This window comes from Halodurantibacterium flavum (genome assembly GCF_042681825.1).
GTDB classification, from domain to species: domain Bacteria; phylum Pseudomonadota; class Alphaproteobacteria; order Rhodobacterales; family Rhodobacteraceae; genus Halodurantibacterium; species Halodurantibacterium flavum.
Genome location: NZ_JBHUGH010000003.1, coordinates 164,767 through 274,541 on the forward strand (window position 1 = coordinate 164,767; position 109,775 = coordinate 274,541).

Here is a 109,775-nt window from a genome sequence, read left to right on the forward strand (position 1 = left end):
CAGTCGATGGCATGGACGACGACCCCCTGCCCCCGATAGGTGATGCCCACGATCCGTTCCCCCGGCACGGGCTGGCAGCAATCGGCGCGGCGGAAGGGCTGCTCGGGCGACAGGCCCACGACGGGGCGCTTTGCGTCGACCTCATCGGGGCGGGCGGCGGCCAGTTCGGGGTAAAGCGTGACGACGACCTTGCGCGCCGTGATCTCGGCGCTGCCGATCCGGGCCAGCAGGTCGATCTCGTCGCCGATGCCGAGCATCCGGGCGGCGGTGCGCAGCGCCTTGTCGGTGACCTTCTTGCCGACATGTTCAAAGGCCACGCGGGCGAGTTCCTGCCCCAGCCGCACGAAGCGCTGGTTGTCCTCTTCGCGCAGCGACTTGCGGATCGCGGCCTTGGCGCGTCCCGTCACCACGATGTCGATCCAGCTGGCCTGCGGGCGCTGCCCCTCGGCGGTGATGATCTCGACCGACTGCCCGTTCTTGAGCCGCGTCCAGAGCGGCACGCGCAGCCCGTCCACCTTGGCCGAGACGCAGGAATTGCCGATCCGCGTGTGGATCGCATAGGCGAAATCGAGCGGTGTCGCCCCGCGCGGCAACTGGATCACATCGCCCTTGGGCGTGAAGCAGAAGACCTGGTCGGAATACATCTCAAGCTTCACATGCTCAAGAAACTCGTCATGGTCCTCGGCCTGATCGAAACGTTCGGTCAGGGTCGATATCCATTTCGCGGGATCGACCGCAAAGGGGTTCCGGGTGCGCACGCCGTCGCGATAGGCCCAATGGGCGGCGACCCCGGCCTCGGCCACCTCATGCATCTGGCGGGTGCGGATCTGCACCTCGACCCGCTTGCCGTCACGCCCCGACACGGTGGTGTGGATCGAACGGTAGCCGTTCGACTTGGGCTGGCTAATATAATCCTTGAACCGCCCCGGCACCGCACGCCAGCGGGTATGGATCAGGCCGAGCACCCGGTAGCAATCGGCCACGTCATGGGTGATGACCCGAAAGCCGTAGATGTCCGAGAGCCGGGAAAAGCCCAGTTCCTTTTCCCGCATCTTGCGCCAGATCGAATAGGGCTTCTTGGCCCGGCCATAGACGTCCGCCTCGATCCCCGCCTTTTCAAGCTCCAGCCGGATGTCGTTGGTGATCTTGTGCACCACGTCGCCGGTTTCGCGCTGAAGCGTGATGAAGCGGCGGATGATCGAGTTGCGCGCCTCGGGGTTGAGAACCCGGAACGACAGGTCCTCCAGCTCCTCGCGCATCCATTGCATCCCCATGCGGCCGGCCAGGGGGGCAAAGATCTCCATCGTCTCGCGCGCCTTCTGCGCCTGCTTTTCCGGGCGCATGGACTTGATCGTGCGCATGTTGTGCAGACGGTCGGCGAGCTTGACCAGGATCACCCGCAGGTCGCGCGACATCGCGATCAGCAGCTTGCGCATGTTCTCGGCCTGCTTGGCCTCGGAACTCGACAGCTGAAGGTTGGTAAGCTTGGTCACCCCGTCGACAAGATCGGCGATTTCCTCGCTGAAAAGCCGTGCGATCTCGGACCAGGTGGATTTGGTATCCTCGATCGTGTCATGCAAAAGTGCCGTCACGATCGTGGCGTCATCAAGCCGCATCTCGGTCAGGATCGCGGCGACGGCGACGGGATGGGTAAAATAGGGCTCGCCCGAATGGCGTTTCTGCCCCTCATGCATCTGCGCGCCATAGGCATAGGCGCGCCGGATCAGATCATCGTTTGTACGCGGGTTGTAGTTGCGGACGAGGGCGATCAGGTCTTCGACGTCGATCATCTGGACCGCTTTCCGAAGGGCCGTGCCGGCCCCGTCCCCGCGTTACCCGGCTCAGCCCCGGCCCTGCGCTTCCATCAGCGCGCGGAGCAGTTTTTCCTCCGACAGGTCGTCCTGCGCCGGACGGTCGGTCTCGGCCCCCATCAGCATGACCATCTGGTCTTCCTCTGGCTCGTCGACCTCGATCTGGGTCTGGTTGCTTTCGATCAGACGCTCGCGCAGCGCCTCGGCCGACTGGGTTTCCTCGGCGATCTCGCGCAGGGCGACGACCGGGTTCTTGTCGTTGTCGCGATCCACCGTCAGCGGACCACCGGCGGCGATTTCACGCGCGCGATGGGCAGCGAGCATCACCAGCTCGAACCGGTTCGGAACCTTGTCAACGCAGTCTTCAACCGTCACGCGGGCCATGAGCGACTCCAATAAGGGAGGGGTATGGAGCGCCCCTTCTATGCCCTCAGAATGACCTTGACAAGGCAAGATTGCACATCTTCACGGATCCGGGATCGCGACGACATCCTCAAGCGCCCCCGCAGGCAGGGCGTCACGCAGTTCGCGGGCGGTGCGGCCCAGAACCGGATGACGCCAGTCGGGCGCGATATCGCAGAGCGGAACCAGAACGAAGGCCCGGTCCTGCAGGCGCGGATGCGGCAGGATCAGCCGGTCGGGCGCGCGCACCGCCTGATCCTCGGGCGGCAGGTCATGCCAGTCGCGCCAGACGTTCCGGTCCGGCAGGACCGCGTCCCCCCAGGCCAGAAGATCGAGGTCGAGCGTACGCACGCCCCAGCGTTTCCTGCGCACACGTCCGAACTCTGCCTCGACAGCGTGCAACCGCGCCAGAAGCGCCTCGGGTGCAAGCACCGTGGTCAGGCGCGCCGCCGAGTTGACATAGTCGGGGCCCGCCCCCACCGGAAAGCAGGGGGTGCGGAAAAACCTTGCGACTTCATGAACTTGAACATCCCCGCCGGCCAGGACGCGCAGTGCCTCGCGCAGGGTCTCTTCCGGCCCTTTTCCATCATGTTCCTCATTGGAACCAAGCGCGATGAGCGCGGTTTTAATCTGTGGCACGGATTTTCCTGACTATTAAAATCGGAGTCTTGCAGTGTGTTAACATTCGCCTAATGTATACTTAGAGTATGTGTTCGGCGACCTCAGGCGCAATGCCACGAGCCCGCCAGGAAAGGTTGATTATGTTTTACAAGGATGAACGGCTGGCGCTGTTTATCGATGGCTCGAACCTTTACGCATCCGCGAAATCCCTTGGTTTCGACATCGACTACAAGCTATTGCGACAGGAATTCATGCGGCGCGGAAAGCTGCTACGCGCCTTTTACTACACCGCCCTGCTGGATACCGAGGAATATTCGCCCATTCGCCCGCTCGTGGACTGGCTGCATTACAACGGCTTTTCCATGGTGACGAAGCCGGCCAAGGAATACACGGACAGCATGGGCCGCCGCAAGGTCAAGGGCAACATGGACATCGAGCTTGCCGTCGACGCGATGGAGCTTGCGCCCCGGGTGGATCATATCGTGCTCTTTTCCGGCGACGGCGATTTCCGCCCCTTGGTCGAGAGCCTTCAGCGGCAGGGTGTCCGTGTCTCGGTCGTGTCCACCATCCGCAGCCAGCCGCCGATGATCGCGGATGAACTGCGCCGGCAGGCCGACAATTTCATCGAGCTGGACGAGCTGCGCGACGTGATCGGCCGCCCGCCCCGCGACGTGCGCCCGGAACGCGACAACAGCGAGCTTGTCGAAAATTGAAGGCAGGGGCCGGGGCGGACGCTCTGGACGATCGATCGCAATGGCCTTACCTCTGGAACCGCATCCCGACGGCAAAGAGGCAGCGCGACCATGACCAAACCCGGCCTGACGCTTTACCTGGCGGCCCCGCGCGGATTCTGCGCGGGGGTGGACCGCGCGATCAAGATCGTCGAGATGGCGATCGAGAAATGGGGCGCGCCCGTCTATGTCCGGCACGAGATCGTGCACAACAAATACGTCGTGGACGGGCTGCGGGCCAAGGGCGCGATCTTTGTCGAGGAACTGGACGAATGCCCGGCCGACCGCCCGGTCGTCTTTTCCGCCCATGGGGTGCCGAAATCCGTGCCGGCGGCGGCCGAGGCGCGGAAGATGGTCTATGTGGATGCCACCTGCCCCCTGGTGAGCAAGGTTCATGTGGAGGCCGAGCGTCACCATGAGGCCGGCCTTCAGATGGTGATGATCGGGCATGCGGGCCACCCGGAAACGCTAGGCACCATGGGCCAGCTTCCCCCCGGCGAGGTGATCCTGGTCGAGACTGTGGACGATGTCGCGCGGATCGCGGTACGCGACCCGTCGCGCCTTGCCTTCATCACCCAGACGACGCTCTCGGTCGACGATACGGCCGAAATCGTTGCGGCGCTGCAGGCGCGGTTTCCGGCGATCGTCGGCCCGCACAAAGAGGATATCTGTTACGCGACCACCAACCGGCAGGCCTCGGTCAAGGCGATCGCGCCGCTGATCGACGCGCTTCTGGTGATCGGCGCGCCGAATTCATCGAATTCCCGCCGGCTGGTCGAGGTGGGGCGCGCCGCCGGCTGCGCCTATGCCCAGCTTGTGCAGCGCGCGACCGATATCGACTGGCGCGCGCTGGAGGGCGTGCGCGCCATCGGCATCACCGCCGGCGCCAGCGCGCCCGAGGTGCTGGTGAACGAGGTCATCGCCGCCTTTGAGGCGCGGTATGACGTGACCAGGGAACAGGTGGAAACGGCTGTGGAACGGGTGGAATTCAAGGTGCCGCGCGTCTTGCGCGAACCGGCATGACCCGCCTTTACGCCTATACCGACGGCGCCTGTTCCGGCAATCCGGGTCCGGGCGGCTGGGGCGCGCTGCTGATCGCGCGCGATGGCGATACGGTCCTGAAGGAACGGGAACTGAGCGGCGGCGAGGCGCTGACGACCAACAACCGGATGGAACTGATGGCGGCCATTATGGCGCTCGAATGCCTCAGCCGCGCGTCCGAAATCACGGTCGTGACCGACAGCGCCTATGTGAAGAACGGCATCACCGAATGGCTGCCGGGCTGGAAGCGCAAGGGCTGGAAGACCTCGACCAACAAGCCGGTCAAGAACGACGACCTGTGGCGCAGGCTCGACAGTGCGCGGGAACGCCATCAGGTGCGCTGGGAATGGATCAAGGGCCATGCCGGCCACGCCGAGAATGAGCGTGCCGATGCCCTGGCCCGCGCAGGAATGGCCCCGTTCAAGCCCCTGTCCGTCCCATGACGCTGGTCGGATTTCTGGATCACGCGGCGGTTCTGGTCTTTGCGCTGACCGGGGCGCTGGTCGCGAGCCGTGCGCAGCTGGATATCGTGGGCTTCATCTTCATCGCCTGCCTGACCGCCGTCGGCGGCGGCACGGTGCGCGACGTGATCCTGAACCGCGACACGGTGTTCTGGATCGCCGAGCCGACCTTCATCGGCCTCGCCTCGGCCGCTGCGATCTTTGTCTTCTTCACCGCGCACCTGCTCGAAAGCCGCTATCGGGCGCTGCTCTGGCTCGATGCCTGCGCGCTTGCGGTCGCAGTGCCGGCCGGTGTGGGCGTCGCGATGGGGATGGGGCAGCCCTGGGCGATCATCCTGATCATGGGCGTCGTGACGGGGTGCCTTGGCGGCCTCATGCGGGACGTGGTCTGCAACGAGGTTCCGCTGGTCCTCAAGCAGGGAGAGCTTTACGTGACCTGCGCCTTTGCCGGGGCTGCGGCGGCGGTCCTGCTGATCCGGATCACGGGCGAGCCGCGCCTCGCCCTCTGGGCCTGCGCGCTGGTCACGCTGGCGCTCAGGGCGGGCAGCCTTGCGCTGGGTTGGCGGTTGCCGGTCTACCGGGCGCGCCCGCCCCGGGTCTAGGCCAGCCGCGTTCCCGGCGGCAGGGGCAGACCCCGCCGCAATTCCTCGACCGGCATCGGGCGCTTGCCCTCGCGCTGCGCCTGCGTGATGGTGACGGCGCCGGTCCCGGCGCCGCAGGCGATCGTCAGGCCGCTGCCCTCCAGAACCTCGCCCGGGGCGCCGCGCCCATCCGAGACGCTGCTCTGCAACAGTTTCAGCCTTTCCCCCACCGCCACGCACCACGCCCCCGGGGAGGGCGAAAGGCCCCGGATCTGGCGATCGACCTCGACTGCCGCGCGGGTCCAGTCGATCCGCGCCTCGGCCTTGTCGATCTTGGCGGCATATGTCACGCCCGCCTCGGGCTGCGGCACGGGCCGAAGCGCCGGCAGGCGCTCCAATGCCTCAAGGATCAGCCCCGCGCCGATCTCGCTCAGCCGGTCATGCAGCATTCCGGTCGTTTCCTGTGTGCCGATTGCCGTCGCCTTGCGCAACAGGACCGGCCCGGTATCTAGCCCTGCCTCCATCTGCATGATGCAGATACCGGTTTCCGCATCGCCCGCCAGGATCGCGCGATGGATGGGGGCCGCGCCGCGCCAGCGTGGCAAAAGCGACGCGTGGATGTTCAGACAGCCCAGGCGCGGCGCATCCAGGACCGCCTGCGGCAGGATCAGCCCATAGGCCACCACCACCGCGACATCCGCACCCAGTGCCGCGAAATCCGCCTGTTCGGCCGCCCCGCGCAGGCTGACCGGATGACGGACGGTCAGCCCCAGCGCCTCGGCCCGCGCATGAACGGGTGTCGGCCGGTCCTTTTTGCCCCGGCCGGCGGGACGGGGGGGCTGGCAATAGACCGCAACGATTTCATGCGCGTCATGCAACGCCTCAAGCACCGGGACCGAGAAATCGGGCGTTCCCATGAAGACAACCTTCATCCCCGCCTCCGCATCTTTTCGGCGCGGGCAATCAGCATCCGGCGCCTCAATGACTTCAGATGGTCGAAATACATCCGCCCGTTCAGATGGTCGATCTGGTGCTGCACCGATGTCGCCCAAAGCCCGACGAAATCGCGTTCCTCCACCTCTCCTTTGGCGTTGAGGAACCGGACCGTCACGGCCCGGGGACGAGAGATGACGGCGGAAACGCCGGGCAGGTTCGGGCTTGCCTCCTCATGCTCGCGGAACTGGACCGAGGAATGGAGCACCTCGGGATTGGCCAGAAGCACCGCCTGCCCCCGCGTATCGGAACAGTCCACAACCGCCAGCCGCTGCATCACGCCGATCTGCGGCCCCGCAAGGCCATAGCCCGGCATCGCGTCCATCGTCTCGACCATATCGGCCCAGACCCTGCGGATGTCGTCCGTCACCCCGGCTACCGGCTCGGCCACCGTCATCAGCCGCCGGTCAGGCCACGGAACGAACGGACGAACCGTCACGCCCGCGCCCGTTCCCGTTTGAGCTTTTCCATGCGCCGGGTGATCATCTGCCGTTTCAGCGGCTTGAGGTAGTCGATGAAGAGCTTGCCGTTCAGGTGGTCGATCTCATGCTGGACGCAGGTCGCCCAGAGCCCGTCAAACGTCTCTTCCTGCGTGCTTCCGTCAAGGCCCGTCCAGCGGACGCGCACCTCGGCGGGGCGTTCCACCTCGGCGAACTGGTCCGGGATCGAGAGGCAGCCTTCCTCATGGATGTTCGTCGCCTCGGAGGTCCAGATGATCTCGGGGTTCACCAGGACCATGGGGCGCGGCGGGGCCTCGGGGTCCTTGACGCAATCCATGACGATGATGCGGCTCATCACGCCGATCTGCGGCGCGGCAAGGCCCACCCCCGGCGCCTCGTACATCGTTTCCAGCATGTCGGCGGCAAGGGCGCGCACCTCATCCGTGATTTCGGGCACGGGGGCGCAGACCTTTTTCAGGCGCGGGTCGGGATGGATCAGGATCGAGCGCAACGTCATGCCCCGGATTTACGGTGCCGACGCCCTCGTTGCAAGAGCGGGTGACATTCCCCGCCCGCCGCGCCAGACTGCGCCCAAACAGACGAGGGACAGCATGAATTTCGACGAGATCATCGAGCGGCGCGGCACGCATTCGGCCAAGTGGGACGGGATGGAGGCCGCCTATGGCGTCAGCGCCGCCGACGGCATTCCGATGTGGGTCGCGGATATGGACTTTCGCCCGCCGGCCTGCGTGACCGAAACGCTCCGGTCGATGACAGATCATGGCATCTACGGCTATTTCGGCGATCCGCGCGACTACAACGCCGCCATCGCCTGGTGGATGGAGACGCGCCACGGCTGGCGGGTCGAACCCGACTGGATCTTCACGACCCACGGGCTGGTCCACGGCACCTCGGTCTGTGTCGAGACCTTCACCGCGCCCGGCGATGGCGTCGTGCTTTTCACGCCGGTCTATCATGCCTTTGCCCGGGTCATCCGCGCCGCGGACCGCGAGGTGGTGGAATGCCCCCTCGTGCTGCGCGACGGCCGGTATGAGATGGATTTCGCTGCCTATGATGCGCAGATGACCGGGCGCGAAAGGATGGTGATCCTCTGCTCGCCCCATAACCCGGGCGGGCGCGTCTGGACGCAGGACGAACTGCGCACGCTGGCCGATTTCGCAAAGCGGCATGACCTGATCCTAATCTCGGACGAGATCCACCACGATCTGGTCTTTCCCGGCCAGCGCCACCACCCTATGACCCTTGCCGCACCGGACATCGCGGACCGGCTGGTGATGATGACCGCGACGACCAAGACCTTCAACATCGCGGGCAGCCATACCGGCAACCTGATCGTCCCCGACCCCGATCTGCGGGCCCGCATCGGGAAAAAGATCATGGCGCTGGGGATATCGCCCAACAGCTTCGGTATCTTCATGGCGACCGCCGCCTATTCGCCCGAGGGTGCGGCCTGGGTCGATGCGCTGATGCCCTATCTGGACCGAAACCGGAGGATACTGGAGGACGGGCTGAACGCGATCCCCGGTGTGCAGGCCATGCCGCTGGAGGCGACCTATCTCAGTTGGGTGGATTTTTCGGGCACCGGCATGGATGAGGCCGAAGTCCTGCACCGCGTCCAGACCGAGGCGCGGATCGCCGCCAATCACGGCAAGACCTTCGGCAGCGGCGGAGAACGGTTCCTGCGGTTCAACTTCGCCACACCCCGCGCACGGGTGGTCGAGGCGGTCGAACGACTGCAGGCGGCTTTTCGCGACCTGCAATAGCCTACGGGGGGGAAAGTCGCCCATGATCGTTCAGGCCTGCATCAACGGCGCACGCCCGGCCGGGTATCATCCCGCCCTGCCCCTGACCACGGCGGCAATGGTGGCGGCAAGCGTTGCTGCCATCGACACCGGCGCGGCAGAGCTGCACATCCACGCCCGCAACCCCGAGGGGCGGGAAAGCCTGGCGCATGTGGATGAGGTGATGACGGCGATCCGCGCGGCCTGCCCCGGTACGCTGACCGGCGTCTCGACCGGGGCCTGGATCGAGGCGGATGAGACCCGGACCCGCGCCGCGATCCGGAACTGGCGGGTTCTGCCGGATTACGCATCGGTCAACCTCTCCGAACCCGATGCACCCGCGATCATCGCCCTCTTGCAGCAGATCGGGGTCGGCGTCGAGGCGGGGCTTGCCACCGTGGCCGATGCGCACCGTCTTGCCGCCTTGCCCGAACGCGACCGGGTCCTGCGCATCCTGATCGAGATTGAGGAACAGGACATTACCCGCGCCGATCAGGAGGCCAGTGGCATCGCCGCCGTGCTTGAGGATGCAGGCATTCGCCGCCCTGTCCTGCTGCACGGGTTTGATGCAACGGTCTGGCATTTCGTCCGACAGGCGAAGGCCCGGCGCTGGTCCACGCGGGTGGGGCTGGAAGATGGGCTTCATCGTCCGTCGGGGCAGATTGCGCGGGACACGGCCGAACTTGTGGCGGATGCGGTCGCGATCTTTCGCGGGGCGTAACCCCGGGCGGATGGGTGGTGTCTGATACGGCACCGTTGACGCCGCGCACGACCCGGGGCACACCGAAGGCTGCGTCAAGAACCAGCCTGGAAAAGCCGATGACCACGCCCGCCGCCGCCCGGAACACCCCCTATTGGTGGGAAGACGCGCCGCCCCGCCCGCTGCCTGAACGGGCCCTGCCGAAATCGGCGGATGTCGTCATCGTCGGGGCGGGCTATGCGGGTCTCTCGGCCGCCCTGACGCTGGCACGGGCGGGGCGGGCGGTCACGGTCCTTGACCGGATGAACCCGGGCGAGGGCGCATCGTCCCGCAATGGCGGCATCACCAGCGGAAATATCCGGCTGGGCTTTGACCAGCTTCGCCGCCGTTATGGCGAGGAACGCGCGCTGGCCATCGAGGCCGAGGGCAAGACCGCGCGCGAATTCCTCCGGGACATGATCCGGGCCGAGGGGCTGGACTGCGATTTCCAGCAGACGGGCCGGTTCTATGGCGTGATCGGCGCCCGGGAATATGAGGCTGCCGCCCGCAGCGCCGAGAACCTGCATCGCAAGCTGGGGATCGAGTCCTTTGCCGTGCCCCATGCGGAACAGCGCCGCTATGTGGGCACCGACTATTACCGGGGCGGCTCGGTCCGGATGGATATCGGCGGGCTGCATCCTGCGAAATTTCACGCCGAAATCCTGCGGATCACGCTTGCGGCCGGCGCGTCGGTCCATTCCGGCATCGCCGTGACCGGGATCGAGGGCGACAAGGGGCGGTTCCGCGTCGTCACATCCGGGGGCGAGCTCGCGGCCCGGCAGGTTCTGGTCTGCACCAACGGATATACGGACGGCGCGGCGCCCTATCTGCGGCGGCGCCTTGTGCCGGTGCGCAGCCGCATGATCGCGACCGAGCCGCTGACGCCCGAGGTGATGGACCGCCTGATGCCCCGGCGCATGATGGTGGGCGAGGGCAAGGTGCTCGGTTATTACTACCGCCCCTCGCCCGACGGCCGTTCCATCCTGCTCGGGGGGCGGGACGCGACGCAATCCGGCGACTCGGCGCATCCCACGATCATGCTGCGGCAGGGCCTGATCGAACTTTTTCCGGAACTGGAGGGCGTGACGCTCAGCCATAGCTGGTTCGGGAATGTCGCGATGCACCAGGACATGATCCCCCGGATATTCGAGCACAAGGGCCTGACCTATGCGACCGGGTTCTGCGGGTCGGGCGTGGTCTGGGCGCCATGGATCGGGAACCGCGCGGCGCTCAAGCTTTTGGGGGATGACGCGGCGCGGTCGGCCTTTGACATGCGCCCGCCGCCCTTCGTTCCGCTTTACGCCGGCAAGCCGTGGTTCATGCCGCCCCTGATCCAGGCCTATCGCCTGCAGGATCGCATCGCGCTGGCCCGGGCGCAGAGGTAGGGGGCACCCCGGCTGCAGGAGGTCGAACACACCTTTCCGATGACAGGTGGGATGGGCTGGCACCGACGCAATCCGACAGTGCCCAAACTGACTGCGCCCGAACCGACTGCGCCCAAGGCCCCGCCGCACAGTAAGCCCCGTCCGCACCGACAGGCTTGCCTGCGAGGCCCGATGCCAGGTTGCACCCTAGCTGCGGCTAGGCAAGTCGCATCTTCAGAAACGCTCGCAACTCCATGGCCGCGCCGACACGGCCGGATGCGTCTGACCGCACCCGCGTGGCCCGCCGGAACCGGAGTCGGAACCGGGGTCAGAACCGGGGGATGAACCCCGCGGGCGCCTCCCCCTCCCGGATGAAATCGAGCGGCGGGGTCGTGCCGACCATCGTGTTGCGCTTGAATTCGCAGACGACCTCTTCGCCGTCATCCAGCGATGCGACGATCAGGCCGCGACAGATATGACGCGGCCCGTCATAGACATCCACATGCCCGCGAAGCTGCGGGGCCAGCCGGCCATCCAGCGCAAAGCCGTCTTCCCACCAGCGCAGGATCGGATAGACCGCGCCGTTCACATGCACACACAGACGCCCCTTGCGCCGCTGTTCACGGCGATGGGCGGCTGCGATGGCCTCTCGCAGATCCTGCGGCAGATATTCCAGCATGATGGCCCCCGACCCGAAATCCGATTCCTTACACTCAGGATGCGCTTTCGGTCATGAAAATCAAGTTAACCCGAACAGGTTTGGAACGCCCATTGCCCGCCGTGGTTCCCGCGCCGGTCTGTGCAGCGCCGCGCGGGCCCTGCGCGGGGCCGGGGGTTGGCCTTTCGCGCCCGGCGGCCCACCTTGTCCCCAAACGCAAAGGAGATATGGTATGGGCCAGCTGATCGACGGCGTCTGGAACGCCGACTGGTATGACACCAAACGCACGGGCGGCAAATTCGTCCGCTCGACCTCGGGGTTCCGCAACTGGATCACGGCGGACGGCAGCGCCGGTCCCTCGGGCGAGGGCGGCTTTGCCGCCGAAAGCGGGCGCTATCACCTCTATGTCTCATACGCCTGCCCCTGGGCGCACCGGACGCTGATCTTCCGCGTGCTGAAGGGGTTGGAGGATCACATCGGCGTTTCCGCCGTCCATCCCGACATGCTGAAGGACGGCTGGACCTTTTCGACCGACTTTCCCGGCGCGACGGGCGACGATCTGTTCGGCCTGCCCTTCCTGCGCGATCTCTACACGCGCGCGAAGCCCGATGTTTCAGGCCATGTGACGGTGCCCGTCCTCTGGGACAAGGCGCGGAACACGATCGTCTCGAACGAAAGCTCCGAGATCATCCGCATGTTCAACGGGGCCTTCGACGGGATCACCGGCAACAGCGACGACTACTGGCCCGAGGACCTGCGCGACCAGATCGAGGAAATCAACACGCGCGTCTATGACGGGCTGAACAACGGTGTCTACAAGGCTGGGTTCGCGACCGAACAGGCCCCCTATGACGAGGCCGTGCGCGGCGTCTTCGAGACGCTCGACTGGATGGAGGACCACCTGTCGAAGAACCGCTATCTGGCGGGGGATCGCGTGACCGAGGCCGACTGGCGCGCCTTTACCTCGCTCGTGCGGTTCGACCCGGTCTATCACCTGCATTTCAAGTGCAACCGGCGCCGGATCATCGACTACCCGAACCTGTGGGCCTATACGCGTGAGCTCTATCAATGGCCGGGCGTGGCGGGCACGGTGAACTTCGAGCATATCGTTCGCCACTATCACTACAGCCACGACACGATAAACCCGAACCGGATCATCCCGATCAACCCCGATCCGGACTTTGACGCCCCCCACGGCTGCACCTGAGGCTTGCACGGGACGCCGGCATAGGCTTGATGGGCCCTGACGGAGGTGCCCATGACGGCCAGAACGGGGACAACACGCGATCACGGCGGCGGCGTCGATGCGGCGGCGGCGCAGTATGGCGGCACGCGGGCGGACTGGCTGGATCTTTCGACCGGCATCAACCCGCGCCCCTACCCCATCCCGCAGCTTTCGGCCGACTGCTGGACCGCCCTGCCCGACCGCACCGCCGCGGCGGCGCTCGAGGATGCCGCCCGCCGCTTCTGGTCGGTGCCCGAAGGCGCGGCCGTGCTTGCGGCGCCCGGCGCCTCGGCGCTGATCGCGCGGATACCGTCGCTTGCCCCACCTGGGGCCGTGACGATCCGGCAACCCACCTACAATGAACATGCCGCGGCCTTTGCGGCAGAGGGATGGACGCTGGCGGACGGCGCCGCCGCCTCGGTCGTGGTGCATCCCAACAACCCCGACGGGCGGCTCTGGGACCGGCACCGCGCGCCCCTCCAGATCGTGGACGAAAGCTTTTGCGACGTGATGCCGGACGCCTCGGCCATTGCGCGGGCGGCCGAGCCGGGGATGATCGTGCTCAAGTCCTTTGGCAAGTTCTGGGGCCTTGCGGGGCTGCGGCTGGGCTTTGCCATCGGTGATCCGGCGCTGATTGCGCGGCTGGCCGGGATGCTGGGGCCCTGGCCGGTTTCAGGACCCGCGCTGGCCATCGGCGCGGCGGCGCTGACGGATGAGGGCTGGGCCAGGGAAACGCGCGCCCGGCTCGCCCGCGACGCGGCACGGCTCGACGCCCTGATCGGCGCGCCGGTTGTCGGGGGAACGACGCTTTTCCGGCTCTATGCGGTCGATGACGCCGCCGCGTGGCAGGCGCGGCTTGCCCGCCACCGGATCTGGAGCCGCATCTTTCCCTATAGCCGCACCTGGCTGCGGCTGGGGCTGCCCGACGGGCCGGGCTGGGACCGGTTGGAAAAGGCGCTGCTGGCATGAGCTTTGCGGCGATGCTCTTTCTTGCGCTGCTGCTGGACGCGGCAATGGGCGAGCCGCGCTGGCTCTGGCAACGGCTGCCGCACCCGGCGGTCCTGATGGGGCGCGCCGTGGGCTGGTGCGATGCCCGCTTCAACCATGGCGCGGCGCGCAAGGCGAGGGGCATCGCGGTGATGCTGGCGCTCGGCCTTGGGGCGCTGTTCCTCGGGGGGGTGCTGTCGCAACTGCCCGCGCCGTTCCAGATCGTGATCGCGGCGATCCTTCTGGCGCAGCGCAGCCTTGTGGATCATGTCCGCGCGGTGGCTGCCGGTCTGCGCATGGGCCTGCCCGAGGGGCGGCGCATGGTGGCCCGGATCGTCAGCCGCGACACCGCCCCTATGGATGAAACCGCCGTCGCCCGCTCGGCAATCGAGAGCGGGGCAGAAAATCTGTCGGACGGGGTGATCGCCCCGGCCTTCTGGTTCCTGATCCTCGGGCTGCCGGGGCTGCTCCTTTACAAGATCACCAACACCGCCGACAGCATGATCGGCTATCGTACGCCCCGGCATCAGGATTTCGGCTGGGCGGCGGCGCGGTTCGACGACCTGCTGAACTGGGTGCCCGCGCGTCTGACCGCCATCCTGATCGCGGCGGCGCATCTGCGCGCCGACATCTGGCCCCTGATCCGGCGCGACGCGGCGCTGCACCGGTCCCCCAACGCCGGCTGGCCCGAGGCGGCAATGGCCCCGGTTCTGGGCGTGGCGCTGGCGGGGCCGCGCAGCTATGACGGGCGGATGCAGGATTTTCCCTTTGTCCACCCGGAAGGCCGCCGGACGCTGGATGCTGCGGATGTCGAGGCCGCCTGCCATGCGCTCTGGCGGACATGGGCCGTCGCGCTCGGCGTTGTGGGCGTGCTGGCGCTGGTCTAGGCGACCATCGCCTCGGCCTTTTTCAGGTCGACGCTGACAAGCTGGCTGACGCCCTGTTCCACCATGGTGACGCCGAACAGCCGGTCCATGCGCGCCATGGTCACGGCATGGTGGGTGATGATCAGGAACCGCGTGTCGGTGCGCCGCGTCATCTCGTCCAGGAGGTCGCAGAACCGGGTCACATTCGCGTCGTCCAGCGGGGCGTCCACCTCATCCAGCACGCAGATCGGGGCCGGGTTGGCAAGGAATACCGCAAAGATCAGCGCCATCGCAGTCAGCGTCTGTTCCCCGCCCGACAACAGCGACAGCGTGGCAAGTTTCTTGCCCGGAGGCTGACACATGATCTCGAGCCCGGCATCCAGCGGGTCCTCGGATTCGACCAGAACCAGCCGTGCCTCGCCCCCGCCAAAGAGATGGGTGAAGAGCATGGCGAAATTGCGGTTCACCTGCTCGAACGCCGCCAGCAGACGTTCGCGCCCCTCCCGGTTCAGCCCGGCGATCCCGGCGCGCAGCTTCTTGACCGCCTCCTGCAGATCGGCCTTTTCGGTCGTCAGCGTGTCGTATTCGCCCTGAACCTCGCGCGCGTCCTCTTCGGCGCGCAGGTTGACCGCGCCAAGCCCGTCGCGGCTACGCCGGAGGCGGATGATCTCGGCCTCGATCTCTTCGGCGGGGGGCATCGCATCGGGGTCGAGCCCGAGCCGGGCGAGCAGCGCCGCCGGTTCCTCCTCGGTCTCTTCGCGGATACGCTCGGCGGCAAGTGCCAGCGTCTCGCGCGCGGCCTCAAGCCGGGCCTCGGCGCGGGCGCGGGCCTCGCGCGTCTCGCCTGCCCGGCGCTCGGTCTCGCGTTCAGCATCGAGGGCCGCGCGCAATGCCGCCTCGGCCTCGGCAAGGGCCGCGCCGGCTGCATCGCGGCGGATTTCCGCGCCCCGGGCGGCCTCACCCAGTTCTTCCCGCCGCTCGGCGAGTTCCAGCGGGCGCTCCTGCGCCTCGGTCAGGTCGGCTTCGGCCTTCGCGCGCCGCGCCGCCAGATCCGCGCCCCGCCGCGCCGCCGTCTCTTGCCGGTTGCGCCAGGTGGCCAGTTCCTTGGCGACCTCCTGCGCGCGGCGAACCCGCGCCTCGCCGTCGCGGCGCGTTTCGTCATGGGCCGCGCGGCGGGTCATCATCGTCATGCGCGCGGCCTCGACCGCGGTGCGCAGATCCTCGACCCCCGCGCGGGCCTGATCCAGATCCCCCAGATCCTCGACCGCCGCCGCGGCCTCGGACAGACGCAGCCGCGCCTCGCCGGCCTCATCCTCATGGCGCGAACGGGCCAGCCGCGCGGCCTCCAGCCGGCCACCTGCGACGGACCTGTCCGCCTCGGCCCGCGACAGGGCCCGGTTCGCCTCGGTCAGGCGGGCATCCGCCGCCCGCCGGTCGTCCCGCGCGGCCTGATCGGCCCGCACGGCCCCGGCAAGATGCGCCTGCGCGGCCTCATGCGCCTCGCGCGCGGCATCGGCGCGGCCCTCGGCCTGATCGAGATCGCGTTCCAGCGCAGCAAGCCGGTTGAGCTGCTGCAACCGCAGGGCCGCCGCCGAGGGCGCATCGGCCGCGGCGCTCCGAAAGCCGTCCCAGCGCCAGAGATCGCCGGCGGCCGAGACGAGCCGTTGCCCCGGCTTCAGATCAGGTTGCAGGGCCGCGCCATGGTCGGGCGGCACAAGACCGACCTGCGCAAGGCGGCGCGCAAGAACGGGCGGCGCCTCGACCCACGCCGCAAGCGGCTCTGCCCCGGCGGGCAGCGGCTGCGGCGCCGGATAGTCCGGCAACAGGGCCCAGCCGGTCGCCCCGGCATCGGAAATCTCGGGCGCCCGCAGATCGTCGGCAAGGGCCGCGCCAAGCGCCTGTTCATATCCCGGCACCACCCGCAGGCGGTCGAGGATCTGCGTTCCGCCATCCGCGTCACGGGTGACCAGCCGCGACAGCGCCCCCCATTCGGCGCGAAGCGCGCTCGCCTCGCCCTCGGCGCCAGAGCGGGCGGCGCGCGCCTCGGCTTCGGCGGACTGGGCGGCGGCGCGGGCCGCTTCGGCTTCGGCAAGGCGGGCCTCGGCGGCCTCCGACAGGTCGAGCGCGGTGGCACCTGCCTCTTCCGCCGCCGTGACCTCTTCCTCGGCCCGGGCGAGCGCCTCCGCCGCCGCCGTCTCGGCGGAACGGGCGCGAAGGCTCTCGCCCTCGGCCTTTTCCAGCGTCGTGCGGATCTCGGCCAGCGCGCGATGGGCGGACTGATGACGGGCGGCAAGACGCGCCACATCCTCGGTCACGGCGCTCAGGTCGGCTTCGCGCGCGGCGAGGGTCGAGGCCGCCTCGCGCGCGGCATCGGCGCTGGCGGCCAGCCTCGCCTCATGGCCCTCTCCGGCCTTCGCAAGCTGCGCGGTCTCCCATTCCAGCTGGGTGATCGTTTCCTCGGCATCGCGGTTGAGGCCCGCTTCCCGCTCGGTATCGCGGAGGATCTGCGTCACCTGTGCGCGCAGCGCGTCAATGGCGGCATGGGCGCGGGTTTCCTGATCCTGCAGCATGTCGCGTTCCGCGATCAGCCGTTGTAGCACCGCCGTCGCGATCGTCTCTTCCTCGCGCAGGGGGGGAAGTGCCGCCTCGGCCCCTTCCCGGGCGGCAACCGCGTCGCGCGCTGCGGCCTCGGCCAGCGCCGCATCGCGCCGGCAGCCCGCCTCGGCCCCGGCCGCCTGCGCCTGCGCGACCTCTGCCTCGCGCCAGCGCCGGAAAAGCAGCATCCCCTCGGCCCGCCGCAATGCCTCGCCCAGTTCGCGGTAGCGCGCCGCCTGCCGGGCCTGCCGTGCGAGCGTCTGCAATTGCGCGGCCAGCGCCTCGGTCACATCCTCGACCCGGGCCAGGTTCGCCTCGGTCGCGTTCAGCCGCAGTTCCGCCTCATGCCGGCGCTGGTAAAGCCCCGAGATGCCCGCGGCCTCTTCCAGTATGCGGCGGCGGGCCTTGGGCTTGGCGCTGATCAGTTCGACGATCTGGCCCTGCCGCACCAGCGCCGGCGAATGGGCGCCCGTCGAGGCGTCGGCAAAAAGCATCTGCACATCGCGTGCCCGCACGTCGCGGGTATTGACCTTGTAGGCCGAGCCGGCATCGCGGGTGATCCGGCGGACCACTTCCAGCGCGTCGCTGTCGTTGAACCCGGCGGGCGCGAGGCGTTCGGCATTGTCCAGGGTCAGCGCCACCTCGGCGAAGTTGCGCGCGGGGCGGCTGCTGGTCCCTGCAAAGATCACATCCTCCATCCCGCCGCCGCGCATGGCCGAGGCGCGGTTCTCCCCCATCACCCAGCGCAGCGCCTCGAGCAGGTTGGATTTGCCGCAGCCATTCGGGCCGACAACGCCGGTCAACCCCTCGGCGATCACCAGATCCGTGGGGTCGACAAAGCTCTTGAAGCCGTTCAGCCGCAGGCGGGTAAAGCGCAAGGTCCGGTCCGTCGAAAGTCAGGGCCCATGGGTCGGGCGGTCCGGCATCCTTGGGAAACCGGCGGGTAAAGTCAACCGGCGGCGGGGAATGGGGAGGCCGGACCGGGGCTCTGCCCCGGACCCCGGGATATTTTTGGCCAAGAAGAAGGGCGGAAAGGGTGGCGGATTGCGACCGTGCCGCGGCATATCGCTTGCGGGGGGCGCCGGACTGGCGCAGAAGAGGCGGGGTTGCGCGCGCAGACCGCGCGTCGCGCGGCCCGGCCCAACGGGATGAGGCGCGCCAGCGCCGAAGACGGGCGGGAGAGCCCCGTCGCCACCACGAGGAACCGCGGGAAATGCAGATCACCATCGCCGTTGCCTCACCGCTCAGCCCCGAGGGGCGGGCGTTGGCCGGGGAAAGCCAGCGGTTTCTGGAAACGGTTTTCCCGCCCGAGGAGATCTTCAGCTTTTCCGCGGAGGAACTTGCGGCCAAGGGCACGACCTTTCTTGTCGCAAGCGACGCGGGCGGGGCGCTTGGCTGTGTCGCGCTGGTGGAGATGGGCGATTACGGTGAGATCAAGCGCCTGTTCGTGCGGGACCGGGCGCGGGGGCTGGGGGTTGCCCGCGCCCTCATGCAGGCGCTGGAGGAACGCGCGCGGGCGGTTGGGCTGCCCGTTCTGCGGCTGGAGACGGGCCCGGCACTGAGCGCCGCCTGTGCGCTTTACCGCAGCGTGGGCTATCGCGAATGCGGGCCGTTCGGCGGCTATCCGGATATCCCTTCGAACCTCTTCATGGAGAAGCGGCTTTGACGGGGTTTGATGCGCGCCCCGGAGCGGGGGCGCGGCACAGGCCTGTCGCGGTTAGTCGTGCTTCATCGCCTCGGCCCGGGTCTGGCTGAGGCTTTTGCCGGGGGTGAGCATGTCGGGGTCGAGGCGCAATTCGATCACCGCCGGCACGTCCGCTGCCTGCGCGCGGGCGAAGGCCGCCGGGAAATCCGCCGTCCGTTCCACCAGTTCGCCATGACCGCCATAGGCGCGGGCCAGCGCGGCATAGTCGGGGTTGAAGAGATCGGTGCCGCTGACGCGCCCCGGGTAATGGCGTTCCTGATGCATCCGGATCGTGCCGTAGCGCCCGTTATTCGCGACGATCGTGATGACGGCCGCGTCGTATTGGCGGGCGGTGGATAGTTCGTTCAATGTCATCTGGAAACAGCCATCGCCCGCCATGCAGACAACGGTGCGGGAGGGATGTTCAAGCTTGGCCGCCACCGCCGCCGGAAATCCGTAGCCCATGCTGCCGCTGGTGGGGGCCAGCTGTGCCGGAAAGGCCCGCGCGCGATAGTAACGGTGCAGGAAGGCGGCATAGTTGCCCGCGCCGTTGGTGACGATCGCATCTTCGGGCAGCGTCTCGCTCAGCCAGCGCATGACCTCTTCCAGCTGGACGGCGCCGGGGGTGGGGACGGGTTTCGTCCAGGCCTCATAGTCCGCGCGCGCGGCGCGGGTCCATCGGGTCCAGGCGGGGTTTGCCGGGCCGGTGCGCCGGGCGAGATGGGCGATCACCTCGGGCGCGGGGGCGGCGACCGCCACATCGGGGCGCCAGACGCGGCCCAGTTCGTCGGCGTCGGAATGAACGTGCAGGATCGTCTTGCCCGGCGCGGCAGGGTTCACCAGCGTATAGCCGTCGGTCGCGATATCGCCGAAGCGCGACCCGAGGATCAGGAGGCAATCCGCATCCTTGAGGCGCGTGGCAAGGCGCGGGTTCATGCCCACGCTCAGGTCGCCCACATAATTCGGATGGCGGTTATCCATCCGGTCCTGACGGCGGAAGCTGACGGCGACCGGCAGGTCGAAGGCGCGCGCGAACGCGGCCAGATCCTCTGCGGCCCCGGCAGACCAGACCGACCCGCCCGCGATCACCAACGGGCGCTCTGCCTGCGACAGGCGGTCCAGCAGGGCGTCGATCTGGCCCTCGCAGACGGCAGGCGGACGGGCTGCGCGGGCGGGGATGTCGGGCGCGTCGGAGAGCGCGCTCAGCATATCCTCGGGCAGGGCGAGCACCACGGGCCCCGGCCGCCCCGAGGTCGCCACATGGAACGCACGGCTGATATATTCGGGCAGACGCTCGGTCTGATCAACCTCGGTCGCCCATTTCGCGAATGTGCCAAAGACGGCGCGGTAATCGACCTCCTGAAAGGCCTCGCGGTCGCGGTGATCGCGGGCGATCTGGCCGACGAACACGATCATCGGGGTGGAGTCCTGCCGCGCCACATGGATGCCCGAGGCGGCATTGCTCGCCCCCGGCCCGCGCGTGACGAAGAGGATGCCGGGCTGCCCCGTCAGCTTGCCATGGGCCTCGGCCATCATCGCGGCGCCGCCTTCGTGGCGGCAGACGATGTTCTCGATCCCGCTGTCATGCAGGCCGTCAAGCGCGGCAAGGAAGCTTTCGCCGGGGACCGAAAACACCCGCCGCACCCCCTGGATTGCCAGTTGGTCCACCAAAATCTTGCCGCCATGCCGCATGGGATCTGCCTTTCGTTTTGCGGGCCACCTTGCCCCGGTGGATCGGGTTGGGCAAGGGTCAGAAGGGGGTCAGAGGCTTGCCCCGACCCGGAAATCCGGCGGGATCTGATCGCGCCCCTCAAGCAGCAGGTCGACCATGACGGCGGCGACCATCGGTGCCATGCCGAACCCGATCTTGAAACCGCCGTTCGCAATGAAGTGGCCGGGCCGCCCCGGCCATGGCCCGAGCATCGGCGCCCGGCTGCGCGCGCGGGGACGGATACCGGCCCAGCGTTCGATCACCGGCGCTTCCGCCAGCGCGGGGACAAGACGCCGCGCGCGCTCGATCAATGCCTCCAGTTGCGCATCGGTGCCGGTGGGCGCGTCAAAGCTCCGCTCGCTGGTCGAACCGATGGCCACCGTGCCGTCGCCATGGGGCACCACATGCAGGCCATCGACGAAAAGCTGCGGCAGGTCGCGCGCGTCATGGGCAAGGCTAGCCGCCTGCCCCTTGACGCCGGTGCCGACCGCCCGCCCCAGCGCCGCCGAAAGATCGGCAAGCCCCGTCGCGCCGGTGGCCCAGACTGTCGGGCCGGCAGTCCCATGACCGTTTCCCGTGACGATCTCTCCGCCCCGCGCGCGGATCGCCGCGGCAAGCGCCTGCACCGCCTGCCGGGGATGCAACCGCGCGCTGAGCGTGTCGCGGATGAAACGCCCCGTCGGGCTTGGCAGCCGCCATGGGCCCGGGTCTGTCACGACCTCCCACATCGCGGCGCCCTGCCAGAGCACCTGCGCCTCGGCGGCACGGGCCTCTGCCATTGCGACGGCGCGGTCATCGGCAAGCGGTTGCAGCCGCCCCAGCCGCGCGTAACCCGGGTCCTGCCCGCCCGCACCGGCCACACCGTGCCAGAAATCAGGGGCCATCAGCAGGCTTTGCAGCTGGAATGCCTTTTTGCCGTTCCAGTTCTCGGGCACATGCGGTGCAAGGGCACCGACCAGACCGCCGCTCGACCCCGCGCCGATCCCGTCACGTTCGATCACCCGGACCCGCGCGCCGCGGCGCAGACATTCCCAAGCGATGGAAAGGCCAAAGATCCCCGCCCCCACGACTGTTACATCGACCGCCAGATCGCCCATTGCCATTGCCCGCGCCCTTGCCCATTGTCGCCCGCGAACGGGTGTAAGGCAAATCAGCATGTCCGACCAGCGACCGGACCAGATTGCGGACCAGCGGGACCGGATGGCGGATCTCGAATGGCGCGCGGACATGGTGCCGGTATCCACCCGGTTCGATGACCCCTATTTCTCGCTCGGGGACGGGCTGGGCGAGACGCGGCATGTGTTTCTGGCAGGAAACGACCTGCCCGCCCGGTTCCGCCCGGGCTTCCACATCGCCGAGCTTGGGTTCGGGACGGGGCTCAACATGCTTGCCGCACTGCTGGAATGGCGGCGCGCGGGCACAGCCGGCCCGCTCCGTTTCACGAGCTTCGAGGCCTTTCCCCTGCCCGCCACCGACATCGCCCGGGCGTTGCAGGCCTTCCCCGAGGCAGCGGCGATCGCCGGTCCGTTCCTCGACCAATGGGCGGCCGGCGCGACCCGGATCGTGACCGAGGGGCTGGAGGCCGAGGTCATCCTGGGCGACGCGCGCGAAACGCTGCCCCGGTGGCAGGGTCGGGCCGATGCATGGTTCCTGGACGGCTTCTCGCCAGCCAAGAACCCCGAGCTTTGGGACGAAGACCTGATGCGGCAGGTCGGGACCCATACGCAGCCGGGGGGCAGTTTCGCGACCTATACCGCAGCCGGTTTCGTGCGCCGGGCGCTGGCGGCGGCGGGCTTTACGGTGGAACGGCGGCCGGGACACGGATCGAAACGCCACATGACTTCAGGATGGCTGAACCCGACATGACCGAACAGAACACCCGCCTCGGCATCTGGCTCATGGTGGCGACGACCTTCGTCTTTTCGTTGCAGGACGGGCTCTCGCGCCATCTGGCGGCGGAATACAACGTGCTGATGGTCGTGATGATCCGCTACTGGTTCTTTGCGGCCTTTGTCGTCGCGCTGGCCGCGCGGCAGGCGGGGGGCGTGCGCGCCGCCGCCGCGACGCGGCAGCCGCTCTTGCAGATCTTCCGCGGGCTGCTGCTGGCCGGCGAGGTCTGCGTGATGATCCTGGCCTTTACCCGGCTGGGGCTCGTCGAAAGCCACGCGGTCTTCACCTCCTACCCGCTTCTGGTCGCGGCCCTCTCGGGCCCGGTTCTGGGCGAAAAGGTCGGCTGGCGCCGCTGGACGGCCATCGCCATCGGCTTTGCCGGGGTGCTGATCATCCTGCAACCGGGCTACGGCGTCTTTTCGCCCCTTGCCGCGATCCCGCTGCTGGCGGCGTTCATGTTCGCGCTTTACGGGCTCCTGACACGCTATGCCGCGCGGCAGGACACCAGCGCGGTCAGCTTTTTCTGGACCGGCACGACCGGGGCCGTCGCGATGACCGCGGCCGGGATATGGTTCTGGGAACCGATGACCGCCGCCGACTGGGGATGGATGGCACTCTTGTGCTGCATGGGTTCGCTCGGGCACTGGCTTCTGATCAAGTGCTACGAGGTCGCCGAGGCGAGCGCCGTGCAGCCCTTTGCCTATCTTCAGCTGGTCTTCGTCGCGATCCTGGGGGTCACGCTTTTCGGGGAAACCGTTCGGCTGAATGTCGCGATCGGCGCGCTGGTCGTGGTCGGGGCGGGTCTCTTTACCCTCTGGCGGCAGCGCAAGGTGGGGGCTAGCGCCCCTTCATCTCTGCCACCATCGTAAGGGGGACGGGGCCACCCGCCAGACGCGCGCGATAGATCATCCGCGATTCCATCACCCGCATGATGTAGTTGCGCGTCTCGGTAAAGGGCACCATCTCGACCCAGTCGATCACGTCCACATCGGCTTCACGCGGGTCGCCCAGCGTCCTGATCCATGTGCGGGGCCGTCCGGGTCCGGCATTGTAGCCCGCGGCCACAAGGACGGGGTTAGACCCGAATTCCTCGATAAGCACGGCCAGATAGGCGGTACCCAGACGCGCATTGTAATCGGCATCCCGGGTCAGCCGCGCAAAATCATAGGGTTCGCCCAGCTTGCGCGCCATCATCTCGGCGGTGCCCGGCATCACCTGCATCAGGCCGCGCGCGCCGGCCGGGCTGATCACCGTGTGGTCAAACTCGCTTTCGCGCCGGGCGATGGCCAGCGCAAGCTCTCGCCGCACCGGCATGTCCAGATCGGCCAGCGAGGTCAGCGGGAAATACGGCTCCGGCAGGATCACACCCCGCGCCGCCGCCTGCTTGGCGATCAGAAGGGCTGTGTTCGGCTCGCCCATCTCCAGCGCCATGGCGGCCAGCCGGCCCAGATCGGGCGCGGGCAGCCCCTCGGCCAGATGCAGCAGGAACCGGCGCGCAAGCGGGCGGTCGCCGGCCTCTTGCAACATCATCGCGGCCTGAAAGACGGAACTGTCGCGAAAGCCTGCCTCGCGCCAGTCGCCATAGGTCTCCCGCCCCGCCAGCGACGGGTCCATCGGCAGGTCCGCCGCCTCGGCCGACAAAAGCCCGTAATACGATGTCTGGTGCTGCGCGCCAAAGGCATAGGCCTCTTGCGCGGCCTCGGCATTGCCGAGCGCCGCATGGGTCCGCCCCAGCCAGTAGCCTGCACGGCCAAGGCTGATCGGGCTGCTCACGCCCTCGGCCAGCCGGGTGAAATGGACCAGCGCCGTTTGCGGATCGTCCAGCAGGCGCAGCGCGATGAACCCCGCCAGCCATTCGAGATCGGCGAAATCCGCGCCCGCCTCCAGATGATGCTGCGAGGCGACCTGATAGGCCCGCGCGGGATCACCCTCGCGCATTTCCCGCCGCGCCAGAAGCGCGCGCCGGGGCGCCCATGTGGCAGGCTCGCCCAATGCCTCGGCCGAGGTGCTGCGTTCGAGGATCAGGTCCGTCGCGCTGTCGTAAAGGCTGTTGACCATCCGCCAGGCGAACCGGTCCCAGGCAAGGCCCGCATCCTGCGCCAGTTCGGACGGAACGGCGGCGATGCGGGCATCGACGCCCGGCTGGCGCGCCTGCAGGGCGATCCGCGCCTCGGCCAGCCGCCGCCGCGCCGGATCGACCAGTACCAGCATCCGTTCGGCATCCTGGCGGTGCCCCGCCGCCAGCATCGCATCGAGCCGCGCCTGATGATGTGGCGCCAGCAGATCGCCAAAGACGGCCATCACCTGATCGTGCTGTTCGGCGCTCATGGCAAAGCTGCGCCACAGCCGGACCGCCGCCGCGCCCGCCTCCTCGTTCCGGCCCTCGACCCGCAGCGCCAGCGCATGGGCAATGGCGCCATCGGCCGTCAGGGGCGCCGTGCCGTCGAAAAAGGCGATGATCTCCTCGGGGCCGCGCGCGGTGGCGGCCATCGCCTCTTCGCCCTTCTGGCGCAGGAACGGCAGCCCCGGCCAGTCGGGGCGCCGCGCGAGGAAGGCCTGAACCTCGGCCAGCGTGCCCTGTCCCGCCCGCAGCCGGTGCCATTCCACGATATCGGCCGCGACCGGGCCCGCCGGCTGCGCTGCGGCGCCGGCCGCCGCCCAGTCCCGCGCCGCCACGCGCTTCAGCGCGGCCTCCAGCGCGGGATCGGCATGGGCAGGCGTGGCCCAGCCAAGGCCGGTCAGCAGCGTGGTGGCAAGCAAAAGGGCGCAGGCGGCACGGGTGGCGCGGGTCGAGGGGGTCACGGGGCGCAGGCTCTTTCTGTTCCGGGCATCATGGGTCGCGGGCAGAGTAACCCCTGGGTCCGGGGCCGCAACACACAAACTTGGCAAGCCCCGCGCAGGGGGCTAGGTTCCGCCGGATCGACCGGGCGATTCCCGCCCCATATCAAGGAGAAGCGTGTCATGATCAAAGGGTCCATTCCAGCCCTGGTGACGCCGTTCAAGGACGGCGAACTGGATCTCGACACGCTCAAGGCGCTGGTCGAATGGCAGATCGCCGAAGGCTCGTCCGGGATCGTGCCCGTGGGCACGACGGGCGAAAGCCCCACGCTCAGCCACGAGGAACATGAACGCGTGATCGAAGAGGTCGTGCGCGCCGTCGCGGGACGTGTGCCGGTGATCGCGGGCGCGGGATCGAACAGCACCGCCGAGGGGCTGCGCCTGATCCGCCATGCGGAACGGGTCGGCGCCGATGCGGCGCTGGTCGTCACCCCCTATTACAACAAGCCGACGCAGGCGGGGCTGATCGCGCATTTCACCGCCGTGCACGATTGCTGCAACCTGCCGATCATCATCTACAACATTCCCGGCCGCTCGGTCGTCGACATGCTGCCGGAAACGATGGGCGAACTGGCGAAACTGCCACGCATCGCCGGCGTCAAGGACGCCACCGGCAAGATCGAGCGTGTGTCCCTGCAGCGCGAGACCTGCGGGCGCGACTTCATCCAGCTTTCGGGCGAGGATGCGACAGCCCTTGGCTTCAACGCCCATGGCGGCGTGGGCTGCATCAGTGTGACCGCCAACGTGGCCCCGCGCCTCTGCGCCGAATTCCAGGCGGCGACGCTTGCCGGCGACTATGCCATGGCGCTGGACTATCAGGACCGGCTGATGCCGCTGCATACAGCGATCTTCCTGGAACCGGGGCTGGCGGGGGCGAAATACGCCCTCTCGCGGCTCGGAAAATGCTCGGCCGAGGTGCGGCTGCCGCTGACGCCCCTGACCGACGCGACCAAGGCGCGGATCGACGCTGCCATGCGCCATGCCGGGCTGATCTGACGGATCTCGGGCCCGGGGCGGGTCTCTGGCCTGGGCTCAGCCAAGATCGCGCGCGGCCTGCCGCAGGGCCGCGACGAATTCCGACATCAGCGCCGTGGGCATCCAGCCGCGGCGCGTCGTGATCCCCATGGGACGCCGGTTCCCGGGCAGCGCCGCATCGAGCGTGGTCAGCAACCCCGACCGGATTTCGTATTGCACCTGATGCGCGGACAAAAGCGCCAGATGATCCCCGCGTGTCAGCAATCCGCGTATCGCGACAAGTGATCCCGTCTCGACGCTGCGCCTTGCGGGCATGTCAGGCGGGAATCCCTGCGCCAGTTCCTCGAACGTCCCGCGCGAGGGTGTGCCGCGCCGGGCGACGATCCAGGGAAAGGCCGCCATCTCGGCCGGGCCGATCCCTGCCCGTCCGTCCAGGGGATGCCCCGCCCGCGCCACCACGGCGAGGTCGAAATCGAGGATCGGTTCCTGCACCAGTCCCCGCCCCGGCGGGCCGTCGCGCAAGGCGCCCACCAGAAGGTCGATACGCCCGCGTTCCAGATCTGCGACATGGCGGTTGTATTCCCCTTCCAGTATCTCGAACCGCGCCCGGGGATGGCGCTGCGCCACCACCGACACGGCATCGGGCACGATCTGCGTCCGCGCCAGCGGAAGGGTTCCCACCGCGACAAGGCCCGCGAATTCGCCCCGCGCCTCGCGCAATTCGTCGGCGGCATTCTCCAGCTCCTTCAACGCCAGTGCCGACCAGCGCGCGACCTCGCGCCCGGCGGCCGAGAAATGCAGCGCGTGGCGCGGCCCCTCGAACAGCGGCACCTCCAGCAGGGCCTCCACATGGCGCGCCATGCGCTGCACGGCAGGCTCGGACAACCCCAGAAGCCGCGCGGCACCGGCAAAGCTCTCGGCCTCGGCAAAGGCCGAGAGGGCGCGCAGATGCGGCGTGGTCAGGCGATGTTCCAGCCGGGTTTCCTGCCGGGTTTCCTGCCGGGGCGCCTGCGCATCAACTGTCGCGCCCCCGGGCACCGGTCGTTGCCGCGCCAGCGCCGCACAGCCCGCCCGCACCAAGGCCAGCGCTCGCTCGGCCCGCCTGGCAAACAGCGCCCCCTCGGCCGTCGCCGACAGGGCCCCCCGCCGCCGTTCGAGCAAAGGCGCGGCCAGATCGGTTTCCAGCCGTGCGAGCGCCTGCGAGGCGGCGGGCTGCGAGACGCCCATCCGCGATGCGGCCTCGGTCATGGACCCCACCGACAGGCACAGGCTGAACAGCCGGACATGGCGCAGGTTCGGGTGAAACGCCACCGGACCGCGCCTCAGGGCAGGACGACGAAGCTCTGGCCATCCATGACCAGCGCGTTGATGTCGGGCGGCGCAATCGCATAATCACCTTGGTGCAGCGCATCGAGCCGTGCAATTCCCGCATCCGCCGGGACCAGCGGGGCGGCGCGGAGCCGCTGCGGCGCAGCGCCCGCGCCCGGTCCGCCCGCCAGCGAAAACGCCTCTTGCGCGACAAAGCCGCCGCGGCTGTCATAGAAAAGCACGGCCTCTGCCCCGGGCAGTCGCGGCAGAAAATCGGCCACGACCAGCACGCAGCCGGGATTGCCGCCCGGTGTGGGACGCAGGCAGCCATCCAGCCATAGCCGGATCTCGGCGGGGTGCGCCTCGGCCACGATACGCTGCGCGACGTCAGCCTCGGATGCGGGCAGGACGGGCATCAGCGCCAGCAGGTCGCGCCGCAGCCCCTCGCGCATCTCGCGCCCGTCGCGCGGCACGGCATCCAGCCGGGCCAGCGCCGCCGCCAACGGTTCGTCGCCTGCATCCGCCCGGACGCGCAGATCGTCCAGCACCGCCTGGCCCGCATGGCCCCAGCCCCCGGCCAGGTCCCATAACGGCAGATCCTGCGGCTGGACCCCGCCCGCGTCATAGCGCGCAAGCTGGCTTTGCGCCGAAATGCGCTCCGGGTGCAGCAGCGGTGTCAGCCAGGCCAGCGCATAGACCGGCAGAATCATCGCCATACCCATGTTCGCCCGCCGGATATGGCGCATCCAGCGTCCCCCCCACAGCAGCCCCCGCAGCACCGACAGCGCATAGGCCAGACCATAGCCGAGCAGGATCGCCGCCGTTCCCGCGCCGATCAGCCGCTGTGGCGTCCAGCCAAAGTCGCCGACCCGCAGCCAGATCGCCCAGACCGCCAGCCCCGCGATCATCGGCAGCATCAGCGCCAGCCCCTGCACCGACAACCGCAGCAGGGGCGAGTGGACGGCGGTGTCATCGCTCGCATCGATTCCGCTGCTGACCAACAGCGTGATCCCGACCGCCATCGACAAGAGCGTCCCCGCGACCGAGGCGCCGCCAAACGGGCTCTCGAGCCCGCGCAGCGGCAGCGCGATCAGGAACACCCCTACCACGACCAGAACCACCGGGATCAGCACCCGGAAGAGCCGCAGCATCAGCTGGGGCGAGACGTAATCCGAAAACTCATGCACCACGGCCAGCGCCAGCCCCGCCGCAAGCCCTGTAAAGATGTAGGGAAAGGCCGGGACATCGCGCAGCCGCGCGATCACCTCGACCCCCGCCACCTGCAGCAACAGGTCCGACAGCCACAGCACCAGCCATCCGATCCCCACGAACATCGCCGCCGCCGCATAGCGGGCGACGATGCTCCAGCCGTGGCCGAACAGGGCGGCATAGTTCCGCCACCCCTCACCCCGCCGGCGCGCGGCGATCAGGAAGGGCATCGGCACCAGCGCAAGGATCAGCGCGGCCATCCCCGGGTACTGCAGGTCGAAAAACCGCGACGGGTCCGCATGGCGCCCGCTCGCCCATCCCAGCGCGACCGCAACGACCAGCGCCAGCCCCGCCGCGGGCAGCACCGCGCGCGCGGCAAGGGGTCCGAGCATCGCCAGAAGGCAGCCAAAGAACACGGCGGCAAAGGAAAAGACCGCCACCGTCCATTGCGGATCGGTCAGCAGATCGCCCAGCACCTCGACGAGCAGCCAGAACCCCGTGCCCGCCGCCGTTCCGACCAGCACGAAGGCCGCCCGCATTCCCGTTGTCTCTGCCTGCCGCATGTCCTGCCCGTTCCTGTCCTTTGTGGCGCAGGTTAGGCGCAGCCGCCGCCGGGTGCCAGAGCCCCCGCGCAGGGCATCCGGTCAGAAATCCGTGGGCGCGCCGCCTTCCTGCTTGCGCCGGGCCACGAATTCCTCCAGCGCCGCGCGATGGGCGTCCTCCATCGGCGGGGGCTCGAACTCCTCCAGAATGGCCTTGTAGATGCGATGCGCGCGTTCCGCCGTGCCGACCGCGCCATCGAGGCTCCAGGCCTCGAAGTTGCGCCAGTCGGATGCGATGGGCGCGTAAAAGGCGGTGCTATAGCGGTCCTGCGTGTGCTGGCAGCCAAAGAAATGCCCTTGCGGCCCCACCTCGGCGATGGCGTCGAGCGCGATATCCTCGGGCGTGGTCGCCCAGGTCGCGGGCTCGAAATAGCGCTGGATCATCTGCAGCACCTCGCAATCCATCACGAATTTCTCGGGGCTGGCGATCAGCCCGCCCTCCAGCCAGCCGGCCGCGTGATAGACCATGTTGGTGCCCGATTGCACCGCCGCCCAAAGGCTGTTCGATGTTTCCCACATCGCCTGCCCGTCCGGGATATTCGCGGCGCAGACGCCCGACGATCGCAGCGGCAACCCGTAGAACCGCGCCATCTGCCCGGTCATCTGGGTCGCGCGCATGTATTCCGGCGTGCCAAAGGCGGGCGCGCCGGTCTTCATGTCCACGTTCGAGGTGAAGGTTCCGATCCCCACCGGGCAGCCCGGGTTGATGTATTGCAAGAGCGCAATCGCCGACAGCCCCTCGGCAAGGCTGAGCGCGACCGCGCCCGCCATCGTCACGGGCGCCATCGCCCCCGCCAGCGTAAACGGCGTCACGATCACCGCCTGCCCGCGCCGGGCGCAGCGCATCGCCCCGTCCAGCATCGGGTGGTCATGCTTGAGCGGCGAGACCGAGTTGATGTTCGTGTACATGCGCGGCCGCGCCTCGAACGCCTCATGGCTGAGCCCGCCCGCAAGGCGCGTCATCTCCATCACGTCCTCGACCCGCTCGGCGCCCAGGCTGTAGGCATGGACCACCTTGTCGGTCAGGATCAGCTTTTCCCGCAGGCAATCGAGATGCCGGACCGAAGGATGGATGTCGATCGGTTCGACCGGATAGCCGCCCGCGACATGGATGCAGTTGAAATACTGCGTCAGCTTCATGAACTCGCGGAAGGTCTCGAAATCGCCGGGGCGCTTGCCGCGTTCCAGATCCCATGCGTTGGGCGGACTGGAGACGTTGACGAAGACCATGTGCCGCCCGCCGATGACGATCTCGCGCCCGGGGTTGCGGGGGGTGATGGTGAAACTTGCCGGCGCGTGGGCCAGCATCTCCATCACGAAATCCTCGTCCATGCGGACATTCGTGCCCTCGACCCGGCAACCGGCCTGCCGCAGGATCGCGCAGGCCTCGGGGTTCAGGAACTCGATCCCGATATCCCGCAGGATCGTCATGCAGCCACGATGCAGGGCCTCGACCCCGGCCTCGTCCAGCGGTTCGGTGGGCCGGTCGGGGTTTTCGGGGATGCGCCAGGGCATCTGGTCGATGACCGCCGTGCCCGCGCGGATACGCCCGCCCGCGCGGCCGCCCGCCCGCTTTCGCCGGGCCGGACCGCTCGCGATATCCTCCGTGACGGTCATTGCGACACCCCCTTGCTGTTTCCGACAGAACAGCAAGCGGCGCGCGTCACCGGATTTCCATTCCCGACGCGAATGCGTCGTTTTCGGCCGGCGCGGATGAATCAGACGGGGCCGGCACCCGCCTGGGCCGCGATCCAGTCCGGCAGATGACCGATATCGGGCAAGACAGCATCGGCAAAGGGCGCAAGATCGGCCGTGCCCGCGATGCCCGTCAGGACGGCGACCGTGCGCATTCCCGCCGCCCGTCCCGCGACAAGGTCGTGCAGGCTGTCGCCCACCATCACCACCGCATCGGGCCGCAGCCCGAAGGCCGAGGCAAAGGCCAGAAGCTGCCCGGCCGCAGGCTTGCCGCCCCAGCCGGAATCCGACCCGGCGATGAAGTCGAAGCAATCCTCGACCCCTGCCGCCTCCAGATGGGTCCGGGCGGGCGTTTCGGCGTCGTTCGTCGCGACGCCCAGCCGCAACCCCCGCGTCCGAAGCCCGCGCAGCAGGGGGCGCAGCGGCACGGCCTCGGCCTGCGGGGCGTCGGCGGCAAGGCGGTTCATCTGCATCACCAACCCGCCCAGATCGCGCCCCGGCAGGAACGGCAGCAGATGCGCGGCAATCTCTGGCGGGGTCGAGGCGATGACGATGCTGTCCTTGCGAAAGCTGCCGCTGTCGCGGTCATAGCCCAGGGCATCGGCCATCTGCGCCCCAAGCGCCGCGTCGCCCTGCGCCAGAACCTCGGTCAGGCGCGCCGTCCAGTTGCCCCAGGTGGCGTGGAAATCGAACAGCGTCCCATCCTTGTCAAAGACGACGCCCTGCAAATCGGCCATGTAACCTCCGGTGTTGCCGCGCCTTAACGCAGCCCCGCCCCGCGCGCAATTGACAAGCGCGCCGCAATGCCGGAGCGTGCCGCCATGTCCCAGCCCCGCCCCGAACGCCCGCCCCACACCCCGCCGGACCGCCCGCAGGGCGGCGCCCGTGAAAGCGACCGGACCAGCACGGCCTACCGGCTCCATGAATCCGTGCTTTACCAGATGACGCTGACCTCGCGTCTACAGGAACGGCGGCTGGACGATGCGCTGCGGACGCTGGGCCTGACGCGGATCACATGGTGCACCCTGCTTGCCGTGCAGAACGAAGGCCTGCGGCAACCGTCGGAAATCGCCGAGTTCATCGGGGTGGACCGGACGGCGCTCTCGCGCGCGCTGCGCCAGATGGAAGAGGCCGGATGGCTCGAACGGCGTTCGGGCGCCCCCGACCGGCGAACGACCACGGTCGAACTGACCGCCGCGGGCTGCGACCTGCTTGCCGCAGCGACCCCGCTGGTCGAGGAGAACGGCCGCCACTTCCTCGGCAAGCTCGGCCCGGGCGAGGCCGCGGAGCTGGGCCGCCTGATGGCCCGCCTGCGCGAGGGCGAGGCCCGCGACCTGCCGAAGTTCTGACCTCCGAAGTTCTGGCCGGGCCGAAGCTCCATCCGGGGGCCGCCCCCTCAGGTCCAGTGCATCTGCGCCCCGCCCGGCAGCGCGGCCCGCGCCTCGGCCAGCCGTTCGTAGCGCAGTGTCAGCGCATCACCGCAGGCAACGACCCAGGCATCGTCCATCAGCAGGAAATCCAGGACCGCGCCCAGAAACTCCGGCTCGGCGGCACGCTGCCGCAGGTCGTCCAGCGAACTGCCCGTCGCCCCAAGGAAAACCGGCAGCAGGTCATCATTCGCGGCCAGCCAGCCAAGCGCCTGCAACGCGACGGTTTCAGCCTGTTCCTGACGCATCGCCATGGTCCTTCTTCGCCTGTCTCACCTTACCTGTCTCAAGACTTCCTTAACCAGTTCTGCGCCAAGCTGACAGCGGGTTCAGAAAGGCGGGGGCCGCATGGCGGGACAGATCCTCATCGCGGATGGCGACAGCGCGCGGCGCAAGACGCTGGAAAATCTCGTGTCAGCGGCATGTCATCCGGTCGCCGGTGTCGCGACCCTTCCGGATCTGCGCGCCGCGCTGCGCGACGGACCCGCGCTGATTCTGCTGGGGCCGCTTGGCGATGCGCCGCCGCAGGTCACCGCCCGTATCATCCGCGCGCGCCCCGATGGCGCCGCGCTGCCGGTGATCGCGCTTTGCGCCGATGCCGATGTGGCCGGCGGCCTCGCCTGTCTTGAGGCCGGCGCGGATGAGGTTCTGTCGGATGAGGTTCTGGGGGATGACGCGGCACCTGCGCTGCTGATGGCACAGATCCGCGCGCTGCTGCGGCGACAGGACGAACTTGCGGGCCTGCACAGCCAAAGCGCGCCCTGCCGCGCCATCGGCCTTGCGGAACCGGGCGCGCTGTTCGAAAGCCTGCCGCGCATCGCGCTTGTCGCGGCGACCGCGCAGCGCGGTCTTGCCTGGCAGCGTGCGCTGGAACCGTGGATCGCCGCCGAATTCACCGTCATGGACCGTGCCGAGGCACTGGGCGGGGTGCTGCGTGGGGCGCCGGCCGGCGCGCGCGCCGCGGATATCTACCTGATCGACGCGGCGATCGAGGCTGCGGGCGACGGGCTTCAGCTTCTCGCCAGCCTGCGCAGCCGCGCAAGCAGCCGGCAGGCCGCCGTCGCCGTCGTCCTTGGCCCCGACGAATGGGCGCTTGGCGCGACCGCGCTCGACCTCGGGGCGGATGCGCTGGTCCCCGACCGGTTTCGTCCGCAAGAGGTCGCGTTGCGCCTTGGTGCGCATCTGCGCCGCAAGCGTGAGGGGGATCGCCTGCAGTCGCTGGTGACCGACGGGCTCCAGCTTGCGATCCGGGACCCGCTGACCGGGCTTTTCAACCGGCGCTACGCGCTCAGCGAGCTTGGGCGGATCGAGGCGCAGGCGCGGCGCAGCGGCCGGTCCTTCGTCGTGATGGCCATCGACATCGACCACTTCAAGGCGGTGAACGACACCTGGGGCCATGCGGCAGGCGATGCCGTTCTGGCCCGGATCGCGCGGCTGATGCAGGACGGCCTGCGCGAGGCCGACCTTCTGGCCCGGACGGGGGGCGAGGAATTCCTGATCGTGCTGCCCGGATGCCAGATCGGCGCCGCCCGCCAGATCGCCGAGGGGCTGCGCCGCCGCATCGCCGAAACCCCCGTCGCCCTTCCGGGCCTCGATGGCGCGGTGCAGGTGACGATCTCGATCGGCCTCGCGGTGGGGGATGGCAGCCTCTCGCGGATCAGTGCCGAAGAGGCCCTGCGCGACGCCGACCGCGCGCTTCTGCGCGCCAAGGCCGGCGGGCGAAATCAGGTCACGATCAGCGCCCGCGCGGCCTGATGGGCTTGGGCGTTCTGCGCAGGCGGAACGTTCGGACGACGATGATGACCGGCGCCACGCGGCGTGCTGCCGAGTGCATGCTGGGCGTGAGCCCGGACCTGATCCCCGACCTGCCGTTCCGCGTGCGTGGGAGGCCTGGACGAGCTCGATGAACTGCTTTCCGATGTGCCTTCCGCTCCGCGCGGTTTGCCGAACCGCCGATACAGGCCTGCGGGAAGGGGCCGGTTCAACTCCGCCCGGGAACCGGGCGTTTGGGCGCGTGGCCACGTCAGCGGGCCAGTCGTCCTTTGCACGCGGGGCGGCGCGCGGCCAGGGTGATCTCCGGCGGGCCCGGGTATCTTGCCGACCGTCCCCTTGCGCGCGGGCAGAGGGCTGCACCGTCCGGCTAGAAGCGCCCAAATCCGTTCGCCGCTTCGCGCGAGGGGGCAGAGCCGCGCGAGCGCGCGTCAGCAACCGGCCCCGTGCCGCCCGTTTTCCGCGCTCGCGTGGTGGGGCGAGGCCCAAGCACCGCGTCCAGGCGGCAAACGTCAGGCCAACCCTAGGGCTGCGGCGCATCCCCATGGCGGCGACCGGGCCCACCGCCCCCCGGGCCCGGCCGGCGGGCAAGCGCCTCTTCCAGCCGGTCGGCAAAGCCCGCGCGCGCGGCGTTGTCCATCTCGGTCAGGCGGGCCAGCAGGGCGCCATGTCCGATCTCGGTCGCGCGCAGCAGGCGCCCGCGCTGCGTCTCCAGTATCGCGGCCACGGCGTCGGGCGAGAAGGGTTGGGCGCGCAGCGCCTCCAGCAGGCGCGCCTGCTCCGCGCGTTGCTGATCGCGCAGATCGCGCAGCGCCGGCACGTTTTGCCGGAAGGCAGACCGCAGCGCCGCGCGATCCTCGGGCGAAAGCGCCTCGGAATAGGCGCCAAGGCTGATGTCGCGCAGCACCACGGGGGGCGGGCCGCCCGGCCCCCCGCGCGTGATCACCCCGCCCGCCAGCACGCCGAGCCCGACCAGGTTCACCGCCAGCGACAGGAACAGCAGGATCTGCATCCAGCGGGGCGCGCGGGGGCGCCGGGGGGCGCGGGCGGTTTCATGCGGCTCGGCCATGTCTTACCCCTCTCCCAGAAGGTCGGCGAATATCTCGTACTGGTCGGTGAGCTCCAGCGCCACCGGCTGCGACCAGAGCCCCTCGGCAAGGCCCGCGACGGCGGCGGGCGGGCTGAGCCCGAGCCAGAGCCCGGCGACCGTCGCTGTCACGAGGCCCGTCACCGCCTGCCATCCGCCGAAGGCCGACAGCGCCTCGCGCCAGCGCGGGCGCAAGGAACGCCGGGGGGCAAAGGCGGGGGGCGCGGGTTGCAGCCGGTCGGCATCGGCCAGAATGCGCGCCATCAGATCCTCGCCCGGGGCGGGGGTCCGCGTTTTCATGGCGGCAAAGAACGGATCGAGGGATGTCGCATCCTCCCGCTCCGCGCCGCTCGGCAGATCATTCCGTTCAGTCATCGCCATACCCCAGATCCCGCCGTCGATGCCGCAGCATCCCGGCCAACGCCCTCTTTCCACGTGCCACGAGGCTTTCGACCGCCTCGGTTCCAATTCCCATTATCGCGCCGATATCGGGGTTTCCCATCCCCTCCAGATGGCGCAGGACGACCGCCTGCCGCTGCCGTTCGGGCAACCGGTCAAGCGCCGCCTGCAACGCCTCGGCCCGATGCGCATCCAGCATCGCCGAAAGGGGGCCGGGTGCGCCGTCCTCCGGTTCCGGCACCGCGTCGAGGTCGACGGGCCTGCGCCGCCGCAGCCGGTCGGTGCAGAGGTTCGCGACCACCCGGTAAAGCCAGGTGGCGACCTGCGCCTCGCCCGGGCGCCAGTCGGGCGCGATCCGCCACAGACGCAGCATCGCCTCTTGCGCCACATCCTCGGCCTCGGCCCCGTCGCCCAGCATCCGCGCGGCAAAGCCGAGGCACCGGGGCACCAGCCGCCGGGCCAGTTCGCGCGCCGCCACCGGGTCGCCATTGGCGTAGAGAACCAGCAGCGCCTCGTCCGTGGCCTCGGTCAGGGCGTCATAGGGCATGTTCATCCTGCCTCTGGCCTATCCCGATTTCCGTTCCCGGGCAATCCGCCCGCCCATGGCGCGTGCGGACCCGGGTTTTTTCCAGCACCGCGCCCGAAAGGATCCGGGCGCGGCAGTCCTGTCGCGCCGTTTACTGCGCGGTTGCGGGCGCACCGGGTTCCGCCGGCGCGGCCTCGGCGGGCGGCGGCGGGCGGCGGCCTTCGGGCCGTTCCCCGCGCGGACCGCCACGTTCGCCCCGTTCAGCCCGGGGGCCGCCCAGACGCCCTTCGCCCCGGCGCTGCTGCATCATGGCGCGGGCGCGCTCGAATTCCTCGGCGGTGATCGCCCCGTCGCCGTCACGGTCGATCCGGTCAAAGATCGAGCCCGGCATCATCGGGATCACCGCGCCAGGATAGGCGGCCATTTCCTCGACGCTCAGCAGGCCGTCGCCATCGAGATCCAGCGCCGCGACAAGGGCGGTGGCGCGCGCCTCGACCTGCCGCTCGATCAGCCGCATCTGATGGGCGGCGATTTCCTCGGCCGAGAGGAGCCCGTCGCCATTCGCGTCGAGCCCCTCGATACGGCTGGCGCGGAACGCGGCGAATTCCTCTTGCGTGATGCGGCCGTCGCCATCGAGGTCGAAGGTCTCGAACGAAAAGGCGCCCGCGCCCATCCCCGCACCAATCCCGTGATGACCACCGGGGCCGAAGCCCTGCGCACTGGCGACCGAACCCACGGCCGATGCGGGCCCGGCAAGGGCGAGCGCGACCGCCAGGGCATGTGACTTGCGTATCATGAACAACAACTCCTGCTTCATGGGACGCGGCACTGCCGCCGCGTTCAGACATGAAACGGAGGCAAGCGTGGCTTCCGTCGCGGAAAATGATGCGGGGCGGTTCGCGACATCCCGCCGCAAGCGGGATCAGGGTCTTTCCCCGCGGGGAAATAAGGATTAATCAATCCTTTCGGCATAACACATCCGCAGCACGAGGCGGATAGGATGGCACCCCCGATGACAGACGAACCCGACCGCCCGCTGGGCCCGGCGCTGCGCCGTGGCTGGAAACGCCGCTGCCCGAATTGCGGGTCCGGCCCGCTGCTCAAGGGCTATCTGAAGGTGCGCGACACCTGCCCGGTCTGCGGCGAGGACCTGCACCACCACCGGGCGGATGACGGGCCGGCCTATCTGACGATCCTGATCGTGGGGCATGTGCTCGCGCCGCTGATCCTTTGGGTCTATGGGGTGTGGCGGCCCGAACCGCTGGTGACGATCACGATCTTTTCGGTGGGGGTGGTGGCGCTGTCCCTTTATCTGCTGCCGCGCCTCAAGGGGGTCATCGTCGGCGTGCAATGGGCCAAGCGGATGCACGGGTTCGGCAGGCCGCCCGGATGACCCCGTCCATACGGGATGCGGCCAGCATCGTTTTGCTGCGCGAAACGCCGGACGGTCCTGCCGTGCTGATGGGCCGGCGCAATGCGGGCGCGGCCTTCATGCCGTCCAAATTCGTCTTTCCCGGCGGCGCGGTTGACCCGGGCGACGCCGGCGTCCCCCTTGCCGCGCCCCTGGCCGACCCTTGCGCGCGGCGGCTGGGCGCAGGGGGTACGGCACTGGCCGCGGCCGCCCTGCGCGAACTGGCCGAGGAGACCGGCCTTCTGCTGGGGGTTCCGGGCGCATGGGATGCCCCGGAGCCATGGCGCGCCTTTGCCATGGCGGGTCTGCGCCCCTCTGCCGGCGGGCTTTGCCATTTCTTTCGCGCGATCACCCCGCCCGGGCGCAGCCGCCGGTTCGACGCGCGGTTCTTCCTTGCGCCCGCCTCAGCGGTTCAGGGCAGCCCCGACGACTTCACCCGCGCCTGCGACGAACTGGACAGCCTGCACTGGGTGCCGCTGGGCCGTGCCCGGAATCTCGACCTGCCCTTCGTCACGGAACTCGTGCTGGCCGAGGTGGGCGACGCCATCGCGTCGGGGTTCCGCATCGACAGCGTGCCCTTTCTGGACAACAGCGGCCCCGAGCCGGTCTTTCGCCGTATTCCCTGACCAGAGCGGATGCGGCACCGGGTCCTTGGCCCGCAGCAGGTAACGCCGGAAGACCTCGGCATAGGACCGGTACATGTAGCCGTCGTTGCGGCTGAGATACCGCTGACGGTTGCCGAAATAGAGCGCCGGCAGGCGATACCACGGCACCGCCGGGTGCATGTGGTGCACGACATGCAGGTTGTTGTTGAGGAAAAGCAGCGACAAGGGCCCGCGATCCTCGATGATGACGGTGCGGCCCCGCGCCTTTTCATGGGCCTGATGTTCCAGAAACGTCCGGATCTTGAGGATGCCGAACCCCGCATAGGCGGCAAGGCCATACGCCCAGCCCGGCATCAGGGCGATCCAATGCATCCACGCCAGCACCATCGCCACGCCCAGGCCATGCAGCAGCCACGCCCGGCGCACGCCCGCATCGCCCCGCAACTGCCATTCGCCCCGCAGGAACAACGCCTGAGAGATCAGCGGCCCGAGCAGGATACGCCCGATCAGCAGGTTGTTTGCGCGCAGCAGAACCCGCATCGGGCGCCCCAGCTGCGCCCATACGGCAGGGTCGAGATAGTTCGATTCCGGATCGTCATAGGGATCGGTCAGGATCGCGTCGCGATGATGCGCCAGATGCGTATCACGAAAACGGCGATAGGGCACCAGAAGCCCCAGCGCGGGAAAGACCAGCGCCTCGTTCAGGCGGCGGCTGCGGAACGGGTGGCCATGCAGCGCCTCATGCTGAAGCGAGGAATGAAGCGCGATCGCGAGCGTCAGCACCGGCAGCCCCGCCCAGACCGGCAGCATCGTGCCCAGCGCCCAGACCCCGTAGCAGAGCATCAGGAGGCCAAGGGTCGGCCATTCCACCTGCCATTCCGCCTTTGCGCGCGTCAACGCCTTCATCATTCCCCCTTCCGGATCTTTTGCCCCTTGAGGCTAGCCGGAAGGCGCGTTGCGTCGTATTCTGGATCTAGGCAACTTTTTCGCAACTTCTGTGAGTATAATCACCAATGTTGCACCCAGTGGACAAACGAAGCCGCGCCACCCTCTTTCGTCAGCGCCTGTCACAGGTCCTGTCCGAGGCCGGCATGAACCAGAGCGCGCTGGCCCGCGCCATCGGCGCCGACCGTTCGACGGTCTCGCAACTGCTGGCGCCGGATGGCGCGCGGCTGCCAAATGCGCAGCTTGTGGCGGAATGCGCGGCGGCGCTCGGGACCAGCGCGGACTGGCTTCTGGGGCTGACCGACCGGCCGGAACGCATGGCCGACCTGATCGCGGCCAGCATGACCATGACCGAGGCGCCGCGCGCGCTGGCCGATGAACAGATCTTTGCCTGGCATCTGGAGGCAGCGGGCTACAAGATCCGGCATGTGCCCGCGACGCTGCCCGACATGCTCAAGACCCGCGACCTGCTGCGCTGGGAATATGAACCGCATCTGGGCCGCACCGTCGAACAGGCGATCGGCGCGTCAGAGGACCGGCTGGCCTGGATGCGCAGCGGCCGGTCGGATTTCGAGATCGCGGTGCCGCTGCATGAACTGCGCGCCTTTGCCCGCGGCGAGGGATATTACGAGGGGCTGCCCCCAGAGCTGCGCCGCGCGCAACTGGACTGGCTGCTCGACCTGCTGGACCAGCTTTACCCGGCGCTGCGGCTTTACGTCTTTGACGCGCGGCGGGTCTTTTCGGCGCCGATCACGGTTTTCGGCCCGCTGCTGGCGGTGCTTTATCTGGGGCGCCACTACCTGGCCTTTCGCGACCGCGAACGGGTGGACCGCATGACGCGGCATTTCGACTGGCTGCTGCGCGAGGCCGAAACCGGCGCGCGCGAGGTGCCGGCCCTGATCCGCGCCCTGCGGGACGAGGTCGAGTGACATCGCGCAGCCGGTGGACTTTGCCCGCACCTCCCCGCATCATCGGGCGGCAAGGTCGTCAGGGGCCGGAAGGTCGTCAGGGGCCGGATCGTCAGGGGCAGGGTCGGGGGCAGGCCGGATGAAAAGCATCATTCTTTACACGACCCCCACCAGCGGGACAGGCTCGCTCACGCGGATCGTGGAAAGGATCAACGCGGGGCGGATGACCTTCCGGTATTATTTCCGCGACGTCCTGCAGCGCATCCCGCGCGAAGAGATCGAGCGCACCTTTCCCCCGCCCGAGGGGCATATCCTGCTGCATAACGATCCCGGACGGTTCAACCGCAACATGGACCTTTCGGCCTACCGGTTCATCGTGAACTTCCGCGACCCGCGCGACCGGCTCTGCAATGTCTATCACTGGCAGTTCTCGCACCCCCATACGCATGAGACCGAGGCAGAGACCGCCGCCCGCCGCGCCGCCGTGGCCGAGGAAGGCATTGACCGCTGGATCCTGCGGCGGATCGAAAAACGGTCGGAACGGCGCTATTACGATCCCATCTTCTGGCTTCTGGACAATGCCCCGCCGGAAAACGTTCTGGTCGCCACCTATGCGCAGCTTTGTTGCGACTTCGACGCGATGCTGGGGCGGCTGCAGGATTTCATGGGCATGAGCCCGAACGAAAAGGGACGGCGCGCGCTGGAGCTTGAACGCCCCGAGGGGTTGCAGCAAAACCCCCGCTGGATCGGCAACAAATGGCCCGGCAGCGATATCATGCCCGGGCGCTTTCTGAATGAGCTCGCGCCCGAGACCATCGCGGCGCTGAACGACTGCTACCGCCCCGTCCTGCGGCGCATGGCGCGCCACGATCCGCAATTCGCGCCGCAATACCTTGCCGGGATCGGGCGTCCGGGCCAAAAGGGGGCGCCCAAGGCCAAAGGACGTTCCGATGAAACTGCTTGACCCACATCACCCGTTCTTCCGCGCGCCCTGGCGCCGCTGGGCCACGGTGTTGTTGCCGCTCGCCTGGGCGGCGGTCGAGTTCCGCAACGGCGCGATGCTGTGGGGCGCAGCCTTTGCGGCGGCGGGGACCTATGCTTTCTGGATGTTGATCGTGACGCGCCGCGAGGATTGAACCGGGCGGGGCGGGGTTCAGCCCCCGTTCAGCCCAGCCGGGCCAGAACCTCGGTCGCGAGATCCTCGACCTCTTGCCTCGCCTGCCCCGGGCGGGGCGCCTCTGGGGCGGCACGGCCCTGCCCCAGGGTTTCGGCAAAGACGACGCGATTGCCGAGCGAAGCGCGCAAAAGCTCCACATCCAGCGTCTCCACCGCCGCCGCGACCTCGGCATCGAGCCGCGTGCCCGGTCGCGCCCGGTTCAGGACCGCCACGGCGGGCCGCCGCTCGCGTCGCGCAAGGTCCAGAACGCCCTCGGTCGCCCAGAGATCAACAAGGCTGCTTGCGATAGGGACCAGTACAAGATCGGCCTCGCGCAGCGCGGGGCGCAGGTCTGCATCGGCCTTGGGCGGCGTGTCCACCACCACGAAATCCACCAGCCGGCGCAGCTTTTCACACTCATACCCCACACCCCAGGCGGATGCGGTGGAAAATTCGAGCCCCCCGTCCGCATCGCCGGCGCGCCGGACCATGAACCAGCGGCCAAGGCTGCCCTGCGGGTCCGTATCGACCACGGCGACCCGGTGCCCCCGCCCCATCAGCGCAACCGCCAGGTTCACGGCGACCGTCGTCTTGCCAGACCCGCCCTTTTGCTGCGCGACGGTGATGACATGACCCATGTGCTGCCCCCCCGGATGTAACGTCTCTGCAAGGTTTCTGCGCCGCAGCATGGCATGATCCGGACCCATGCGCATCTCATTTCGGCGCGCTGCCCCGGCCGCATTTCGCCAAGGCGAATCCTGCCGAGCACGTTTTCCGGGCGTTGCGCATATTTTCCGGGCGAAGGCGCGGAAAATCGGTCAGCGGGGTTCCGCGCATCGGGCCGTTCTTGAGGAATCTGCAGGCGCCGGGACAGGCTGATCCTGTCGCACAAACGACATGAACGTGCGGCGCGCGAATTACCACACCCGACGCGCCGCACCACAACGATAACCCGTCGCGGGGAGGGACATATGCCGGATTATCGCGGAAACAAGCCGCCAGCAGTCAGCACCGACCTTCCCGCCTGCCATGGCTGGAGCCTTCTATGACATTCGGACGCAAACTTATCGGCGCCACGACGCTCGCGGCGCTTCTTTCGACCACGGCGGCCCATGCCGAGACGATCAAGGTGGGCATCCTGCATTCGCTGTCGGGGACGATGGCGATTTCGGAAACCACGCTCAAGGACGTCATGCTCATGCTGATCGAAGAGCAGAACGCAAAGGGCGGCGTCCTGGGGATGCAGCTGGAGGCGGTGGTGGTCGACCCGGCCTCGGACTGGCCGATGTTCGCCGAAAAGGCCCGCGAACTGATCGAGGTGAACGAGGTCGCCGCCGTCTTCGGCTGCTGGACCAGCGTGAGCCGCAAATCCGTCCTGCCGGTGTTCGAGGAACTGAACTCGATCCTTTTCTATCCCGTCCAGTATGAGGGGCAGGAAAGCCAGCGCAACGTCTTTTACACCGGCGCCGCCCCGAACCAGCAGGCCATCCCGGCGGTGGATTACCTGATGAACGAGGAAGGCGTGGAACGCTGGTATCTGGCCGGCACCGACTATGTCTATCCGCGCACGACCAACCAGATCCTCGAGGCCTATCTCAAGGCGAACGGTGTCGCGGATGAGGACATCATCATCAACTACACGCCCTTCGGTCATTCCGACTGGCAGACCATCGTGTCCGAGATCAACAGCTTCGGCTCGGCCGGCAAGAAGACCGCCGTGGTCTCGACCATCAACGGCGATGCGAACGTCCCCTTCTACATCGAACTGGGCAACCAGGGCATCTCGGCCGAGGATATCCCCGTCGTCGCCTTCTCGGTCGGCGAAGAGGAACTGGCCGGGCTCGATACCGGGCCGCTGGTCGGGCATCTTGCGGCCTGGAACTACTTCATGTCGATCGACACACCCGAGAACGAGGAATTCATCACCGCCTGGCATGAGTTCATCGGCACCGAGGACCGCGTCACGAACGACCCGATGGAGGCGCATTACATCGGCTTCAACATGTGGGTGAAGGCGGTCGAAGCCGCGGGCACCACCGATCCCGACGCGGTGATCGACGCGATGGTGGGCGTCGCCGTGCCGAACCTGACCGGCGGGCTCAGCTCGATGGGTGCGAACCACCACATCACCAAGCCGGTCTTCGTGGGCGAGATTCAGGCCGACGGACAGTTCGACGTGGTCTGGGAAACGCCCGGGCTGGTGCTGGGGGACGAATGGTCCGACCACCTGCCGGAATCCGCCGACCTGATCGCCGACTGGCGCGCACCGCTGAGCTGCGGCAACTTCAACGTCGCCACCGGCAGCTGCGGCGGCAGCGAGATTCAGTAACGCAGACGGGGCGGGCCCGCAAAGGGCCCGCCTTCCAGAGTGGGCGCCCCCAAAGGCCCGCCCCTCCCCTCCTGCCGTATCCGTTCCTGAAAGTCCCCGCATGTTCCTTCGCGCCCTGATCGCAGCCATCGGCCTCTGGCTTGCCGCCCTTCCCGCAGTGGCCCAGGGGTTCGACGACCTTCTGGCCCGCCTGCCGCAGGGTAGCTTCAACGACCGGGCCGCCGTGGTCAGCGCCCTTGCCGCGACCGGCGATCCGCGCGCCGAGGCGGTGCTCGACGCGCTGGCGGCGGGCGAGTTGCATATGCGCCCCTCGGACGGCGCGCTGCTGCGGGTCACCGGGCGCGGGTCGAACCTGCGTGGCGTCGATGTGCTGAGCGGCGAGGCCGTCGAGGTCGCACCCCGCTCGACCGAGCCGGTGCGCGTCAACAACAGCCTGCGCCGGACGGTGCGGGCGGCGATGGGCGTCCTGACCTTGCGCGACCCGAACCCCGCCCGCCGGCTGAGCGCCGCCGAGGCCGCCTTTCGCGCCCCTGATCCCGAACAGCTGCCGGCGATCGACCTGGCGCTCGAAGCCGAGGAAGACGCCCGCATCCGTGCAGCGTTGACGCAGGCGCGGGCGGCCACGATCCTGCGCAGCGACGCGCCCCTCGCCGAGCGGCTGGAGGCGGTCGAGACGATCCGAGCGCGCGCGCCCCGCGTGGTGATCTCGGCCCTGTCGCCCTATCGCGCTGCGGCCGAACCCGAACTGGCCGAGGCCGCGGGCGATGCGGTCGCCGCGGCCGAGCGGACATTGCGGCTCTGGTCGCAGGCGCAGAACGTGTGGTTCGGACTGTCGCTCGGGTCCGTCCTTCTGCTGGCGGCGGTGGGGCTTGCCATCACCTTTGGTGTGATGGGGGTCATCAACATGGCCCATGGCGAACTGGTGATGCTTGGCGCCTACACGACCTTTGTGGTGCAGAACGCGATCCGGGTAAACGCGCCGCATCTTTTCGACTGGTCGCTGCTGATCGCGGCGCCCCTGGCCTTTGGCGTGGCGGGGCTGGTGGGTGTCGCCATAGAACGCGGGATCGTCCGCCACCTTTACGGCCGGCCGCTGGAAACGCTGCTGGCGACCTGGGGGGTCAGCCTGATCCTGCAACAGGCGGTGCGCTCGATCTTCGGCCCGAACAACCGCGAGGTCGGCAACCCGAGCTGGATGTCCGGCGCCTTTGAGTTGGGGCAGTTGATGATCACCTGGAACCGGCTCTGGATTCTGGTCTTCTCGCTCGCGATCTTTGCGATTCTTCTGTTCGTGATGCGGCGCACCGCCATCGGTTTGCAGATGCGGGCAGTGACGCAGAACCGGGCGATGGCCGCGAGCATGGGCATCCGCACCGGCTGGGTCGATGCGATGACCTTCGGCCTTGGCGCAGGGATCGCCGGGCTTGCGGGCGTGGCGCTCAGCCAGATCGACAATGTGAGCCCTAACCTCGGGCAGAACTACATCGTCGACAGCTTCATGGTCGTCGTGTTCGGCGGTGCGGGCAATATCTGGGGCACGCTGGCCGCCGCCTTCAGCCTGGGCGTTGCGAACAAGTTTCTGGAACCCTATGCGGGGGCCGTGCTCGCCAAGATCCTGATCCTCGTCGCGATCATCCTTTTCATCCAGAAACGCCCGCGCGGCCTCTTTGCCGTGCGTGGCCGGGCGGTGGACGCATGACAACCGGAACCGGAGCCCCCCGCATGACACGCCTGATCGCCACCCGACTGATCGACCGCCGGATGGGCATCTTCCTGATCGGCCTTTTCATCATCACCGTGGCCCTGCCCATCGGCAACCTGTGGATCGAGGGCCGGCCCGTCCCGTCCTATGCGGTGTCGCTGATGGGCAAGTACCTCTGCTACGCGCTGCTTGCCGTCGCGCTGGACCTCGTCTGGGGCTATTGCGGCATCCTCTCCCTCGGCCATGGCGCGTTTTTCGCGCTTGGCGGCTATGCGATGGGGATGCACCTGATGCGCGAGATCGGCACGCGCGGGGTCTATGCCAACGCGAACCTGCCCGACTTCATGGTCTTTCTGGGCTGGCAGGAACTGCCCTGGTTCTGGTGGGGTTTCGACATGTTCTGGTTCGCCGCGCTGATGGCGATGCTGGTACCGGGCTTTCTCGCCTTTGTCTTCGGCTGGTTCGCCTTCCGCAGCCGGGTGACGGGCGTCTACCTCTCGATCATCACGCAGGCGCTGACCTATGCGCTGATGCTCGCCTTCTTCCGCAACGAGATGGGGTTCGGCGGCAATAACGGGCTGACCGATTTCAAGGACATCCTCGGCTTTCCGCTGCAATCGGACCGGACGCGGGTGGGGCTGATGGTCGCCTCGGCGGTGGCGTTGGCGGGTGGGCTGTTGCTGGCGCGCTGGATCACCACATCCCGGCTGGGACAGGTGCTGGTCTGCGTCCGCGATGCCGAAAGCAGGACCCGGTTCCTCGGCTATCGGGTCGAGCATTACAAGCTTTTCATCTTCACCCTCTCGGCCATGATGGCGGGCGTCGCGGGCGCGCTTTACACGCCGCAGGTCGGCATCATCAACCCGGGTGAGTTCAGCCCCGCCAACTCGATCGAGATCGTGATCTGGGTGGCGCTCGGGGGGCGCGGCACGCTTGTGGGCGCGGCGCTGGGGGCGATCCTTGTGGCGCTGGCCAAGACCTATTTCACAGGCTGGATGCCCGAATACTGGCTGTTCGCGCTGGGGGCGCTGTTCATATTCGTCACCATTGCCCTGCCCAAGGGGGTTCTGGGCGCGATCGAGGGCGGTCTGGGCCGCCTGCGCCCCCGTCGCCGCCCCACGGAAGAGGTCCGCGCATGAGCCGCCCGCAGCTTCTTCTGGACGGCGTCAGCCGCACATTCGACGGGTTCAAGGCGATCAACAACCTGTCCATGGTCGTGGACAAGGGCGAATTGCGCGCCGTCATCGGCCCGAACGGCGCTGGCAAGACGACGATGATGGACATCATCACCGGCAAGACCCGCCCCGACAGCGGCAAGGTCCTCTGGGACCAGCGCATCGACCTGACCCGGATGGATGAGGCCGACACGGCCCGGCTGGGCATCGGACGCAAGTTCCAGAAACCGACGGTGTTTGAGTCCCACACGGTCGAGGACAACCTGCGCCTTGCGCTCAAGGGCGGGCGTTCGGTCTGGGCGACGCTCTTCCATCGCCGCACGGGGCCGGAAAACCGCCGGATCGCCGAGCTTCTGGACCTCATCCGCCTGACCGAGGCGCGCCACCGCCCCGCCGCCGATCTGAGCCACGGACAGAAGCAATGGCTCGAAATCGGGATGCTGCTGGCGCAGGACCCGGAATTGCTGCTGGTGGATGAGCCGGCCGCCGGGATGACCGACGCGGAAACCATGTGGACGGCCGAGCTGCTGAAATCCATCGCCGGCGACCGTTCGGTCATCGTGGTGGAACATGACATGGAATTCGTGCGGGAACTCGATTGCCGGGTGACGGTGCTGCATCAGGGGTCGGTGCTGGCCGAAGGCTCGCTCGCCCATGTCAGCGCGATGCCCGAGGTCGTCGAAGTCTATCTGGGGCGCTGAAATGCTGGAAATCACCGATGTCACCCTGCAATACGGCGCCGCCCGGGCGCTGCGCGGCGTCAGTTGCACCGCCGAGCCGGGGCAGGTCACGACCGTGCTGGGCCGGAACGGGGTGGGCAAGACCTCGCTCTTGCGCGCGATCGTGGGACGCCATGGGATCAGCGGCGGCGCGATCCGGTGGGAGGGGGCGGATATCGCGCGCCTTTCACCCGTGCTGCGCGCGCAGCGGGGGATCGGCTATGTCCCGCAGGGTCGAGAGGTGTTTCCCCTGCTCACCGTTCGCGAGAACCTGGAGACCGGCTTTGCCGCCCTGCCCCGCGGCCAGCGCCGCATCCCGGATGAGGTGTTCGAGCTTTTCCCGGTGCTGGGGCAGATGATGAACCGGCGTGGTGGCGACCTGTCGGGCGGGCAGCAACAGCAGCTTGCCATCGGGCGGGCAATGGTGATGCGCCCCCGCCTGCTGGTCCTCGACGAACCGACCGAGGGTATCCAGCCCTCGATCATCAAGGATATCGGGCGGGCGATCACATGGCTCCGGTCCGAGGCGGGGATGGCGATCCTGCTGGTCGAACAGTATTTCGACTTTGCCCGCGACCTGGCCGACCGGTTCTGCGTGATGGATCGCGGCGAGGTGGTGATGTCTGGCACCGGCCCGGAAATGAGCGGCCCGCGCGAACCCGAACTGCGCCGCTGGCTGACCGTCTGACCGGCGCGGCCATGTCCCGGGCCGTCAGGCGGCCGCGGCGCATGTCCACGCCCCTGTCAAGACAAAGCGCAGGGCGCGACAAAGGGTGGCAGTTGCGGCGTTTCGGCCCCCCCGTGGGGCCGGTTTACCTTGACACTCTCTGCAAACCTCCTCCATCAAGGCCGCGAATTAAGACCATAACTTCTCGGGTTCACCTCCCACCGGGCGAAACAACGAACGGAACGAACAGGTATGTCCCTTGTCCTGATTGCGGCGCTGCCGTTTCTGGGCGCGCTCATCCCCGGACTGATGATCCGGGCCGGGCGCAACGCCTGTGCCATGATGACCGGCTCTTTCACGGCCCTGGCACTGATCCTTCTGCTGATCGAGGCCCCCGCCGTCCTGCGCGGCGAGGTCATCCGCACCCGGATTTCCTGGATGCCGGGGCTCGGGCTCGACGCGAACTTCTTTCTCGACGGGTTGGGGCTGCTCTTTGCCGGCATGATCCTGGGCATCGGGCTTCTGGTGATCCTCTATGCCCGGTTCTACCTGTCGAAATCCGACCCGATGGGGCAGTTCTACACCTATCTCATGCTCTTTCAGGGCGCGATGGTGGGGATCGTCCTGTCCGACAACATCCTGCTTTTGCTGATTTTCTGGGAGCTGACGTCGCTGTCGTCCTTCCTGCTGATCGGCTATTGGAAACACCTGCCCGAGGGCCGGCAGGGCGCCCGGATGGCGCTTGCCGTCACCGGCGGCGGCGGTCTGGCGCTGATCGGGGGGATGCTTCTGCTCGGCGGTATCGCCGGCAGCTATGACATGACGGTCATCCTGCAAAGCCGCGATGTGATCCAGGCCTCGGACTGGTATCTGCCCGCGCTGCTGCTGATCCTTCTGGGCTGCTTCACCAAATCGGCGCAGTTCCCGTTCCACTTCTGGCTTCCGCATGCGATGGCCGCGCCGACCCCGGTTTCGGCCTATCTGCATTCGGCGACGATGGTGAAGGCGGGGCTCTTTCTCATGGCGCGGCTCTGGCCGGTGCTGTCGGGGACGGATGCGTGGTTCTATATCGTGGCGACGACCGGCCTTGTGACGATGGTGCTGGGGGCGGTGATCGCGCTCTTCAAGGACGACCTCAAGGCGCTGCTCGCGTTTTCCACGGTCTCGCATCTGGGGCTGATCACGATGCTCCTGGGGTTCGGCACGCGCGAAGCGGCGGTGGTCGCGGTGTTCCACATCATCAACCACGCGACGTTCAAGGCCGCGCTCTTCATGTCCGCCGGCATCGTCGACCATGAGGCGCATACCCGCGACATCAAGCGTCTGGGCGGCCTGCGCCACCTGATGCCGGTGACCTTTACCATCGCGACCATCGCGGGGCTGTCGATGGCGGGCATTCCGTTCCTCAACGGCTTTCTGTCGAAAGAGATGATGCTGGAAGAGGCCGCACATACCGGCATCCTTGTCGGCGCGCTTGCGACGCTGGGCGCGCTCTTCTCGGTGGCCTATTCGTTCCGCTTCATCGCACATACCTTCCTCGGGCCCAAACGGCACGACTATCCGGGCCATCCGCACGATCCGGGCTTCGGCCTCTGGGCCGCGCCGGCCTTTCTGGCCGTGCTGGTCGTCGCGATCGGGATCTTTCCGGCGGCGATGGTCGGCCCGCTGGTCGCGGCCACATCGGGCGCGGTCATTCAGGGGGAACTGCCCTATTACTCGCTGCGGATCTGGCATGGCGTGACGCCCGCGCTCTTCATGTCGATCATCGCGGTGGCGGGGGGCTGGCTGTTGCTGCGCCGGCACGCGCCCCTCGATGCGCGCTGGCTGGCGGCCCGCCGCCCCGAGGCCAAGGCGATCTTTGACCGTGGCATGGATGGGGCAGTCGGCATGTCGCGCCGGCTGACCGACGCGCTGCATGACGGCGCGCTGAGCCGCTATCTGATGATCTTCTCGGCGGCGGCTGTGGTCATCGGTACCGTGTCTTTCCTGGGCGGAACCCATGGCGCGGGAACGCATCAGATGCTGCCTGTCACGCCGATGGCGCTGATCGGCCTGCTGCTGGTCGTCACGGCCTCGCTGGGTGTCGTGCTCTTCCACCGCAATCGTCTGCTGTCGCTGGTGATCATCAGCGTGAACGGCCTCGTGATCTCGCTCGGCTTCGTCTATCTCTCGGCCCCCGACCTTGCGCTGACGCAGCTCACGGTCGAGGTGGTGACGATCATCCTGCTGCTTCTGGCGCTGAACTTCCTGCCCAAGGAAACCCCGCGCGAAAGCTCGTCCGCCCGCAAGTGGCGCGACGGGATCGTCGCGGGCCTTGGCGGGCTCGGCGTCGCCGCACTGGCCTATGCGATCATGGCGCGCGATCTCGCGTTTGACTCGATCTCGCAGTTCCACCTCGACCAGTCCTATCCGGGCGGGGGCGGCACGAACGTCGTGAACGTGATCCTCGTGGATTTCCGCGGCTACGATACGTTCGGCGAAATCGTGGTGCTGGGCATCGCGGCACTGGCGATCTTTGCCCTGACCGAGGCGCTGCTGCATGGCCCTGCGTCAAAGCGCCTGCTGTCCTGGGTGCCGGACCAGAAACGCGCGGGCGACCGCCATCCGCTGATGCTGGTGGTGGCGACGCGGGTGATGATGCCCATGGCGGTGATGGTCGGCGTCTATATCTTCCTGCGTGGCCATAACGAACCCGGCGGCGGCTTTATCGCCGGTCTGGTCGTGTCGATCGCGCTTCTGATGCAATACATGGCATCGGGCTTTGCCTGGGCGCAGGAACGCCAGCGGGCGGATTACCATGCGATCATCGCATCGGGCGTGCTGATCGCCGCGGCGACCGGCGTGGGCGCCTGGCTGGCCGGCCGGCCGTTCCTGACCTCTGCCTTCGGCTATTTCCGCATCCCGCCGATGGATTACTTCGAGCTCGCGACGGCCATGGCCTTTGACGTGGGCGTGTTCCTTGCGGTCGTGGGGTCGGTGATGCTGGCGCTGGCAAGCCTGTCGCGGCTGGCCCGCCGCGCCGGGGAGACGGTGAACGAGACGCCGATGGATATCGACCCGTCCCGCGCGCCCGCGCCCGTATCGCCCGAGACCGAGGAGGCCCGCTGATGGAACTGATCGTAGCCCTTTCCGTCGGCGCGCTCACGGCTGCCGGTATCTACCTGATCCTGCGGCTCCGGACCTTTCCGGTCGTGCTGGGCACGGCGATGCTCTCCTATGCCGTGAACGTGTTCCTGTTCGCCTCGGGCCGGCTGGCGATCAACCAGCCGCCCGTGCTGCTGGCGGATGGCCCCTATTCGGACCCGCTGCCGCAGGCGCTGGTGCTGACGGCCATCGTGATCGCGTTCGGCATGACCGCCGTGGTGGTGATGCTGGCGCTTGGCGCCTATCTCGAATCCGGCACGGACGAAATCGACATGAATGACGACCAGAAGGGGGTTCGCAAATGAACCACCTGATCCTTGCGCCGGTCATCCTGCCGGCGATGCTTGCGCCCCTCATCGTGCTGGTGATGCGCCACGACCTGTCGCTGCAGCGGATCTTTTCGATGATCGGCAGCCTCGCGATCCTGGTGATTGCGCTGCTTCTATTCGGGCAGGCCCAGACCGGCACGATCCAGGTCTATGAGATGGGGAACTGGCCCGCGCCCTTCGGCATCGTGCTGGTGCTCGACCGGCTGTCGGCGCTTCTGGTGCTGATGACGGCGGTGCTGGGTGTGGCGGTGACGCTTTACGCCATCGGTTCGGGCTGGGACGCGCGGGGCAAGCATTTCCATGCGCTGCTGCAATTCCAGCTGATGGGGATCGTGGGCGCCTTTCTGACCGGCGACGCCTTCAACCTCTTCGTGTTCTTCGAGGTGCTGCTGATTGCATCCTACGGGCTGATGATCCATGGCGGGGGCACGCTGCGGCTGCGCGCGGGCGTCCAGTATGTCGTCTACAACCTCGTCGGTTCGGCGCTGTTCCTCTTTGCGCTTGCGACGCTTTACGGGGTCACGGGCACGCTGAACCTTGCCGACATGGCGCAGCGCGTCGCCGCCCTCCCCGAGGGGGACGCGGCCCTTGTGCGGGTGGGCGCGGTCCTGCTGCTTCTGGTCTTTGCGGTCAAGGCGGCGGTGGTGCCGGTGCAGTTCTGGCTGCCGAACACCTATACCTATGCCCCTGCCCCGGTTGCAGCGCTCTTCGCGATCATGACCAAGGTAGGCGCCTATGCGATCCTGCGGGTCTACACGCTGGTCTTCGGCCCGGACGTCCCCGCCATCGGCACGCTGATCGGCGACTGGCTGATCCCGGCGGCGGTCGTCACGGTGACGCTGGGGATGGTGGGCGTGCTGGGCGCGCGCCATCTGGGGCGGCTGATCTCGTTTTCGGTGATCGGCTCGATGGGGACGCTCTTCCTTGCCATCGGCCTTTTCACGCCCGAGGCCACCTCGGCCGCGCTTTACTACATGATCCACTCGACCTTCGCGGCGGCCATCCTGTTCCTGATCGCCGATCTGGTGACGGCGCGCCGGGGTGCCGTGGGGGGCGACATCGTGGCGGCACCGCCCATTGCGCAGAATGGCCTGATCGCGGCGCTCTTCTTTGGCGCGGCGATCGCGATGGCGGGTCTGCCGCCGCTGTCGGGCTTTATCGGCAAGCTGCTGATCCTTGATGCGGCGCGCGATACGGGCGCGATGGCGGTCGTCTTTGCCGCGATCCTCATCACCTCGCTCATCGCGGTGGTGGGTTTTGCCCGGGCGGGTTCGACGCTGTTCTGGAAGGCCCATGCCGTCGAGGGTGAGATGCCCCCTGCCCCGACCGGGCATCTGCCGCTGGTCGTCACGGGTGGCCTTATGGCGGTGATGGTCCTGCTGGTCGTGCTGGCCGGCCCGACCACCGCCTATCTGGACGCGACGGCCGCGCAGGTCTTCGACAAGGCCGGTTATATCGACGCCGTCATGCCGCCCCTTGATGCCGAGGGGATGCCGATCCCGCAAAGCGGCGTGCCAGAAGGGTCCGGCCCCCTGCCCCCCGACGGGCCGCAGACCGCCCTGCCCGACGGAGAGGAGCCGGGCACCGTCCCCGGCGCCTATGACCACGAAGGAGCCGACTGATGCTTCGCAAGATCGTGCCTCATCCCCTTCTGACGCTGACGCTGACCATCGTCTGGCTGATGCTCATGAACCACGTCTCGCTGGGCGGGCTGATATTTGGCCTGATCCTGGGCATCATCATCCCGATTTTCACCGCCCCTTACTGGCCCGACCGGCCCGTCCTGCGGAACTGGCCGATGATCGTGGAATATGTTCTGATCGTTCTGTGGGACATCGTCGTGGCCAATGTCGTCGTGGCGAAGACCATCCTTTTCAAGCGCAACGCCGATCTGCGCCCGGCCTGGGTGACGATCCCGCTCGAACTGCGCTCGCCCGAGGCGATCACGATCCTGGCGGGGACGATCACCATGACGCCCGGCACGGTATCAAGCGACATTTCGGCCGACGGGCGCGCGATCCTGGTCCATTGCCTCGACGCGCCCGACCCGGATGCGGTGCGCGACGAGATCAAGCAACGCTATGAACGCCGGCTGAAGGAGATTTTCCTGTGATCACCTACGCCCTTTACTTCGCCTTTGCCTGTTTCGGGCTGGGCCTTCTGTTCAACCTCTGGCATCTGGCGCGCGCGTCGGGCATCGGCGACCGGGTTCTGGCGCTCGACACCATGGTCATCAACGCCATCGCGCTCCTCATCCTTTACGGCGTGGCCGAGGGGACGGCGGTCTATTTCGAGGCGTCGATGCTTTTTGCGATGGTCGGGTTCGTGTCCACGGTATCCTACTGCAAGTTCATGCTGCGCGGCGACATCATCGAGTGAGGAGAGCAGAATGACCCTGATCGCGGAAATCCTCATCTCTGTGCTGCTGGTCATCAGCGGTGTCTTTGGCCTTGTCGGGTCCTTCGGACTGATAAAGCTGCCCGACCCGATGACGCGCCTGCACGCGCCGACCAAGGCGACCACGCTGGGCGTGGGGGGCGTACTGGTCGCGTCGATGATCTACTTCGCGGTGTTCGGCGGCGGCTTTTCGTTCCATGAACTGATGATCACCATCTTCCTGTTCATCACCGCGCCCATCGTCGCCCATTTCATCGCCAAGGCCTGGGTGCATCGCAACCTGACCCCTGCCGAACTGCCGCCCACGGGCGGTCCCAAGGGCTGGGCCTGCAAGGAAGACGCGGCCGAAGCCGACAAGACGCCCCAGCGCCCGCAGGGCTAGTGCCGCAGCGCCCGCAGGGCTAGTGGCCGTCGCGGGCGCGGCGGCGGGCGTCCCGCCGCTCGGCACGGCGATCCCAGAACGGTTCGAGCCGCGTTTCGCGGAACCGCACCCACCAGCGCCAGATCAGGATGCCCGCCAGCGCGAACAGCGCCAGGATGACGATGTTGACCCAAGGGACCATCGTCACATCCGGCCCCGCCACCGGGCGGATGCGGATCGCGTTCGGGAACATCGACACGAACTCGAACCGCCAGCCGTAATGGGTGATCGCGACCCATTGCGGGTTCGCGGCGTTCGAGACGTAATTCTGCGCCCGCGCCTGAAGGGTGGAGCTGTTGAACTTGAAATAGGGCGGCCAGCCCCAGCCCGTATCCTCGTTCCGGTAGACCATTTCCCGGCCGTTGGGTCGCACGGCTAGGATGAAACGCACGTCGCGCGTCCCGCTTGCCGTCGTGAAACCGCTGCCGCTTGCGGTGTCGATCCGCCGGTTCTCGATCCCGACGATCCGCACGATATCGCGTTGCGGCAGGGTGTAGTGCAGAAAGCCCCCGACCACCGCAATCATGATCCCGATCACTGCCCATTTCACATATCGCATCGGCGCACCTCCACGGCACAGAGGTAGCAGCCCGGGGCGTCCGCGGCTAGGGCAGGCACGTCGTCAGCACGACCAGGGGCGCATAGCTGAACACCGTCGCCACAAGCGCAGCGACCAGCGACCATTGCGTCAGCGTGGCCAGGAAGCCCTCGGCCCCGCGCCAGCGCCGGATCAGCCACCAGATCACCACGACATGGGCCAGAAGCACGGCGCCGATGCCCGCGCGCAGGGCAAAGGGCGACCAGCCATAGGCGCATCCCACCGCATGATAGCTGTAGATGACGGTCAGCGCCGTCGCCCAAAGGCCAAAGCCCACGACAAGCCAGAGGTATCTTGCCGGCCGCTCGATCATGGCTGCACCCCCGAGATCGGCACGATCAACGGCATCACCAGCACCATGGCGACCGCGACCACGCCCGTCACCGCCGTGTAGTCGAGCCAAAGCCGCGTCAGCCGCAGATCGAGCCCCCGGCGCGGCGAGATCCGCCCCGCCCCCCGGCGCAGCCCGTTCGACAGAAGGAACAGGAGCCCGATGCCCGTATGCAGCACGATATAGGCCAAGGTCGCCGCACTTGTCGCCGAATGGGCATGGCCAAAGGGATCGGGCACGCCGCCGATGGCCATGCCCGAGCCCGCCAGCGCCACCGCCACCGCGACGGCCGACAGGATCAGCCAGATCATGATGCCGCCGCCCCGCCGGTTCGACCATATCGCGCCCCGTGCGGTCAGCGGCGCAAGCACCAGTGCCAGAACGATCACGCCCGAGAGGATCAGGTCAGGCTCCATCACGGCGGCGGGCGGCCAGTTGGCGGCCACGAGCCAGAGATAGAGCTTGCCGAAGATCAGCGAGACAAAGAATGTCCCGTCCGCCAGCAGCGCCACCACCAGCGCCCACCAGGGCGGCGCGCCGTGAACCTCGGTATGGGGCGGCACGTTGATGCCGTGCCCGATGGGCAACGGCCCCTGATCGTGCCGCAGGCCGGAAATCTGGGCGGTGTAGATCATCAGGCCCAGCACGACCGGCAGCGCTGCAAGCGACAGCCAGTAGAGCTTGAACAAAAGCCCCAGAACCACGACGCAGGTCGCCAGCGCGGTGTAGAACGGCAGATGGGTCGATTGCGACAGGATCACCACCTGATCGGGCCGCCCCGTCGTCATGTGAACGCCCAGCGTTTCCTGCCAGCCGTTGCGCGCCTGCCCCAGATAGCCCCGGCCCGCCGCCAGTTCCTGCCCCAGCTTGCGCACCGCCAGACGGTCGGCCCGGCTGCCGATCTCGGGGATGGAGGCAAAGCCATAGGGCGCGGGCGGCGTGGGCATCGCCCATTCCAGCGTGCCCGCCCGCCACGGATCGCGCCGATAACGCCGCCCGTGCCGCGCCTGCAGCAGGATATCCATCGCGACCAGCGCAAAGCCGATGGTCAGGATGAACCCGCCGATCGAGGACAAGAGGTTCAGCGTCGCCCAGCCATCTTCGGGCGTGTAGGTGAAGACCCGGCGCGGCATCCCCCGCAACCCGGTCAGGTGCATCAGCCAGAAGGTCATGTTGAAGCCGATGAAGATCAGCCAGAACGCCGGCACCGAGAGGCGATAGACGCTCTGGCGGCCCGTGACATGCGGCAGCCAGTAATACAGCGCCGCCAGCATCGGAAAGACAAAGCCGCCGACCAGAACGTAATGCAGATGGGCGACGACGAAATGGGTGTCATGGGCCTGCCAGTTGAACGGCACCATCGCCAGCATCACCCCCGTTAGCCCGCCCGCGACGAAGACGAAGAAGAAGCCGAAGATGTAAAGCATCGGCACATCCCAGCGCGGCCGCCCCTGCGCCAGCGTGCCCAGCCAGGCGAAGATCTGCACCGCCGTCGGCACCGCCACCAGCGCGGAGCCGGCGGAAAAGAACGCCAGCGCCAGATGGGGAATGCCCACGGTGAACATGTGGTGCACCCAGATGCCGAAGGACAGGAATGCCATCGCCACCAGCGCCACGATGACCGCGCGATAGCCGATCAGCGGGCGCTGCGCAAAGGTCGGCACGATAGTGGAGATGGCCCCGGCCGCCGGAAGGAAGATGATATAGACCTCCGGATGACCGAAAAGCCAGAACAGGTGCTGCCACAGCAGCGGGTCGCCCCCCCGCGTCGCGTCAAAGAACGGCAGGCCGAATGCGCGCTCGACCTCCAGAAGGATCGAGGCGAGGATGAGCGGCGGAAACCCCACCACCATCATCAGCGCCGTCACAAGGATATACCAGGCAAAGATCGGCATCCGCGCCAGCGTCATGCCCGGCGCCCGCAGCTTGAGGATCGAGACGGTCAGCTCGACCGCCATCGTCAGGGCCGAAATCTCGACAAAGGTCACACCCAGCAACCACACATCGGCATTGATGCCGGGGGAATAGGTGCTCGACGACAGGGGGGTGTACATGAACCAGCCGCTGTCGGGGGCTACGCCGAACACCATCGACAGGACCAGGATCGACCCGCCCAAGAGGTAGCACCAATAGCCATAGGCGGTCATCCGCGGAAAGGCGAGGTCCCGGGCGCCCAGCATCTTGGGCAACATGTAGATCGCCAGCCCCTCCAGCATCGGGATGGCAAAGAGGAACATCATCACCGTGCCATGCATGGTGAAGATCTGGTTATAAAGCTCGGGCGGGAGGAATCCGGAATGGGGCGTCGCGATCTGCGCCCGGATCATCATCGACAGGACCCCGCCGATGGCGAAAAAGACCGCGGCCGTGATCATGAAGCGCAGGCCCAGAACCGTATGGTTCACCGCCGCCAGCCGCTGCCAGCCGGGACCGACGGCCCAGATACGCGACAGGTCCTTGTGCAGCCTGACAGGATCGGGCCGGGCAGGATCGGAGCCGACGGGACCTGGCCGGGTGGATGTATCGGTCATGGCTGCGCCCCCTCTTCCTCGTTCGCCTCTTGGGCAAACCCGAGCGCCGCGGGCAGATCCTCGGACGGATGGACATAGGTGTCAAAGCGCATGAAGGCGTGGCCGGTCCCGCAGAACTCGGCGCATTGGCCGGCAAAGACACCGGTTTCATCGGCCTGAAGGCGCAGCACGTTCACATGCCCGGGGATCGCGTCGAGCTTGCCGCCCAGTTGCGGAATCCAGAAGCCGTGGATCACATCGCGCGTCGTCAGGTGCAGGTCGACCGGACGTCCCACGGGCAGGTGCAGGATGTTGTCGGTCGTGACGTCGCCGTAATCGGGGTAGCGGAAGGTCCAGCCGAACTGCCAGGCCTCGACCTCGACCACCATCACATTCGCACCGGGATGCGGCAGGATGCGTTCGCCCGCGACCAGCGCCCATCCGACCAGAGGGGGAAGCACCAGCGCCGGCAGCCCCAGCCCGCCCCAGATGATCCAGCGCCGCCCCGAGATCCGCGAGGCCCGGGCCGGAAACAGCATGACGAAGGCAAAGAGCAGCAGCACCAGCGCCAGCAGGATCAGCGAGCCCGCCAGCATCCCCCACCAGAGTTGCGCGATGGAACTTGCCACCGGCCCGCGCGGTTCTAACGTCGAAAAGGGGCCATCGCAGCCCGCAACAAGCCCCGGCACGACGATCATCGCCCCCGGCCGGGCCAGCCACAGGGACCCGCGCAGATGACCGAGACCGACAAGGACCAGATCCCGGAGGAAGAGCGCGAAGACGGGGGCACCAACCCTGTGATGGCCGAGGTCGGCGCCCATGACACGCAATCCGCCATCGCGCTGGTCGGGCACCCGATTCATGCCATGATGGTCCATTTCCCGATCGCCTTCGCGGCCGGAACGCTCGCCGCGGATGTGTTCTACTGGTGGACGGGCGATCCGTTCTGGCAGCGCGTGGGTCTTTGGGCGGTGGGTGGCGCCTTTGCCAGCGGTGTCGCGGCGGGCATCGCGGGAACGGCCGAACTGCTGCTGGTCAAGGGTATCCGCGTGCGCGTGGCAAGCTGGACCCATGCCATCGCGGCGATGACCCTTCTGTCCATCCTTGCCGCGAACTGGGGGGTCCGCCTGGTTGATGCCGACAACGTTCTGCCTCACGGTCTTGGTCTCTCGGTTCTGGCGATGATATTCACGGGGCTGGCGGGCTGGCATGGGGGCAAGCTGGTCTTCGATCATGGCGTGGGCATCATCGTGTCACCGAAGCAATAAGCGGCATGACCAGTTCGCGCAGGGCACCCGGCGCAAAGATCTCTGCGATCCGGTTGGCGTCGAGGCCCGGCTTGGCGAGCACCAGAAACAGGATCGCGCCGACGGCACCCAGGTTGACCACCGTCATGACCCATGTCCGCGGCCAGCCGAATTTCACCCGTTCGTCGGTGTCGAAAAGCTTGAGCACCAGAAGCCCCGAAAGGACATGCATCCCCGCCAGCACGCCCACGGCGGCGAGCTTGAGCGAGAACCATTCCACGAACGTCTCGCGCAGAAAGATCAGCCCGATCCCGGTGCCCACGGCGATGAACGCCGCAGGCGACATGAGCGTGACATAGAGAAACCGGGTCAGCCGGTGCAGGCGGTGTTCTTCGTCACCCTCGACATGGCTGCGCTGCCGAAAGAGGAACGGCAGCACGATCATCCCCCCCGCCCAAAGCGCGATGGCCGAGACATGGGCGAACTTGGTCAGCCACAGAACGATGTCCCATGTCATTGCCGGAACTCTTCGGACGGCATCCCGGGCTCCTCGGCCTCGGACGGGAAATGACGCAGCGCGATCAGGGTGCCCACCGCAAGATAAGGCAGCATCGCCGGCACCCACATCATCAGGCCCGCCAGTTGCTGATCGACAAGCGGCTGCAGTCCCCAGGCCTCGGTCGTGGCGAAATGGGCCACGTAAAGCGGCGTGGGCGTAAAGACCAGCAGCGCACCCAGAAGGCCCATGTGCCCCACCGTCCCCAACAGCAGCGCCAGCGGCATCGCGGCCGCCTGCGGGCGCAGGACCTCATGCCAGAGCGCCCATGCCGTCAGCAAGAGCGTCGCCTGCATGAACCAGTAGCCCCAGACCGTCGACAAGGCCCAGGCATAGGGCCCGGGCGCGTGCCAGACCCAAAGCGCGACAAGATGCGCCAGAAAGACCGCGCCCGCCGGCAGCCCGCGCCGCAGCACGTTCGGGAAGGCCACGGCCAGAAGGGGGGCAATTGCGGCGATCAGCACGACATGATGCAGGACGCGCGCCGAGAACAGCGCCGAGGTGAGCGCGCAGAGCGGCGAAACGAAGAAGAGCCAGGCCAGCGCCCAGGCCCCGAAGGCCGCATTTCTGTTGGCGGAATACCGCAGCGCAACCGGCACATAGATCAGCAGGGCCGCGATCAGAACCGGATCGAGGTTCCACGCCCCCATCAGATCCGCCGGTGAAGGAGGACTGCCGCAATAGGCAATCGCCGCCCCCGTGGTCGTGCCCGTCATTCCCTGCCCGCCCTTTCCGAAATCCGCCCCGAAATCTGCATTGCAAATTCGTCAGACAAAATTCACCGAAGGCCCTCACGTCGCCGTGAAACCGCCTTGAACGGGAACGCGGGCAAGTGGGGTTTGGTTCCTGCCCGCTGTCGCGATCGGGCAGGTTGCAGGGTCAGGGGCTATTCGCTGCAGCGGTGAAAGATGAGCGGGTCGCCCGCACCGAACCACTGCCAGAGGCTGTCTTCGCCGATCAGGATCAGCCGCTCCTCTTCGGAGACCATTCCCTCGCCCATGCAGCGCAGGGACAGATGCTGGGCGGACAGCCCCTCGATCTCGGTCCGCCCGGTGATCTCGCAGGTGTTCTCGCGCCCGATGATCTCGCTCTCCGTGATCTCGATCCGCATGGACGGGTCGCTGCACCAGTCGGGATCGTGGGCCCAGACACCCTCGGGCCCGCCCGCAAGGACGGGCTGGGCAAGCCAGAGGAACGGCAGGAGGAACAGGCGCCGCATCAATAGGGCATCGGATGCGCGCGATGGGCACGCCCGATATCGCGCAAAACCGCATCGCCCAGATCCAGATCAACCGAGGTCAGCACTGTCGCAAGCTGGTTGAGGTTCGTGGCGCCGATGATCGGGATGACCGGGAAGGGCCGTGCCCGCAGCCAGGCAAGCGCCATCTGTGCCGGATCGAGCCCATGGGTGTTGGCGATGCCCAGATAGGCGGCAACAGCCTCGAACACGCGCGGGGTGATCCGCCCGCCAAGGGTCGCGTTGCGCGACCGGCGCGTCCCTTCGGGGATCACGTCGCCCGCGTATTTGCCGGTCAGAAGCCCGGTGGCCAGCGGCGAATAGGCCAGAAGGGTGACATCCTCGTTGACCGAAAGCTCGGCCAGGTCGGTGTCGAAATGGCGGCAAAGCAGCGAATATTCGTTCTGGATCGACTGCACCCGGGGCAGCCCGGTCTCATCCGACAGGCGCAGCCATTGCGCGGTGCCCCAGGCCGTTTCGTTCGACAGCGCGAAGTGCCGGATCTTGCCGGCCTCGACCAGCCCCTGCGCGGTTTCGAGGATCGCGCGCATATGGTCCAGCGTCTGCTGCCGGTCCTGGCCGGACGGATCGTAATCCCAATGCTGGCGAAAGTGGTAGGAGCCACGGTTGGGCCAGTGGATCTGATAGAGGTCGATCACATCCGTCCGCAACCGCCGGAGCGAGCCTTCGACAGCCTCGGTGAAGGTCTGGGGCGTGATCAGCGCGCCATCGCGCACCGCCTTCTGCCCCTCGCCGGTGATCTTGGTCGCGACGATCCAGTCATCCCGCCGACCCGAGGCCGCGAAATAGCTGCCGATATACTCCTCGGTCCGGCCCATCGTCTCGGCGGCGACGGGGTTCGTCGGATACATTTCGGCCGTGTCGATGAAGTTGACGCCGTGTTCAGCGGCCATGGCGATCTGGTCATGCGCCTCGGCCTCGGTATTCTGCGTGCCCCAGGTCATGGAACCGAGGCAGATCTCGGACACCATCAGGCCGGAACGGCCCAGCGGAACTTTCCTCATGAGAGCATCCTCTTCGTTGCTTCGGGCGGACCCTAGCGGCTGCAGGGCCAAGGGCAAGGGCCGCGATGCACGGTCTGCATCCGGATGCCCGGAAAATACGCAATGCGACCGAAAATGTCGCCTGCTGGACAGACGGTATCCCAATCCCGCGCGAGACCGGGCAAATGCGACTGCTCATCTCCTTTGCCGCCCTCTTCATCTCGACTGTTCTTCTGCAACTCGGTTCGGGTGGGGTTGCGCCGCTCGATGCGATCTCGGGCGTGGTGCTGGGCTTCAGCGCGGCCGAGGTGGGGATGCTCGGCTCGGCGCATTTCCTCGGCTTCTTCATCGGCTGCTGGTGGGCGCCGCGGCTGATGGGGTCGGTCGGCCATTCACGCGCCTTCGCGGCCTTTACCGCCGCAGGGACCATCGGCATCCTTGCGCATATGCTGGTGATCGACCCTTTCGCCTGGGCGGTGATGCGCATGGCATCGGGCCTGTGCGTTGCCGGCTGTTACACGATCATAGAGGCCTGGCTACAGGCCAAGGTCACGAACGAGACCCGCGGCCGCGCGATGGGCGTCTATCGCGTCGTGGATATCGGCGGCAGCCTTGGCGCGCAGCTGCTGATCGGGGTTCTGGCGCCGGCCTCCTACGTCTCCTACAACCTGCTTGCGCTCTTCTGCTGCGCGGCGCTCTTTCCCCTGACGCTCAGTCGGGCGGCGGCGCCCGAAACCGGCCCTGCCCCGCGCCTCCGGCCCCGCATGGCCTGGGAACACTCGCCCCTGGGCGCGCTCGGCGTTGTGATATCCGGGATTTCGGGCGCGGCGTTCAGGATGGTCGGGCCGGTCTATGGCATCGCGGTCGGACTTTCGACCGACCTGATCGCGCTGTTTCTGGCCGCCTACGTGCTGGGGGGCGCGGTCGCGCAGGTGCCGGTGGGCTGGCTCGCGGACAAGTTCGACCGGCGGCTGGTGCTGATCTGGCTCTCCGCCGCCTCGGTCGTTGCCTGCGCGCTGACGATCCTGTTGTCCGGGGCCGGCGCGGTGGCCGTCTTTGCCGCCGCCGGGTTCTTTGGCGTTACCACCTTTCCGATCTATTCCGTCTCGGCCGCCCATGCCCATGACTTCGCCGAGGATGGCGAGCGGGTGGAGCTTTCGGCCGCGCTGATGTTCCTTTACGCCGTGGGCGCGATCGCGAGCCCCCTTGTCGCCTCGATCCTGATCGGGAGTTTCGGCCCTTCGGGCATGTTCCTGTTCCTCGCCCTCTCGCATGTGGGGCTGGTCGCCTTTGGCATCGCCCGGATGCGCGCCCGCCCCACCCCCCAGGAACGCACCGGCTATGTCTATACGCCGCGCACCTCTTTCCTGATCGGGCGGCTGTTGCGGCGGCGGCGGCGATCCTGACCCGCACACCGTCCAACCGCGACGCTTGATCGGTTCGCGGAACATGTCAAAGATATGGCACCGCAACAGGGAAGGAACGTGCATGTTCATCCGAATGAAACTGGCCCTCGCCGCAGTGGCGCTGAGTGCCGCGCCGCTCTGGGCCCAGCAGGACAGCATCACGCTCGGCATGGTGCTCGAGCCGCCAAACCTCGACCCCACCGCCGGGGCTGCCGCCGCGATCCGCGAAGTCACCTATGCCAACATCTATGAGGGGCTGACGCGCTTCGGGCCGGATGGCTCCGTTCTTCCCGCGCTCGCCCGTGAATGGGAGATTTCCGAAGACGGGCTGACCTATACCTTCCACCTGCAAGAAGGCGTCACCTTTCACGACGGCACGGAATTTTCCGCCGAGGATGTCAGGTTCACGCTCGATCGCGCCCGCGCCGAGGACAGCACGAACGCACAAAAGCAGCTTTTCGCCGCCATTGCCGAGGTGACGGTGATCGACCCCGCCACGGTCGAGGTGCGCCTGTCGGAACCGGACGGCGCGTTCCTGTTCAACATGGCCTGGGGTGACGCCGTCATCCTTTCGCCGGACAGCGCGGACACGAACGCGACGAACCCGGTCGGGACCGGACCGTTCCGCTTTGTCCGCTGGATGCAGGGCGACCGGATCGAACTGGAACGCTATGACGGCTATTGGGGCGAACCGCCCGCGCTGGCCCGCGCCACCTTCCGTTTCATCGCGGACCCGACGGCGGCCTTCGCGGCGGTGATGGCGGGCGATGTGGACGCCTTCCCGAACTTTCCCGCCCCCGAAACGCTGGCGCAGTTCGAGGCCGATCCGCGCTTTTCCGTCATCGTCGGCTCGACCGAGGGTGAGACGATCCTGTCGATGAACCACGCCCACCCGCAGCTTTCGGATGCCCGCGTGCGCGAGGCAATTGCCCATGCGATCAACCGCGAAGACATCATCAACGGCGCGATGTTCGGCTATGGCACCCCCATCGGCACGCATTTCGCGCCGCACAACCCGGACTATCTGGACCTCACCGACCTGTCCCCCCACGACCCGGACCGCGCCCGCGCCCTTTTGGCCGAGGCGGGGGCCGAGGGAATGACGCTCCGGCTGATGCTGCCGCCCCCCACCTATGCCCGCCGGGGCGGAGAGATCATCGCGGCCCAGCTGGCCGAGGTCGGCATCCAGACGCAGATCACCAACATGGAATGGGCGCAGTGGCTGGAACAGGTCTTTTCCGGCCACGACTTCGATCTGACCGTCATCAGCCATACCGAGCCGATGGACATCAACATCTATGCCCGGCCCGAGTATTACTTCGGCTATGACAACCCCGAGATGCAGCGCATCATGGCCGATCTGCGCGCCACCACCGATCCCGCCGGGCGCAGTGCCCTGCTGCAAGAGGCGCAGCGCGTCATCGCCGAGGATCATGTCAACGGGTTCCTCTTTCAGCTTGCCAAGACGGGGGTGGCCAATGCCGCCATCGAAGGACTGTGGGAAAACGCCCCCGTCCCCGCCAACGACCTGACGGGCGTGCGCTGGACGCAGTAGGCGCCGCGCAGCCACCGAATGCCGAAGGCAAAGACGACGAGGTGACTACGGAAAGGCCCCGGACGATGGTCCGGGGCCTTTCGCTGCCTTGGCGCATTGACCGGGGCCGTCTTGCCACGATCACCCCAAGGCTGGCTTTCTCTTCCCTGCGTCAGCCTGCGATGCTGCGACCCGGGCGCAGGTCTTCCACATCCTTGCGGCGCCGCACCTCTTCCTGCGCGCGCCGCAGGGCGCAGTTGAGGTAATGCAGCTTGCTCTGGCTGCCGCCGTCCGCCGCAGCCGGCACAGTGCTCGAGGGACGGCCCTTGCCCCGGATTTCGCGCCGCTGCCGGCTGGCGATTTCCTTGGCGCGGTCGCGGCGGTCGCGCAGGCGGCCGATCAGGTCGTTCAACTCTCCATCCCCGAGCCGCCCGAGTACGGGATAGCGCGCGCGCAGCGCCAGGTCGCGTTCGTCGCGGCTCAGGGCGCGGGCTTCCTCCTTGCGGTGATCGGGCATGTCTCCTCCGGTGTCGTATGATTTGTCACCGGCTGAACGCATCATCCCGGCGCCGGTTCCAGAGGACTGTCCCAGCATCGGGCAAGGTCCGGAACGAAGAAAGGCGGCGGGTCGACCCGCCGCCTTACCTGGCCTTCATGGAAGAGGCCTGACGCCTCACTGCACCGCGCTGACCTCGACCGTTTCGGGCGGGGGCACCTGCAGCGTTTCAAGAACGGTCGGCGCAGGCTGCGGGCCTTCCAGGCGGCGGCTCTCGGCCTCGGACCGGACGCGGACGCGCTGGCCCGACCCGACGCGTTCGTAAAGGTCGATGATGTCCTGATTGAAAAGCCGGATACACCCGGCCGAGGTGGCATTGCCGATCGAGGCGACATCGTTCGTGCCGTGGATGCGATACATCGTGTCGCGCCCGTTGCGATAGAGATAAAGCGCCCGCGCCCCCAGCGGGTTCTCGATCCCGCCGGGCAGACCGGCGCGATAGGGGCCGTAGATGTCGGGATCGACGCGGATCATGTTGGCGGTCGGCGTCCAGCTCGGCCATTCGGCGCGCCGCCCGATCACGGCATTGCCGCTGAAGCCCCGCCCCTGCCGGCCCACCGCCACGCGATAGCGCATCGCCTCGCCGGGGGCGGTCACAAGGTAAAGGAACCGCGCATAGGGATCGACGACGATCGTCCCGGGCCGTTCGGTTCCCGCATAGGCGACCATCTGGCGCTGGTTTACCGGGTCGAGGTATTCGGCGGGCACCGGCGGGATGTAATGGCGACCATCCTGCACCTCTTCATAGCCCGGTACGATGACCGGTTCCGGCGGAAGCTCTTCCTGCGGCATGGGCGGCGCGGAACAGGCCGCGAGGCCGACACAGGCCGCCAGAAGCGTGAGCCGAAGGAAGGAGGAAGGCGCCGAGACAGGTGCCGTGACAGAGGCCGAGCCGGCCCCGGCGAAATGACTGCGAATGAATCTCATGGAGGATCAATCCTTATCTGCTACGCCATAACCCACGGGAAAGACGCCGGTTCCGCGAAACCGTCACGCCCGGTCACGGGTGTCAACCCCGGGCCAGCGCCCGAGCGGGCACAGGCCGCGTTGCCGTGCCCCCAGGGACACGCCACGGGCAAGGAGCGGACGCAAGCCATCGGGCCGCCCTGCCCAAAGAACCGGCAAGTTGCAGCGCCCTGCCCGCGCGGGTCAGCTTTTGCTGGACCCCGCCCGCCACGGCGCATAACCTCTGCCACGATACCCGCGGGAGCACGATGATCCGCTACGTCCTCAACCGACTGATTTCGCTCGTTCTGAGCCTTCTGCTGGCGAGCATCGTCATCTTTGCGGTGATCGAGGTCATCCCCGGCGATCCGGCGGCCTACATGCTTGGCATGAACGCGGCGCCCGAAACCGTCGCCGCCCTGCGTCGCGACCTGGGGCTGGAGGCAGGGCCGCTCGCCCGTTATCTCGGCTGGGTGACGGGGCTTCTTTCGGGCGATTTCGGCACCTCCTACACCTATCGCGTGCCGGTGGCCGATCTCATCACGGCGCGGCTCGGGGTGTCACTGCCGCTGACGCTTTATGCGATGCTGCTTTCGACCGTGATCGCGCTGCCGGTCGGGCTGGTCGCCGCCGCACGCCGGGGGCGGGCCACCGATTACGGCATCATGGGGGTGACGCAGCTTGGCATCGCCGTGCCGAATTTCTGGTTCGCGATGCTCCTGGTGCTGATCTTCGCCATAACGCTGCGCTGGTTCCCCTCGGGCGGGTTTCCGGGGTGGGAGGCCGGGTTCTGGCCCAATATCACCGCGCTGACCCTGCCCGCCGTTGCACTGGCGCTGCCGCAGGCGTCGATCCTTGCGCGGGTCATGCGCTCGGCGGTGCTGGAGGTGCTGGATCAGGACTTCATCCGCACCGCCCGCGCCAAGGGCCTGAGCCGCCCGCAGGCGATCCGGCGGCACGCGCTGCGCAATGCGATGATCCCGGTCCTGACGATCCTCGGGCTGCAATTCTCGTTCCTTCTGGCAGGGGCGATCATCATCGAGAATGTCTTTTTCCTGCCGGGTCTCGGCCGCCTGATCTTTCAGGCCATCACCCAGCGCGACCTGATCGTGGTGGAATCCGTCGTAATGCTGCTGGTCTTTGCCGTCATCCTTGTGACCTTTCTGGTCGATCTGGCCTATGCCGCCATCGACCCGCGCCTGAGGCGGCGATGAGGGGCGGTGTGCGGGTGCCGCCCGCGCTGATCCTCGGGGCGGGGCTGGCCGGCATGGCGGCAGTTGCGGCGCTCGTCTCGTTCTTCTGGACGCCCTATCCGGTGGCGGGCATGAATATCGCCGCCCGCCTCTTGCCCCCCGGGATGCCGCATCTGCTGGGAACCGATCATTTCGGGCGGGACGTGCTGTCGATGCTGATGGTGGGGGCGCGCACCTCGATCGCCGTCGCCATCGTCGCGGTGGGGATGGGCATGGCGCTTGGCGTGCCGCTGGGTCTTCTGGCGGCGGCCCGGCGCGGCGGTCTGGTGGATGAGGTGGTGATGCGCGGCAACGACCTGATCTTTGCCTTTCCCGCGCTGGTCATCGCGATCCTGATCACGGCGGTCTTCGGACCCTCGGCGCTCAACGCGATCATCGCCATCGGGATCTTCAACACGCCGGTCTTCGCGCGGGTCACGCGGGGCGCGGCGCTGTCGCTCTGGACGCTCGACTATATCCGGGCGGCGCAGGTGGCGGGCAAGGGCGCGCTGCGGATATCGGTCGAACATATCCTGCCCAACATCGCGAACCTCTTGATCGTGCAGGCGACGATCCAGTTCTCGCTCGGCATCCTGGCCGAGGCCGGGCTGTCCTATATCGGCCTCGGGGCGCAGCCGCCGACGCCGAGCTGGGGCCGGATGCTGGCCGAGGCACAGACGATGATCACCCTCGCGCCGCATCTGGCGCTGGTCCCCGGCCTTGCCATCGTGGTGACGGTGCTGGGCCTGAACCTGATGGGCGACGGGCTGCGCGACATCCTCGACCCCCGCCTGAGGCGCGCGAGATGAGTCTGCTGCACGTCCGGAACCTGAATGTCGCGATCCACGGCACGCCGATCCTGAACGATATCGGTTTCGCGCTGGAGCCCGGCCAGATCATGGGGCTGGTGGGCGAAAGCGGGTCGGGCAAGTCGATGACCTCGCTTGCGGTGATGGGGTTGTTGCCGGGTGGTGCGACGGCCACGGGGCAGATCCTGCTGGACGGGCAGGACCTGACCGCACTGGACGACCGGGCGATGGGGCGCATCCGGGGCCGCGACATCGGCATGATCTTTCAGGAACCGATGACGGCGCTGAATCCGATGCAGACCATCGGCGATCAGGTGGCCGAAACGCTGATGATCCACGGCGCGGCCAGCCGGGCCGAGGCGCAATGCGCCGCCCGCGACCGGCTGGACCGCGTCGGCCTGCAGGCCTTTCCCGCCAGCCGCTATCCGCATGAACTCTCGGGCGGGCAGCGCCAGCGGGTCTGCATCGCGATGGCCGTGGCCCTGCGCCCGCGGCTGCTGATCGCCGACGAACCCACGACCGCGCTCGACGTGACGACGCAGGCGCAGATCCTCGCGCTTCTGGGCGATCTCGTCCGGGCCGAGGGGATGTCGCTGCTCATGATCACCCATGATCTGGCGGTGGTCGCGGGCCTCGCTGACCGGGTGGCGGTCATGCAGCACGGCAGGATCGTCGAGGACGGGGCCGCGCGCGATGTGTTCCGGCTGCGCCGCCACGCCTATACCCGGCGGCTCTTCGCCGCGACCGATCACCGGCCCGTGCGGCAACCGGCAAGGCCCGCAGATCCCGCCACGCCCGTCCTGCAGGTCGAGGGGGCGGTCCGCGACTACACCCTGCCCCGTCGCACTCTCTTCGGCCCCGCGCCCCGGCTTCATGCGGTACGCGGCGTCAGCTTTGCCCTGCATCAGGGGGAAAGCCTGGGCCTCGTGGGGGAATCCGGCTGCGGGAAATCCACGCTGACCCGCGCGATCCTGGGGCTGGAACCGCTGCAGGGCGGCCGCATCACCCTTGACGGGCAAGAGGTCTTGGCCGGGCGCGTACCCCCGGATCTGAGGGCAAAGGTGCAGGTGGTCTTTCAGGACCCGTATGGCAGCTTCAACCCGCGCCACAAGGTGTCCCGCCTGATCGCGGAACCCTTTCACCTGCGCCCGGCCCCGGACCGGCGCGACCGGGTGGCCGAGGCGCTGCGGGACGTCGGCCTCATGCCCGATGACATGAACAAGTATATCCATGAGTTCTCGGGCGGGCAGCGTCAGCGGATCGCGATTGCCCGCGCGCTCATCATCCGGCCCCGGCTGATCGTTCTGGATGAGGCCGTCTCGGCCCTCGATGTGCAGGTGCGGGCGCAGATCCTTGACCTGCTGGCGGGGTTGCAGGACCGGCTCGGCCTCTCATACCTCTTCATCAGTCATGACCTGTCGGTGGTGCGGGCGATTACCGACCGCGTGATGATCATGCGCGCGGGGCAGATCGTCGAGGACGGGCCGACCGAGGCGGTCTTTGCCGATCCGGCCCATGACTACACGAAGACCCTGATCGCGGCGACGCCGCAGATCCCGCAGGACTGGAGGGCAAGGGATGCAGGAGCTCTGGTTTGATCCGTCGCGGCTGTTCATCGGCGGCAGATGGCAGGCGGCGCAGGATCACCTGCCGGTCACGAACCCTTCGGACGGCACCGGGATCGGGCAGATCGCGCGCGGCAGCGCCGGCGACATCGACGCAGGCGTCGCGGCCGCCCGCGCGGCACTGCAGGACGACTGGGGACGGCTGAGCGCCGCCGAACGCGGGCGGTTGCTGACGCGGCTGGGCGGGCTGGTCGCCGATCACGCCGAAACGCTGGCGCGGATCGAGGCGCAGGACGTGGGCAAGCCCCTGCGGCAGGCCCGGGCCGATGCGCTGGCGCTGGCGCGCTATCTGGAATTCTACGGCGGCGCCGCCGACAAGGTGATGGGCGAGACGATCCCCTATCTTGACGGCTACACCGTCTACACGCTGCGCGAACCCCATGGGGTGACGGGGCATATCATCCCGTGGAACTATCCGATGCAGATCATCGGCCGGTCGGTCGGCGCGGCGCTGGCGATGGGCAATGCCTGTGTCCTGAAACCCGCCGAGGAGGCCTGCCTCACCGCCCTTGCCTTTGCCGATCTGGCGCGGCAGGCGGGGCTGCCGGCCGGGGCGCTGAATGTCGTGCCGGGACTGGGCGCCGAGGCGGGCGCGGCGCTGGCAGGCCATGGCGGGATCGACCATATCTCTTTCACCGGGTCGGTCGCGACCGGTGCTGCCGTGCAGGCGGCCGCCGCGCGCAACGTGATCCCCGTCACGCTGGAACTGGGGGGCAAGTCGCCGCAGATCGTCTTTGACGATGCCGATCTCGATGCGGCGCTGCCCTTTCTGGTCAATGGCGCGATCCAGAATGCGGGGCAGACCTGTTCGGCGGGCTCGCGCATTCTGGTTCAGCGCGGGCTGCACAAGCGGCTGGCCGAGGCGATGGGCGCGCGGTTCGACGCACTGCGGGCCGGACCGGCGCTGGCGGATCACGATCTGGGCCCGCTGATCTCGCCCCGGCAAAAGGGGCTGGTCGAGGGGTTCATCGCCCAGACTGACGGACTGCCCGTCGCGGGGCAGGGCCGCATCATCGACGATGCGCCTGCCGGGGGCAGCTATGTCGCGCCCCTGTTGCTCGATGATGTGCCGCCGGACCATCCGCTGGCCCGGCAGGAGATATTCGGCCCCGTGCAGGTCATCATCCCGTTCGAGACCGAGGCGGAGGCGCTGCAGATCGCGAACGGCACCGATTACGGCCTTGTCGCCTCGGTCTGGACGCGGGACGGGTCGCGGGCCATGCGGCTGGCGCGGGGGCTGCGGGCGGGGCAGGTTTTCCTGAACAACTACGGCGCGGGCGGCGGGGTGGAACTGCCCTTTGGCGGGCGCGGCAAATCGGGCCATGGCCGGGAAAAGGGCTTTGAGGCGCTTTACGGCTTTTCCACGCTCAAGACCGTTGCGGCACATCACGGCTAGGGGGGACAGTCGATGCGACTGAAGGACAAGACGGCCATCGTCACCGGGGGCGGGTCGGGCTTTGGCGCGGGGATCGCGCGCATGTTCGCGGCCCAGGGCGCGCGCGTCATGGTGGCCGATATCAATACAGCCGCCGCGCAGACGGTCGCGAATGAAGTCGGAGGTATCGCGCAGACGGTCGATGTGGCGCAGAACGACAGCGTCGCCGCCATGGCCGCCGCCGCGCGGGACATGTTCGGGACCATCGACATTCTGGTGAACAACGCGGGCATCACCCATCTGCCCCAACCGATGGAGGATGTGGCCGAGGACGAATTCGACCGCGTGCTCGCCGTCAACGCCAAGTCGGTCTACCTGACCGCCCGCCATATCGTGCCGGGAATGAAGGCCGCCGGGCGGGGCGCGATCCTCAACATCGCATCGACGGCGGGCGTGTCGCCGCGCCCCCGGCTCAGCTGGTACAACGCCTCCAAGGGCTGGATGATCACGGCCACGCGCGCGATGGCGGTCGAACTGGCGCCCTTTGGCGTCCGGGTCAATGCGCTGAACCCGGTTGCCGGGGAAACGTCCCTGCTGCGATCCTTCATGGGCGAGGATACGCCGGAAATGCGCGCGCGCTTCCTGTCGACGATTCCGCTGGGCCGGTTTTCCACGCCCGAGGATATGGCGAATGCCGCCACCTTCCTCTGTTCGGATGAGGCGTCGATGATCACCGGCGTCGCGCTGGAGGTCGATGGCGGGCGCTGCATCTGATGCGGCCCGGCGCGGGCAACCTCATCACCGACGTTCCCGGCCTGATGGTCGGCAATGCACAGGATCTGGCGCTCAAAAGCGGCAGCACGGTCCTTGTGGCGCAGCGCCCTTTCGTCGCCGGCGTCAGCGTCATGGGTGGCGCGCCCGGAACCCGGGAAACGGATCTCCTGGCCCCCGACCGTCTGGTGCAGGAGGTCGACGCGCTTGTGCTCTCTGGCGGTTCGGCCTTCGGGCTCGATGCGGCGTCGGGGGCGGCCGACCGGCTGCGCGAGATGGGCCGGGGGTATCGGATCGGCGGGCATCATGTGCCGATCGTGCCGGGCGCGATCCTTTTTGACCTGACGAATGGCGGCGACAAGGGCTGGGTGCAGAACCCCTACAAGGCGCTTGGGCGGGCCGCGCTGGACGCGGCGGGGCCGGATTTCGCGCTTGGCACGGCGGGGGCCGGCACCGGGGCCACGACGCAGGGGCTGCGAGGGGGGCTTGGGTCAGCCTCGGCCGTTCTGGAAAACGGGATGACGGTCGGTGCGCTGGTCGCGGTGAATGCCGTGGGATCTCCGATCGTGCCGGGCAGCCGCGCCTTCTGGGCCGCCCCGTGGGAGCTTGGGCAGGAATTCGGCGCCATCCCGCTGCCGCGCCGCTTTCCGGCCGGGGCGGAACCGGCCCCCACCAAGGGGCTGCGCGCCGCCACGACCATCGCCATCGTCGCGACCGATGCGGTGCTGACACAGGCGCAGGCGACGCGCATGGCCATCGCGGCGCAGGACGGAATCGCGCGCGCCGTGGTGCCGAGCCATACGCCGCTGGACGGCGATCTGGTCTTTGCCGCCGCGACCGGAGAGAGGCCGCTGGCCGATCCTGTGGCCGATGCCTATCGGCTGGGTCATGCGGCGGCGGCCTGCCTTGCGCGCGCCATCGCCCGGGCGGTCTTTTGCGCGACGTCCCTGCCCGGGGACCTCTTGCCCTGCTGGCGCGACCTAGCCGAGTAGGATCTGCACCATCCGGCTGTCGGGCTCGGCCAAGGGATCGATCACATCGAAATGGTGCCGGGCCGGGGCAAGATGCAGCGGCGCCACCCAGGCCTCGGACAAAAGCCGCGCCTGATCCAGAAAGGCGGGCCTTTCGTCCGCGCCGACCCATATCTGCACCCGGGCCTCGGGCGCGGGGCAAAGCGCGGGGCTCTGCGCCGCAGCCTCGGCCGCGTCGAGGCGCAGATCCGCGTTCATCGAGGTCCGCAAAAGCGGCCGCAGATCGGCGAGCGGGGAGATCGGCATGATCCGCCGCAACCGCCCCCCGACACCGGGCATCGCCGCCGCCATATCCGCGCATCCCAGTCGCGCCACCAGATGCCCGCCTGCGGAATGCCCGGCCAGCACCACCGGCCCCGGAACCTCGGCCGCGACCCGCGCGGTCGCCTGCGCCGCCTCGGCCACGATCCCGGTTATCCGGGCAGCGGGGGCAAGCGTGTAGCCCGGCACAGCCACCGCCCAGCCCTGCGCCAGCGCGCCCGCTGCCAGATGCGACCAGTCGCGCGGCCCGAATGCCAGCCAGTAGCCGCCGTGGAAAAAGACCATCACCCCCTGCGGCGCACCCTGCGGCAGAAACAGGTCGATGACCTGCCGGGCGCCGTCGCCATAGCGCAGTTCCACCGGCGGATGTTCGGCCCGGAACGCCGCCGCCCGCGCGGCCCAGCGGGCGGGATAGCCGGGTCCGTCCGGGATATGGGCCGCGTTTGAATAGGCGTCGTCCAGATCCGTCAGGTCATGCCGGACGGCGGGGCTGTCGGGCGCGGGTCGTTCCATCTCCATTCCCTCACTGGACATTGCGACGGCATGGGTATCCAATCGCGGCAAACGAAATATGGCAACCACGAACGGAGGCCCCGATGCTCGACACCGTCACCGATCTGCGCGCAATGCTCAAGGACCCGTCCCTGCTTGTCACCGACGCCTATGTCGCGGGCGCGTGGGTGCAGGCCGACGATGGCGCTACGTTCGAGGTGCGCAACCCCGCCCGGGGCGACGTGATCTGCACCGTCCCCGATCTGGGCCGGGCCGAGGCCGCCCGCGCCATCGCCGCCGCCGAGGAGGCACAGCGCGTCTGGTCCGCGCGCACCGCCAAGGATCGCGCGAATACCCTGCGCGCCTGGTACAACCTGATGATGGAAAACCAGGACGATCTGGCCCGCATCCTGACCGCCGAAATGGGCAAGCCACTGGCCGAGGCGAAGGGCGAGATCGCCTATGGCGCCAGCTTCATCGAATGGTTCGCCGAAGAGGCCAAGCGCGTCTATGGCGAAACCATCCCCGGCCACATGCCCGACAAGCGCATCACCGTGATCCGCCAGCCGATCGGGGTCGCGGCCTCGATCACGCCGTGGAACTTTCCCAACGCGATGATCACGCGCAAATGCGGCCCGGCCCTGGCCGCCGGCTGCGGCTTTGTCGCGCGCCCGGCGTCGGAAACGCCGCTTTCGGCGCTTGCCATCGCGGTGCTCGCGGAACGGGCGGGCCTGCCGAAGGGCATCTTCTCGGTCATCACATCGAACCGCGCCTCGGACATCGGCAAGGAATTCTGCGAGAACCCGATCGTCCGCAAGCTGAGCTTTACCGGATCGACCGAGGTCGGCCGCATCCTTTTGCGGCAGGCCGCCGATCAGGTGATGAAATGTTCGATGGAACTCGGCGGCAACGCCCCCTTCATCGTCTTTGACGACGCCGATCTGGATGAGGCGGTCAAGGGCGCGATGGCGTCGAAATTCCGCAACAACGGCCAGACCTGCGTCTGCGCCAACCGGATCTATGTGCAGACCGGCGTCTATGACGCCTTTGCCGAAAAGCTGGCGGCGGCGGTGGACAAGCTGCGCGTCGGCGACGGCCTGTCGGACGGGGTGGATGCGGGGCCGCTGATCAACGAGGATGCCGTCGGGAAGGTCGAGGAGCATATCCGGGACGTGCTCGACCATGGCGGGCAGGTGGTGACGGGCGGCAAGCGCCATGAACTTGGCGGCACGTTCTTTCAGCCGACCGTCGTGACCGGCGTCACCCAGTCGATGCGGGTCGCGCATGAGGAAACGTTCGGCCCGCTCGCGCCGCTCTTTCCGTTCGAGACCGAGGCCGAGGCGATCCGGCTGGCGAACGACACGATCTTCGGCCTTGCCGCCTATTTCTATGCCCGCGACATCGGGCGGGTGACCCGGGTGCAGGAGGGGCTTGAGTACGGGATCGTCGGCGTGAACACCGGCATCATCTCGACCGAGGTCGCACCCTTTGGCGGGGTCAAGCAGTCGGGGCTGGGCCGCGAAGGCAGCCGTCACGGGATCGAGGATTACCTAGAGATGAAGTATATCTGCACCTCGATCTGAGAGGCGTCTGACCTGAGGCGTTGACCACAGCAAAAAAGGGCGTGCCGCGGCACGCCCTTCGTCATTTCCCCTGAACGGGATGTGGCGGGATCAGTTCACCTGCCGGGCCTCGATCTGCGGGGCCGAGGCGATCTCGATCCGGCGGGGCTTCAGCGCCTCGGGCATTTCGCGCACGAGGTCGATATGCAGCATCCCGTCGGCATGGGTCGCGCCGGTCACGCGCACATGGTCGGCAAGGTGGAACCGGCGCTCGAACGCGCGGGTCGCGATGCCGCGATGCAGGTAGACGCGGCCTTCATCCTCATCAGCCTTGCGGGCCGCGATGTGAAGCGCGTTTTCCTTGACCTCGACCGTCAGTTCATCTGCGGTAAAGCCTGCGACGGCGAGCGAGATGCGATAGGCGTTCTCGTCCGTCTTTTCGATGTTGTAGGGCGGATAGGTGGGTTGCGTGACCTCGGTCGACAGAACCCGGTCCATAAGGTCGGCAACACGGTCGAACCCGACGGTTGCACGGTAAAGCGGCGACAGATCAAAGCTGCGCATGGTCATCCTCCTGAAGAAGCGATGTATGTTATGCCCTCCCGCATGGGACGGGCCGAACCCCGGACCCTGTTGGCGCCCGGGATGATCCTCAGGTGGGAAGCGTGGGCAGGCCTGTCAAGGGTTCAACCCGGGGGTTCATTTCAGGGGTTCAGTGCGCGCGGTTTGGGTCCGCCCGCGGCCCAGTCCAGCAATTCGACCGTATGCACGACCGGCGTGGCGGTGCCCTGCCCGATCTGCATCATGCAGCCGATATTGCCCGCGGCGATGATGTCGGGATGCCGGGCCTCCAGCGTCTGCACCTTGCGGTCGCGCAACTGGGCCGAAATCGCGGGCTGCAGCAGGTTGTAGGTGCCGGCCGAGCCGCAGCAGAGATGGCTGTCCGCGGGCTCTGCCACGTCAAACCCCGCGCGGGTCAGCAGGTCCTTGGGCGTTCCGCGCACCCGCTGGCCATGCTGGAGGGAACAGGCCGCATGATAGGCCACCCGCAGCCCCTTGGGCGCTCCTTCCGGCAGGCCGAGTTCCGCCACGATCTCGGTCACGTCGCGCGCCATCGCGGCAACCTCGGCGGCCTCGGCGGCAAGCGGGTCATTGCGGAACATATGGCCGTAATCCTTGACCGTGGTGCCGCAGCCGGATGTGTTGATGACAACCCTGTCCACACCTGCATCGCTCCAGGCCCGGATATTCGCGGCGGCGAAACCATGCGCCTCATCCCGGCGCCCCATGTGATGGGTCAGCGCGCCGCAGCACCCCTGCCCCTTTGCCACCACCACCTCGCATCCCAGCCGCCGCAGCAGGCGGATCGTCGCATCGTTGATATCGGTGTTGAGCGCGCGTTGCGCACAGCCGGTCAAGAGCGCGACGCGCATCCGCGCGGTGCCCTTGGCGGCAAAGACCTGCGGATCGTCGTTGCGGCTGACCGGCGGCACCCGGCGCGGCGCCATCGCGATCATCGCCCGCAGTCTCGCATCGGGGATCAGCCGGGCAAGAGGCCGCGCGACCCGCGCGCCCGCGAGCGCAAGGCGAAAGCGCATCGGATAGGGCAGCACCCGCGCCAGCAGCCAGCGGAGCGCCCGGTCGTGCCACGGCCGGCGATAGGTCGCCTCGATATGTTCGCGCGCGTGATCGACAAGGTGCATGTAATGCACGCCGGAGGGACAGGTCGTCATGCAGGACAGGCAGGACAGGCAACGGTCGATATGCTTGACGGTCTTTTCATCGGCCGGACGCCCGGATTCCAGCATGTCCTTGATCAGATAGATGCGGCCGCGGGGGCTGTCCAGCTCATCCCCCAGCACCTGATAGGTGGGACAGGTCGCGGTGCAAAATCCGCAATGGACACAGGCGCGCAGGATCTCGTTCGAGCGGGCGATGGCCGGGTCGCGCAACTGTTCGGGCGTAAAGGTCGTCTGCATGTCAGGCCCCCATCAGCCCGGGATTGAGAATGCCGCGCGGGTCGAACTGCCGCCGCAGCCCAGCTGCAAGCGCCGCGACCGGCGCGGATTCCGGATGAAAGGCGCCCAGGGCGGCGCGCGTCTCTTCATCGGCACGGATCAGGGTGGCGTGACCCTGAAAACCGCCCAGAAGCCCCCGCAGGTCGGTGCCCGCCGGAACGAGCGCCCAGATCAGCGCCCCGCCCCAGTCGAGAACGACTTCACCCGGGATGCGCGCGGCAAGGGCCGGCGCATCGGTCGCCTTGGAGGAGATGCGCCAGACATCGCCCGCTCGGCCCGCGAAATCGGTCACGTCGCGCAGGCCAGGCCAGGGGTCCGCCCCCTGCCAGAGCGACAGCGGCAGTTCCGCCGCCAGCCGTTCCACGCGATAGGCGACCGAGGCCGCGAACCCCTCCAGCCGCAGAAAGACCCGGCCCGCCCGCCAGCCCGCGCCCGTGACCTCATAGGGTGTACGCAGGGCGGCGGCCATGAGCGGCACCGCCTCGGCCAGCGGAAGATCGGCGGCCAGCGTCGCCTGTGCCTCGGGGGCGGGCAGGACCTTGAACGAAAGCTCGGTCAGAACCCCAAGTGTGCCGTGGCTGCCGGCCATCAGCTTGACCAGATCATAGCCGGTCACGTTCTTCATCACCCGGCCGCCATTCCGGATCACATCGCCACGCCCGTCGACAAAGCGGACGCCGATCAGGCTGTCGCGGCAGGCACCCGCCTGCAACCGGCGCGGGCCCGAGACATTGGCGGCGACGATCCCGCCGATCGTCGGCTCACCCTGGGTGCCAAGAAGCGCGCGGTGATCCATCGGTTCGAAGGGCAGGCGCTGCCCCTCGGCGGCAAGGGCAGCCTCGACCTCGGCCACGGGCGTACCGGCACGCACCACAAGCGTGAGCGCGCCGGGTTCGTAAAGCGTGATGCCGCGCAACCCGACCGTCAGCGGCGCGCCCTGAACGGGATTGCCGATGGGCCGCGTGCCGCCGCCCCGGATGCGCAGGGGCACGATGGCACGGCGGATCGCGGCCGCCAGATCCTCTTCGGTGCGGACGATCATGCGGCGCGGCGCCCCTCGGTCACGGCAAGGGGGAAAACCTTGGCGGGATTCAACAGCCATCGAGGGTCAAAGACATCCTTGACACGCAACTGCGCCTCAAGGTCCTCGGGGCCGAACTGCACGGTCATCAGGTCGCGTTTCTCGACACCCACGCCGTGTTCGCCGGTCAGGCAGCCGCCGACCTCGACGCAAAGGCGCAGGATCGCGGCGCCGAACGCCTCGCACCGTTCCAGATCGCCGGGCTTGTTGGCGTCGAACAGGATCAGCGGGTGCATGTTGCCATCCCCGGCGTGAAAGACATTGGCGACCCCAAGGCCGTATTCCCGCGAAAGCTCGCCGATGCGGCGCAGCACATGGGGCAGGCTGGAAACCGGGATCGTCCCGTCAAGACACATGTAATCGCCCATCTGCCCCATTGCGCCAAAGGCCGATTTGCGGCCCAGCCAGATGCGGGCGCTTTCGTCGGCGCTGCGGCTCTGCCGGATTTCTATCGGGTCATGGCGCTGCGCGATTTCCGTGACGCGGGCAAGCTGGTCGTCGATCTCGGCAGGGCTGCCCTCAACCTCGACGATCAGCAGCGCCTCGCAATCGGGATAACCGGCCCTGGCGAAATCCTCGCAGGCGCGGATGCAGGGGCGATCCATGAACTCGATCGCGACCGGCAGGATCCCCGCGCGGATGATGTCGCCGACGCATTCGCCCGCGACCTCGTTCGCACCAAAGGCAATGAGAACCGGACGCGCGCCCTCAGGTTTTGGCAGGATGCGCAAGACCGCCTCGGTCACGATGCCAAGCTGCCCCTCGGACCCGCAGATCACCCCCAGAAGGTCGAGCCCCGGCGCATCCATATAGGGCCCGCCCAGTTCGACCACCGTGCCATCCATCAGCACAACGGTCGCCCCCAGCAGGTTGTTGGTCGTCACCCCGTATTTCAGGCAATGGGCGCCCCCTGAATTCATCGCGATGTTCCCGGCGATCGCGCAGGCAAGCTGCGACGACGGGTCGGGCGCGTAAAAGAACCCGTCCGCCTCGACCGCTCCTGTCACCGCAAGATTCGTGCGCCCCGTCTGCACCCGCACGAAACGGTTGTCGTAATCGGTTTCCAGCACCGCCGTCATGCGCGCCACCCCAAGGATCACGCTGTCCGCGGTGGGCAGCGACCCGCCCGCAAGCGAGGTGCCCGCCCCACGCGGCACGACCGGCACGCCCTCTTCGTGGCAAATCCCGAGCAGCGCCGACACCTCGGCCGTGCTGCGCGGCAGGACAACCGCCAGCGGCGGGCAGCGATAGGCGGTCAAGGCGTCGCATTCATAGGCGCGCGTCTCGGTGGGGTCGGAAATGACCTCGCAGACCTGGCGCAGGCGCTCGGTGATCCGGTCCTTGCGGGCCAGGATGCGCGTATCGGGCTGGGGCATCTCCATCAGGTGGCCTTTCGCTGGATATGGTAAGATTTTATTACCAATTCTGGCGCATAACAAGCAGCTATCGTCAAAGGAAAAACTTTCCTGCATCCCGCCGCTGCGCTAGCCTTTCGCCATGATCCTGCCCGAGTATCTGCGCCTCTTTTCATATCTCGACCTGCTTGCCCTCGGCCTTCTGGTGGGCTCGAGCCTTGCCATCGGCTGGCGGATCGAGCGGGAGGATACCCCGAACCGTTCCGTCGCCGTGCTCATGTCGGCCTACCGCCGCGAATGGATGCGCCATTTCGTGACGCGCCAGCCACGGATATTCGATGCCAATATCATCGACAGCCTGCGGCAGGGCACAAGCTTTTTCGCATCGGCCTGCATGATCGCGATCGGGGGCGGCCTTGCGCTTGTGGGCAACAGCGAACGGCTGATGGGCCTCGCGCGGGACCTGACGCTGGAAACGGCGCATGCGGTGGTGCTGGAAATCAAGGTGATGGTCGTGATCCTGTTCATCGCCGGGGCCTTCCTGAACTTCGTCTGGGCGCACCGGCTGTTCGGCTATTGCGCCATCGTCATGGCGGCGGTCCCGAACGAACCGGACGACCCGGTGACCTATGCCCGCGCGGCACAGGCGGCCGAGATCAACATATCCGCCGCACGGAACTTCAATCGCGGGCTGCGCGGGGTCTATTTCGCATTGGGTGCGTTGCCATGGCTGGTGGGCGCGGTACCGCTGATCGTCTCGACGGCGCTGACGGTCTGGGTCCTGTGGCGGCGGGAATTCGCCTCCCGCTCGCGCGAGGTCATGCTTTCGCGCCTTCCGGGCGCCTGAGAAGCCGCAGGAACTCCACAGGGCAGGGTTGTCGCGCGCACAGTTTTCGGGCAGCGTCTGCGCGGGCGGGCAGCGGCCCGCGTAACTCAGAGGCGAGTGATGTCAAAAAGTTGCAAGTTGGGTTTGATCGGTCTGCTGGTTCTGGCACAGCCGGCGCTGGCACAGGTGGATACCTCGGGGCTGACACCCGTGGATGCCCCCGAAGAGACGTCGGAGGAGGCGGAAAACGGGTTCTGCGGCCAGCCGCTGGCGCTGACCGACACGGCGGCCGCAGCGCTGCAGCCGGGGTATGAGACGCAGACGGTCCCCCTGATCATGCAGCGCGGCGAACCGCGATATCTCGACTTCTCGGTGACCGGGGATGGGACGGAGGTTCAGATCCGGACCCGGGCGGAAGCCGACGGCGACACGATCCTTGCGCTTTACAACGCGGGCGGAGAGCGGATCGCCTTCGACGATGACAGCGGCGGCGGGCTGAACTCGCTTGTGCGGATGACGCTGGCGTCGGGCGACTACTGCGCGCAGGTCCGCCTGTTCGGCTCGCAACCGCCGGAACGCACCGATGTCACGCTTTTCGTCGAACCGGCGACGGGCGAGGTCCCTGCGGATGGGGGCAGTACGGATTATGTGGACCCGGGCGTCACCGCCACCGGGTCCGCCGCAATGTGCACCGACCCGACCGACCTTGGCGCGATGCCCGAAAACGGGCTTGTGCAGCAGGGCATTGCCCCCGCCGGTGGCACGGAATGGTTCAGCCTCTCGGTTCCGGCAGACCAAACGATCCGCATCGACGCCCGCAGCACGAGCATCGACACGGTTCTGACGGTCCGCGATTCCAGCGGCGCCCGGCACGAGAATGACGACTACGAAGGCACCGACAGCCGGCTTGTGCTCGAAAGCGGAACGGGCGAATTCTGCATCGGCGTCAATGCTTATGGCGGCGGCGAAGGTCCCTATCAGCTTGCCGTGGCGGTGGTCGATGAACAGATGATGCTGCGCGAGGCGGTTCAGTCGGGCGACATGCTGCCGCGCGACGGCGACGCGGTGGTCGAGGATCTGGGCACGATCGAGGCAAGCGCGCGCAGCAGCCGCCTGACCGGCGACCGGACGCTCTGGACGAAATTCCGGGTCACGGAACCAGGGCTGATCGTCGTGCAGGCCACGGCGATGAACGAGAGCTTTGACCTGCGTCTCTACAACGCCGACGGTCGCGTCCTGAGCCAGAACTGGGGCGATGGCATGACCGGCGCGCAGATCCTGAATGAACTGGTCCCCGGTGAATATTACATCGCCCAGATCGCACAAGCCCCCAGCACGGCGGCCAAGGTGCGGCAGGTCGTCGTGACGCGCTATCTGCGCGCCGGGCAGTAACGGCGAACGGAGGGGGCCGCCCTAGCGGCGGCCTTCTCTCAGCCAGGCGCCGACGATCAGGCCTGCGGCCAAAAGCAGGAACGCCCAGGCCGGCAGGATGGCCGCGACACTCACATCCGTCGTCACATAGGCGTCACGCGGGGTCAGGCCGATCCATCCGCGGCCCGTGGCGGGGCGTCCTTCGCGCACAAGGCGCAGATCGGGCAGCCCCTCTTCCAGCCGGTGAACGCCACCGCGCGAATCCTCGGCCAGCGGGGCAAGCGGCGCGCCCGTGGCGATGGTTTCCTCGAACTCGCGCGGCGCAGAGGGGCCGAGCGCCACCACAGCCTCATGTTCCCCGTCCGACAGCCGGTAGAGCCCGATCTCCGGCGCGTCCCAGACGGCAGAGAACCGCCCCGGCGAGATTTCCTGCAACGACAAGACCGTCTCGGACCCGTCCGGCGCCGTCACCGTGACGTCGGGCGCGCCCTCGTTCAGCGTGCGCCGGGTGATTGTCATCTGCTGCCCCTGCGCCGTGGCGATCAGCGCCTCTTCCTCCAGCTCGGGCTCTTTCATCATCCAGTGCGCGAGCCGCCGCAAAAGCTCCAGCTGCGGGCCGCCGCCCTCATATCCACGCCCCCAAAGCCATGCGTGGTCCGAGGCGAGCGTCGCGACACGCCCCTCGCCGGCGCGGTCCAGCAGCAACAGCGGCCGGCCGTCAGGCCCCGCCATCACGACCTGCCCTTCGGGCTGCACATCGACCAGACGGAACCAGCGCCCCCAAGGCGGGCCCTGATCCTCGGCCGCAGTGGTTGCACCTGCAAACTCCACCAGCCCCTCGGTCACGGGGTGGCGGGCGCCGGTATCGGTCACCTCGGGGTGAAATCCGCCCTCGAACACGCGCCCCGTGGGCACACCCGGCAGCACATCGGCAAGACCGGTGCGATAGATGCTGTCGGCAGATCCGTATTCCGGCCCGCCCGCCACCAGAAGCGCCCCGCCCCGCAGGACGTAATCGCGGATATTGTCGAAATAGGCCGCAGGCAGGATGCCCCGGCGGCGATAGCGGTCAAAGATGATGAGATCGAATTCCTCGATCTTCTCGACAAAAAGCTCTCGCGTCGGAAAGGCGATCAGCGACAGTTCCGAAACCGGCACGCCATCCTGCTTTTCGGGCGGCCGCAGGATCGTGAAATGCACGAGGTCGACGGCCGCATCCGCCTTGAGAAGATTGCGCCAGACCCGTTCGCCCGCATGGGGTTCCCCCGAGACCAGCAGCACCCGCAGCCGGTCGCGCACGCCGTTGATCTGCACCACCGCGGTGTTGTTCCGGTCGGTCAGCTCAGCCTCTTCGGTCGCGACCTGGAATTGCAGGATGTTGATGCCGCCCCGGTCGAGCGTCACGGGCAGGTTCAGATCCTCACCCACCGGGACGCGAAAGACCTGTTCCGCGCCGCCATCGACCGAGATCGTCAGTTGTGCCTGTCCCGCGACATCGGCGGGCACCGCCCCCTGATCCTCGACCCGCAGCGTCAGGGTGACAGGTTCGCCCAGTATGGCAAAGGCGGGCGCGTTGCGCACCACAAGGCGGCGGTCCCAGTCATCCGCCCGCCCCGTCAGGAGCACATGAAAAGGCGCCGGCATCTCTGGCGCAAGGTCCAGATCATGAACCTGCCCGTCGGTCAGCAGGATCGCCCCCGCGATGCGCGAACGCGGCTCATTGGCCAGCGCCTCGTTCAGGGCGGTCATGGCGCGTGTGCCGGTATTGCCCTCGCCGTCACCAAAGCGGACGACGCGCAGGTCCATGTTTTCCAGCGCGCCGATCCGGTCCGTCAGCGCCGACATGGCGTCCTCAAGTTGCGCCGGGCGGTCAGACAGATCCTGGCTTGCGCTTTCATCGACAACGAAGATCGCGATATCGGCAAGCTGCGTCCGGTCCTCGGACTGAAGCGAGGGGTTGCCGAGCGCCGCCAGAACCGCAAGCGCCGCGAGCCCGCGCAGCCACCACCCGGGCAGCCCGCGCCAGAGCGCCACCGCCACCATCACGCCAAGCGCCGCCGCCAGGGCCCAGATCACCGGCCACGGCACAAGCGGATCAAGTACCACACCGCCCATCATTGGCCCAGCCTTTCCAGAAGCGCAGGCACATGCACCTGATCGGATTTGTAGTTTCCGGTCAGGACGTGCATCACAAGGTTGATGCCAAAGCGATAGGCGATCTCGCGCTGGCGTTCGCCGGCAAAGCCACGGCCCACAGGCATCAGGGGCAGGCCGCGATCGTCGACCGCCCAGGCCGAGGCCCAGTCGTTGCCCCCGATCACCACCGGCGTCACCCCGTCATTGAGATTGCGGAACGGCATCCCCTCGACCGCCTCGGGGTCTGGCGGCGCGGCCTCGACCCACAGGCCACGGCCCATATGGCGCCCCGGGAAATCCTGAAGAAGGTAAAAGGTGCGGGTCAGCACATGATCTTCGGGCAGCGGTTCCAGCGGCGGAATATCGAGTGGCGCGGCAAGCGTCTGCAGATGCCGGCCCGCCGGCGTGCTGCCGCCGAACCCGGCCACATCCGCATCGCGCGTGTCAAAGAGGATCATGCCACCCGTGCGCAGATACTGGTTCAGCCGCGCATAGGCCGCATCCGACGGCACCGGCTGCCCCTCGGTCACGGGCCAGTAGAGGAAGGGGAAAAACGCGATGTCATCCTGTTCCAGATCGACACTCACCGGCGCCGCAGGCTCGACCGAGGTGCGTTCGAACAATCGTTGCGACAGGCCGCGCAGACCGGCCTCGGCCACGCGGTCCAGCTGCGCGTCGCCGGTCAGCACATGGGCAAGAACAAACGTGCGCGTGGCCTCCAGCGCGAATTCGTCATCGGCCATGGAACGGTCGGCGGTCAGTGTCGCAAAGGCGATGGCGGCGATCATCGCCACGGCGCCGCGCCGCATCCGGCCCGACAGGAACAGCGAGGCGATCAGATCCAGCACCAGAACCCCCGCCGCGAGCGCGAGGAGCATCCCCTTGAGGCCCGTCTCCTCCGCCTCGGTCAGCCCCTCGACCGGGATGCGCTGCGGCCATTGCGCGGGCATCAGCGTGGTGTCGGCCGCGGCCACGTTAAGCGCCATGTAGCGGTCGTCCGACGCATAGAGACCGGGCGGCAGGGCGGGGCCGATCTCGGGCTCGGCCATCGCCTCGCCGGGGATGCCGGGCATCTGGCCCGCATCAGAAAGCGTACCGAATGCGTCGAGAACCCGTTCCGGCACCCATGTCGTTCCGGCCAGATCGGCGGCATCTGCGCCGGCCGGCCGGGTCGAGACGGCCAGCCGTTCGAGCATCTGCACGAACAGCCCCGAAAGCGGGATCGTCGACCATTCCGCATTCGCCGTCACATGCATCAGGACCACCTGCCCCTGCCCCAGCGGCTTGCGCGTGACCAGGGGTGTGCCATCCGCCAGCGCGGCGATGGTCCGTTCCGCCAGATCCGGGTCGGGCTGGGCCACCACCTGCGCCGAGACGGTCACATCCTCGGGGACCGGGAGGCCATAAAAGGGCGAGGTTTCGGCAAAGGGCCGCAGCGCCTTCGGTTCCCCCCAGCTCATGGCGCCGCCGACCGCCCGGCCGCCTTCCCGCAGGCGAACCGGCATCAGGCGGTCCTCTTCGGCACGCGACACGTCACTGGCGGCCAGACGGGGTCCGGCAAAGCGCAGCAAGAGCCCGCCTTCCTCGACCCAATGGGCAAGGGCATCGCTGTCGGAAAGGCTCAACCGTGCCACATCCGCCAGAATGACGACGTCCGGCGCCGCCAGAAGCGCGTCGGACAGCCCCGCCTCGATCAGTTCCGCCGTGGGTTCAAGCGCCTGCCGCAGGTAATGCAGCGGCGACAGGAGTTCGAGCCCCTCGCGGTCCGCGGCGCCTGCGACCAGCGCCACCTTGCGGCGGCGCAAGCCGTCATCGGCCAGACTGACCGCAGCCGCAGACCGCTGCCCCGCGATCTGGAACCGCGTGATCCGGTTGCGCAACTCGGTCGGCAGGGAAAATGCGCCCTCGGCCCGGTCCGCGCCCGCCGGATAGCTCAACGGCACCTGCGCCAGTTCGCGTTCAATCCCGGCCGGGTCGAGCCCGTGGGCCACGACGGTGATTTCGGCCGGATCGGAGGCCGGGCTGCGCAGGGCGGTGACGCGGATTTCGCCCTCGTCAAAGACCGGGGGCAGCAGCGCATGGATCGGGCGCGGCGATTCAAAGACGCTGACCGGCCCCCGGGATTCCAGCGCCGACAAAAGGGGCGCGCGGGTCGCCCGGTCGAGCCCGTCCGAAAGCCAGTAGGTCTCAAACCCGCCGTCGAGCGCTCCGGCCCACTGCGCCAGCCTGTCCGGGTCGGGCTCCCAGGGGGCGGGCGACAAGCCCTGCAGGCGGCTGGCCCAGACTTCGGCCGACTGAAATTCCGGCGCGGCGGGGGACGGGTCGGTCAGCACCGCGACCGCAACCGGGCGCCCGCTGCGCCCGGCCTCGGCCAGAAGCCCCTGCACCCGGTCCTGCCGGGCCGGCCAGTCGCGCGCATCCGCCCATGTCCCGTCCATCAGGATCAGGAGCGGCCCGTCCCCGGTCCTGCCCTGTTGCGGGTTGAGCACCGGCCCGGCAAAGGCAAGGATCAGCGCCGCAACCGCAAGCATCCGCAGCGCCAGAAGCCACCAGGGCGTGCGGTCGGTCTGCACCTCGGCATCCCGGAGACCAAGCAGCAGCGCGACACCCGGAAAGCGCCGCCGCAGGGGCGCAGGCGGGACAGCGCGCAACAGGAACCAGAGCACCGGCAAGGCGATCAGCGCCGTCAGCAACAGCGGCGCGGTAAAGCCGATGGGGCCAAGCATCAGCATCAGCGGCCCCTTTCCAACGCGCGATAAAGCCAGAGAAGCGCGGCCTGCGCGGGCTCTCCCGTATGATGGGTGGAAAAGCGCCAGCCGACAGCCTGTGCCAGATCGGCAAGCTCCGCGCGGCGCTCGGCCAGGCGGGCCAGATAGGCGCGGCGCAGATCGCCCGCGCGCAGCGTCTCATGCCGCAGGCGGCCGGTCATGCTTTCGAAGATCGTGCGCCCCTCATAGGGGAACGCCTCTTCCACGGGGTCGAGCACCTGCACCAGAACGCCGCGCACCCCCCGGTCGGCCGCCGCCGCCAGCGCCCCGCGCACCGGCGCCGGATCGCCCAGGAAATCCGACAGAAAGACCGCCCGCGACTGCGGCGGCAGCATGTCCGTCCCCGGCACGCCGTATTCGTCCGCGCCCTCGGCGATCAGGGCGGCCGCAAGCGGCATCGCCTGCGCCTGCCCCGCCCGGGCCGGCACGTTTGGCAAAAGGCCCACACGTTCGCCCCCGCGCAGCAACAGAAGCGCCAGCGCCAGCCCCAGACGCCGAGCCCGCGCACCCTTGTCCGGCCGCTGCGCATCACCGCTGAACGCCATGGACCGGCTGTCATCGACCCACAGGCTGACGGTCTGCGCCGCCTGCCATTCCTTTTCCCGGATGAAATGGGCGTCCGACCGGGCCGAACGCCGCCAGTCGATGCTGCGCGCCGGGTCGCCCGGCATGGCGGGCCGGTATTGCCAGAACTCGTCGCCCGTGCCCGCGCGGCGGCGCCCGTGTTCCCCAAGGATCAGCGTCGCCGCCAGATGTTCCGCATCCGCCAGAAGCGCCGGAAGCCCGGTCGCAAGCGCCTCTGCATCCCGCCTGAGCCGCGCAGGAAAGGGAACGGTCGCGTCGTTCACGCGGCGGCCCCGGTGCGTCCCAGCCCCCCGGCAACCTCTGCGATCACATCAGCCAGCGACAGGCCCCGCGCCCGGGCGGCAAAGCCGAGCGCCATCCGGTGCTGAAGGACCGGTTGCGCCATATCGGCCACATCGTCGACAGAGGGCGCAAGCCGCCCGTCCATCAGCGCCCGCGCCCGGACCATCAACATGAGCGCCTGCGCGGCCCGGGGCCCCGGCCCCCAGCTGACATGTTCAGTGACCAGCGGATGTGCCTCGGGCTCATCGGGGCGACAGGCGCGGACCAGATCGAGGATGCGTTCCACCACACCATCGCCCACCGGCATCCGCCGCAGCACCGTCTGCGCCGCAAGCAACTCGGCCGAGGTAAAGACGGCATGGGCGCGGTCATCCTCGGTGCCCGTCGTCGCCAGCAGGATCTCGCGTTCCGTCGCCCGGTCGGGATAGGCCACGTCGATCCGCACCAGAAACCGGTCGAGCTGCGCCTCAGGCAATGGATAGGTCCCTTCCTGTTCCAGCGGGTTCTGCGTCGCCAGAACGTGGAAAGGTGCACCCAGCGGGCGGTGCTGGCCGGCGATCGTCACCTCGCGTTCCTGCATCGCCTGCAGAAGGGCCGACTGGGTCCGGGGGCTGGCGCGGTTGATCTCGTCGGCCATCAGCAACTGGCAAAAGATCGGTCCCGGCAGAAAACGGAAGGCGCGGCTGCCATCGCCGGCGGTCTCCAGAACCTCGGACCCCAGGATGTCGGCGGGCATCAGGTCGGGCGTGAACTGGATGCGCTTGCCATCCAGCCCCATCACGGTCGAGAGCGTGTCGACAAGCCGCGTCTTGCCCAGTCCGGGCAACCCGATCAGCAGGGCATGCCCCCCCGAAAGCATCGCCCCCAGCGTCAGGTCCACGACCCGCGATTGCCCGATGAAGCGGCGGTTGATGCTTTGCCGTGCCTCTGCCAGCCGCTCGCCCAGGCGTTCGATCTCGGCGATCAGCATGGTTGGATCGGCCATGGCCACTCTCCCTCTCGGCGCTATATTCATGTTACGAAGACTATTGCATAGCGCGCCGGGGGCAGAAAGCACGTCGGGACAAATGATCGTGAAACCGGAAACGACCAATATCATCAGCGCTGCCCAAGCGGCAGGCAAAAAGGGCCTGCCGCCCGTGCATCTTTGGAACCCGCCGTTTTGCGGCGATCTGGACATGCGCATCGCCCGCGACGGCACCTGGTTCCACGAAGGCACCCCGATCGGCCGGCCCGAGATGGTGCGCCTGTTCTCGACCATCCTGCGCAAGGATGGCGACGCCTATTTCCTTGTCACCCCGGTCGAGAAGATGGGCATCACGGTCGAGGACGCGCCCTTTGTCGCCGTCGATTTCGAGGCCGAGGGGCAAGGCCGCGACCAGCGCCTGACCTTTGTGACCAATGTGGACGACCGCGCCACGGCGGGGCCGGAAAACCCCTTGCGGGTGGTGCGGGATGAGGGGGGCGAGCCCTCGCCCTATGTCCTGATCCGCGCAAATCTGGAGGCGCTGATCGACCGCAAGAGCTTTTACCGGCTGGTCGAGCTGGGTTGCCACGAGCGGCACGAAGACTGCGACTGGTTCGGCATCTGGTCGGGGGGCCAGTTCTTTCCGCTGGTGCCATCGCAAGAACTGGCCTGAAAAGAGGCGCTTTTATCTGGTCAGGCGGTTGGCTAAGCTGCGGCGTTCCTGCAGGTGCTGACCATGATCCCCCAGAAATACGCCCATATCCTTTTCGCCTTTTTCCTGTCCGGCATGATGTCGCTGATCATCACCGCCATCGCGACGCTGCGGACCAGCGGGTTGACCGACGGCTTTGTCGGCATCTGGCTCGGCGCCTGGGTGCCGGGCTGGGCAGTCGCCTTTCCGGCCGTGCTGGTCGTCGCACCGGTCACGCGGCGGATCGTGGCGGCACTGACGCGCTAATGCGCCTCGGCCCAGCTGTCGCCCTGGCCCGCATCCACAACCAGTGGCACCGACAGCCGCACCACCGGATCCGCCGCCTGTTCCATCACCTGCCGCACGGCGGCGATGGTGTCGTCGACGGCCGCTTCATCGACCTCGAACAGCAGTTCGTCATGGACCTGAAGCAGCATCCTTGCCGGCAGATGCGCGATGGCGTCCGGCATCCGGATCATCGCGCGGCGGATGATGTCGGCGGCGCTGCCCTGGATGGGCGCGTTGATCGCCGCGCGTCGGGCGAACCCAGCGGTGGGGCCCTTGGAATTGATCTCGGGCGTGTGGATCTTGCGGCCGAAGAGCGTGGTGACAAAGCCCTGTTCGCGCGCCTCTGACACGGTACGGTCCATGTAGTCGCGGATGCCGGGGAAGCGTTCGAAATAGGTGTCGATGAACCTCTGCGCCTGATCGCGCGGGATGCGCAGGTTGCGCGCGAGGCCAAAGCCCGAGATCCCGTAGATCACGCCGAAATTGATCGCCTTGGCCTGCCGCCGGATCGAGGGATCCATGCCTTCCAGGGGCACGTTGAACATCTCGGACGCGGTCATGGCGTGGATGTCGTGGCCCTGACGGAACGCCTCTCGCAGCGCAGGGATGTCGGCCATGTGCGCAAGGATCCGCAACTCGATCTGGCTGTAGTCCAGCGCGATGAGCTTTTTCCCCGGCTCCGCCACAAATGCGGTGCGGATGCGGCGGCCCTCCTCTGACCGGATCGGGATGTTCTGCAGGTTGGGATCGGTGGAGGCCAGCCGCCCGGTGTTCGCCCCCGCGATGGAATAGCAGGTATGAACCCGCCCCGTTTCCGGGTGGATATGGTCCTGCAGCGCGTCGGTATAGGTGCTTTTGAGCTTGGAAATCTGCCGCCAGTCCAGCACCCGCGCGGGAAGGTCGTGCCCCTCGGCGGCCAGATCCTCCAGCACGTCGGCGCCGGTGCCATAGGCGCCCGTCTTGCCCTTCTTGCCGCCCTGAAGGCTCATCTTGTCGAAAAGGATCTCGCCCAGTTGCTTGGGTGACCCGATGTTGAACCGCTCGCCGGCAAGCTCGTGGATCTCGGCCTCCAGCGCCGCCATCTTTTGTGCGAAGGCATTCGACATGCGCGACAGCACGTCGCGATCCACGCGGATGCCCGCGCGTTCCATCTCGGCCAGCACCGGCACGAGCGGGCGTTCCAACGTCTCATAGACCGTGGTAACGCGCACCTGATGCAACTGCGGCTTGAACAACTGCCACAGCCGCAGGGTCACGTCCGCATCTTCGGCCGCGTATTTCACCGCCTCGTCAATTGGCACCAGATCGAAGGTGATCGCCGATTTCCCGGACCCGAGCAACGACTTGATCGGGATGCAGCTATGCGACAGATACTGCTCGGCCAGCGTGTCCATGCCATGACCGTGCAGGCCCGAATGCATGGCATAGGACATCAGCATCGTGTCGTCGATCGGCGCCACGTCGATCCCGTAGCGGGACAGCATCTTGGCGTCATACTTCATGTTCTGCCCGATCTTGAGGATCGCGGGATCCTCCAGCACCGGTTTCAGCGCATCCAGAACCACCTGCATCGGCAACTGCCCCTCGGCCAGCGCCGCGCTGCCAAAGAGGTCGCCCGACCCGCTGCGGTGCCCCAAAGGGATATAGGCGGCCTTGCCCGGTTCGACCGCAAGGCAGATGCCGACCAGATCGGCGCGCATCTCGTCAAGGCCCGTCGTTTCGGTATCGAGCGCGACATATCCACGTTCACGGATCATGCCGATCCATTCGATCAGCACCGCCTCATCCCGGATGCAGGTATAGGCCGCGTGATCGAAGGGAAGCTGTTCCAGCGAGGGAACAGGCGCGGGCGCATCCCGCGCCTCGGCAACGGGCGTGGGGGCAGGAAGCGGCGCATCCACCCCCAGCTTTTCCGCCACGCGTTTCGTCAGGGTGCGGAACTCCATCAGGTTCAGGAACTCCGTCAGAACCTGCGGATCGGGCCGGCGGACCTCCAGCTCATCCAGCGTGATGGGGACCGGCATGTCGCAATGCAGTTCCACGAGCTTGCGCGAGATGCGGATCTGTTCCGCGTGGTCCTGCAACACCTGCCGGCGCTTGGGCTGCTTGATCTCGCCCGCCCGTTCCAGCAACGTTTCCAGATCGCCGTATTCGTTGATCAGAAGCGCGGCCGTCTTGATCCCGATGCCGGGCGCGCCGGGGATGTTGTCGACGCTGTCGCCGGCCAGCGCCTGCACGTCGACCACCTTTTCGGGATAGACGCCGAATTTCTCGAACACCTCTTCGCGGTCGATGCGCTTGTTCTTCATGGCGTCGAACATCTCGACCCCGTCACCGACCAGCTGCATCAGGTCCTTGTCCGACGAGATGATCGTGACCCGCCCGCCCGCGTCCCGCGCCTGGCAGGACAGGGTGGCGATGATGTCATCGGCCTCATAATCCTCGACCTCAAGACAGCAGATATTGAAGGCCCGCGTCGCGTCCCGGGTCAGTGGAAACTGCGGCCGCAGATCCTCGGGCGGTTCGGGGCGCTGCGCCTTGTAGAGCGGATAGAGCTCGTTCCGGAACGTCTTGGACGAATAGTCGAAGATCACGGCCGCATGGGTCGGCGCGTCAGGGCCGGAATTGCCCTCGACATACCGGAACAGCATGTTGCAGAACCCGGCCACCGCGCCCACCGGCAGCCCGTCGGACTTGCGCGTCAGCGGCGGCAGCGCATGATAGGCGCGAAAGATGAAGGCCGATCCGTCGATCAGATGCAGATGGCTGCCCTTGCCGAATGTCATGCGGGTTCCTCTTGCTCCGGTAACAGGGCAGCCGCCCCATGGTCAGAGCCGGACCGAAAAGGGGCACGCCGGCTATCGATCTCAGACAGCGGGTCGTCAGGCGGGCGGGTCGTCAGGCGGCGGGTTTGTCCGCCCCCGTCGCGGCGTCGGTGCCCGCCATGAAGGCCGCGTGCTTTTCCACTGCGTCCGCGTGGATGAAGCGCTTGTCGCAATAGCTGCAATCGACCCAGCCGATGTCATGGGGGATCGACATCCAGACGCGGGGATGACCCAGCGCGCCTTCGCCCCCGTCGCAGGCAACGCGGTAGGTGGAAACGACCTCGGTTTCCGGCGGGGCGAGGGGATTAGTTTCACGCAGCATCGGGCCTGTTCCTTGTCGCGGGCGGCAAAGCACCTTAAATCGCGGACATGATAACGAATGACGCGCCGCGGGCAAGGGCTGCCGGCGCCGCCGAGGGGAAGGAACCCGCCATGTCGTCTGAACCCAGATCCACCCTCGCCGCCAATGCCATCGAGATCGAGGGCCTGCGCAAGACCTATGCCCCGACGCGCACGACCGCGGGCCACGAGGCGCTCAAGGGCATCGACTTGAACATTCCGGCGGGCTCCATCTTTGGCCTTCTCGGGCCGAACGGCGCGGGCAAGTCGACGATGATCAACATCATGGCCGGGCTGGTGCGCAAAAGCGCAGGCAAGGTGCGCATCTGGGGCTTTGACCAGGATGTGAACCCGCGCCAGAGCCGGGCGGCGATCGGCGTGATGCCGCAGGAACTGAACATGGACCCGTTCTTTACCCCGCGTACCGCGCTTGAGGTTCAGGCGGGGCTTTACGGTGTGCCCGCAGCCCAGCGCCGCACCGAGGAAATCCTCGAGATCATCGGCCTTCTCGACAAGGCAGATGCCCATGCGCGCAGCCTGTCGGGCGGGATGAAGCGGCGCCTGCTGCTGGGCAAGGCACTGGTGCATCACCCGCAGATCCTCGTGCTCGACGAACCCACGGCGGGGGTCGATATCGAACTGCGGCAGATGCTGTGGCAGAACGTGCGCAAGCTGAACGAGCGGGGGATGACGATCATCCTCACCACGCATTACCTCGAAGAGGCCGAGGCGATGTGCGACGAGATCGCGATCATCAACCACGGCGAGGTCATCGTCCGCGACCGGACCGAGGCGCTGGTCGCCCGGATGGACGGCAAGACGCTGGTGATCGTGCCCGACGGGCAGGCCCCCAGCCATATCGCTCTGCCCGCAGGGGTCGCGCTTGACCGCCGCCGCGACGGGACGCTCGCCTTCAGCTACAACCGCCGGGAGACCTCGGCCAATGCGGTGCTGGACGCGGTACGGGCGGCGGGGATCACGATCCGCGACGTTGCCACCGAAGAACCGCATCTGGAGGATGTCTTCGTCGCGCTGACGACCAGCCGCCCCGCATCTGGCGAGGCGGCCTAGCGCCCCTAGGGGCATCCTAGACGGGCATCACCATGCGGCCCAGCGGCCGGCCGGCAAGGATGTGCACATGGAGATGCGGCACCTCCTGCATCCCATGCCCTCCGCTGTTCGAGATCAGGCGATAGCCCGTGCCCTCCGCCCCCGGCTCCAACCCCAGCTTTTCGCAGACGGCCCGGACCGCGCGGGTGAAATCGACGATCTCGGCCTCGGTCGCGGCCTGGGCAAAGTGGTCATAGGTCACGTATTTCCCCTTGGGGATCACCAGAACATGCACCGGCGCCTGCGGTGCTATATCCTCGAAGGCAAGGCTGTGCTCGGTCTCAAGCACGGTCCGGTTCGGGATCTCCCCGCGCAGGATGCGGGCAAAGATGTTCTGGTCGTCGTAGCTGTAGGCCATGGGGTCCTCTTCAGGCTTCTTTTCGGAAACGATCGGCAAGGGACGCGGCCACGGTCGGCTCTGCATCCAGAAAGGCGCCGAGCGTCAGGGCGACATCCAGCGGCCGATCCGCGGGTGTCAGCACCAGCATGTCGGGGGCGACGGCGGCTATCTCGGCCTCCCGGTCCTGCCGGGCGCGGTCGAGAACGGGCAGCAGCTCTGCCGCAGCCGCATCATCCGTGGCCAAAAGCCCCTGCCGCGTGGCATCCGCAAGCGCATCCACGCCGCCCGACAGCCGCAGGATACGCACCCGCCAGCCGTGATCCGCCAGATCGCGCAGCAGCCAGACCATGTCGGGGGTGACGCAGAAGATCAGGCGTTCCCCGCCCGCGACCTCAAACAGGACCCGGAGGAAGGCGTTGACGTGCCGTCCCCGCTTATCCACCGTCGTCTCCAAACCCCCCAGATCGGGCAGCGGGCAATCGGGGTCAGACCAGACATAACCAAAGGCCGGGACGCCCGCGACCGCCCCCGCATCCGCCGCAAGGCGCGCGGCGCGCGGCTGGTCCTCGGCCACGATCACCAAGAGCTCCGCCCCCCGGGGCGGCCCCGCGCCCTCATCCCAGATGCGGCGGCCATGACGGCGGCCGACCCGGCCACGCCCCGTCAGAAAGCCGTGAAGCGCGTGGCCATCGCCGCGCGCGGGGGCCTGATGGGTTTCCGCCAGATAAAGCGCTGCGAGCTTTTCCTTCAGCCCCCGCGCCTCCGGCGAGATCTTGCGGGCGAAAAGGTGATCCTGCGCCATCAGCAGGTCCAGGTGATCGTCGTGAAATACCGCCGGGATGCCGTAGTCCGAAAAGATCAGGAAGGTCAGCGTCCTGCAGCGGATCTGGCTGCGCGGAATGAGATGGGGCACGAGCGTCTGGAAAAACGTCTCATCCGGTATCCATGTGCGGCGGAAGAACCTGGGAATGTCGGGCCGGCTGCGACAGAATGCCAGAACTTTCTCGACCGTCGTCCGGCGCAGGCACCACCACTGCGACCCGATCATGAAGCGCAGCCCGTCCGGCAACCGCCGCGCAAGTCCGAGTTTGCGCTGCAATTCTATCGCGCCGTAGAACAGGGCCTTCTGCCCCCGTTCATTGAAGAAGTGGCGGTAGATCAGACGTTCATCCCGCAGGCCGACCTTGATCCAGGTCGAGGTGAAGAAATCGTAGTTCTCGATGAAATCCGCATCGTTCCGGGACAGAAACTCATGGATGACCCGCGCGGGCTTGATCGGCAGGCAATCGCCCGACAGCATGAAGGCGTGACTTGCCTTGGGGAAAGCCGCAAGCGCCGTTTCCAGCGCGTTCAGCGTCGCCTGCACCAGCGACCATTCGCCCCAGGCACAACGCACGCGCCGCCGCACGATCGCGACATTCGGGTCCCCGCCCAGTTCCTGCTGCAGCCGCGCGAAATCCTGCCGCCGCGCCTTGGCGTCCATGTGAATCGCGATATAGTCCCCCGCCGCCGTGACACGCCGGGCCTGCGCGATCACCGCATCCGGGTTCTTGTGGCAAAGAAGTATGAACGCGATCCTGGCCATTGGACACCGGCTAACCACAGGTTCCCCCGGTTTAGAGGCTCGGCGCACCGGTTGCAAAGGCGGAAATGGTCTGGTCTTTTGCGGCCTCGGCAGAAAGCGGCGCAGGAAGGGGGCAAACCCATGGACACAGCCAAGTCATTCCCCTCGGTCTGGGTGACCCCGAGCGGCAGCCTCGCCTATGGCGTCATCCCGAAATGCGGCTGTTCGACCATCAAGCAGATCATGCATTACGCCGACCACGGCAGCTTCTACGTCGGCGAGCGGATCAGCGAGGGCTTCCATACCTGGGCCGATGAAGAAAGCCGCCCCGCCATCGTCACGGCAGCCGAAGGCGGCGCGATCCGGTTTACCTGCGTGCGCAACCCCTATCGCCGGCTGCTCTCGGCCTTCTTCGACAAGATCTCCACACGCGGCGAGAACGGCAAATTCTACCGCCAGAGGCAGATGCGCGACGATCTGCGCGCCTATGGTATCCGGCGCGAGCAAGGGCAGAACCCCGACGCCCAGATCCGGAACTTCCGGCGCTTCGTCCTTTTTGCCCGCGATGCGAAAAGGTTCAAATCGCCCTCTCCCCCGGATCTGCACTGGGCGGCCATATCGGGATATGTGCAGCGCTATGTGCGCGGCGGCGGGCGCTATGACGCGATATTCCCGCTCGAACGGCTGAATGAGGGGATGCAGAAGGTGCTCGACCAGGCGCAGACGCCCTACAAGGTCGATCTAGGGTCGGTTCCGCGCTTTAACGAAAGCGCCGAGAACGGCCCGAAACGCGCGCATCCGGTCGAGGCCTATTTCGACGATCTCACGATCCAGATCATGATGGATGCCTATGGGCGCGACTTTGATCTCTTCGGCTATGACGCCACCAACCCCGCGCGCGAGGCGCCGGTGCGCGAGCCGGACCTCGACCGTATTCACGCCACGCTTTTGGCCTAGCCGCCGGGCGCCGGGCATTCCGCGGCAGCGGCGCGGCGGGATGGCCCGCGGGGCCTGACCGCCGCGCCCCGCCCGCCGCGCGCGCCCTAATGGGTCAGATCACGCCATGCTGGCGAAAGAGGGCGCGCAGATCGGCCTCGGGTCGCGCGCCAAGATGGCTGATGACCTCGGAGGCGGCGATGCAGCCCATCCGCCCGCAGGCCGGCAGGTCGTGACCATTCGCAAGCCCCCAGAGAAACGCGCCCGCAAAAAGATCGCCCGCCCCGGTCGCATCGACGATCCGGGTCGGAATGGCCGGGACGTGCCAACGTTCCCCGCCGGCCAGAACATGCGCACCCTTCTCGGATTCCGTGCAGGCCACCATCGCGGTATCCGCCGCCGCCATGGTCAGGGCGGTGTCGAAATCCTCCACCTCATAAAGCGACAGGATCTCGGCGCGGTTCGCAAAGAGAAGGTCAACGTCATCCCGGATCATCCGGCGAAAGGCCGCGCGGTGCCGGTCCACGCAGAACGGGTCCGACAGCGTGAGCGAGACGCGGCCGCCCGCCCCCTTGCAGGCCAGAATGGCCTTTTCAAACGCCGCATGGCTTTCGGGCCCGTCGAAACGGTACCCTTCCAGATAGATCCATTCCGCATCCGCCATCTGCGATTCGAAGATGTCGGACGACGAAAGAAACTCGGTGACGCCCAGATAGGTGTTCATCGACCGCTCTCCGTCGGGGGTCACGATCACCAGGCAGCGGCCGGTTTCCTGCATCGCATCGGCCGGGGCAAGGGGCGTGTCGTAATCCGCCCCCTGCGCGCGCAGGTCATGGGCAAAGATCGCGCCAAGCTGGTCGTCCTTGACCTTGCCGACATAGGCTGTGCGCCCGCCGAGCTGCGCGAAACCGGCGATCGAGTTGGCCGCGGACCCGCCGCTGATTTCCCGCGCCGGGCCGATGCGGGAATAAAGGTCCACCGCCCGCTCCATGTCGATCAGTTGCATGATGCCCTTTTGCACGCCGGCCTCGGCCAGAAAGGCGTCGTCCGCCCGCGCCAGCACGTCGACCATGGCATTGCCGATGCCGACCAGCTGATACTTCTTCATATGGTCTTTTCCTCAAAAAGGCAGAGATCGCGGATCAGGCAGACCCCGCATTTCGGTTTGCGCGCCACGCAGACATAGCGGCCGTGCAGGATCATCCAGTGATGGGCGTGTTGCTGAAACTCGGCGGGGATGTGATCCTCGATGGCGCGTTCCACCGCATCGACATCCTTGCCGGGGCAGATACCGCTGCGGTTCCCCAGCCGGAAGATATGCGTATCGACCGCCTGCGCCGGCATCCGGAACCACATGTTCAGAACCACATTGGCCGTCTTGCGCCCGACACCCGGCAACGATTGCAGTGCGGCCCGGCTCGACGGGACCTCGCCCCCGTAATCGTCGACCAGAATGCGGCTCAGCCGGATGACGTTCTTTGCCTTGTTGCGAAAAAGGCCGATCGTCTTGATATGTTCGATCAGCCCCTCTTCGCCCAGATCGAGCATCTTTTGCGGCGTATCCGCAATCTGGAACAGGGCGCGGGTCGCGCGGTTCACGCCGGCATCGGTGGCCTGCGCGCTCAGCGCGACCGCGACCAGAAGGGTATAGGCATTCAGATGCTCCAGCTCTCCCTTCGGCTCGGCCTCGGCCTCGCGAAAGCGGCTGAAGATCTCGTGGATCGCATGATAATCGAGCTGGCGCACCATGTCCCGCCTATGCCGCCAAAGCCGCCCGCAGGCAAGCCCGGCCGCAGAACAAGGTTTGCGAAAGCGCAATTTTCGGGTCGCGGCACCCCCCCGAACCGCCTAACCTTGGCGCAAGGAGAGACCCCGATGCCCGAAGATCACGCCTATCACTATGCCATCATCGGACGCGCCCTGCGGATCATCGAGACCGAGGGGCCGCTTTCGCTCGAAGACCTCTCGGCTCGCCTGCAGATGAGCCCCGCGCATTTCCAGCGTACCTTCAGCCGCTGGGTCGGCGTATCGCCCAAGCGGTATCAGCAGTATCTGGCGCTGGACCATGCGCGCAGCCTGCTGGCCAACCGTTTCACCACGCTGGAAACGGCGCTGGCGACCGGGTTGTCGGGGGGCGGGCGACTGCATGACCTCTTTCTGCGATGGGAAGCAATGAGCCCCGGCGACTATGCCCGCGCGGGGGACGGGCTCGACATCCGCTGGGGACTTTTCCCCTCGCCCTTCGGCGAGGTGCTGGCGATGGCCACGGACCGGGGCATCTGCGGCCTTGCCTTCACCGCCGAGGTCGGGGCGGACGCAGCCTTTGCCGACCTTGCCGCAAGGTGGCCCGCCGCGCGCTATACCAACGCCCCTGAAGCGATCCGCCCCTGGGCCGAGGGCGCCTTTGGCGAGGGCGGGCAGACACCCCTGCACCTGATCGGCGCGCCTTTCCAGATCAAGGTCTGGGAGGCGCTGATGAACATCCCCTCGGGCCATGTGACGACCTATTCGGCGCTTGCCGCCGCTGTGGGTCACCCCAGGGCCGTGCGCGCGGTCGGAACGGCGGTCGGCCGCAATCCGGTCAGCTGGCTGATCCCCTGTCACAGGGCGCTGCGCAAGTCCGGCGCGTTGGGGGGCTATCACTGGGGCTTGCCGGTCAAGCGCGCCATGCTGGCCTGGGAAGCCGCCCGCCACGACGCTCGCGCAGACGCCCAAGCAGAGGCCGGTATTGAAACAACTCTCGCCGCAAGTTGATGAAGATGCAGGTTCCCGCGCACACCTGCGACCTATCCGCCCAGCGGAACCGGTGATATAGCTGCCGCGTTGTCCGCCAGAACGGATATTTTCATTGAGAGGTTAAGACCGATGCATATGCGGTTTCCCCTTGCTGTCGTGGCTGTGAGCGCCCTTGCCCTCGGGGCTTGCGCGCCCACCCCCGGCGTCTACGATCCCTATACCGGCCAGCCGGTGAACGAAAACCAGCGCGCGACCACCGGCGCGCTGACCGGCGCTGCGATCGGCGCGGCCATCGGCGGCAGCCAGCGTGGCGGGAACCGCCTGGGTCAAGCGGCCGTCGGCGGCGTCATCGGCGCGGCCCTCGGCGGTGCAATTGGTGCAAGCCTTGACCGTCAGGCCGCCGAACTGCGCAACTCCGTCGGCAACAATGTCGATGTGCGCAACACCGGCAGCGAACTTGTCGTGACCATGCCGCAGGACATTCTGTTCGCGACGGACAGCGCCACCTTGCGCCCCGATCTACAGGCCGACCTGCGCGCCATCGCGAACAACCTGCTGAGCTATCCGAACAGCACGATCCAGATCGTCGGACACACGGACAGCACCGGCACCGCCGCCTATAACCAGAACCTGTCCGAGCGCCGGGCGAATTCGGTCGCGCAGGTGCTGCGGAACTCGGGCGTGCCGTCGAACCGGATCATTGCCTATGGTCGCGGTCAGGATCAGCCCGTGGCGAGCAACGCGACCGCAGAGGGCCGCGCCCAGAACCGCCGGGTGGAGATCATCATCCGTCCGACGTCCTGACGCAGCTCCCACGGGAATATGAAAGGCCGGGCCCCTGCCCGGCCTTTTTTCATTGAGCAGGCGCCGCCCCGCGCCTATGACAGGGGCAAAGTCAGGTCGGCCATGCCCTTTGAAAAGATCCAGTCCGAAAAGCTCTCGCACGCCGTGACCCGCCAGATCGAGGAACTGATCCTGCGCGGCCTCCTGCGTCCAGGAGAGCGCCTGCCGGGAGAGCGGGAGCTTGCCGAACGCCTGGGAGTGTCACGCCCGTCGCTGCGCGAGGCACTGGCCGACCTGACCGCGCGGGGGCTTCTGGTGGTGCGGGCGGGGTCCGGCATCTATGTCGCGGACATCCTCGGTTCGGCCTTCGCGCCGCCGCTGGTCGCGATCCTCTCCTCGCATGAAGGGGCGGTCGATGACTACATCGCCTTTCGCCGCGATATCGAGGGTCTATCGGCGGAACGGGCGGCGCGTCTTGGGTCGGATACGGATCTCGCCGTCGTCGATACGATCTTTCGCAGGATGCAGGCTGCCCATGCCAGCCGGGAACCGGCGCTGGAGGCGCAGCTCGACGCGGAATTCCACCTGTCGATCATCGAGGCAAGCCACAATGTCATCATGCTGCACATGATGCGGTCGATGTATGACCTGCTGCGCGAAGGCGTGTTCTACAACCGCCAGACGATGTTCCGCAGCCGCACGACCCGCAGCATGTTGCTGGACCAGCATCAGGCGATCAACGCCGCCTTGCAGGCCCGTGACGCCGCCCGCGCGCGGGCGGCGGTGGAGACGCATCTGGATTACGTCGCGCAGGCCATCGGCGAAATCCGGCGGACCGAGGCGAATGACGCGATCGCCCGGCGCCGCCTGCAGCACGAACAGTCCCGCGGTAAATGAAAAACCCGGGCGGTGGCCCGGGTTCGTCGTTCTCGTAAAGGCATGTGGCTCAGTGCAGCCGCGTCTCGACCTGACGGATCGAGTCGTCGATCAGGCGGCTCGCATCCTCGGCGGAAAGCTTGCGCGCGATCACGTCACCCGCGACGGCAACGGCGACATTCACCGCCTCGTTGCGCACGGCGGCGACCGCAGCAGCCTCGGCCGAGGCGATCTGGTCCTCGGCGGCCTGAAGGCGCCGCGCGATCGACACGCGCAGGTCTTCCTTGGCCTGTTCGGCCGCCCGCAGCGCTTCATCCCGCGCGTTGGTCACGATCCGCGCCGCCTGTTCCTGCACCTCTTTCTGCTTGCGCTCATAGGATGCGAGGATGGTCTGCGCCTCTTCCCGCAGGGCACGGGCCTCAGCCAGATCGTTGCGGATCGTCACGGCGCGGTTGTCGAGCAGACCCAGCACCTTTTGCGGCACCTTGAAATAGGCCAGAACCGCAAGAAAGGCGATGAAGCCCAGCAGCACCACGAAGTCGGTGTTGTAAAGCGAGAAGAACGGACCTTCCGCGGCCATCGCGGGCGTGCCCGCAAGCACCAGAAGAAGCGAGAGCTTTTTCATCGTTCTACCCTTTCACCCGGGCGGCCACGCCTTCGGCGATCATTTCGGCATCCGGGGCGACGCCCATGGCCGAGACGATTTCCTGCGCGACGTCACGGGCCACCTCGCTCACGCTTGCCATGGCAGAGGCGCGGATTTCGGCGATCCGTTTCTCGGATTCGGCGGCGCGTGCCGCGATTTCCGCATCGGCCCGCGCGGTCGCTGCATCCAGATCAGCCTGAATCTCGGCCCGGGCGGTCGCCACTATACGCCCAGCCTCGGCTCGTGCCTCGGCAAGCGCCTGATTATAGGCAGCCTCTGCCTCGGTCGCCTTCAGCTTCAGTTCTTCCGCGGCGGCCAGATCGTTGGCGATGGTGCCCCGGCGTTCCGCCAGAACCGCCCCGATCCGCGGCAGGCCGATGCGCGTCAGGATGAAGTAGATCGCGACAAGCGTGACCAGAACCCAGAAGATCTGGTTCGGAAAGGTCGAGACGTCGAGCTGCGGAATCCCGCCCGGTTCGCTCGAATAGGTCTCATGCTCCATGTCGTCCTCCTGGAACCCGAAAATCGACCGGACGGGCCAACGCGGCCCGCCCGTCCTAAGAAGGGATCGTCAGGATCAGACGGCGAACATCAGCAGCAGGGCGATCAGGAACGAGAAGATGCCCAGAGCTTCGGCGAATGCGATGCCGACAAAGAGGTTCGCGGTCTGGCTCGGGGCCGCCGCCGGATTGCGGAGCGCGCCAGCAAGGAAGCTGCTGGCGATGTTGCCCACACCGATACCAGCGCCTGCAAGCCCGAAGGCGGCAAGACCGGCGCCGATGTATCTGCCCATATTTGCGAGTTCGCCTTCCATGTCGTGCTCCTATTGGTTGGAATGGCTTCTTTAAGACCTGACCGGATCAGTGATGCGAATGCAGCGCGTCGCGCAGATAGACGCAGGTCAGGATGGTGAAAACGTAGGCCTGAACCACTGCCACCAGCAGTTCGAGCGCATAGATGGCGGTGATCGCAAAGATCGGAACGACCGAGGCGATGCCCAGCGCGCCTGCAAACCCGGCAAAGACCTTGATGACGGCGTGGCCGGCCATCAGGTTGCCGCCAAGACGAATGGAATGGCTGACGGGGCGGACGAAGTAGGACACGACCTCGATCACAGCGAGGATCGGCCGGATCGCCAGCGGCGCCGACGTGACCCAGAACATGCCGAGGAACCCGATGCCCTGATTGACGAACCCGAGGATCGTCACGCCGAAGAACACGAGCAACGCCAGCGTCGCCGTCACCGCGATATGCGAGGTCGAGGTGAAGCTGAGCGGCACGAGCCCGAGAACGTTCGCGAAGAGGATGAACAGGAAGAGCGTCATCACATAGGGGAAATACTTGACCCCCTCCTTGCCGGTCACGTCCTCGACCATCGAGTAGACGAAGCCATAGATCATCTCGGCCACGGACTGGCTGCGGGTCGGGACGATGGCGCGGCGGCGCGTGCCCAGAACCATCAGCGCGGTCACGGCGAGAACGGCGAAAAAGAGCCACAGCGTCATGTTCGTCGGCGTGTACCAGTGCACCTGGCCATCCCCGAAGAGAGGCCTGATGATGAACTGGTCCATCGGATGGATCGCAAAGCCTTCCGCCGCCATGCTATTTCCCTTCGTCCCTCGCGGATCGCTGATCCGCTTCGCTCTTTTCCTGCATCTCGCGCGCGGATTGAAGCATCACCTTCACCCCGGCCACGAGACCGATCACCACGAAGAGCACCAGAAACAGCGGCCGCGTTCCGAAAAGCGCATCCAGTCCCATCCCGATGCCCAGGCCGATCACGAGACCGGCCACAAGCTCTATCACCATCCGCCAGGCAATCTCGCCCTGCGAAAAGCCCCTGGAGGTTTCGCCGCGCTTCGGCTCCGCCGCGGCGCGGGCTTTGGCGATCCTGTCGGACAGCGCGCGCAGACGCTCATCATCCGGATCAGGTGCCATCTGTCCCCCAAGATCAGTCGCCGGGAACCTAGAAAGATGCACCCGCCGAGTCAAGCAACGATATGCAGCCGCAGAAATAACGCAATCTTCTGATTTTCCTTGATAAAATTGCAGGCGCCCGTGATGGGCCCGCCCTGCGGACCCAAAAGCCGCACCCCGTCATATTCAACCCTTCGGTTGACCTATTGACGCAATCGGATCAATGCTCTGGCGATGACACCCACACTCGACATGGTTTTTGCGGCGATTGCCGACCCGACGCGGCGGGCGATCCTGGCCATGCTGCTGGAAGACGACATGGCCGTCACGGATGTGGCGGAACCCTTTGCCATGTCGCTTGCCGCCGTGTCCAAGCATCTGGGCGTCCTGGCCGATGCGGGGCTTATCAGCCAGGAAAAGCGCGGGCGGGTAAAGTGGTGCAAGCTGGAGCCCGACGCGCTGCGCGAGGCGAGCGTCTGGATGCAGGGCTTCGGTCAGTTCGAGCCTGTGCATCTCGACGCGTTCGAGCGGTTTCTGGCGGCAGAGCTTTATGCAGACCCTCAGGGAGACGGGGCTCCGGATGATGGGACTCAGGATGACGCGCTTCAGGATGATGGGGGCGGGGCCGGTGTCTGACCCTCTTCGTTCTTGAGCAGGATGACCAGCGCCAGCACCGACAGGCCCACCCCCGGCAGGACAAGCGCCGGCGGCACGCCATTGCCCATCGCAACCTCCCACAGGATGACGAAGCTCGGAACCAGATACGTATAGGCCATCACCTTGGCCGAGGGCAGCCGCATCGCCGCGTATTGCAGCAGGAAAAACGTGATCGCGCTGGCGACGACCGCCACATAGACAAGGGTGACCCAGACGATCGGGGGCAGCGACATCCAGTCGGTCGCCATCACGTCGCCCCAGCTCCACACCAGCAGGATGACAAAGCCGCCCGTCATCACCCCGAAGGTCGAAACGACCGACGGCTCCCCCCGGTTCAGCAGGCGCAGGAGCGGCGTGAACAGGGCGTGGGTCGCGCAGCCGATGAAATAGATGGCCTCCCCCCGCCCCACGTGGAAATTCATCAAGAGGGCCACATCCCCGCGAAAGATCACCCAGAGCGCGCCGCCCGCCCCCACCGCAAGCCCCAGCGCCATGCGCGGCGTCAGGACCTGACGCAGCAGCAGATAGCCGAAGCCCGCCGTCATGATCGGGGTGAGCGTGAAGACAGCGCTGGTGGATACCGGCGTGGCGGTTTTCAGCCCCTCGAACATCAGCACGAAATAGGCGGCAAAGAGCGCCCCCAGCAGCAGGAAGCGCCAGGGCGCGCGGAACTGTTCACGGCGCAGCCCCGGCCCTGCCCAGGAAAACAGCCCCAGAAGGATCGCCGCTATGGCAAAGCGGGCTGTGCTGATCGCGGTCGGCGAAATCTCGTTCGCGGCAAGCGCGCCGAGGCTGAACGACCCGGCGACACCTGCCGCAAAGCCGAGCATCGCCAGATGCCCCCGCGCCGCCTCTGACATGGCGCGGGGCGGGGCGGCGGTCAGATGTTCTCCCATGACCTTGCGGCCTCCTTCAACGCGGCAAGACAGGCCTGCACCTTGGTCGTGCGGTGCAGGTCCACATGCGTGACCAGCCAGAGTTGCGCCGACCAACCTGGCCGGGGCGGCAGTATCTGAACGAGATCCGGCTTTTGCGCGGCAAGATAAACGGGCATGAAACCTATCCCCGCCCCGGCCAGCACGGCCTCATGCATCGCAAGTATGTCGCTGCTGCGATACGTGACGCGTTCCGGCGGAACCGTGTCGCGCAGCCAGCGCAGGAAGGGCGGGCGCAGGGCGTCGGCATCGTCGCCGATGAAATCATGATCTGCCACCAGCGCGGCTTCATCAGCGGGCAGACCCTGCCGCGCGACATAAGCAGACGAAGCGTAAAGCGCGTGGCGCAGGGTGACAAGCGGCTGAATGACGTTGTCGGGCTGTTCCGGCGGGTTCCCGGCCCGGATCGCAACATGCGCCTCGCCGTATTCGAGGCGGAACAGGCGGTCGCCGGCCAGAAACCGGATCGCGATGCCCGGATGCCGGTCCCGGAACTGAACCAGCGTAGGCGTCAGCAGCGAGCGGAGTTCCGGCACCGACGTCACGATCACCTCGCCGCGCACCTCGGATCCGCCGCCGCGAATGCGGCCCGAAAGCTGGGCGAACTGATCCTCGGTCGCCTGGGCCACGCGCATCAGGTCGAGCCCCGCCTCGGTCGCGGTGTAGCCTCGCGGGTGGCGCTGAAAGAGCTTGGTTCCCAGACGCTTTTCCAACGCATCGATGTGGCGGATCACCGTGGCATGATGCACACCCAGTACATCGGCTGCCCCCGACACCGTGCCAAGTCTGGCCGCATGATAGGCTGTGCGGATCTCGTCCCAGGTTTCCAAGCGGTTCCTTCCTGTCCCTGACCCTGTTCTCTGTCCCATGACGGCGCTGAGCCCAGGGGACAGGGCCGCGCACGAGAAGCTCACGAAATGATCATGAAAACGTTAGTGAACGCAATCCGGAAAACCGGCGTTGTCCCGACGAGCAAGCCAACGATGGCTTGCAGCACTGACCAGACCAGAAGCGATACGCCCGATCGGGCTGTTTCGTAAAAAGGAAAGGAAAGACCATGTTGAACAAGACCCTTATTGCCGCCGGTATCGTTGCTTTTGCCGCTCCGGCTTTCGCGCAGAACTACGTCGCCGACTCGACCTCCGATCAGGTCGCGGACCAGCAAGTGTTCGAGGAAGCAGGCGTCGTGCCGCAAACCTCCGTTCCGGCAGAACCCCGCGTTGAGGCCCCCGCCCGCGCGATTGCAGCGAGCCCGCTGCTGGCCTCTGGCGAAGCGATCTTCGATTGGGGATCGCATATTGATACGGCCGATGACCGTGGCATCGTGACCCCCGGCAAGATCCAGCTCGCAGCTCCGTTGGGCCTCGACCCGGCAGAGTTCACCACGGCCGAGCTGGTTGACCTGTCGGCTCGGAACCTCGACGGCGTTTAAAGTCCTCTGACAGAACCTTGGGCCCCGGCATCTGCCGGGGCCTTTTTCTTTGCGATGCGCCCCTCGGCGCCCTTGTGCGCTTGACTCGGCGCCCTTCCCCGCGTAAGGCCACCCCCGTATCCGGAGGTTCGCCAGCCTTCCGGTCCCTGACCTTTACAGGGATCGCCACCCGTCAGCGAGGTTTCGCCCGCGGGTGACATTGGCGTTTGGGCCGTTTCCCCTTATCTGGGGAAACATCATGAGGCAAAGGGTCAAGGAGGACCGCGCATGTTCGAGAACCTGTCCGAACGCCTGTCAGGCGTATTCGACCGGCTGACCAAGCAGGGCGCGCTGTCCGACGACGACGTGGCCACCGCCCTGCGTGAGGTCCGCGTCGCGCTGCTGGAGGCGGATGTCTCGCTCCCCGTGGCGCGGGATTTCGTCAAGGCCGTGCAGGCCAAGGCGACCGGTCAGGCCGTGACACGTTCCGTCACGCCGGGCCAGCAGGTCGTCAAGATCGTGCATGACGAACTTGTGGCTGTGCTTCGCGGCGCTGACGACCCCGGCGCGCTCAAGATCGACAATGCCCCGGCGCCGATCCTCATGGTCGGACTTCAGGGCTCGGGCAAGACGACCACGACGGCGAAACTCGCCAGACGGCTCAAGGACAAGAACGGCAAGCGGGTGCTCATGGCCTCGCTTGACACGAACCGTCCGGCCGCGATGGAACAGCTTGCGATCCTGGGCCGTCAGATCGGCGTCGATACCCTGCCGATCGTCAAGGGTGAGACCGCCGTGCAGATCGCCCGCCGGGCGAAGACGCACGCGAGCCTTGGCGGCTATGACGTCTACATGCTCGACACCGCCGGTCGTCTGCATATCGACGAAGTCCTGATGGATGAGGTTCAGGCCGTCCGCGATGTCGCAAACCCGCGCGAAACGCTGCTGGTGGTCGACGGCCTGACCGGTCAGGACGCGGTCAATGTGGCGTCGGAATTCGACGGCAAGGTCGGCATCACCGGCGTCGTTCTGACCCGGATGGACGGGGACGGGCGCGGCGGCGCAGCGCTGTCGATGCGCGCGATCACCGGCAAGCCGATCCGCTTCATCGGCCTTGGCGAAAAGATGGACGCGATCGAGCCGTTCGAGGCGGAACGGATCGCCGGCCGCATCCTCGGCATGGGCGATATTGTCGCGCTGGTGGAAAAGGCGCAGGAAACGCTGGAGGCCGAACAGGCCGAGCGGATGATGAAGCGGTTCCAGAAGGGTCAGTTCAACATGAACGACCTGAAGATGCAGCTGGAACAGATGCTGCGCATGGGCGGCCTTGAAAGCATCATGGGCATGATGCCGGGCATGGGCAAGATGTCGAAGCAGGCCGCCGATGCGGGCTTTGACGACTCCGTCCTGCGGCGGCAGATCGCACTCATCAACTCGATGACGAAAAAGGAACGCGCCAACCCCGACCTTCTGCAGGCGAGCCGCAAAAAGCGGATCGCCGCCGGCGCGGGGCTGGAGGTCTCGGAACTCAACCGTCTTTTGAAGATGCACCGGCAGATGGCCGATGCGATGAAGAAGATGGGAAAGATGGGCAAGAAGGGGATGCTGAAGGGCGCCATCGCGCAGATGTTCGGCAAGGGCGGCGTGCCCAAGGAACTGGCGGGGATGGACCCCGCGCAACTGGCGGCCCAGATGCCGGGCCAGTTGCCGCCGGGCCTGTCAGGTCTGGGCGGCGGGCTTCCGCCGGGGCTTTCGGGGCTGGGGGCGCGCAAGAAATGACCATGCGTCGGCACAAAGCCGGAGCGCCCGCATCTCAGCGTGCATCCTGGGGGCGCAGATGACGATTCTGACCACCGAACGCCTTGTGCTGCGACAACCCGCTGCTGCCGATCTGGAACCCTTCATCGCCTATCTCGGATCGGACCGCATGACCTGGCTTGGCGGCCCGATGGACCGGGCCGAGGCATGGAAGATGGTCGCCGCCGTTATGGGGCACTGGACCATCCACGGCTTTGGCCTTTTCATGCTTGAAACGCGAGAGGGCCGGCTTCTTGGCACGGTCGGACCGCAGTTTCCCGAAGGATGGCCGGAACCGGAGCTTGCCTGGCACATCTTTTCCGCCAGCGACGAAGGCAAGGGCTATGCCGCAGAGGCCGCCCTCGCCGCCCGGCGCCACGCGTTCGACGCCCTCGGCTGGCCGACCGCGGTCAGCTATATCCATCAGGACAACGCACGCTCCGCGGCCCTTGCGCGGCGTCTGGGCGCGATTGCAGACCCCAAGGCCCCGGCCTTCGCACCCGGCTTTGTCACCTGGCGCCACCTGAACGACGGAGGTCCGGCATGACCGAGACGATGGCGGAACGCGCGCAGGCGCTTTTGCAGGGACATCGCGAAAGCATCGACCGTCTGGACGCGATCCTTGTCTACACCCTTGCCGAGCGGTTCAAGCACACGCAGGCGGTGGGTCGGCTCAAGGCGGAACATGACCTGCCGCCCTCGGACCCCGCGCGCGAGGCGCGCCAGATCGAGCGTCTGGAATGGCTTTCGAATGAGGCCGATCTGGACCCCGAATTCGCCCGTAAATTCCTGAACTTCATCATCTCCGAAGTCATCAGGCACCACGAGAAACTTCAGAAATAGGCGGTGTATCCGCCTTCAGGCCAAACCCAAGGAGACTTATCATGGCTATGAAAATCCGTCTTGCCCGCGGCGGCTCCAAAAAGCGCCCGTTCTATGCGATCGTCGCATCGGACTCGCGCATGCCCCGTGACGGCCGCTTTCTTGAAAAGCTGGGCACCTATAACCCGCTGCTGGCCAAGGACAGCGAAGACCGCGTGAAGATGGACATGGAGCGGGTGCAGTTCTGGCTCGACAAGGGCGCACAGCCGACCGACCGCGTCGCAC

110 protein-coding genes and 1 pseudogene (2 of these 111 only partly in view) are annotated in these 109,775 nt (G+C 67.3%); 57 read left to right on the forward strand and 54 right to left on the reverse strand.

Going from position 1 to position 109,775, the window contains the following annotated elements:
• From ACFSGJ_RS04560 to folK, 3 genes are all read right to left on the reverse strand, one after another.
• Positions 1–1,790 carry the 5' portion of a RelA/SpoT family protein gene (locus ACFSGJ_RS04560; RefSeq protein WP_390259812.1) on the reverse strand. The gene continues 331 nt to the left of window position 1, outside the view, so the window shows 1,790 of its 2,121 coding nt (coding positions 1–1,790); the start codon lies at positions 1,788–1,790; its stop codon lies beyond the left edge, outside the window.
• Between the two features lie 51 nt (positions 1,791–1,841).
• Positions 1,842–2,195, reverse strand: a complete 354-nt coding sequence (gene rpoZ, locus ACFSGJ_RS04565; RefSeq protein WP_390259813.1) for a DNA-directed RNA polymerase subunit omega — start codon at positions 2,193–2,195, stop codon at positions 1,842–1,844.
• Between the two features lie 81 nt (positions 2,196–2,276).
• Positions 2,277–2,852 carry a 2-amino-4-hydroxy-6-hydroxymethyldihydropteridine diphosphokinase gene (gene folK, locus ACFSGJ_RS04570; protein WP_390259814.1) on the reverse strand — a complete coding sequence of 192 codons (576 nt, stop codon included), beginning with the start codon at positions 2,850–2,852 and terminating at the stop codon, positions 2,277–2,279.
• A gap of 122 nt (positions 2,853–2,974) precedes the next feature.
• Between folK and ACFSGJ_RS04575 the strand changes: the two genes are divergently transcribed.
• From ACFSGJ_RS04575 to ACFSGJ_RS04590, 4 genes are all read left to right on the forward strand, one after another.
• Entirely contained in the window at positions 2,975–3,547 is a 573-nt protein-coding gene (locus ACFSGJ_RS04575) for a LabA-like NYN domain-containing protein (protein ID WP_390259815.1), read from the forward strand.
• A gap of 90 nt (positions 3,548–3,637) precedes the next feature.
• Positions 3,638–4,588, forward strand: a complete 951-nt coding sequence (gene ispH, locus ACFSGJ_RS04580) for a 4-hydroxy-3-methylbut-2-enyl diphosphate reductase (RefSeq protein WP_390259816.1) — start codon at positions 3,638–3,640, stop codon at positions 4,586–4,588.
• A complete protein-coding gene (gene rnhA / locus ACFSGJ_RS04585) occupies positions 4,585–5,049 on the forward strand; it encodes a ribonuclease HI (RefSeq protein ID WP_390259817.1) in 465 nt (154 codons plus the stop codon). The genes ispH and rnhA overlap by 4 nt, the downstream gene beginning before the upstream one ends.
• Positions 5,046–5,669 carry a trimeric intracellular cation channel family protein gene (locus ACFSGJ_RS04590; RefSeq protein ID WP_390259818.1) on the forward strand — a complete coding sequence of 208 codons (624 nt, stop codon included), beginning with the start codon at positions 5,046–5,048 and terminating at the stop codon, positions 5,667–5,669. The genes rnhA and ACFSGJ_RS04590 overlap by 4 nt, the downstream gene beginning before the upstream one ends.
• On the opposite strand, the gene fmt is transcribed toward ACFSGJ_RS04590, so the two are convergent.
• From fmt to def (ACFSGJ_RS04605), 3 genes are read right to left on the reverse strand one after another with little or no spacing between them, the layout of a single operon-like run.
• Positions 5,666–6,580 carry a methionyl-tRNA formyltransferase gene (fmt, locus tag ACFSGJ_RS04595; RefSeq protein WP_390259819.1) on the reverse strand — a complete coding sequence of 305 codons (915 nt, stop codon included), beginning with the start codon at positions 6,578–6,580 and terminating at the stop codon, positions 5,666–5,668. The genes ACFSGJ_RS04590 and fmt overlap by 4 nt on opposite strands.
• Complete coding sequence (def, locus tag ACFSGJ_RS04600; protein WP_390259820.1) at positions 6,577–7,080, reverse strand: peptide deformylase; 504 nt, start codon at positions 7,078–7,080, stop codon at positions 6,577–6,579. Before def (ACFSGJ_RS04600) ends, fmt begins: the two co-directional genes overlap by 4 nt.
• Positions 7,077–7,598: a peptide deformylase gene (gene def / locus ACFSGJ_RS04605; protein WP_390259821.1), complete on the reverse strand. Its 522-nt coding sequence runs from the start codon at positions 7,596–7,598 to the stop codon at positions 7,077–7,079. Before def (ACFSGJ_RS04605) ends, def (ACFSGJ_RS04600) begins: the two co-directional genes overlap by 4 nt.
• Before the next feature lie 94 nt (positions 7,599–7,692).
• On the opposite strand from def (ACFSGJ_RS04605), the gene ACFSGJ_RS04610 reads away from it, so the two are divergent.
• The 3 genes from ACFSGJ_RS04610 (at position 7,693) to ACFSGJ_RS04620 (ending at position 11,007) form a co-directional block, all read left to right on the forward strand.
• Positions 7,693–8,865 carry a MalY/PatB family protein gene (locus tag ACFSGJ_RS04610; protein ID WP_390259822.1) on the forward strand — a complete coding sequence of 391 codons (1,173 nt, stop codon included), beginning with the start codon at positions 7,693–7,695 and terminating at the stop codon, positions 8,863–8,865.
• 22 nt (positions 8,866–8,887) lie between these two features.
• Positions 8,888–9,604 carry a 3-keto-5-aminohexanoate cleavage protein gene (locus tag ACFSGJ_RS04615; protein ID WP_390259823.1) on the forward strand — a complete coding sequence of 239 codons (717 nt, stop codon included), beginning with the start codon at positions 8,888–8,890 and terminating at the stop codon, positions 9,602–9,604.
• 98 nt (positions 9,605–9,702) lie between these two features.
• The gene (locus ACFSGJ_RS04620) at positions 9,703–11,007 is read left to right on the forward strand and encodes an NAD(P)/FAD-dependent oxidoreductase (protein WP_390259824.1); all 1,305 of its coding nucleotides are present in this window, start codon (positions 9,703–9,705) and stop codon (positions 11,005–11,007) included.
• Between the two features lie 307 nt (positions 11,008–11,314).
• On the opposite strand, the gene ACFSGJ_RS04625 is transcribed toward ACFSGJ_RS04620, so the two are convergent.
• Positions 11,315–11,665, reverse strand: a complete 351-nt coding sequence (locus tag ACFSGJ_RS04625) for a hypothetical protein (RefSeq protein ID WP_390259825.1) — start codon at positions 11,663–11,665, stop codon at positions 11,315–11,317.
• A 211-nt stretch (positions 11,666–11,876) separates the two neighbouring features.
• On the opposite strand from ACFSGJ_RS04625, the gene ACFSGJ_RS04630 reads away from it, so the two are divergent.
• The 3 genes from ACFSGJ_RS04630 to cbiB are packed head-to-tail and all read left to right on the forward strand — an operon-like array spanning position 11,877 to position 14,743.
• Complete coding sequence (locus ACFSGJ_RS04630) at positions 11,877–12,851, forward strand: glutathione S-transferase family protein (protein ID WP_390259826.1); 975 nt, start codon at positions 11,877–11,879, stop codon at positions 12,849–12,851.
• A gap of 51 nt (positions 12,852–12,902) precedes the next feature.
• The gene (locus ACFSGJ_RS04635) at positions 12,903–13,838 is read left to right on the forward strand and encodes a threonine-phosphate decarboxylase (RefSeq protein WP_390259827.1); all 936 of its coding nucleotides are present in this window, start codon (positions 12,903–12,905) and stop codon (positions 13,836–13,838) included.
• Positions 13,835–14,743 (forward strand): adenosylcobinamide-phosphate synthase CbiB, encoded by a 909-nt coding sequence (cbiB, locus tag ACFSGJ_RS04640; RefSeq protein ID WP_390259828.1) that lies wholly within the window; start codon positions 13,835–13,837, stop codon positions 14,741–14,743. The genes ACFSGJ_RS04635 and cbiB overlap by 4 nt, the downstream gene beginning before the upstream one ends.
• On the opposite strand, the gene ACFSGJ_RS04645 is transcribed toward cbiB, so the two are convergent.
• Entirely contained in the window at positions 14,740–18,195 is a 3,456-nt protein-coding gene (locus ACFSGJ_RS04645; RefSeq protein WP_390259829.1) for a chromosome segregation SMC family protein, read from the reverse strand. The genes cbiB and ACFSGJ_RS04645 overlap by 4 nt on opposite strands.
• 335 nt (positions 18,196–18,530) lie before the next feature.
• On the opposite strand from ACFSGJ_RS04645, the gene ACFSGJ_RS04650 reads away from it, so the two are divergent.
• On the forward strand, positions 18,531–18,983 hold the full coding sequence (locus tag ACFSGJ_RS04650; RefSeq protein WP_390259830.1) for a GNAT family N-acetyltransferase: 453 nt from the start codon (positions 18,531–18,533) through the stop codon (positions 18,981–18,983).
• Between the two features lie 51 nt (positions 18,984–19,034).
• On the opposite strand, the gene ACFSGJ_RS04655 is transcribed toward ACFSGJ_RS04650, so the two are convergent.
• Together ACFSGJ_RS04655 and ACFSGJ_RS04660 are read right to left on the reverse strand one after the other, a co-directional pair.
• Positions 19,035–20,693 (reverse strand): thiamine pyrophosphate-binding protein, encoded by a 1,659-nt coding sequence (locus tag ACFSGJ_RS04655; RefSeq protein WP_390259831.1) that lies wholly within the window; start codon positions 20,691–20,693, stop codon positions 19,035–19,037.
• A gap of 69 nt (positions 20,694–20,762) precedes the next feature.
• Complete coding sequence (locus tag ACFSGJ_RS04660; protein ID WP_390259832.1) at positions 20,763–21,815, reverse strand: NAD(P)/FAD-dependent oxidoreductase; 1,053 nt, start codon at positions 21,813–21,815, stop codon at positions 20,763–20,765.
• Positions 21,816–21,867: 52 nt separating this feature from the next.
• On the opposite strand from ACFSGJ_RS04660, the gene mnmC2 reads away from it, so the two are divergent.
• Entirely contained in the window at positions 21,868–22,578 is a 711-nt protein-coding gene (mnmC2, locus tag ACFSGJ_RS04665) for a tRNA (5-methylaminomethyl-2-thiouridine)(34)-methyltransferase MnmC2 (protein ID WP_390259833.1), read from the forward strand.
• The gene (locus ACFSGJ_RS04670) at positions 22,575–23,471 is read left to right on the forward strand and encodes a DMT family transporter (RefSeq protein WP_390260128.1); all 897 of its coding nucleotides are present in this window, start codon (positions 22,575–22,577) and stop codon (positions 23,469–23,471) included. The genes mnmC2 and ACFSGJ_RS04670 overlap by 4 nt, the downstream gene beginning before the upstream one ends.
• Here ACFSGJ_RS04670 and ACFSGJ_RS04675 read toward each other — a convergent pair.
• On the reverse strand, positions 23,440–25,404 hold the full coding sequence (locus ACFSGJ_RS04675; RefSeq protein ID WP_390259834.1) for a lytic transglycosylase domain-containing protein: 1,965 nt from the start codon (positions 25,402–25,404) through the stop codon (positions 23,440–23,442). The genes ACFSGJ_RS04670 and ACFSGJ_RS04675 overlap by 32 nt on opposite strands.
• 159 nt (positions 25,405–25,563) lie before the next feature.
• Here ACFSGJ_RS04675 and dapA point away from each other — a divergent pair, with 159 nt between their 5' ends.
• Complete coding sequence (gene dapA / locus ACFSGJ_RS04680) at positions 25,564–26,436, forward strand: 4-hydroxy-tetrahydrodipicolinate synthase (RefSeq protein WP_390259835.1); 873 nt, start codon at positions 25,564–25,566, stop codon at positions 26,434–26,436.
• A gap of 36 nt (positions 26,437–26,472) precedes the next feature.
• Here dapA and ACFSGJ_RS04685 read toward each other — a convergent pair whose 3' ends face one another.
• From ACFSGJ_RS04685 to ACFSGJ_RS04700, 4 genes are all read right to left on the reverse strand, one after another.
• Positions 26,473–27,726 carry a LysR substrate-binding domain-containing protein gene (locus ACFSGJ_RS04685; protein WP_390259836.1) on the reverse strand — a complete coding sequence of 418 codons (1,254 nt, stop codon included), beginning with the start codon at positions 27,724–27,726 and terminating at the stop codon, positions 26,473–26,475.
• Between the two features lie 11 nt (positions 27,727–27,737).
• Positions 27,738–29,495, reverse strand: a complete 1,758-nt coding sequence (locus ACFSGJ_RS04690) for a DUF4153 domain-containing protein (protein ID WP_390259837.1) — start codon at positions 29,493–29,495, stop codon at positions 27,738–27,740.
• An 81-nt stretch (positions 29,496–29,576) separates the two neighbouring features.
• The gene (locus tag ACFSGJ_RS04695) at positions 29,577–31,151 is read right to left on the reverse strand and encodes a trimethylamine methyltransferase family protein (RefSeq protein WP_390259838.1); all 1,575 of its coding nucleotides are present in this window, start codon (positions 31,149–31,151) and stop codon (positions 29,577–29,579) included.
• A 101-nt stretch (positions 31,152–31,252) separates the two neighbouring features.
• Positions 31,253–31,966, reverse strand: coding sequence for an HAD family hydrolase (locus ACFSGJ_RS04700; RefSeq protein WP_390259839.1), 714 nt, complete (start codon positions 31,964–31,966; stop codon positions 31,253–31,255).
• An 84-nt stretch (positions 31,967–32,050) separates the two neighbouring features.
• Between ACFSGJ_RS04700 and ACFSGJ_RS04705 the strand changes: the two genes are divergently transcribed.
• Positions 32,051–32,578, forward strand: a complete 528-nt coding sequence (locus ACFSGJ_RS04705; protein WP_390259840.1) for a MarR family winged helix-turn-helix transcriptional regulator — start codon at positions 32,051–32,053, stop codon at positions 32,576–32,578.
• A gap of 47 nt (positions 32,579–32,625) precedes the next feature.
• On the opposite strand, the gene ACFSGJ_RS04710 is transcribed toward ACFSGJ_RS04705, so the two are convergent.
• A complete protein-coding gene (locus ACFSGJ_RS04710) occupies positions 32,626–32,910 on the reverse strand; it encodes a DUF3572 domain-containing protein (RefSeq protein ID WP_390259841.1) in 285 nt (94 codons plus the stop codon).
• A gap of 94 nt (positions 32,911–33,004) precedes the next feature.
• Between ACFSGJ_RS04710 and ACFSGJ_RS04715 the strand changes: the two genes are divergently transcribed.
• Positions 33,005–34,411, forward strand: a complete 1,407-nt coding sequence (locus ACFSGJ_RS04715; protein WP_390259842.1) for a diguanylate cyclase — start codon at positions 33,005–33,007, stop codon at positions 34,409–34,411.
• A 538-nt stretch (positions 34,412–34,949) separates the two neighbouring features.
• Here ACFSGJ_RS04715 and ACFSGJ_RS04720 read toward each other — a convergent pair.
• From ACFSGJ_RS04720 to ACFSGJ_RS04735, 4 genes are all read right to left on the reverse strand, one after another.
• Positions 34,950–35,495, reverse strand: coding sequence for a periplasmic heavy metal sensor (locus ACFSGJ_RS04720; RefSeq protein ID WP_390259843.1), 546 nt, complete (start codon positions 35,493–35,495; stop codon positions 34,950–34,952).
• A gap of 3 nt (positions 35,496–35,498) precedes the next feature.
• The gene (locus tag ACFSGJ_RS04725) at positions 35,499–35,888 is read right to left on the reverse strand and encodes a dihydroorotate dehydrogenase (protein ID WP_390259844.1); all 390 of its coding nucleotides are present in this window, start codon (positions 35,886–35,888) and stop codon (positions 35,499–35,501) included.
• On the reverse strand, positions 35,881–36,465 hold the full coding sequence (locus tag ACFSGJ_RS04730; protein ID WP_390259845.1) for an RNA polymerase sigma factor: 585 nt from the start codon (positions 36,463–36,465) through the stop codon (positions 35,881–35,883). Before ACFSGJ_RS04730 ends, ACFSGJ_RS04725 begins: the two co-directional genes overlap by 8 nt.
• 124 nt (positions 36,466–36,589) lie before the next feature.
• Entirely contained in the window at positions 36,590–37,234 is a 645-nt protein-coding gene (locus tag ACFSGJ_RS04735) for an EF-hand domain-containing protein (RefSeq protein WP_390259846.1), read from the reverse strand.
• 216 nt (positions 37,235–37,450) lie between these two features.
• On the opposite strand from ACFSGJ_RS04735, the gene ACFSGJ_RS04740 reads away from it, so the two are divergent.
• Positions 37,451–37,831, forward strand: coding sequence for a DUF983 domain-containing protein (locus tag ACFSGJ_RS04740; protein WP_390259847.1), 381 nt, complete (start codon positions 37,451–37,453; stop codon positions 37,829–37,831).
• Positions 37,828–38,475, forward strand: coding sequence for an NUDIX hydrolase (locus tag ACFSGJ_RS04745; RefSeq protein ID WP_390259848.1), 648 nt, complete (start codon positions 37,828–37,830; stop codon positions 38,473–38,475). Before ACFSGJ_RS04740 ends, ACFSGJ_RS04745 begins: the two co-directional genes overlap by 4 nt.
• Positions 38,476–38,568: 93 nt before the next feature.
• On the opposite strand, the pseudogene ACFSGJ_RS04750 reads toward ACFSGJ_RS04745, so the two are convergent.
• Positions 38,569–39,363: pseudogene (locus ACFSGJ_RS04750) on the reverse strand (fatty acid desaturase); the annotation flags it as partial.
• Positions 39,364–39,467: 104 nt separating this feature from the next.
• Between ACFSGJ_RS04750 and ACFSGJ_RS04755 the strand changes: the two are divergent.
• The 3 genes from ACFSGJ_RS04755 (at position 39,468) to ACFSGJ_RS04765 (ending at position 41,443) form a co-directional block, all read left to right on the forward strand.
• Positions 39,468–40,328 carry a helix-turn-helix transcriptional regulator gene (locus ACFSGJ_RS04755; protein WP_390259849.1) on the forward strand — a complete coding sequence of 287 codons (861 nt, stop codon included), beginning with the start codon at positions 39,468–39,470 and terminating at the stop codon, positions 40,326–40,328.
• Between the two features lie 118 nt (positions 40,329–40,446).
• Positions 40,447–41,271, forward strand: a complete 825-nt coding sequence (locus ACFSGJ_RS04760; protein WP_390259850.1) for a hypothetical protein — start codon at positions 40,447–40,449, stop codon at positions 41,269–41,271.
• A complete protein-coding gene (locus tag ACFSGJ_RS04765; RefSeq protein ID WP_390259851.1) occupies positions 41,258–41,443 on the forward strand; it encodes a hypothetical protein in 186 nt (61 codons plus the stop codon). The genes ACFSGJ_RS04760 and ACFSGJ_RS04765 overlap by 14 nt, the downstream gene beginning before the upstream one ends.
• 28 nt (positions 41,444–41,471) lie before the next feature.
• Here the strand turns inward: ACFSGJ_RS04765 and parA are convergent, their stop codons facing one another.
• Positions 41,472–42,152: a ParA family partition ATPase gene (gene parA, locus ACFSGJ_RS04770; RefSeq protein WP_390259852.1), complete on the reverse strand. Its 681-nt coding sequence runs from the start codon at positions 42,150–42,152 to the stop codon at positions 41,472–41,474.
• Between the two features lie 356 nt (positions 42,153–42,508).
• Between parA and urtA the strand changes: the two genes are divergently transcribed.
• From urtA to ACFSGJ_RS04825, 11 genes are all read left to right on the forward strand, one after another.
• Complete coding sequence (gene urtA / locus ACFSGJ_RS04775; RefSeq protein ID WP_390259853.1) at positions 42,509–43,792, forward strand: urea ABC transporter substrate-binding protein; 1,284 nt, start codon at positions 42,509–42,511, stop codon at positions 43,790–43,792.
• A 100-nt stretch (positions 43,793–43,892) separates the two neighbouring features.
• Positions 43,893–45,491: an urea ABC transporter permease subunit UrtB gene (gene urtB / locus ACFSGJ_RS04780; protein WP_390259854.1), complete on the forward strand. Its 1,599-nt coding sequence runs from the start codon at positions 43,893–43,895 to the stop codon at positions 45,489–45,491.
• A 23-nt stretch (positions 45,492–45,514) separates the two neighbouring features.
• A complete protein-coding gene (urtC, locus tag ACFSGJ_RS04785) occupies positions 45,515–46,633 on the forward strand; it encodes an urea ABC transporter permease subunit UrtC (protein ID WP_390259855.1) in 1,119 nt (372 codons plus the stop codon).
• Positions 46,630–47,370, forward strand: coding sequence for an urea ABC transporter ATP-binding protein UrtD (urtD, locus tag ACFSGJ_RS04790; protein ID WP_390259856.1), 741 nt, complete (start codon positions 46,630–46,632; stop codon positions 47,368–47,370). Before urtC ends, urtD begins: the two co-directional genes overlap by 4 nt.
• Before the next feature lies 1 nt (position 47,371).
• A complete protein-coding gene (gene urtE / locus ACFSGJ_RS04795) occupies positions 47,372–48,076 on the forward strand; it encodes an urea ABC transporter ATP-binding subunit UrtE (RefSeq protein ID WP_390259857.1) in 705 nt (234 codons plus the stop codon).
• 231 nt (positions 48,077–48,307) lie between these two features.
• The gene (locus tag ACFSGJ_RS04800; protein WP_390259858.1) at positions 48,308–51,163 is read left to right on the forward strand and encodes a monovalent cation/H+ antiporter subunit A; all 2,856 of its coding nucleotides are present in this window, start codon (positions 48,308–48,310) and stop codon (positions 51,161–51,163) included.
• Positions 51,163–51,504: a Na+/H+ antiporter subunit C gene (locus tag ACFSGJ_RS04805; RefSeq protein WP_390259859.1), complete on the forward strand. Its 342-nt coding sequence runs from the start codon at positions 51,163–51,165 to the stop codon at positions 51,502–51,504. Before ACFSGJ_RS04800 ends, ACFSGJ_RS04805 begins: the two co-directional genes overlap by 1 nt.
• Positions 51,501–53,150, forward strand: coding sequence for a monovalent cation/H+ antiporter subunit D (locus tag ACFSGJ_RS04810; protein ID WP_390259860.1), 1,650 nt, complete (start codon positions 51,501–51,503; stop codon positions 53,148–53,150). The genes ACFSGJ_RS04805 and ACFSGJ_RS04810 overlap by 4 nt, the downstream gene beginning before the upstream one ends.
• Positions 53,150–53,641, forward strand: coding sequence for a Na+/H+ antiporter subunit E (locus tag ACFSGJ_RS04815; protein ID WP_390259861.1), 492 nt, complete (start codon positions 53,150–53,152; stop codon positions 53,639–53,641). The genes ACFSGJ_RS04810 and ACFSGJ_RS04815 overlap by 1 nt, the downstream gene beginning before the upstream one ends.
• Positions 53,638–53,907 (forward strand): K+/H+ antiporter subunit F, encoded by a 270-nt coding sequence (locus tag ACFSGJ_RS04820; RefSeq protein WP_390259862.1) that lies wholly within the window; start codon positions 53,638–53,640, stop codon positions 53,905–53,907. Before ACFSGJ_RS04815 ends, ACFSGJ_RS04820 begins: the two co-directional genes overlap by 4 nt.
• Before the next feature lie 10 nt (positions 53,908–53,917).
• A complete protein-coding gene (locus tag ACFSGJ_RS04825; protein ID WP_390259863.1) occupies positions 53,918–54,307 on the forward strand; it encodes a Na+/H+ antiporter subunit G in 390 nt (129 codons plus the stop codon).
• A 19-nt stretch (positions 54,308–54,326) separates the two neighbouring features.
• Here the strand turns inward: ACFSGJ_RS04825 and ACFSGJ_RS04830 are convergent, their stop codons facing one another.
• Genes ACFSGJ_RS04830 through coxB form a run of 4 tightly spaced genes read right to left on the reverse strand, consistent with a single transcriptional unit; the run spans position 54,327 to position 58,483 of the window.
• A complete protein-coding gene (locus tag ACFSGJ_RS04830; RefSeq protein ID WP_390259864.1) occupies positions 54,327–54,905 on the reverse strand; it encodes a DUF1523 family protein in 579 nt (192 codons plus the stop codon).
• A gap of 46 nt (positions 54,906–54,951) precedes the next feature.
• Positions 54,952–55,257, reverse strand: a complete 306-nt coding sequence (locus tag ACFSGJ_RS04835; protein ID WP_390259865.1) for a hypothetical protein — start codon at positions 55,255–55,257, stop codon at positions 54,952–54,954.
• Positions 55,254–57,806 (reverse strand): cytochrome c oxidase subunit I, encoded by a 2,553-nt coding sequence (gene ctaD / locus ACFSGJ_RS04840; protein ID WP_390259866.1) that lies wholly within the window; start codon positions 57,804–57,806, stop codon positions 55,254–55,256. The genes ACFSGJ_RS04835 and ctaD overlap by 4 nt, the downstream gene beginning before the upstream one ends.
• Positions 57,803–58,483 (reverse strand): cytochrome c oxidase subunit II, encoded by a 681-nt coding sequence (gene coxB, locus ACFSGJ_RS04845; protein WP_390259867.1) that lies wholly within the window; start codon positions 58,481–58,483, stop codon positions 57,803–57,805. Before coxB ends, ctaD begins: the two co-directional genes overlap by 4 nt.
• Positions 58,484–58,519: 36 nt before the next feature.
• Here coxB and ACFSGJ_RS04850 point away from each other — a divergent pair, with 36 nt between their 5' ends.
• On the forward strand, positions 58,520–59,053 hold the full coding sequence (locus ACFSGJ_RS04850) for a DUF2231 domain-containing protein (RefSeq protein WP_390259868.1): 534 nt from the start codon (positions 58,520–58,522) through the stop codon (positions 59,051–59,053).
• On the opposite strand, the gene ACFSGJ_RS04855 is transcribed toward ACFSGJ_RS04850, so the two are convergent.
• The 4 genes from ACFSGJ_RS04855 to ACFSGJ_RS04870 all read right to left on the reverse strand — a co-directional run bounded on the left by ACFSGJ_RS04855 (position 59,031) and on the right by ACFSGJ_RS04870 (position 61,850).
• Positions 59,031–59,549 (reverse strand): CopD family protein, encoded by a 519-nt coding sequence (locus ACFSGJ_RS04855; RefSeq protein ID WP_390259869.1) that lies wholly within the window; start codon positions 59,547–59,549, stop codon positions 59,031–59,033. The two genes, ACFSGJ_RS04850 and ACFSGJ_RS04855, sit on opposite strands and share 23 nt — an antisense overlap.
• Positions 59,546–60,304 (reverse strand): cytochrome c oxidase assembly protein, encoded by a 759-nt coding sequence (locus ACFSGJ_RS04860; RefSeq protein ID WP_390259870.1) that lies wholly within the window; start codon positions 60,302–60,304, stop codon positions 59,546–59,548. Before ACFSGJ_RS04860 ends, ACFSGJ_RS04855 begins: the two co-directional genes overlap by 4 nt.
• A 170-nt stretch (positions 60,305–60,474) precedes the next feature.
• Positions 60,475–60,807, reverse strand: a complete 333-nt coding sequence (locus tag ACFSGJ_RS04865) for a hypothetical protein (protein WP_390259871.1) — start codon at positions 60,805–60,807, stop codon at positions 60,475–60,477.
• Positions 60,807–61,850: an aldo/keto reductase gene (locus tag ACFSGJ_RS04870; protein ID WP_390259872.1), complete on the reverse strand. Its 1,044-nt coding sequence runs from the start codon at positions 61,848–61,850 to the stop codon at positions 60,807–60,809. The genes ACFSGJ_RS04865 and ACFSGJ_RS04870 overlap by 1 nt, the downstream gene beginning before the upstream one ends.
• A 164-nt stretch (positions 61,851–62,014) precedes the next feature.
• On the opposite strand from ACFSGJ_RS04870, the gene ACFSGJ_RS04875 reads away from it, so the two are divergent.
• Positions 62,015–63,235 (forward strand): MFS transporter, encoded by a 1,221-nt coding sequence (locus ACFSGJ_RS04875; RefSeq protein WP_390259873.1) that lies wholly within the window; start codon positions 62,015–62,017, stop codon positions 63,233–63,235.
• Between the two features lie 82 nt (positions 63,236–63,317).
• The gene (locus tag ACFSGJ_RS04880; protein WP_390259874.1) at positions 63,318–64,790 is read left to right on the forward strand and encodes an ABC transporter substrate-binding protein; all 1,473 of its coding nucleotides are present in this window, start codon (positions 63,318–63,320) and stop codon (positions 64,788–64,790) included.
• A gap of 151 nt (positions 64,791–64,941) precedes the next feature.
• Here the strand turns inward: ACFSGJ_RS04880 and ACFSGJ_RS04885 are convergent, their stop codons facing one another.
• Entirely contained in the window at positions 64,942–65,286 is a 345-nt protein-coding gene (locus tag ACFSGJ_RS04885; RefSeq protein WP_390259875.1) for a hypothetical protein, read from the reverse strand.
• 156 nt (positions 65,287–65,442) lie between these two features.
• The gene (locus ACFSGJ_RS04890) at positions 65,443–66,252 is read right to left on the reverse strand and encodes a L,D-transpeptidase (protein WP_390259876.1); all 810 of its coding nucleotides are present in this window, start codon (positions 66,250–66,252) and stop codon (positions 65,443–65,445) included.
• A 287-nt stretch (positions 66,253–66,539) separates the two neighbouring features.
• Here ACFSGJ_RS04890 and ACFSGJ_RS04895 point away from each other — a divergent pair, with 287 nt between their 5' ends.
• Genes ACFSGJ_RS04895 through ACFSGJ_RS04920 form a run of 6 tightly spaced genes read left to right on the forward strand, consistent with a single transcriptional unit; the run spans position 66,540 to position 73,074 of the window.
• Positions 66,540–67,484: an ABC transporter permease gene (locus ACFSGJ_RS04895; protein WP_390259877.1), complete on the forward strand. Its 945-nt coding sequence runs from the start codon at positions 66,540–66,542 to the stop codon at positions 67,482–67,484.
• Entirely contained in the window at positions 67,481–68,311 is an 831-nt protein-coding gene (locus ACFSGJ_RS04900) for an ABC transporter permease (RefSeq protein WP_390259878.1), read from the forward strand. Before ACFSGJ_RS04895 ends, ACFSGJ_RS04900 begins: the two co-directional genes overlap by 4 nt.
• On the forward strand, positions 68,308–69,909 hold the full coding sequence (locus ACFSGJ_RS04905; RefSeq protein WP_390259879.1) for an ABC transporter ATP-binding protein: 1,602 nt from the start codon (positions 68,308–68,310) through the stop codon (positions 69,907–69,909). Before ACFSGJ_RS04900 ends, ACFSGJ_RS04905 begins: the two co-directional genes overlap by 4 nt.
• Positions 69,890–71,332, forward strand: coding sequence for an aldehyde dehydrogenase family protein (locus tag ACFSGJ_RS04910; RefSeq protein ID WP_390259880.1), 1,443 nt, complete (start codon positions 69,890–69,892; stop codon positions 71,330–71,332). The genes ACFSGJ_RS04905 and ACFSGJ_RS04910 overlap by 20 nt, the downstream gene beginning before the upstream one ends.
• Before the next feature lie 12 nt (positions 71,333–71,344).
• Positions 71,345–72,085, forward strand: coding sequence for a glucose 1-dehydrogenase (locus ACFSGJ_RS04915; protein WP_390259881.1), 741 nt, complete (start codon positions 71,345–71,347; stop codon positions 72,083–72,085).
• On the forward strand, positions 72,085–73,074 hold the full coding sequence (locus ACFSGJ_RS04920) for a P1 family peptidase (protein ID WP_390259882.1): 990 nt from the start codon (positions 72,085–72,087) through the stop codon (positions 73,072–73,074). The genes ACFSGJ_RS04915 and ACFSGJ_RS04920 overlap by 1 nt, the downstream gene beginning before the upstream one ends.
• On the opposite strand, the gene ACFSGJ_RS04925 is transcribed toward ACFSGJ_RS04920, so the two are convergent.
• Positions 73,063–73,887 carry an alpha/beta hydrolase gene (locus ACFSGJ_RS04925; RefSeq protein ID WP_390259883.1) on the reverse strand — a complete coding sequence of 275 codons (825 nt, stop codon included), beginning with the start codon at positions 73,885–73,887 and terminating at the stop codon, positions 73,063–73,065. The genes ACFSGJ_RS04920 and ACFSGJ_RS04925 overlap by 12 nt on opposite strands.
• 83 nt (positions 73,888–73,970) lie before the next feature.
• Here ACFSGJ_RS04925 and ACFSGJ_RS04930 point away from each other — a divergent pair, with 83 nt between their 5' ends.
• On the forward strand, positions 73,971–75,449 hold the full coding sequence (locus tag ACFSGJ_RS04930) for an NAD-dependent succinate-semialdehyde dehydrogenase (protein WP_390259884.1): 1,479 nt from the start codon (positions 73,971–73,973) through the stop codon (positions 75,447–75,449).
• Positions 75,450–75,539: 90 nt separating this feature from the next.
• Here ACFSGJ_RS04930 and ACFSGJ_RS04935 read toward each other — a convergent pair whose 3' ends face one another.
• From ACFSGJ_RS04935 to ACFSGJ_RS04950, 4 genes are all read right to left on the reverse strand, one after another.
• Positions 75,540–75,992, reverse strand: a complete 453-nt coding sequence (locus ACFSGJ_RS04935; RefSeq protein ID WP_390259885.1) for an Hsp20 family protein — start codon at positions 75,990–75,992, stop codon at positions 75,540–75,542.
• 140 nt (positions 75,993–76,132) lie between these two features.
• Positions 76,133–77,407 carry a glycolate oxidase subunit GlcF gene (glcF, locus tag ACFSGJ_RS04940; protein WP_390259886.1) on the reverse strand — a complete coding sequence of 425 codons (1,275 nt, stop codon included), beginning with the start codon at positions 77,405–77,407 and terminating at the stop codon, positions 76,133–76,135.
• A gap of 1 nt (position 77,408) precedes the next feature.
• The gene (gene glcE, locus ACFSGJ_RS04945) at positions 77,409–78,488 is read right to left on the reverse strand and encodes a glycolate oxidase subunit GlcE (protein WP_390259887.1); all 1,080 of its coding nucleotides are present in this window, start codon (positions 78,486–78,488) and stop codon (positions 77,409–77,411) included.
• Positions 78,485–79,909 (reverse strand): FAD-linked oxidase C-terminal domain-containing protein, encoded by a 1,425-nt coding sequence (locus ACFSGJ_RS04950; protein ID WP_390259888.1) that lies wholly within the window; start codon positions 79,907–79,909, stop codon positions 78,485–78,487. The genes glcE and ACFSGJ_RS04950 overlap by 4 nt, the downstream gene beginning before the upstream one ends.
• A 115-nt stretch (positions 79,910–80,024) precedes the next feature.
• Between ACFSGJ_RS04950 and ACFSGJ_RS04955 the strand changes: the two genes are divergently transcribed.
• Together ACFSGJ_RS04955 and ACFSGJ_RS04960 are read left to right on the forward strand one after the other, a co-directional pair.
• Positions 80,025–80,729: a DUF599 domain-containing protein gene (locus ACFSGJ_RS04955; RefSeq protein ID WP_390259889.1), complete on the forward strand. Its 705-nt coding sequence runs from the start codon at positions 80,025–80,027 to the stop codon at positions 80,727–80,729.
• A 117-nt stretch (positions 80,730–80,846) separates the two neighbouring features.
• The gene (locus ACFSGJ_RS04960; RefSeq protein WP_390259890.1) at positions 80,847–82,100 is read left to right on the forward strand and encodes a DVUA0089 family protein; all 1,254 of its coding nucleotides are present in this window, start codon (positions 80,847–80,849) and stop codon (positions 82,098–82,100) included.
• A gap of 21 nt (positions 82,101–82,121) precedes the next feature.
• On the opposite strand, the gene ACFSGJ_RS04965 is transcribed toward ACFSGJ_RS04960, so the two are convergent.
• From ACFSGJ_RS04965 to ACFSGJ_RS04980, 4 genes are read right to left on the reverse strand one after another with little or no spacing between them, the layout of a single operon-like run.
• Positions 82,122–84,197, reverse strand: a complete 2,076-nt coding sequence (locus tag ACFSGJ_RS04965) for a hypothetical protein (protein WP_390259891.1) — start codon at positions 84,195–84,197, stop codon at positions 82,122–82,124.
• Positions 84,194–86,947, reverse strand: coding sequence for a DUF4159 domain-containing protein (locus ACFSGJ_RS04970; RefSeq protein WP_390259892.1), 2,754 nt, complete (start codon positions 86,945–86,947; stop codon positions 84,194–84,196). Before ACFSGJ_RS04970 ends, ACFSGJ_RS04965 begins: the two co-directional genes overlap by 4 nt.
• Positions 86,947–87,831 carry a DUF58 domain-containing protein gene (locus ACFSGJ_RS04975; RefSeq protein WP_390259893.1) on the reverse strand — a complete coding sequence of 295 codons (885 nt, stop codon included), beginning with the start codon at positions 87,829–87,831 and terminating at the stop codon, positions 86,947–86,949. Before ACFSGJ_RS04975 ends, ACFSGJ_RS04970 begins: the two co-directional genes overlap by 1 nt.
• Entirely contained in the window at positions 87,828–88,835 is a 1,008-nt protein-coding gene (locus tag ACFSGJ_RS04980; protein ID WP_390259894.1) for an AAA family ATPase, read from the reverse strand. Before ACFSGJ_RS04980 ends, ACFSGJ_RS04975 begins: the two co-directional genes overlap by 4 nt.
• Positions 88,836–88,917: 82 nt before the next feature.
• Here ACFSGJ_RS04980 and ACFSGJ_RS04985 point away from each other — a divergent pair, with 82 nt between their 5' ends.
• Both ACFSGJ_RS04985 and ACFSGJ_RS04990 read left to right on the forward strand, forming a co-directional pair.
• Positions 88,918–89,490: a DUF1285 domain-containing protein gene (locus ACFSGJ_RS04985; RefSeq protein ID WP_390259895.1), complete on the forward strand. Its 573-nt coding sequence runs from the start codon at positions 88,918–88,920 to the stop codon at positions 89,488–89,490.
• A 63-nt stretch (positions 89,491–89,553) separates the two neighbouring features.
• On the forward strand, positions 89,554–89,775 hold the full coding sequence (locus ACFSGJ_RS04990; protein WP_390259896.1) for a DUF2798 domain-containing protein: 222 nt from the start codon (positions 89,554–89,556) through the stop codon (positions 89,773–89,775).
• Here the strand turns inward: ACFSGJ_RS04990 and polA are convergent.
• On the reverse strand, positions 89,772–92,582 hold the full coding sequence (gene polA, locus ACFSGJ_RS04995) for a DNA polymerase I (RefSeq protein WP_390259897.1): 2,811 nt from the start codon (positions 92,580–92,582) through the stop codon (positions 89,772–89,774). The genes ACFSGJ_RS04990 and polA overlap by 4 nt on opposite strands.
• Before the next feature lie 112 nt (positions 92,583–92,694).
• Entirely contained in the window at positions 92,695–92,943 is a 249-nt protein-coding gene (locus tag ACFSGJ_RS05000) for a zinc-finger domain-containing protein (protein ID WP_390259898.1), read from the reverse strand.
• 110 nt (positions 92,944–93,053) lie between these two features.
• Here ACFSGJ_RS05000 and ACFSGJ_RS05005 point away from each other — a divergent pair, with 110 nt between their 5' ends.
• The gene (locus tag ACFSGJ_RS05005) at positions 93,054–94,031 is read left to right on the forward strand and encodes an ABC transporter ATP-binding protein (protein WP_390259899.1); all 978 of its coding nucleotides are present in this window, start codon (positions 93,054–93,056) and stop codon (positions 94,029–94,031) included.
• Between the two features lie 16 nt (positions 94,032–94,047).
• On the opposite strand, the gene ACFSGJ_RS05010 is transcribed toward ACFSGJ_RS05005, so the two are convergent.
• Positions 94,048–94,428, reverse strand: coding sequence for an HIT domain-containing protein (locus tag ACFSGJ_RS05010; RefSeq protein ID WP_390259900.1), 381 nt, complete (start codon positions 94,426–94,428; stop codon positions 94,048–94,050).
• 10 nt (positions 94,429–94,438) lie between these two features.
• Positions 94,439–95,995, reverse strand: a complete 1,557-nt coding sequence (locus ACFSGJ_RS05015; RefSeq protein WP_390259901.1) for a DUF5928 domain-containing protein — start codon at positions 95,993–95,995, stop codon at positions 94,439–94,441.
• Between the two features lie 120 nt (positions 95,996–96,115).
• On the opposite strand from ACFSGJ_RS05015, the gene ACFSGJ_RS05020 reads away from it, so the two are divergent.
• A complete protein-coding gene (locus tag ACFSGJ_RS05020) occupies positions 96,116–96,931 on the forward strand; it encodes a sulfotransferase family protein (protein WP_390259902.1) in 816 nt (271 codons plus the stop codon).
• A gap of 94 nt (positions 96,932–97,025) precedes the next feature.
• Here ACFSGJ_RS05020 and ACFSGJ_RS05025 read toward each other — a convergent pair whose 3' ends face one another.
• Entirely contained in the window at positions 97,026–98,018 is a 993-nt protein-coding gene (locus ACFSGJ_RS05025) for an adenosine kinase (protein WP_390259903.1), read from the reverse strand.
• Positions 98,015–98,659: an endonuclease III gene (gene nth, locus ACFSGJ_RS05030; protein ID WP_390259904.1), complete on the reverse strand. Its 645-nt coding sequence runs from the start codon at positions 98,657–98,659 to the stop codon at positions 98,015–98,017. Before nth ends, ACFSGJ_RS05025 begins: the two co-directional genes overlap by 4 nt.
• Positions 98,660–98,785: 126 nt before the next feature.
• Here nth and ACFSGJ_RS05035 point away from each other — a divergent pair, with 126 nt between their 5' ends.
• From ACFSGJ_RS05035 to ACFSGJ_RS05045, 3 genes are all read left to right on the forward strand, one after another.
• Positions 98,786–99,664, forward strand: a complete 879-nt coding sequence (locus ACFSGJ_RS05035; protein WP_390259905.1) for a methylated-DNA--[protein]-cysteine S-methyltransferase — start codon at positions 98,786–98,788, stop codon at positions 99,662–99,664.
• 111 nt (positions 99,665–99,775) lie between these two features.
• Positions 99,776–100,450, forward strand: coding sequence for a YiaD family glycine zipper/OmpA-like lipoprotein (locus ACFSGJ_RS05040; RefSeq protein ID WP_390259906.1), 675 nt, complete (start codon positions 99,776–99,778; stop codon positions 100,448–100,450).
• A gap of 102 nt (positions 100,451–100,552) precedes the next feature.
• On the forward strand, positions 100,553–101,326 hold the full coding sequence (locus tag ACFSGJ_RS05045; protein ID WP_390259907.1) for a FadR/GntR family transcriptional regulator: 774 nt from the start codon (positions 100,553–100,555) through the stop codon (positions 101,324–101,326).
• Between the two features lie 49 nt (positions 101,327–101,375).
• On the opposite strand, the gene ACFSGJ_RS05050 is transcribed toward ACFSGJ_RS05045, so the two are convergent.
• The 5 genes from ACFSGJ_RS05050 to ACFSGJ_RS05070 form a co-directional block, all read right to left on the reverse strand.
• Positions 101,376–101,930, reverse strand: coding sequence for a F0F1 ATP synthase subunit B (locus ACFSGJ_RS05050; protein WP_390259908.1), 555 nt, complete (start codon positions 101,928–101,930; stop codon positions 101,376–101,378).
• 4 nt (positions 101,931–101,934) lie between these two features.
• On the reverse strand, positions 101,935–102,453 hold the full coding sequence (locus ACFSGJ_RS05055; RefSeq protein WP_390259909.1) for a F0F1 ATP synthase subunit B': 519 nt from the start codon (positions 102,451–102,453) through the stop codon (positions 101,935–101,937).
• 75 nt (positions 102,454–102,528) lie between these two features.
• Positions 102,529–102,765: a F0F1 ATP synthase subunit C gene (locus ACFSGJ_RS05060; RefSeq protein ID WP_390259910.1), complete on the reverse strand. Its 237-nt coding sequence runs from the start codon at positions 102,763–102,765 to the stop codon at positions 102,529–102,531.
• Between the two features lie 46 nt (positions 102,766–102,811).
• Positions 102,812–103,552, reverse strand: coding sequence for a F0F1 ATP synthase subunit A (locus ACFSGJ_RS05065; RefSeq protein WP_390259911.1), 741 nt, complete (start codon positions 103,550–103,552; stop codon positions 102,812–102,814).
• A 1-nt stretch (position 103,553) separates the two neighbouring features.
• Positions 103,554–103,889: an AtpZ/AtpI family protein gene (locus ACFSGJ_RS05070; protein WP_390259912.1), complete on the reverse strand. Its 336-nt coding sequence runs from the start codon at positions 103,887–103,889 to the stop codon at positions 103,554–103,556.
• A gap of 213 nt (positions 103,890–104,102) precedes the next feature.
• Between ACFSGJ_RS05070 and ACFSGJ_RS05075 the strand changes: the two genes are divergently transcribed.
• On the forward strand, positions 104,103–104,504 hold the full coding sequence (locus ACFSGJ_RS05075; RefSeq protein ID WP_390259913.1) for an ArsR/SmtB family transcription factor: 402 nt from the start codon (positions 104,103–104,105) through the stop codon (positions 104,502–104,504).
• Here ACFSGJ_RS05075 and ACFSGJ_RS05080 read toward each other — a convergent pair.
• Complete coding sequence (locus ACFSGJ_RS05080; RefSeq protein ID WP_390259914.1) at positions 104,474–105,421, reverse strand: DMT family transporter; 948 nt, start codon at positions 105,419–105,421, stop codon at positions 104,474–104,476. The genes ACFSGJ_RS05075 and ACFSGJ_RS05080 overlap by 31 nt on opposite strands.
• Positions 105,406–106,290 carry a LysR family transcriptional regulator gene (locus ACFSGJ_RS05085; protein WP_390259915.1) on the reverse strand — a complete coding sequence of 295 codons (885 nt, stop codon included), beginning with the start codon at positions 106,288–106,290 and terminating at the stop codon, positions 105,406–105,408. The genes ACFSGJ_RS05080 and ACFSGJ_RS05085 overlap by 16 nt, the downstream gene beginning before the upstream one ends.
• Before the next feature lie 227 nt (positions 106,291–106,517).
• On the opposite strand from ACFSGJ_RS05085, the gene ACFSGJ_RS05090 reads away from it, so the two are divergent.
• The 5 genes from ACFSGJ_RS05090 to rpsP form a co-directional block, all read left to right on the forward strand.
• Entirely contained in the window at positions 106,518–106,892 is a 375-nt protein-coding gene (locus ACFSGJ_RS05090; RefSeq protein ID WP_390259916.1) for a hypothetical protein, read from the forward strand.
• A 267-nt stretch (positions 106,893–107,159) separates the two neighbouring features.
• Entirely contained in the window at positions 107,160–108,650 is a 1,491-nt protein-coding gene (ffh, locus tag ACFSGJ_RS05095) for a signal recognition particle protein (RefSeq protein ID WP_390259917.1), read from the forward strand.
• Positions 108,651–108,708: 58 nt separating this feature from the next.
• Positions 108,709–109,215, forward strand: a complete 507-nt coding sequence (locus tag ACFSGJ_RS05100; protein WP_390259918.1) for a GNAT family N-acetyltransferase — start codon at positions 108,709–108,711, stop codon at positions 109,213–109,215.
• Complete coding sequence (locus ACFSGJ_RS05105) at positions 109,212–109,511, forward strand: chorismate mutase (protein ID WP_390259919.1); 300 nt, start codon at positions 109,212–109,214, stop codon at positions 109,509–109,511. Before ACFSGJ_RS05100 ends, ACFSGJ_RS05105 begins: the two co-directional genes overlap by 4 nt.
• A gap of 41 nt (positions 109,512–109,552) precedes the next feature.
• On the forward strand, positions 109,553–109,775 hold the 5' portion of the coding sequence (rpsP, locus tag ACFSGJ_RS05110; protein WP_390259920.1) for a 30S ribosomal protein S16. It continues 137 nt past the right edge of the window; the window shows 223 of its 360 coding nt (coding positions 1–223); it begins with the start codon at positions 109,553–109,555; the stop codon falls past the right edge of the window.

Coding starts and splice junctions, on each gene's coding strand:
- ACFSGJ_RS04810 (WP_390259860.1), top strand. CDS start 51,501: ATGAACCACCTGATCCTTGCGCCGGTCATCCTGCCGGCGATGCTTGCG.
- coxB (WP_390259867.1), bottom strand. CDS start 58,483: ATGATCGTCGTGCCGGGGCTTGTTGCGGGCTGCGATGGCCCCTTTTCG.
- ACFSGJ_RS05045 (WP_390259907.1), top strand. CDS start 100,553: ATGCCCTTTGAAAAGATCCAGTCCGAAAAGCTCTCGCACGCCGTGACC.
- ACFSGJ_RS04930 (WP_390259884.1), top strand. CDS start 73,971: ATGCTCGACACCGTCACCGATCTGCGCGCAATGCTCAAGGACCCGTCC.
- fmt (WP_390259819.1), bottom strand. CDS start 6,580: ATGAAGGTTGTCTTCATGGGAACGCCCGATTTCTCGGTCCCGGTGCTT.
- ACFSGJ_RS04850 (WP_390259868.1), top strand. CDS start 58,520: ATGACCGAGACCGACAAGGACCAGATCCCGGAGGAAGAGCGCGAAGAC.
- ACFSGJ_RS05075 (WP_390259913.1), top strand. CDS start 104,103: ATGACACCCACACTCGACATGGTTTTTGCGGCGATTGCCGACCCGACG.
- ACFSGJ_RS04970 (WP_390259892.1), bottom strand. CDS start 86,947: ATGCTGATGCTTGGCCCCATCGGCTTTACCGCGCCGCTGTTGCTGACG.
- ACFSGJ_RS04630 (WP_390259826.1), top strand. CDS start 11,877: ATGGGCCAGCTGATCGACGGCGTCTGGAACGCCGACTGGTATGACACC.
- ACFSGJ_RS04955 (WP_390259889.1), top strand. CDS start 80,025: ATGATCCTGCCCGAGTATCTGCGCCTCTTTTCATATCTCGACCTGCTT.
- nth (WP_390259904.1), bottom strand. CDS start 98,659: ATGGTGCGCCAGCTCGATTATCATGCGATCCACGAGATCTTCAGCCGC.
- ACFSGJ_RS04830 (WP_390259864.1), bottom strand. CDS start 54,905: ATGCGATATGTGAAATGGGCAGTGATCGGGATCATGATTGCGGTGGTC.
- ACFSGJ_RS04880 (WP_390259874.1), top strand. CDS start 63,318: ATGTTCATCCGAATGAAACTGGCCCTCGCCGCAGTGGCGCTGAGTGCC.
- ACFSGJ_RS04660 (WP_390259832.1), bottom strand. CDS start 21,815: ATGGCAATGGGCGATCTGGCGGTCGATGTAACAGTCGTGGGGGCGGGG.
- ACFSGJ_RS05070 (WP_390259912.1), bottom strand. CDS start 103,889: ATGGCACCTGATCCGGATGATGAGCGTCTGCGCGCGCTGTCCGACAGG.
- ACFSGJ_RS04590 (WP_390259818.1), top strand. CDS start 5,046: ATGACGCTGGTCGGATTTCTGGATCACGCGGCGGTTCTGGTCTTTGCG.
- rpoZ (WP_390259813.1), bottom strand. CDS start 2,195: ATGGCCCGCGTGACGGTTGAAGACTGCGTTGACAAGGTTCCGAACCGG.
- glcF (WP_390259886.1), bottom strand. CDS start 77,407: ATGCAGACGACCTTTACGCCCGAACAGTTGCGCGACCCGGCCATCGCC.
- cbiB (WP_390259828.1), top strand. CDS start 13,835: ATGAGCTTTGCGGCGATGCTCTTTCTTGCGCTGCTGCTGGACGCGGCA.
- ACFSGJ_RS05100 (WP_390259918.1), top strand. CDS start 108,709: ATGACGATTCTGACCACCGAACGCCTTGTGCTGCGACAACCCGCTGCT.
- ACFSGJ_RS04575 (WP_390259815.1), top strand. CDS start 2,975: ATGTTTTACAAGGATGAACGGCTGGCGCTGTTTATCGATGGCTCGAAC.
- ACFSGJ_RS05105 (WP_390259919.1), top strand. CDS start 109,212: ATGACCGAGACGATGGCGGAACGCGCGCAGGCGCTTTTGCAGGGACAT.
- ACFSGJ_RS04875 (WP_390259873.1), top strand. CDS start 62,015: ATGCGACTGCTCATCTCCTTTGCCGCCCTCTTCATCTCGACTGTTCTT.
- ACFSGJ_RS04900 (WP_390259878.1), top strand. CDS start 67,481: ATGAGGGGCGGTGTGCGGGTGCCGCCCGCGCTGATCCTCGGGGCGGGG.
- ACFSGJ_RS04760 (WP_390259850.1), top strand. CDS start 40,447: ATGAAAAGCATCATTCTTTACACGACCCCCACCAGCGGGACAGGCTCG.
- ACFSGJ_RS04700 (WP_390259839.1), bottom strand. CDS start 31,966: ATGGCCGATTTGCAGGGCGTCGTCTTTGACAAGGATGGGACGCTGTTC.
- ACFSGJ_RS04635 (WP_390259827.1), top strand. CDS start 12,903: ATGACGGCCAGAACGGGGACAACACGCGATCACGGCGGCGGCGTCGAT.
- ACFSGJ_RS04980 (WP_390259894.1), bottom strand. CDS start 88,835: ATGGCCGATCCAACCATGCTGATCGCCGAGATCGAACGCCTGGGCGAG.
- ACFSGJ_RS04765 (WP_390259851.1), top strand. CDS start 41,258: ATGAAACTGCTTGACCCACATCACCCGTTCTTCCGCGCGCCCTGGCGC.
- ACFSGJ_RS04905 (WP_390259879.1), top strand. CDS start 68,308: ATGAGTCTGCTGCACGTCCGGAACCTGAATGTCGCGATCCACGGCACG.
- ACFSGJ_RS04860 (WP_390259870.1), bottom strand. CDS start 60,304: ATGACGGGCACGACCACGGGGGCGGCGATTGCCTATTGCGGCAGTCCT.
- ACFSGJ_RS04745 (WP_390259848.1), top strand. CDS start 37,828: ATGACCCCGTCCATACGGGATGCGGCCAGCATCGTTTTGCTGCGCGAA.
- ACFSGJ_RS04965 (WP_390259891.1), bottom strand. CDS start 84,197: ATGATGGGCGGTGTGGTACTTGATCCGCTTGTGCCGTGGCCGGTGATC.
- ACFSGJ_RS04610 (WP_390259822.1), top strand. CDS start 7,693: ATGAATTTCGACGAGATCATCGAGCGGCGCGGCACGCATTCGGCCAAG.
- polA (WP_390259897.1), bottom strand. CDS start 92,582: ATGACATTCGGCAAGGGCAGCCATCTGCATCTGATCGACGGATCGGCC.
- ACFSGJ_RS04730 (WP_390259845.1), bottom strand. CDS start 36,465: ATGAACATGCCCTATGACGCCCTGACCGAGGCCACGGACGAGGCGCTG.
- ACFSGJ_RS05000 (WP_390259898.1), bottom strand. CDS start 92,943: ATGCTGCGTGAAACTAATCCCCTCGCCCCGCCGGAAACCGAGGTCGTT.
- ACFSGJ_RS04755 (WP_390259849.1), top strand. CDS start 39,468: ATGTTGCACCCAGTGGACAAACGAAGCCGCGCCACCCTCTTTCGTCAG.
- ACFSGJ_RS04990 (WP_390259896.1), top strand. CDS start 89,554: ATGATCCCCCAGAAATACGCCCATATCCTTTTCGCCTTTTTCCTGTCC.
- ACFSGJ_RS04915 (WP_390259881.1), top strand. CDS start 71,345: ATGCGACTGAAGGACAAGACGGCCATCGTCACCGGGGGCGGGTCGGGC.
- ispH (WP_390259816.1), top strand. CDS start 3,638: ATGACCAAACCCGGCCTGACGCTTTACCTGGCGGCCCCGCGCGGATTC.
- ACFSGJ_RS04650 (WP_390259830.1), top strand. CDS start 18,531: ATGCAGATCACCATCGCCGTTGCCTCACCGCTCAGCCCCGAGGGGCGG.
- ACFSGJ_RS04985 (WP_390259895.1), top strand. CDS start 88,918: ATGATCGTGAAACCGGAAACGACCAATATCATCAGCGCTGCCCAAGCG.
- ACFSGJ_RS05020 (WP_390259902.1), top strand. CDS start 96,116: ATGGACACAGCCAAGTCATTCCCCTCGGTCTGGGTGACCCCGAGCGGC.
- rnhA (WP_390259817.1), top strand. CDS start 4,585: ATGACCCGCCTTTACGCCTATACCGACGGCGCCTGTTCCGGCAATCCG.
- ACFSGJ_RS04695 (WP_390259838.1), bottom strand. CDS start 31,151: ATGACCGTCACGGAGGATATCGCGAGCGGTCCGGCCCGGCGAAAGCGG.
- ACFSGJ_RS04950 (WP_390259888.1), bottom strand. CDS start 79,909: ATGGAGATGCCCCAGCCCGATACGCGCATCCTGGCCCGCAAGGACCGG.
- ACFSGJ_RS04735 (WP_390259846.1), bottom strand. CDS start 37,234: ATGATACGCAAGTCACATGCCCTGGCGGTCGCGCTCGCCCTTGCCGGG.
- ACFSGJ_RS04815 (WP_390259861.1), top strand. CDS start 53,150: ATGCTTCGCAAGATCGTGCCTCATCCCCTTCTGACGCTGACGCTGACC.
- ACFSGJ_RS05060 (WP_390259910.1), bottom strand. CDS start 102,765: ATGGAAGGCGAACTCGCAAATATGGGCAGATACATCGGCGCCGGTCTT.
- ACFSGJ_RS04625 (WP_390259825.1), bottom strand. CDS start 11,665: ATGCTGGAATATCTGCCGCAGGATCTGCGAGAGGCCATCGCAGCCGCC.
- ACFSGJ_RS05080 (WP_390259914.1), bottom strand. CDS start 105,421: ATGGGAGAACATCTGACCGCCGCCCCGCCCCGCGCCATGTCAGAGGCG.
- urtA (WP_390259853.1), top strand. CDS start 42,509: ATGACATTCGGACGCAAACTTATCGGCGCCACGACGCTCGCGGCGCTT.
- ACFSGJ_RS04835 (WP_390259865.1), bottom strand. CDS start 55,257: ATGATCGAGCGGCCGGCAAGATACCTCTGGCTTGTCGTGGGCTTTGGC.
- ACFSGJ_RS04715 (WP_390259842.1), top strand. CDS start 33,005: ATGGCGGGACAGATCCTCATCGCGGATGGCGACAGCGCGCGGCGCAAG.
- ACFSGJ_RS05090 (WP_390259916.1), top strand. CDS start 106,518: ATGTTGAACAAGACCCTTATTGCCGCCGGTATCGTTGCTTTTGCCGCT.
- ACFSGJ_RS05040 (WP_390259906.1), top strand. CDS start 99,776: ATGCATATGCGGTTTCCCCTTGCTGTCGTGGCTGTGAGCGCCCTTGCC.
- ACFSGJ_RS04725 (WP_390259844.1), bottom strand. CDS start 35,888: ATGACTGAACGGAATGATCTGCCGAGCGGCGCGGAGCGGGAGGATGCG.
- ACFSGJ_RS04690 (WP_390259837.1), bottom strand. CDS start 29,495: ATGCGGCAGGCAGAGACAACGGGAATGCGGGCGGCCTTCGTGCTGGTC.
- ACFSGJ_RS05025 (WP_390259903.1), bottom strand. CDS start 98,018: ATGAAGAAGTATCAGCTGGTCGGCATCGGCAATGCCATGGTCGACGTG.
- ACFSGJ_RS04720 (WP_390259843.1), bottom strand. CDS start 35,495: ATGGCCGAGCCGCATGAAACCGCCCGCGCCCCCCGGCGCCCCCGCGCG.
- ACFSGJ_RS04865 (WP_390259871.1), bottom strand. CDS start 60,807: ATGCGGCGCCTGTTCCTCCTGCCGTTCCTCTGGCTTGCCCAGCCCGTC.
- ACFSGJ_RS04805 (WP_390259859.1), top strand. CDS start 51,163: ATGGAACTGATCGTAGCCCTTTCCGTCGGCGCGCTCACGGCTGCCGGT.
- glcE (WP_390259887.1), bottom strand. CDS start 78,488: ATGATCGTCCGCACCGAAGAGGATCTGGCGGCCGCGATCCGCCGTGCC.
- ACFSGJ_RS04615 (WP_390259823.1), top strand. CDS start 8,888: ATGATCGTTCAGGCCTGCATCAACGGCGCACGCCCGGCCGGGTATCAT.
- ACFSGJ_RS04855 (WP_390259869.1), bottom strand. CDS start 59,549: ATGACATGGGACATCGTTCTGTGGCTGACCAAGTTCGCCCATGTCTCG.
- ACFSGJ_RS05035 (WP_390259905.1), top strand. CDS start 98,786: ATGCCCGAAGATCACGCCTATCACTATGCCATCATCGGACGCGCCCTG.
- ACFSGJ_RS04925 (WP_390259883.1), bottom strand. CDS start 73,887: ATGGAACGACCCGCGCCCGACAGCCCCGCCGTCCGGCATGACCTGACG.
- ACFSGJ_RS04670 (WP_390260128.1), top strand. CDS start 22,575: ATGACCGAACAGAACACCCGCCTCGGCATCTGGCTCATGGTGGCGACG.
- ACFSGJ_RS05055 (WP_390259909.1), bottom strand. CDS start 102,453: ATGGAGCATGAGACCTATTCGAGCGAACCGGGCGGGATTCCGCAGCTC.
- parA (WP_390259852.1), bottom strand. CDS start 42,152: ATGCTGCGGCGCAGAAACCTTGCAGAGACGTTACATCCGGGGGGGCAG.
- ACFSGJ_RS05065 (WP_390259911.1), bottom strand. CDS start 103,552: ATGGCGGCGGAAGGCTTTGCGATCCATCCGATGGACCAGTTCATCATC.
- mnmC2 (WP_390259833.1), top strand. CDS start 21,868: ATGTCCGACCAGCGACCGGACCAGATTGCGGACCAGCGGGACCGGATG.
- ACFSGJ_RS04740 (WP_390259847.1), top strand. CDS start 37,451: ATGACAGACGAACCCGACCGCCCGCTGGGCCCGGCGCTGCGCCGTGGC.
- urtD (WP_390259856.1), top strand. CDS start 46,630: ATGAGCCGCCCGCAGCTTCTTCTGGACGGCGTCAGCCGCACATTCGAC.
- dapA (WP_390259835.1), top strand. CDS start 25,564: ATGATCAAAGGGTCCATTCCAGCCCTGGTGACGCCGTTCAAGGACGGC.
- urtB (WP_390259854.1), top strand. CDS start 43,893: ATGTTCCTTCGCGCCCTGATCGCAGCCATCGGCCTCTGGCTTGCCGCC.
- ACFSGJ_RS04910 (WP_390259880.1), top strand. CDS start 69,890: ATGCAGGAGCTCTGGTTTGATCCGTCGCGGCTGTTCATCGGCGGCAGA.
- ACFSGJ_RS04935 (WP_390259885.1), bottom strand. CDS start 75,992: ATGCGCAGCTTTGATCTGTCGCCGCTTTACCGTGCAACCGTCGGGTTC.
- ACFSGJ_RS04885 (WP_390259875.1), bottom strand. CDS start 65,286: ATGCCCGATCACCGCAAGGAGGAAGCCCGCGCCCTGAGCCGCGACGAA.
- ACFSGJ_RS04870 (WP_390259872.1), bottom strand. CDS start 61,850: ATGAGGAAAGTTCCGCTGGGCCGTTCCGGCCTGATGGTGTCCGAGATC.
- ACFSGJ_RS04825 (WP_390259863.1), top strand. CDS start 53,918: ATGACCCTGATCGCGGAAATCCTCATCTCTGTGCTGCTGGTCATCAGC.
- ACFSGJ_RS04895 (WP_390259877.1), top strand. CDS start 66,540: ATGATCCGCTACGTCCTCAACCGACTGATTTCGCTCGTTCTGAGCCTT.
- def (WP_390259821.1), bottom strand. CDS start 7,598: ATGACGTTGCGCTCGATCCTGATCCATCCCGACCCGCGCCTGAAAAAG.
- ACFSGJ_RS04800 (WP_390259858.1), top strand. CDS start 48,308: ATGTCCCTTGTCCTGATTGCGGCGCTGCCGTTTCTGGGCGCGCTCATC.
- urtE (WP_390259857.1), top strand. CDS start 47,372: ATGCTGGAAATCACCGATGTCACCCTGCAATACGGCGCCGCCCGGGCG.
- ACFSGJ_RS04655 (WP_390259831.1), bottom strand. CDS start 20,693: ATGCGGCATGGCGGCAAGATTTTGGTGGACCAACTGGCAATCCAGGGG.
- ffh (WP_390259917.1), top strand. CDS start 107,160: ATGTTCGAGAACCTGTCCGAACGCCTGTCAGGCGTATTCGACCGGCTG.
- ACFSGJ_RS04705 (WP_390259840.1), top strand. CDS start 32,051: ATGTCCCAGCCCCGCCCCGAACGCCCGCCCCACACCCCGCCGGACCGC.
- ACFSGJ_RS04920 (WP_390259882.1), top strand. CDS start 72,085: ATGCGGCCCGGCGCGGGCAACCTCATCACCGACGTTCCCGGCCTGATG.
- ACFSGJ_RS04710 (WP_390259841.1), bottom strand. CDS start 32,910: ATGGCGATGCGTCAGGAACAGGCTGAAACCGTCGCGTTGCAGGCGCTT.
- ACFSGJ_RS04890 (WP_390259876.1), bottom strand. CDS start 66,252: ATGAGATTCATTCGCAGTCATTTCGCCGGGGCCGGCTCGGCCTCTGTC.
- ACFSGJ_RS05050 (WP_390259908.1), bottom strand. CDS start 101,930: ATGAAAAAGCTCTCGCTTCTTCTGGTGCTTGCGGGCACGCCCGCGATG.
- ACFSGJ_RS05005 (WP_390259899.1), top strand. CDS start 93,054: ATGTCGTCTGAACCCAGATCCACCCTCGCCGCCAATGCCATCGAGATC.
- ctaD (WP_390259866.1), bottom strand. CDS start 57,806: ATGACCGATACATCCACCCGGCCAGGTCCCGTCGGCTCCGATCCTGCC.
- urtC (WP_390259855.1), top strand. CDS start 45,515: ATGACACGCCTGATCGCCACCCGACTGATCGACCGCCGGATGGGCATC.
- ACFSGJ_RS04620 (WP_390259824.1), top strand. CDS start 9,703: ATGACCACGCCCGCCGCCGCCCGGAACACCCCCTATTGGTGGGAAGAC.
- ACFSGJ_RS05010 (WP_390259900.1), bottom strand. CDS start 94,428: ATGGCCTACAGCTACGACGACCAGAACATCTTTGCCCGCATCCTGCGC.
- ACFSGJ_RS05015 (WP_390259901.1), bottom strand. CDS start 95,995: ATGGCCAGGATCGCGTTCATACTTCTTTGCCACAAGAACCCGGATGCG.